Source organism: Streptomyces atratus, assembly GCF_900119365.1.
Classification (GTDB): domain Bacteria; phylum Actinomycetota; class Actinomycetes; order Streptomycetales; family Streptomycetaceae; genus Streptomyces; species Streptomyces atratus_B.
This window is the reverse complement of record NZ_FPJO01000006.1, coordinates 230,687-336,564: the sequence shown is the minus strand read 5'-3', so window position 1 is coordinate 336,564 and position 105,878 is coordinate 230,687. Positions and strand designations below refer to the sequence as shown.

The 105,878-nt window shown below is 69.9% G+C and carries 107 protein-coding genes and 9 pseudogenes (1 of these 116 cut by a window edge); 55 read left to right on the top strand and 61 right to left on the bottom strand.

Annotated elements, in window-relative coordinates; translation table 11 throughout:
- The 3 genes from BT364_RS14215 to BT364_RS14205 all read left to right on the top strand — a co-directional run.
- Positions 1–1,097: beta-ketoacyl reductase (locus BT364_RS14215; protein ID WP_143166492.1), on the top strand; the 1,097-nt coding region annotated here is incomplete at its 5' end.
- Between the two features lie 64 nt (positions 1,098–1,161).
- Positions 1,162–2,193 (top strand): ABC transporter ATP-binding protein, encoded by a 1,032-nt coding sequence (locus BT364_RS14210; RefSeq protein WP_256259769.1) that lies wholly within the window; start codon positions 1,162–1,164, stop codon positions 2,191–2,193.
- On the top strand, positions 2,190–3,092 hold the full coding sequence (locus BT364_RS14205; protein WP_256259768.1) for an ABC transporter permease: 903 nt from the start codon (positions 2,190–2,192) through the stop codon (positions 3,090–3,092). Before BT364_RS14210 ends, BT364_RS14205 begins: the two co-directional genes overlap by 4 nt.
- A 96-nt stretch (positions 3,093–3,188) precedes the next feature.
- Here the strand turns inward: BT364_RS14205 and BT364_RS14200 are convergent, their stop codons facing one another.
- Both BT364_RS14200 and BT364_RS14195 read right to left on the bottom strand, forming a co-directional pair.
- Positions 3,189–3,935 (bottom strand): ABC transporter permease, encoded by a 747-nt coding sequence (locus tag BT364_RS14200; RefSeq protein WP_072485494.1) that lies wholly within the window; start codon positions 3,933–3,935, stop codon positions 3,189–3,191.
- A complete protein-coding gene (locus BT364_RS14195) occupies positions 3,935–4,915 on the bottom strand; it encodes an ABC transporter ATP-binding protein (protein WP_072485493.1) in 981 nt (326 codons plus the stop codon). Before BT364_RS14195 ends, BT364_RS14200 begins: the two co-directional genes overlap by 1 nt.
- A gap of 262 nt (positions 4,916–5,177) precedes the next feature.
- Here BT364_RS14195 and BT364_RS14190 point away from each other — a divergent pair, with 262 nt between their 5' ends.
- Entirely contained in the window at positions 5,178–6,596 is a 1,419-nt protein-coding gene (locus tag BT364_RS14190; RefSeq protein WP_072485492.1) for an FAD-dependent monooxygenase, read from the top strand.
- A 78-nt stretch (positions 6,597–6,674) separates the two neighbouring features.
- Here the strand turns inward: BT364_RS14190 and BT364_RS14185 are convergent, their stop codons facing one another.
- The 4 genes from BT364_RS14185 to BT364_RS42940 all read right to left on the bottom strand — a co-directional run bounded on the left by BT364_RS14185 (position 6,675) and on the right by BT364_RS42940 (position 11,030).
- Complete coding sequence (locus tag BT364_RS14185) at positions 6,675–7,244, bottom strand: CGNR zinc finger domain-containing protein (RefSeq protein WP_072485491.1); 570 nt, start codon at positions 7,242–7,244, stop codon at positions 6,675–6,677.
- Positions 7,245–7,272: 28 nt separating this feature from the next.
- Positions 7,273–8,967, bottom strand: coding sequence for an ABC-F family ATP-binding cassette domain-containing protein (locus BT364_RS14180; RefSeq protein WP_072485490.1), 1,695 nt, complete (start codon positions 8,965–8,967; stop codon positions 7,273–7,275).
- A gap of 83 nt (positions 8,968–9,050) precedes the next feature.
- Positions 9,051–10,685, bottom strand: a complete 1,635-nt coding sequence (locus tag BT364_RS14175) for an ABC-F family ATP-binding cassette domain-containing protein (RefSeq protein ID WP_072485489.1) — start codon at positions 10,683–10,685, stop codon at positions 9,051–9,053.
- Positions 10,686–10,901: 216 nt separating this feature from the next.
- Positions 10,902–11,030, bottom strand: coding sequence for a hypothetical protein (locus tag BT364_RS42940; RefSeq protein ID WP_256259767.1), 129 nt, complete (start codon positions 11,028–11,030; stop codon positions 10,902–10,904).
- Positions 11,031–11,179: 149 nt separating this feature from the next.
- On the opposite strand from BT364_RS42940, the gene pip reads away from it, so the two are divergent.
- Positions 11,180–12,139 carry a prolyl aminopeptidase gene (gene pip / locus BT364_RS14170; RefSeq protein WP_072485488.1) on the top strand — a complete coding sequence of 320 codons (960 nt, stop codon included), beginning with the start codon at positions 11,180–11,182 and terminating at the stop codon, positions 12,137–12,139.
- 21 nt (positions 12,140–12,160) lie between these two features.
- Here pip and BT364_RS14165 read toward each other — a convergent pair whose 3' ends face one another.
- Positions 12,161–12,988: an alpha/beta fold hydrolase gene (locus BT364_RS14165; RefSeq protein WP_072485487.1), complete on the bottom strand. Its 828-nt coding sequence runs from the start codon at positions 12,986–12,988 to the stop codon at positions 12,161–12,163.
- Between the two features lie 79 nt (positions 12,989–13,067).
- On the opposite strand from BT364_RS14165, the gene BT364_RS14160 reads away from it, so the two are divergent.
- The 3 genes from BT364_RS14160 to BT364_RS14150 all read left to right on the top strand — a co-directional run bounded on the left by BT364_RS14160 (position 13,068) and on the right by BT364_RS14150 (position 15,708).
- Entirely contained in the window at positions 13,068–13,673 is a 606-nt protein-coding gene (locus tag BT364_RS14160; RefSeq protein ID WP_072485486.1) for a hypothetical protein, read from the top strand.
- A gap of 88 nt (positions 13,674–13,761) precedes the next feature.
- Positions 13,762–14,625 carry an NmrA family NAD(P)-binding protein gene (locus BT364_RS14155; protein WP_177328127.1) on the top strand — a complete coding sequence of 288 codons (864 nt, stop codon included), beginning with the start codon at positions 13,762–13,764 and terminating at the stop codon, positions 14,623–14,625.
- 90 nt (positions 14,626–14,715) lie between these two features.
- A complete protein-coding gene (locus BT364_RS14150) occupies positions 14,716–15,708 on the top strand; it encodes an AraC family transcriptional regulator (RefSeq protein ID WP_072485485.1) in 993 nt (330 codons plus the stop codon).
- A gap of 369 nt (positions 15,709–16,077) precedes the next feature.
- Here BT364_RS14150 and BT364_RS14145 read toward each other — a convergent pair whose 3' ends face one another.
- The 7 genes from BT364_RS14145 to BT364_RS14115 all read right to left on the bottom strand — a co-directional run bounded on the left by BT364_RS14145 (position 16,078) and on the right by BT364_RS14115 (position 21,870).
- Positions 16,078–16,311, bottom strand: coding sequence for a ferredoxin (locus BT364_RS14145; RefSeq protein WP_177328126.1), 234 nt, complete (start codon positions 16,309–16,311; stop codon positions 16,078–16,080).
- Positions 16,304–17,557, bottom strand: coding sequence for a cytochrome P450 (locus tag BT364_RS14140; RefSeq protein ID WP_072485483.1), 1,254 nt, complete (start codon positions 17,555–17,557; stop codon positions 16,304–16,306). Before BT364_RS14140 ends, BT364_RS14145 begins: the two co-directional genes overlap by 8 nt.
- A gap of 104 nt (positions 17,558–17,661) precedes the next feature.
- Positions 17,662–18,453: an ABC transporter permease gene (locus BT364_RS14135; protein ID WP_072485482.1), complete on the bottom strand. Its 792-nt coding sequence runs from the start codon at positions 18,451–18,453 to the stop codon at positions 17,662–17,664.
- Positions 18,453–19,457, bottom strand: a complete 1,005-nt coding sequence (locus tag BT364_RS14130; RefSeq protein WP_072485481.1) for an ATP-binding cassette domain-containing protein — start codon at positions 19,455–19,457, stop codon at positions 18,453–18,455. Before BT364_RS14130 ends, BT364_RS14135 begins: the two co-directional genes overlap by 1 nt.
- A gap of 42 nt (positions 19,458–19,499) precedes the next feature.
- Positions 19,500–20,390: a DUF4097 family beta strand repeat-containing protein gene (locus BT364_RS14125; protein ID WP_072485480.1), complete on the bottom strand. Its 891-nt coding sequence runs from the start codon at positions 20,388–20,390 to the stop codon at positions 19,500–19,502.
- Between the two features lie 375 nt (positions 20,391–20,765).
- Positions 20,766–21,296 carry a hypothetical protein gene (locus BT364_RS14120; protein WP_072485479.1) on the bottom strand — a complete coding sequence of 177 codons (531 nt, stop codon included), beginning with the start codon at positions 21,294–21,296 and terminating at the stop codon, positions 20,766–20,768.
- A 367-nt stretch (positions 21,297–21,663) separates the two neighbouring features.
- Positions 21,664–21,870: a DUF5988 family protein gene (locus tag BT364_RS14115; protein ID WP_072485478.1), complete on the bottom strand. Its 207-nt coding sequence runs from the start codon at positions 21,868–21,870 to the stop codon at positions 21,664–21,666.
- A gap of 231 nt (positions 21,871–22,101) precedes the next feature.
- Between BT364_RS14115 and BT364_RS14110 the strand changes: the two genes are divergently transcribed.
- The 6 genes and pseudogenes from BT364_RS14110 (at position 22,102) to BT364_RS14085 (ending at position 27,985) form a co-directional block, all read left to right on the top strand.
- Positions 22,102–22,434, top strand: coding sequence for a hypothetical protein (locus BT364_RS14110; protein WP_072485477.1), 333 nt, complete (start codon positions 22,102–22,104; stop codon positions 22,432–22,434).
- Positions 22,435–22,476: 42 nt separating this feature from the next.
- Positions 22,477–24,012: a helix-turn-helix domain-containing protein gene (locus tag BT364_RS14105; protein WP_072485476.1), complete on the top strand. Its 1,536-nt coding sequence runs from the start codon at positions 22,477–22,479 to the stop codon at positions 24,010–24,012.
- The gene (locus BT364_RS14100; protein ID WP_072485475.1) at positions 24,013–24,582 is read left to right on the top strand and encodes a transcriptional regulator; all 570 of its coding nucleotides are present in this window, start codon (positions 24,013–24,015) and stop codon (positions 24,580–24,582) included. It abuts the gene before it with no gap.
- A 10-nt stretch (positions 24,583–24,592) separates the two neighbouring features.
- Positions 24,593–24,961: pseudogene (locus BT364_RS14095) on the top strand (hypothetical protein); the annotation flags it as partial.
- Between the two features lie 467 nt (positions 24,962–25,428).
- A complete protein-coding gene (locus BT364_RS14090) occupies positions 25,429–26,496 on the top strand; it encodes a DNA polymerase III subunit beta family protein (protein ID WP_072485474.1) in 1,068 nt (355 codons plus the stop codon).
- 592 nt (positions 26,497–27,088) lie between these two features.
- Complete coding sequence (locus tag BT364_RS14085) at positions 27,089–27,985, top strand: aminoglycoside phosphotransferase family protein (RefSeq protein WP_072485473.1); 897 nt, start codon at positions 27,089–27,091, stop codon at positions 27,983–27,985.
- 40 nt (positions 27,986–28,025) lie between these two features.
- On the opposite strand, the gene BT364_RS42935 is transcribed toward BT364_RS14085, so the two are convergent.
- The 6 genes and pseudogenes from BT364_RS42935 to BT364_RS14050 all read right to left on the bottom strand — a co-directional run bounded on the left by BT364_RS42935 (position 28,026) and on the right by BT364_RS14050 (position 34,675).
- The gene (locus tag BT364_RS42935) at positions 28,026–28,193 is read right to left on the bottom strand and encodes a hypothetical protein (RefSeq protein ID WP_256259765.1); all 168 of its coding nucleotides are present in this window, start codon (positions 28,191–28,193) and stop codon (positions 28,026–28,028) included.
- A 118-nt stretch (positions 28,194–28,311) separates the two neighbouring features.
- Positions 28,312–29,607: an IPT/TIG domain-containing protein gene (locus tag BT364_RS14075; protein ID WP_072485528.1), complete on the bottom strand. Its 1,296-nt coding sequence runs from the start codon at positions 29,605–29,607 to the stop codon at positions 28,312–28,314.
- 265 nt (positions 29,608–29,872) lie between these two features.
- A complete protein-coding gene (locus tag BT364_RS14070) occupies positions 29,873–30,619 on the bottom strand; it encodes an IPT/TIG domain-containing protein (RefSeq protein WP_072485472.1) in 747 nt (248 codons plus the stop codon).
- A 1,185-nt stretch (positions 30,620–31,804) separates the two neighbouring features.
- Positions 31,805–31,906: pseudogene (locus BT364_RS14065) on the bottom strand (IS5/IS1182 family transposase); the annotation flags it as partial.
- A gap of 428 nt (positions 31,907–32,334) precedes the next feature.
- Positions 32,335–33,804: a M1 family metallopeptidase gene (locus BT364_RS14060; protein ID WP_256259763.1), complete on the bottom strand. Its 1,470-nt coding sequence runs from the start codon at positions 33,802–33,804 to the stop codon at positions 32,335–32,337.
- A gap of 583 nt (positions 33,805–34,387) precedes the next feature.
- Positions 34,388–34,675 carry a hypothetical protein gene (locus BT364_RS14050; protein ID WP_072485470.1) on the bottom strand — a complete coding sequence of 96 codons (288 nt, stop codon included), beginning with the start codon at positions 34,673–34,675 and terminating at the stop codon, positions 34,388–34,390.
- Between the two features lie 54 nt (positions 34,676–34,729).
- On the opposite strand from BT364_RS14050, the gene BT364_RS14045 reads away from it, so the two are divergent.
- Positions 34,730–35,461, top strand: coding sequence for a MerR family transcriptional regulator (locus tag BT364_RS14045; RefSeq protein WP_072485469.1), 732 nt, complete (start codon positions 34,730–34,732; stop codon positions 35,459–35,461).
- Between the two features lie 226 nt (positions 35,462–35,687).
- Here the strand turns inward: BT364_RS14045 and BT364_RS14040 are convergent, their stop codons facing one another.
- The 5 genes and pseudogenes from BT364_RS14040 to BT364_RS44575 form a co-directional block, all read right to left on the bottom strand.
- Positions 35,688–35,918 carry a helix-turn-helix domain-containing protein gene (locus tag BT364_RS14040; RefSeq protein ID WP_079179465.1) on the bottom strand — a complete coding sequence of 77 codons (231 nt, stop codon included), beginning with the start codon at positions 35,916–35,918 and terminating at the stop codon, positions 35,688–35,690.
- Between the two features lie 244 nt (positions 35,919–36,162).
- A complete protein-coding gene (locus tag BT364_RS14035) occupies positions 36,163–37,116 on the bottom strand; it encodes an HAAS signaling domain-containing protein (protein ID WP_256259762.1) in 954 nt (317 codons plus the stop codon).
- Positions 37,113–37,451, bottom strand: coding sequence for a PadR family transcriptional regulator (locus tag BT364_RS14030; protein WP_072485468.1), 339 nt, complete (start codon positions 37,449–37,451; stop codon positions 37,113–37,115). Before BT364_RS14030 ends, BT364_RS14035 begins: the two co-directional genes overlap by 4 nt.
- Positions 37,452–37,701: 250 nt before the next feature.
- Positions 37,702–38,160: a hypothetical protein gene (locus tag BT364_RS41525; protein WP_177328125.1), complete on the bottom strand. Its 459-nt coding sequence runs from the start codon at positions 38,158–38,160 to the stop codon at positions 37,702–37,704.
- Between the two features lie 151 nt (positions 38,161–38,311).
- Positions 38,312–38,419, bottom strand: a pseudogene (locus BT364_RS44575) (IS982 family transposase); the annotation flags it as partial.
- Between the two features lie 159 nt (positions 38,420–38,578).
- Here BT364_RS44575 and BT364_RS14020 point away from each other — a divergent pair.
- Together BT364_RS14020 and BT364_RS41520 are read left to right on the top strand one after the other, a co-directional pair.
- The gene (locus BT364_RS14020; protein WP_072485466.1) at positions 38,579–40,123 is read left to right on the top strand and encodes an FMN-binding glutamate synthase family protein; all 1,545 of its coding nucleotides are present in this window, start codon (positions 38,579–38,581) and stop codon (positions 40,121–40,123) included.
- Positions 40,124–40,682: 559 nt separating this feature from the next.
- Complete coding sequence (locus BT364_RS41520) at positions 40,683–40,862, top strand: hypothetical protein (RefSeq protein ID WP_177328124.1); 180 nt, start codon at positions 40,683–40,685, stop codon at positions 40,860–40,862.
- Between the two features lie 137 nt (positions 40,863–40,999).
- Here the strand turns inward: BT364_RS41520 and BT364_RS14010 are convergent, their stop codons facing one another.
- The 3 genes from BT364_RS14010 to BT364_RS14000 form a co-directional block, all read right to left on the bottom strand.
- Positions 41,000–42,013, bottom strand: a complete 1,014-nt coding sequence (locus tag BT364_RS14010) for an AraC-like ligand-binding domain-containing protein (RefSeq protein WP_072485464.1) — start codon at positions 42,011–42,013, stop codon at positions 41,000–41,002.
- A gap of 84 nt (positions 42,014–42,097) precedes the next feature.
- On the bottom strand, positions 42,098–42,460 hold the full coding sequence (locus BT364_RS14005; RefSeq protein ID WP_072485463.1) for a carboxylesterase family protein: 363 nt from the start codon (positions 42,458–42,460) through the stop codon (positions 42,098–42,100).
- 11 nt (positions 42,461–42,471) lie between these two features.
- Positions 42,472–43,092, bottom strand: a complete 621-nt coding sequence (locus tag BT364_RS14000; protein ID WP_072485462.1) for a TetR/AcrR family transcriptional regulator — start codon at positions 43,090–43,092, stop codon at positions 42,472–42,474.
- Positions 43,093–43,223: 131 nt separating this feature from the next.
- On the opposite strand from BT364_RS14000, the gene BT364_RS13995 reads away from it, so the two are divergent.
- From BT364_RS13995 to BT364_RS13980, 3 genes are all read left to right on the top strand, one after another.
- Positions 43,224–44,006, top strand: a complete 783-nt coding sequence (locus BT364_RS13995; protein WP_256259761.1) for an amidase — start codon at positions 43,224–43,226, stop codon at positions 44,004–44,006.
- A 350-nt stretch (positions 44,007–44,356) separates the two neighbouring features.
- On the top strand, positions 44,357–45,067 hold the full coding sequence (locus BT364_RS13990) for a hypothetical protein (protein WP_256259760.1): 711 nt from the start codon (positions 44,357–44,359) through the stop codon (positions 45,065–45,067).
- Between the two features lie 489 nt (positions 45,068–45,556).
- Positions 45,557–46,417, top strand: a complete 861-nt coding sequence (locus BT364_RS13980; RefSeq protein WP_256259759.1) for an alpha/beta fold hydrolase — start codon at positions 45,557–45,559, stop codon at positions 46,415–46,417.
- 201 nt (positions 46,418–46,618) lie between these two features.
- Here BT364_RS13980 and BT364_RS13975 read toward each other — a convergent pair whose 3' ends face one another.
- Entirely contained in the window at positions 46,619–47,419 is an 801-nt protein-coding gene (locus BT364_RS13975; RefSeq protein ID WP_107408228.1) for an MFS transporter, read from the bottom strand.
- A gap of 264 nt (positions 47,420–47,683) precedes the next feature.
- On the bottom strand, positions 47,684–48,061 hold the full coding sequence (locus tag BT364_RS13965) for a winged helix-turn-helix transcriptional regulator (protein WP_072485459.1): 378 nt from the start codon (positions 48,059–48,061) through the stop codon (positions 47,684–47,686).
- A 77-nt stretch (positions 48,062–48,138) separates the two neighbouring features.
- Between BT364_RS13965 and BT364_RS13960 the strand changes: the two genes are divergently transcribed.
- Both BT364_RS13960 and BT364_RS42925 read left to right on the top strand, forming a co-directional pair.
- The gene (locus BT364_RS13960; protein ID WP_072485458.1) at positions 48,139–48,549 is read left to right on the top strand and encodes a RidA family protein; all 411 of its coding nucleotides are present in this window, start codon (positions 48,139–48,141) and stop codon (positions 48,547–48,549) included.
- Positions 48,550–48,696: 147 nt separating this feature from the next.
- Positions 48,697–49,506: a MerR family transcriptional regulator gene (locus BT364_RS42925; RefSeq protein ID WP_256259758.1), complete on the top strand. Its 810-nt coding sequence runs from the start codon at positions 48,697–48,699 to the stop codon at positions 49,504–49,506.
- On the opposite strand, the gene BT364_RS13950 is transcribed toward BT364_RS42925, so the two are convergent.
- Entirely contained in the window at positions 49,479–50,243 is a 765-nt protein-coding gene (locus tag BT364_RS13950; RefSeq protein WP_072485525.1) for an SAM-dependent methyltransferase, read from the bottom strand. The two genes, BT364_RS42925 and BT364_RS13950, sit on opposite strands and share 28 nt — an antisense overlap.
- Positions 50,244–50,878: 635 nt before the next feature.
- Here BT364_RS13950 and BT364_RS13945 point away from each other — a divergent pair.
- Positions 50,879–51,753: pseudogene (locus tag BT364_RS13945) on the top strand (MFS transporter); the annotation flags it as partial.
- Between the two features lie 59 nt (positions 51,754–51,812).
- Here the strand turns inward: BT364_RS13945 and BT364_RS42920 are convergent.
- The gene (locus BT364_RS42920; protein ID WP_256259774.1) at positions 51,813–52,556 is read right to left on the bottom strand and encodes an SMI1/KNR4 family protein; all 744 of its coding nucleotides are present in this window, start codon (positions 52,554–52,556) and stop codon (positions 51,813–51,815) included.
- Positions 52,557–52,748: 192 nt separating this feature from the next.
- On the opposite strand from BT364_RS42920, the gene BT364_RS44180 reads away from it, so the two are divergent.
- From BT364_RS44180 to BT364_RS13935, 3 genes are all read left to right on the top strand, one after another.
- The gene (locus BT364_RS44180) at positions 52,749–52,994 is read left to right on the top strand and encodes a hypothetical protein (RefSeq protein WP_371268590.1); all 246 of its coding nucleotides are present in this window, start codon (positions 52,749–52,751) and stop codon (positions 52,992–52,994) included.
- Between the two features lie 42 nt (positions 52,995–53,036).
- The gene (locus tag BT364_RS44175; RefSeq protein ID WP_371268589.1) at positions 53,037–53,258 is read left to right on the top strand and encodes a hypothetical protein; all 222 of its coding nucleotides are present in this window, start codon (positions 53,037–53,039) and stop codon (positions 53,256–53,258) included.
- A gap of 128 nt (positions 53,259–53,386) precedes the next feature.
- The gene (locus tag BT364_RS13935) at positions 53,387–54,616 is read left to right on the top strand and encodes an outer membrane protein assembly factor BamB family protein (RefSeq protein ID WP_072485457.1); all 1,230 of its coding nucleotides are present in this window, start codon (positions 53,387–53,389) and stop codon (positions 54,614–54,616) included.
- 57 nt (positions 54,617–54,673) lie between these two features.
- On the opposite strand, the gene BT364_RS13930 is transcribed toward BT364_RS13935, so the two are convergent.
- Positions 54,674–55,666: a GNAT family N-acetyltransferase gene (locus tag BT364_RS13930; protein ID WP_072485456.1), complete on the bottom strand. Its 993-nt coding sequence runs from the start codon at positions 55,664–55,666 to the stop codon at positions 54,674–54,676.
- Positions 55,667–55,718: 52 nt separating this feature from the next.
- On the opposite strand from BT364_RS13930, the gene BT364_RS13925 reads away from it, so the two are divergent.
- Complete coding sequence (locus BT364_RS13925; RefSeq protein WP_072485455.1) at positions 55,719–56,312, top strand: TetR family transcriptional regulator C-terminal domain-containing protein; 594 nt, start codon at positions 55,719–55,721, stop codon at positions 56,310–56,312.
- 82 nt (positions 56,313–56,394) lie between these two features.
- Here BT364_RS13925 and BT364_RS13920 read toward each other — a convergent pair whose 3' ends face one another.
- The 6 genes from BT364_RS13920 to BT364_RS13895 form a co-directional block, all read right to left on the bottom strand.
- Positions 56,395–57,057 (bottom strand): NUDIX domain-containing protein, encoded by a 663-nt coding sequence (locus tag BT364_RS13920; protein WP_072485454.1) that lies wholly within the window; start codon positions 57,055–57,057, stop codon positions 56,395–56,397.
- Complete coding sequence (locus BT364_RS13915; protein ID WP_072485453.1) at positions 57,054–57,431, bottom strand: DUF4406 domain-containing protein; 378 nt, start codon at positions 57,429–57,431, stop codon at positions 57,054–57,056. The genes BT364_RS13920 and BT364_RS13915 overlap by 4 nt, the downstream gene beginning before the upstream one ends.
- A gap of 66 nt (positions 57,432–57,497) precedes the next feature.
- On the bottom strand, positions 57,498–58,283 hold the full coding sequence (locus BT364_RS13910) for a DeoR/GlpR family DNA-binding transcription regulator (protein WP_072485452.1): 786 nt from the start codon (positions 58,281–58,283) through the stop codon (positions 57,498–57,500).
- A gap of 121 nt (positions 58,284–58,404) precedes the next feature.
- The gene (locus tag BT364_RS13905; protein ID WP_072485451.1) at positions 58,405–59,328 is read right to left on the bottom strand and encodes an RNA polymerase sigma-70 factor; all 924 of its coding nucleotides are present in this window, start codon (positions 59,326–59,328) and stop codon (positions 58,405–58,407) included.
- A gap of 111 nt (positions 59,329–59,439) precedes the next feature.
- Positions 59,440–59,913, bottom strand: a complete 474-nt coding sequence (locus tag BT364_RS13900; RefSeq protein WP_072485450.1) for a carboxymuconolactone decarboxylase family protein — start codon at positions 59,911–59,913, stop codon at positions 59,440–59,442.
- A 113-nt stretch (positions 59,914–60,026) separates the two neighbouring features.
- A complete protein-coding gene (locus BT364_RS13895) occupies positions 60,027–60,632 on the bottom strand; it encodes a L,D-transpeptidase family protein (protein WP_072485449.1) in 606 nt (201 codons plus the stop codon).
- 254 nt (positions 60,633–60,886) lie between these two features.
- Between BT364_RS13895 and BT364_RS13890 the strand changes: the two genes are divergently transcribed.
- The 5 genes from BT364_RS13890 to hemC all read left to right on the top strand — a co-directional run bounded on the left by BT364_RS13890 (position 60,887) and on the right by hemC (position 64,576).
- The gene (locus BT364_RS13890; protein WP_256259755.1) at positions 60,887–61,048 is read left to right on the top strand and encodes a hypothetical protein; all 162 of its coding nucleotides are present in this window, start codon (positions 60,887–60,889) and stop codon (positions 61,046–61,048) included.
- Positions 61,049–61,493: 445 nt separating this feature from the next.
- A complete protein-coding gene (locus BT364_RS13885; RefSeq protein WP_072485448.1) occupies positions 61,494–61,904 on the top strand; it encodes a VOC family protein in 411 nt (136 codons plus the stop codon).
- Between the two features lie 84 nt (positions 61,905–61,988).
- On the top strand, positions 61,989–62,615 hold the full coding sequence (locus tag BT364_RS13880; protein ID WP_072485524.1) for a VOC family protein: 627 nt from the start codon (positions 61,989–61,991) through the stop codon (positions 62,613–62,615).
- Between the two features lie 68 nt (positions 62,616–62,683).
- Positions 62,684–63,139 (top strand): pyridoxamine 5'-phosphate oxidase family protein, encoded by a 456-nt coding sequence (locus BT364_RS13875; protein WP_072485447.1) that lies wholly within the window; start codon positions 62,684–62,686, stop codon positions 63,137–63,139.
- A gap of 501 nt (positions 63,140–63,640) precedes the next feature.
- Positions 63,641–64,576, top strand: coding sequence for a hydroxymethylbilane synthase (gene hemC / locus BT364_RS13865; RefSeq protein ID WP_072485445.1), 936 nt, complete (start codon positions 63,641–63,643; stop codon positions 64,574–64,576).
- Positions 64,577–64,866: 290 nt separating this feature from the next.
- On the opposite strand, the gene BT364_RS42915 is transcribed toward hemC, so the two are convergent.
- Together BT364_RS42915 and BT364_RS13855 are read right to left on the bottom strand one after the other, a co-directional pair.
- Positions 64,867–65,571, bottom strand: a complete 705-nt coding sequence (locus BT364_RS42915; RefSeq protein WP_256259773.1) for a DUF2785 domain-containing protein — start codon at positions 65,569–65,571, stop codon at positions 64,867–64,869.
- The gene (locus BT364_RS13855; protein ID WP_072485443.1) at positions 65,523–69,227 is read right to left on the bottom strand and encodes a CHAT domain-containing protein; all 3,705 of its coding nucleotides are present in this window, start codon (positions 69,225–69,227) and stop codon (positions 65,523–65,525) included. The genes BT364_RS42915 and BT364_RS13855 overlap by 49 nt, the downstream gene beginning before the upstream one ends.
- A gap of 267 nt (positions 69,228–69,494) precedes the next feature.
- Here BT364_RS13855 and thpR point away from each other — a divergent pair, with 267 nt between their 5' ends.
- Positions 69,495–70,091 carry an RNA 2',3'-cyclic phosphodiesterase gene (gene thpR / locus BT364_RS13850; RefSeq protein WP_072485442.1) on the top strand — a complete coding sequence of 199 codons (597 nt, stop codon included), beginning with the start codon at positions 69,495–69,497 and terminating at the stop codon, positions 70,089–70,091.
- 37 nt (positions 70,092–70,128) lie between these two features.
- Here thpR and BT364_RS41510 read toward each other — a convergent pair whose 3' ends face one another.
- Positions 70,129–70,281, bottom strand: coding sequence for a hypothetical protein (locus BT364_RS41510; RefSeq protein WP_177328123.1), 153 nt, complete (start codon positions 70,279–70,281; stop codon positions 70,129–70,131).
- Positions 70,282–70,606: 325 nt separating this feature from the next.
- Here BT364_RS41510 and BT364_RS41505 point away from each other — a divergent pair, with 325 nt between their 5' ends.
- Positions 70,607–71,200, top strand: coding sequence for an alpha/beta hydrolase family protein (locus BT364_RS41505; protein ID WP_072485440.1), 594 nt, complete (start codon positions 70,607–70,609; stop codon positions 71,198–71,200).
- A 144-nt stretch (positions 71,201–71,344) separates the two neighbouring features.
- On the opposite strand, the gene BT364_RS13835 is transcribed toward BT364_RS41505, so the two are convergent.
- Positions 71,345–72,079 carry a dienelactone hydrolase family protein gene (locus BT364_RS13835; protein ID WP_072485439.1) on the bottom strand — a complete coding sequence of 245 codons (735 nt, stop codon included), beginning with the start codon at positions 72,077–72,079 and terminating at the stop codon, positions 71,345–71,347.
- 109 nt (positions 72,080–72,188) lie between these two features.
- Here BT364_RS13835 and BT364_RS13830 point away from each other — a divergent pair, with 109 nt between their 5' ends.
- Complete coding sequence (locus BT364_RS13830; RefSeq protein ID WP_072485523.1) at positions 72,189–72,671, top strand: MarR family winged helix-turn-helix transcriptional regulator; 483 nt, start codon at positions 72,189–72,191, stop codon at positions 72,669–72,671.
- 101 nt (positions 72,672–72,772) lie between these two features.
- Positions 72,773–73,870 carry a hypothetical protein gene (locus BT364_RS44570; RefSeq protein WP_442759019.1) on the top strand — a complete coding sequence of 366 codons (1,098 nt, stop codon included), beginning with the start codon at positions 72,773–72,775 and terminating at the stop codon, positions 73,868–73,870.
- Positions 73,871–74,116: 246 nt separating this feature from the next.
- Here BT364_RS44570 and BT364_RS13815 read toward each other — a convergent pair whose 3' ends face one another.
- Together BT364_RS13815 and BT364_RS13810 are read right to left on the bottom strand one after the other, a co-directional pair.
- The gene (locus tag BT364_RS13815; RefSeq protein WP_072485437.1) at positions 74,117–74,827 is read right to left on the bottom strand and encodes a DUF4232 domain-containing protein; all 711 of its coding nucleotides are present in this window, start codon (positions 74,825–74,827) and stop codon (positions 74,117–74,119) included.
- 212 nt (positions 74,828–75,039) lie between these two features.
- Entirely contained in the window at positions 75,040–75,306 is a 267-nt protein-coding gene (locus BT364_RS13810; RefSeq protein WP_256259753.1) for a hypothetical protein, read from the bottom strand.
- A 581-nt stretch (positions 75,307–75,887) separates the two neighbouring features.
- On the opposite strand from BT364_RS13810, the gene BT364_RS13805 reads away from it, so the two are divergent.
- The 3 genes from BT364_RS13805 to BT364_RS39140 all read left to right on the top strand — a co-directional run bounded on the left by BT364_RS13805 (position 75,888) and on the right by BT364_RS39140 (position 77,978).
- Complete coding sequence (locus tag BT364_RS13805; RefSeq protein ID WP_072485435.1) at positions 75,888–76,079, top strand: hypothetical protein; 192 nt, start codon at positions 75,888–75,890, stop codon at positions 76,077–76,079.
- Positions 76,080–76,201: 122 nt separating this feature from the next.
- Positions 76,202–77,041 carry a JmjC domain-containing protein gene (locus tag BT364_RS13800; RefSeq protein WP_177328122.1) on the top strand — a complete coding sequence of 280 codons (840 nt, stop codon included), beginning with the start codon at positions 76,202–76,204 and terminating at the stop codon, positions 77,039–77,041.
- 34 nt (positions 77,042–77,075) lie between these two features.
- Complete coding sequence (locus BT364_RS39140) at positions 77,076–77,978, top strand: JmjC domain-containing protein (protein WP_177328121.1); 903 nt, start codon at positions 77,076–77,078, stop codon at positions 77,976–77,978.
- A gap of 3 nt (positions 77,979–77,981) precedes the next feature.
- Here BT364_RS39140 and BT364_RS42910 read toward each other — a convergent pair.
- Positions 77,982–78,437 (bottom strand): annotated as a pseudogene (locus BT364_RS42910) (amino acid transporter); the annotation flags it as partial.
- Between the two features lie 197 nt (positions 78,438–78,634).
- Here BT364_RS42910 and BT364_RS13785 point away from each other — a divergent pair.
- A complete protein-coding gene (locus BT364_RS13785; RefSeq protein WP_177328119.1) occupies positions 78,635–79,399 on the top strand; it encodes an aminoglycoside adenylyltransferase domain-containing protein in 765 nt (254 codons plus the stop codon).
- Here the strand turns inward: BT364_RS13785 and BT364_RS13780 are convergent.
- Positions 79,381–79,956: a GNAT family N-acetyltransferase gene (locus tag BT364_RS13780; RefSeq protein ID WP_256259752.1), complete on the bottom strand. Its 576-nt coding sequence runs from the start codon at positions 79,954–79,956 to the stop codon at positions 79,381–79,383. The two genes, BT364_RS13785 and BT364_RS13780, sit on opposite strands and share 19 nt — an antisense overlap.
- Positions 79,957–80,217: 261 nt before the next feature.
- Here BT364_RS13780 and BT364_RS13775 point away from each other — a divergent pair, with 261 nt between their 5' ends.
- Positions 80,218–80,817: a DinB family protein gene (locus BT364_RS13775; RefSeq protein WP_072485432.1), complete on the top strand. Its 600-nt coding sequence runs from the start codon at positions 80,218–80,220 to the stop codon at positions 80,815–80,817.
- 41 nt (positions 80,818–80,858) lie between these two features.
- Here BT364_RS13775 and BT364_RS39135 read toward each other — a convergent pair.
- From BT364_RS39135 to BT364_RS13750, 5 genes and pseudogenes are all read right to left on the bottom strand, one after another.
- Positions 80,859–81,353: pseudogene (locus tag BT364_RS39135) on the bottom strand (FAD-dependent oxidoreductase); the annotation flags it as partial.
- Positions 81,354–81,369: 16 nt separating this feature from the next.
- Complete coding sequence (locus BT364_RS13765; RefSeq protein ID WP_072485430.1) at positions 81,370–82,116, bottom strand: SDR family oxidoreductase; 747 nt, start codon at positions 82,114–82,116, stop codon at positions 81,370–81,372.
- 596 nt (positions 82,117–82,712) lie between these two features.
- Positions 82,713–83,186 carry a carboxymuconolactone decarboxylase family protein gene (locus BT364_RS13760; RefSeq protein WP_072485429.1) on the bottom strand — a complete coding sequence of 158 codons (474 nt, stop codon included), beginning with the start codon at positions 83,184–83,186 and terminating at the stop codon, positions 82,713–82,715.
- Between the two features lie 356 nt (positions 83,187–83,542).
- On the bottom strand, positions 83,543–84,055 hold the full coding sequence (locus tag BT364_RS13755) for a hypothetical protein (protein ID WP_072485428.1): 513 nt from the start codon (positions 84,053–84,055) through the stop codon (positions 83,543–83,545).
- A 470-nt stretch (positions 84,056–84,525) separates the two neighbouring features.
- On the bottom strand, positions 84,526–84,900 hold the full coding sequence (locus BT364_RS13750) for a hypothetical protein (protein WP_072485427.1): 375 nt from the start codon (positions 84,898–84,900) through the stop codon (positions 84,526–84,528).
- Between the two features lie 101 nt (positions 84,901–85,001).
- Between BT364_RS13750 and sigJ the strand changes: the two genes are divergently transcribed.
- Positions 85,002–85,922, top strand: coding sequence for an RNA polymerase sigma factor SigJ (gene sigJ, locus BT364_RS13745; protein ID WP_072485426.1), 921 nt, complete (start codon positions 85,002–85,004; stop codon positions 85,920–85,922).
- 54 nt (positions 85,923–85,976) lie between these two features.
- Positions 85,977–86,567 (top strand): hypothetical protein, encoded by a 591-nt coding sequence (locus BT364_RS40945; protein WP_143166490.1) that lies wholly within the window; start codon positions 85,977–85,979, stop codon positions 86,565–86,567.
- Between the two features lie 57 nt (positions 86,568–86,624).
- Here the strand turns inward: BT364_RS40945 and BT364_RS13740 are convergent, their stop codons facing one another.
- Both BT364_RS13740 and BT364_RS13735 read right to left on the bottom strand, forming a co-directional pair.
- The gene (locus BT364_RS13740; RefSeq protein ID WP_072485425.1) at positions 86,625–87,407 is read right to left on the bottom strand and encodes an ABC transporter permease; all 783 of its coding nucleotides are present in this window, start codon (positions 87,405–87,407) and stop codon (positions 86,625–86,627) included.
- A complete protein-coding gene (locus BT364_RS13735) occupies positions 87,400–88,437 on the bottom strand; it encodes an ATP-binding cassette domain-containing protein (RefSeq protein WP_072485424.1) in 1,038 nt (345 codons plus the stop codon). Before BT364_RS13735 ends, BT364_RS13740 begins: the two co-directional genes overlap by 8 nt.
- Positions 88,438–88,529: 92 nt before the next feature.
- Here BT364_RS13735 and BT364_RS13730 point away from each other — a divergent pair, with 92 nt between their 5' ends.
- The 7 genes from BT364_RS13730 (at position 88,530) to BT364_RS13700 (ending at position 93,312) form a co-directional block, all read left to right on the top strand.
- Entirely contained in the window at positions 88,530–89,120 is a 591-nt protein-coding gene (locus BT364_RS13730) for a TetR/AcrR family transcriptional regulator (protein WP_072485423.1), read from the top strand.
- 40 nt (positions 89,121–89,160) lie between these two features.
- Positions 89,161–89,781, top strand: coding sequence for a mycothiol-dependent nitroreductase Rv2466c family protein (locus tag BT364_RS13725; protein ID WP_072485422.1), 621 nt, complete (start codon positions 89,161–89,163; stop codon positions 89,779–89,781).
- Between the two features lie 112 nt (positions 89,782–89,893).
- On the top strand, positions 89,894–90,373 hold the full coding sequence (locus tag BT364_RS13720; protein WP_072485421.1) for a L,D-transpeptidase family protein: 480 nt from the start codon (positions 89,894–89,896) through the stop codon (positions 90,371–90,373).
- Entirely contained in the window at positions 90,366–91,007 is a 642-nt protein-coding gene (locus BT364_RS13715) for a class I SAM-dependent methyltransferase (protein ID WP_072485420.1), read from the top strand. The genes BT364_RS13720 and BT364_RS13715 overlap by 8 nt, the downstream gene beginning before the upstream one ends.
- A gap of 43 nt (positions 91,008–91,050) precedes the next feature.
- Positions 91,051–91,578 carry a DUF3592 domain-containing protein gene (locus BT364_RS13710; RefSeq protein WP_072485419.1) on the top strand — a complete coding sequence of 176 codons (528 nt, stop codon included), beginning with the start codon at positions 91,051–91,053 and terminating at the stop codon, positions 91,576–91,578.
- A 48-nt stretch (positions 91,579–91,626) separates the two neighbouring features.
- Entirely contained in the window at positions 91,627–92,298 is a 672-nt protein-coding gene (locus tag BT364_RS13705) for a HEAT repeat domain-containing protein (RefSeq protein ID WP_072485522.1), read from the top strand.
- A 3-nt stretch (positions 92,299–92,301) separates the two neighbouring features.
- Positions 92,302–93,312, top strand: coding sequence for a MerR family transcriptional regulator (locus tag BT364_RS13700; RefSeq protein ID WP_072485418.1), 1,011 nt, complete (start codon positions 92,302–92,304; stop codon positions 93,310–93,312).
- 188 nt (positions 93,313–93,500) lie between these two features.
- On the opposite strand, the pseudogene BT364_RS42905 reads toward BT364_RS13700, so the two are convergent.
- From BT364_RS42905 to BT364_RS13685, 4 genes and pseudogenes are all read right to left on the bottom strand, one after another.
- A pseudogene (locus BT364_RS42905) lies at positions 93,501–93,554 on the bottom strand (hypothetical protein); the annotation flags it as partial.
- 239 nt (positions 93,555–93,793) lie between these two features.
- A complete protein-coding gene (locus BT364_RS42900) occupies positions 93,794–94,147 on the bottom strand; it encodes a hypothetical protein (RefSeq protein ID WP_256259751.1) in 354 nt (117 codons plus the stop codon).
- Between the two features lie 66 nt (positions 94,148–94,213).
- Entirely contained in the window at positions 94,214–95,392 is a 1,179-nt protein-coding gene (locus BT364_RS13690; RefSeq protein ID WP_072485417.1) for a GDSL-type esterase/lipase family protein, read from the bottom strand.
- 96 nt (positions 95,393–95,488) lie between these two features.
- Positions 95,489–96,058 (bottom strand): TetR/AcrR family transcriptional regulator, encoded by a 570-nt coding sequence (locus tag BT364_RS13685; RefSeq protein ID WP_072485416.1) that lies wholly within the window; start codon positions 96,056–96,058, stop codon positions 95,489–95,491.
- A 71-nt stretch (positions 96,059–96,129) separates the two neighbouring features.
- Between BT364_RS13685 and BT364_RS44170 the strand changes: the two are divergent.
- Positions 96,130–96,504 (top strand): annotated as a pseudogene (locus tag BT364_RS44170) (FBP domain-containing protein); the annotation flags it as partial.
- A pseudogene (locus BT364_RS44165) lies at positions 96,493–97,041 on the top strand (amidase family protein); the annotation flags it as partial. The pseudogenes BT364_RS44170 and BT364_RS44165, both read left to right, overlap by 12 nt.
- A gap of 279 nt (positions 97,042–97,320) precedes the next feature.
- Here BT364_RS44165 and BT364_RS13670 read toward each other — a convergent pair.
- Positions 97,321–98,280 (bottom strand): SDR family oxidoreductase, encoded by a 960-nt coding sequence (locus BT364_RS13670; protein ID WP_072485415.1) that lies wholly within the window; start codon positions 98,278–98,280, stop codon positions 97,321–97,323.
- A 172-nt stretch (positions 98,281–98,452) separates the two neighbouring features.
- The gene (locus BT364_RS13665) at positions 98,453–99,865 is read right to left on the bottom strand and encodes an aminopeptidase P family protein (RefSeq protein ID WP_072485521.1); all 1,413 of its coding nucleotides are present in this window, start codon (positions 99,863–99,865) and stop codon (positions 98,453–98,455) included.
- Positions 99,866–100,080: 215 nt separating this feature from the next.
- Between BT364_RS13665 and BT364_RS13660 the strand changes: the two genes are divergently transcribed.
- From BT364_RS13660 to BT364_RS13650, 3 genes are all read left to right on the top strand, one after another.
- Positions 100,081–101,064: a helix-turn-helix domain-containing protein gene (locus BT364_RS13660; protein ID WP_177328118.1), complete on the top strand. Its 984-nt coding sequence runs from the start codon at positions 100,081–100,083 to the stop codon at positions 101,062–101,064.
- 135 nt (positions 101,065–101,199) lie between these two features.
- Positions 101,200–102,366 carry a cytochrome P450 gene (locus BT364_RS13655; RefSeq protein WP_072485413.1) on the top strand — a complete coding sequence of 389 codons (1,167 nt, stop codon included), beginning with the start codon at positions 101,200–101,202 and terminating at the stop codon, positions 102,364–102,366.
- 135 nt (positions 102,367–102,501) lie between these two features.
- Complete coding sequence (locus BT364_RS13650; RefSeq protein ID WP_079179453.1) at positions 102,502–103,308, top strand: hypothetical protein; 807 nt, start codon at positions 102,502–102,504, stop codon at positions 103,306–103,308.
- 145 nt (positions 103,309–103,453) lie between these two features.
- Here the strand turns inward: BT364_RS13650 and BT364_RS13645 are convergent, their stop codons facing one another.
- Positions 103,454–105,878: the end of a type I polyketide synthase gene (locus BT364_RS13645; protein ID WP_072485412.1), read on the bottom strand. Its footprint extends 5,942 nt past the window's final position; 2,425 of the gene's 8,367 nt are visible here — the last part of the coding sequence; the start codon falls outside the window, past its right edge — the gene reads right to left on this strand; its stop codon occupies positions 103,454–103,456.

Genomic DNA, 105,878 nt, shown 5'->3' with positions numbered 1-105,878 from the left:
TCGGTCAGCTCACTCCGCTTTCCGAGATCGACGGTGCCGAGCTGGCCGACGTACTGCATGCGAAGGTCACCGGCGCGGCCAACCTGGACGCGGTCTTCGGGGACACCGAACTGGACGCGTTCGTCCTCTTCTCCTCCATCGCCGGTGTCTGGGGCAGTGGCGGGCAGGCGGGTTACGCCGCCGCCAACGCCTACCTCGACGCCCTGGCCCAGGAACGCCGAACCCGCGGGCAGGTCGCCACCTCCCTCGCCTGGGGCCCCTGGGGTGGCGGCGGGCTCGTGGACGTCGAGGAGGAGGAGATGCTGCGCCGTCGTGGTCTGCCCGTCATGGAGCCGGACAGCGCCCTGGTCGCGCTCGCGCAGGCGTTGACCGGTGACGAGACCTGCCTCGCTGTCGCCGACGTGATCTGGGACCGCTTCACACCAGCATTCACGGCCATGCGGCCCAGTCCGCTGCTGGGCGACCTCCCCGAGAACCAGCGGCTCGCCGAGACGGCCGCCCTGCAGGACGACTCGGCCTCGGCGGCCGGCACCGGTGACGCGGCTGCTGCCCTGCGGGAGCGCCTCGCCGCTGCCGGGGACGAGGCGGCCCGGGACGAAATCCTGCTCGATCTCGTACGTGGTGAGACCGCGCGCGTGCTCGGAATCACGACGCCCGCGCAGATAAAGGCGCGGCGTGGATTCGTCGAGATGGGCTTCGACTCCCTCATGGCGGTCGAACTGCGCAACGGGCTGATGAAGCAGACCGGATTCCGGCTTCCTGCGACTCTGATCTTCGATTTCCCGACATCCGTCGATCTCGTCCGTCATTTCGGTGAGCAATTCGCTCGGCAGAAAGCGGGCCTGTCCGGCGGTTCCGTGAAGGAATCCGAAGCCGTTGCGGAGATCGAGAAACTCGAGCGCGTTCTCACGTCGCTTTCCTCGCAAGGCGCGGACGGGGCGGACATCACCAAGCGACTGGAAGCGCTCCTGTCCCGCTGGAACACGGCACAAGGGGCGAACCGGGTCAATCCGGAACCCGTGGCCGACGACCTGCTGGAGACCGCGACGCCGGACGAGCTGTTCGATCTCATCCAGCGCGAGTTCGGAAAGTCCTGATCAGAAGAAGCGGTCGATTCAATGTCTGAGATTTCATCTTTCGATTTCGATGAGGAGGCACAAGGTGCCAGAAACGGCCACAGCCGCGCCTGACGCGGTGATAGTCGAGGATCTCGTCAAGGAGTATCTGCCCGGCATGCCCCGGGCGGTCGACGGGCTGAGCTTCACCGTGGCGCGCGGCGAGGTCTTCGGCCTCCTCGGCCCCAACGGAGCAGGCAAGACCACCACCATCCGCATGCTCACCACGATGGCCAAGGCCACGTCGGGCCGGGCCACCCTCGACGGGATCGACGTGATCGCCCACCCCGACCGGGCGCGCGGTGTACTGGCGGTGGTCCCGCAGCACAACAACCTGGACCGTTCGCTGACGGTCCGGCAGAACCTCATGTTCCACGCGGCGTACCACGGCCTGAGCCGCTCCGAGCGGCGCCGCCGTGCCGACGAGCTGCTGGAGCGGATGCAGCTCACCGAGAAGGCCGACTCGCTGGTGGACCAGATGTCGGGCGGTCAGGCGCAGCGCGTGATGATCGCCCGCGCCCTGATGCACGACCCGAGCGTGATGTTCCTCGACGAGCCCGCCACCGGCCTGGACCCGCAGGCGCGGCTCTTCGTGCACGACCTCGTCGAGGAGCTGGGCAGCCAGGGCGTGACCGTCGTGATCACCACGCACGACATGGACGAGGCGGCCAAGGTCTGCGACCGCATCGGCATCGTCGACCACGGCAAGTTGCTGACCGTCGACACGCCCGACGGGCTGATCCGCTCGCTGCCGGGCGGCACGGTGCTCACCCTCAAGCTGAACCTCCTGGACGAGACCCCGGAGTCCGTCACCGAGGCGCTCACCGCCGTGCCGTGGGTCGCGGCCGCCGAGTTCGTGACGGGCGGCGCAGCCGCTGCGCCCCCCTTCCCGGGCATGCCGGCCCCGGAGCCGGAGGAGGACCGCTTCGTGGTCAGCGTCGAGTCCGGCGCCGGTGACGTGCTGCCCGGTGTTTTCAAGGTGCTCGGCGAACTGAACTGCGAGGTCAGAGACCTGACCGTCCGGGAGGCAAGCCTTGAGGACGTCTTCATTCACATGACTGGTAGGGGACTTCGGTGACTGTCACAACATCCACGCCCGCCACGGCCACAGACACAGACACAGCCGCGACCGCGGCCACCACACCCGCCGCGCCCACCAAGCCCGTCAGACCCTCGGCGCCCTCCGCACCCACCGGGCCGCGGAAGGTGTCGCAGGGCCGCATCCTCGGGTCCATCCTGTGGCGCGACATCCTGGTCACCGCCCGCCAGCCCTGGCTGTTCCTCGCGGAGGCGCTGCTCCAGCCGCTCTTCATCCTGTTCATCTTCGGCAAGGTCCTCGCCGACATGGACTACGTCGACAGCTCCTACGTTCCGCTGCTCCTGCCCGGCATCGTGGGCCTGACCGCCTTCATCAGCGCCCTCCAGGCCACCGCACTGCCTCTGGTCATGGACTTCTCGTACTCGAAGGAGATCGAGGACCGCCTGATGGCCCCGGTGGGCATCCGGCTGGTGGCACTGGAGAAGATCGTCTTCGGCGGCATCCGCGGCTTCATCGCCGCCGCCCTCATGATCCCCGTGGGCATCCTCGTCCTGGGCGTGTCCTGGTGGCCGGCCGCTGCCCTGCCGCCGATCCTGGCCGTTCTCGTGCTCGGTTCGCTCCTCGGCGGCGCCCTCGGCCTCGTCCTGGGCACCGTCGTCCCGGCCCGTCGCGTCGGCGTGGTCTTCGGTCTCGCCCTGACGCCGCTGATGTTCACCGCGGCCGCCCAGTACTCGCTGCTCAGCCTGCACGGGCTGAAGTGGTTCCAGGTGGTCGTCGGCATCAACCCGATCACGTACATCAACGAAGGCCTGCGCTCGGTCCTCCTCGACAAGGTGGACTCCGTACCGCTCGGCATCGACCTCGCCGTCCTCGCGGCCGCGATCGTGGTGGCCTCGGTGGTCGGCATCCGCGGCTTCACCCGCCGCGCCGTCGACTGACCCGGCACCGCACCTCCGTACAACACATGGCTGTGGGCGGCACCCGAACCGGGTGCCGCCCACAGCCATGTGTTGTACAGAAAAGGCCTACGTGCCTTACGCCTTACGGCCCGAACGGCGGTAGGCAAAGGCCGCGTACGCGCCGAAGACCAGCAGCCAGACCACCAGCACCACGATGCCCGTCATGCTCGGCGCCTCGCCGTCCGTCGTGTTCCAGCCCAGTTCGCCGAAGCGGTAACCCGGCGTCCACTTGGCCACCGAAGCCATCCAGCCCGGGAACTCGCTGATGGGGAACCACAGCCCGCCGACCAGCGCGAGAGCCAGGTTGCAGACGATGTTCGTGACGTTCGTGGTCTGGGACGAGAGCTGGTAGCCGTTGGCGATCCCGAGCATGGTGAACGGCAGCGAGCCGACCCACAGCAGCAGCGTCAGCACGAGCCACTGCCAGGCATCCAGTCGCACACCATTGACGATCATGGCCGTGAGCAGGACCACCACAATCGCCGGCAGTACCATCAGCGAGCCGGTCACCGCACGCCCGAAGACCACCTGGGCCGGAGACAGCGGCGTGATCCGCAGCTGCCGAAGCCACCCCACGGCCTTGTCCTCGGCGACCGCCGTGCCCGAGCTGAGCCCGGCGCTCAGCGCACCGTACGCCGCCAGACCGACCATGGCGGTCACGGCCCAGTCGTCCGTTCCGCCGGAGCCCCCGCCGACATTGGTGAACATGATGTACATCAGCACCGGCGTGCCGACGCCGAAGATCACGAAGCCGGTGTCACGGAACGTACGACGCAGCTCAAGATTTACGTAGTTGGAAACGAGGGCGATCGAACTGGCCATCACGCGCCTGCCTTCGGGGTCTGGACAGCGGAATCGGACGAGGCGGAGGGGACGAACGGGCGGCCCCCGTCACGACCCGAGTGGTGCGCCGTCAGGGCCAGGAACGCGTCCTCCAGGCCCGCCGGGGCGACTTCGAGACCGCGCGGCGTCACCACGCCCGGCAGGGCGCTCACCGTCGCGTCCGAGTCCGACGTACGCAGCCGCACCCGGCCGTCGACGACCTCGACCGACAGAACACCCGGCAGCGCGGCCAGGCTGTCCGGCACCGGCCCGTCCGGCACGGTGAAGGAGACCATGCTGGACCCCACCGTGTGCTTGATCTCGGCGCTGCTTCCGTCGGCGATCAACTGGCCGCGGTCGATGACGACGATCCGGTCGGCGTTCTGGTCCGCCTCCTCCAGATAGTGCGTGGAGAACAGCACCGTCTTCCCGCGGTCCGTGAAGGCGCGCATCGACTGCCAGAACAGCCGGCGGGCCTCCACGTCGAGCGCGGCCGTCGGCTCGTCCAGCACCAGCAGATCGGGGTCCCCGGCCAGCGCGATGGCGAAGCTGACCCGCTGGGCCTGCCCCCCGGAGAGCTTGTCCGCGCGCCGCCCGGCCAGCTCGGTCAGGCCCGCCAGCTCCAGTGCCTCGTCCACCGTCATCGGGTTCGGATACGTACGGGTGACGAAGGACACCAGCTCACGCACCGTCACCCGGGAAACCGGCTTGGAATCCTGCAGCATCGCGCCGACCCGGCCCTCGGTCACCGCATGGCTCGGGGTCTGCCCGAACAGTTCCACCGTGCCGGAGGACGGGTCGTCGAGACCCAGCAGCAGGCTGATGGCCGTCGACTTGCCCGCGCCGTTGCGTCCGAGCAGGGCGACTCTCTCGCCTGGTCCGATGGTGAGATCGAGTCCGTCGACGGCGCGCACCGCGCCGAACTCCTTGACAGCGCCGGTGAATGCAACCACCGGTGTCGCCCTGTGTGTTGTCGTCATGGGCGGAACTCTAATGAGGATGACCAGTCATTCGGTAGCCAGAGATGTAGGGATTTCTGTCGTAGAGAAAACATCTTGTGACCAGTCGCCGCCACGGTGATCTGCGATTTCTCCGTACACCCCGAAAAATATCCCGGTTACCCCTAGACATACCCCTAGGCACCCCTGTCTCGGGAGCGGCACGGGGCGAACGGATCACCGCGACCCGATTCACCGTACGGTAGTTGGCGATTCCACACAGCGCGAAAGGACCGGGTGACTGATGACTGGAAATCGACGTGCCGTGGTGTTGGGCGGTGGTTTCGCCGGCGCGCTCACCTCTTCGATGCTGGTCCGGTATGTCGACGACGTAACAGTCATCGACCGCGATGAATACCCGCACGGGCCGGAGCTCCGCAAGGGTGTTCCACAGGCCCGCCACTGCCACATTCTGTGGTCCGGCGGCGCCCGAATCATGGAGTCGCTCCTGCCGGGAACGACCGACCGTCTCATCGCGGCCGGCGCGCACCGTATCGGAATTCCGAACGGTCTCGTTTCCTACACCGCCTTCGGATGGCAGCACCGTTTTCCGGAGACCGGGTTCACCCTTGCCTGCAGCCGCGCGCTGCTCGACTGGACCGTGCGCGACCAGGCGCTGCGCAACCCCCGTATCTCGGTTCTCGACCGGACCGAGGCGCTCGAACTGACCGGTACCGCCGAACGGGTCACCGGAGTCCGGGTACGCGACAGCGCAACCGGCGAGGAGCGGGTGCTGGAGGCCGACATCGTCGTCGACACCACCGGGCGTGGCTCCGCCATGAAGCGCTGGCTGGGCGGCCTGGGCATCGCGGCTCCGCAAGAGGAGACCGTCGACACCGGCATGGTCTACGCGACCCGCATCTTCCGCGCACCCGAGACCCCCGGCGGCACCTTCCCGCTGGTCAGCGTGCTCGCGGACTCGCGACAGGGCGGACCGGGACGCAACGCCGTGCTGATGCCCATCGAGGGCGACCGCTGGATCGTCACGCTCTCCGGTACCCGCGGCGGCGAACCGCCCGCGGACGCGGCCGGGTTCATGGAGTACGCGCGTGAAAGCGTCCGGCACCCCCTGATCGGGGACCTGATCGCCGGCCTGGAGCCGCTGACCGCCGTGCAGCGCTCCCGCTCCACCGTCAACCGGCGCCTGCACTACGACCGTCTCGCGGCCTGGCCCGCGGGCCTGGTGGTGCTCGGCGACGCGGCGACGGCCTTCAACCCCGTCTACGGGCACGGCATGAGCGCCGCCGCCCGCAGTGTCGCGGCCTTCGAGAAGCAGATACAACTGCGGGACCTGGACCCCGGCCTCGGCCGTGCCGTTCAGCGCGCCGTCGCCAAGGCGGTCGACGACGCCTGGATGCTGGCCACGTCCGGCGACGTGAACTACCCCCACGTCGAGGTCGACAGCCGCGACCCGCGGCTGACCGACGACGACGGCACCCGGCGACGCGATTCGGACGTGATGAGCAGTGTCGCGACCCGCAACCGCGAGGTCAGCCGTGCCGCCGTCGGCCTGATGACCCTCTCCGCCTCCGTCGCCGAGATCCAGACCCCGTGGCTGCTCGCCGCGCTGCGCCGCGGATTCGAGGTCCCGGCGCTGACCGAGCCGCCGCTGCGACCGGAGGAGCTCGCCGTCCTGCCCGCCCGCAGCTGCGCCGTCGGCTGAGCCGACGACCCACCCCCAGGCCGCCCTCCTCCGGCCACCGGCCGGAGCGGGGGCCGTCCGGAACTCCCGCCGCCGCCCCTACTGCGCGGCAGCCGCGGCGGCGTGTGCGCTCTTCTTGCGCGCGCGGTAGGCGGCCGCCTTGATCTTGTTGCCGCAGGACTCCATGCCGCACCACTGCCGCCGCATGCCCCGGGAGCGGTCGATGTAGATACGGGTGCACTCGGGATTGCCGCACTCCTTGAGCAGGGGTACGTCCGGCCCGCTCAGGAGCTCGACCGCAAGGCGCGCCACGGTGGACAGGGCTTCGTCCGGCGTCGCTTCCGTCCACCGCCCCGAGGCGGTGAGCTGCGGTGCGGCGGGCGGTTTGCGCGCCGCACCGTTCAGCACGTCCAGTGCCTCGTCGGTGTACTCCTCACCGAGCCGACGGGCCGTGACCAGCTGGTGGACGGCCTCCCGTACGGCCTTCGCGCGGTCGACGTCGGCCTGGTCGCCGGGGGAGACCGCGTCGACGATGCCGGATTCCAGGTACCACGCCCGCAGCCGTTCCGGCGTCACGAACATCTCGAACCGCACCGAGCGCCGTGCCCGGAGTGTCGCGGCGAAGTCGAGCGACGGGTTTCCGCATACGAAGACATGGTCCGGATTCACATCACCATTCTGGCAGGTGACTATTGCGTCAGCAAGGCTCGTCACCTGCCGGACCGGTGGTCGTCCCCGTGCTGCCCTCCCCGTGCTCCCGGCCGGAGCGCAGCCGGATCTCGCGGCCCTGCCAGCGTCCGCGCAGCCAGCGGTCGTGGCTGGCCAGGACGATCGCACCGGGCCCCGTGCCCAGGGCATCCTCCAGCTCGTCGCACAACCGCGGGGACAAGTGGTTCGTGGGCTCGTCGAGCAGCAGCAGCTCCGGTGGACGCGCCACCAGGAGCGCCAGCGCGAGCCTGCGGCGCTGACCGACCGACAGCCGGCCGACCGGCTTGTCCAGATCCGCCTCGTGCAGCAGACCCAGCGAGCCCAGCGGGACCGCCTCCGCCCGCTCGGCGCCGAGCGAGAGCTCGTAGGTCTCACACCCGGTCCGGTCGGGACGGCCGAACACGGTGTCCTGGGCCAGCAGACCCACCGTCAGCCCCTGCCGCCGCCGCACCTCGCCCTCGGCCGCGAGCCGCCCGGCGAGCACGGACAGCAGCGTCGACTTGCCCGCGCCGTTTCCTCCCGTGACGAGGAGGCGCTCGGTCGCCGGTACGTCCAGGCGCCCGACGGCCAGCCGGCCCGGCACCCGCACATCGCGGAGGGAGACCAGGGCCTCGTCCACCGACCCCTCGGCGGGCGAAACGGTGACGGCGAGCGCGGTCCCGTGGAAACGCAGCGGCTGCGGCGGCTCACCGACCTGCCTGCGCTCCAGCCCGTCCAGCCTGCGGGTGGCATTGCGCACCCGCCGGGAGATCTGGCTCTGCACCCGGCCGCCCCGGTGGCCGTACCCCATCTTCTCGTTGTCGCGCCGCTCCCGGTCGGGCGCCACGCGGTGCGCGGTCACACCGGCCGAGTGGCGCAGCGCCGTCAGCTCCTCCTGCTCCTCGGCGTACCGCCGCTCCCAGCGTTCCCGCTCGGCACGCTTCTCGGCCAGGTAGGCGCTGTAGTTGCCGCCGTAGCGGACCGGGCCGTCCACGGCCGGATCGAGGTCGATCAGATCCGTGCAGACGGCGTCGAGGAAGGCCCGGTCGTGGCTGGCCACCACGACGACCCCGGGCAGGCCGCGCACCTGCTCCTCCAGGAAGGCGGCGGCTCCGTCGTCGAGATGGTTGGTCGGCTCGTCCAGCAGCAGTGCCGAAGGGCGCCGGACCAGCAGAGCGGCCAGCGCCAGACGGCCGCGCTGCCCGCCGGAGAGGGAGCCGAGCGCCCGGTCGTGCCGGAACGCGCCGAGGCCGAGCCCGTCGAGCACGATCGCGGCACGCCGGTCCGCGTCCCAGACCTCCCGCTCCTGAGCCTGTTCGAGCCGCCGGCCGTACGCGTCGAGCAGTTCGGCGTACCCGGGGGAGTCCTGCGGGACATGGGCGAGCCGCTCGGTGAGACGTTCGAGCTCGGCCAGGTCGTCACGGGCCTCGCGCAGGGCTTCGTCCAGCACGTCGGCGATCGTCGACATGTCGTCGAACGGCATCTCCTGGTGCAGGAAGCCCAGGTCGGCCGGGCGTGTGACGGTCCCGGCATCGGGTTCGTCCACTCCGGCGAGCAGACGCAGCAGCGTCGACTTGCCGACGCCGTTCTCCCCGATCAGCCCGATGCGGTGGCCGGGGGAGGCGGTGAGGGAGACGCCGTCGAGGACCCGCTTGGTCCCCAGGGTGCGGACGACGTCGTGGGCGAGCAGGGCCGGTCGAGACATGGTGGTCCACCTGACGTGATCAGTGTTCGGCCCGCCGGGTGGTGACCCACCTCGGACGCGGACCCGGTCGGCACGTCAGCGGCTCACACCTCGGGCGCTCCCGTCTCCGTCAGCTCACCGCCGGCCAGCCGCAGCCACCGGGCCACGCCGATCCGGGCCAGAAAGGGCTCGTCGTGGCCGACCACCACGAACGCTCCCCGGTACGAACCCAGCGCGCTCTCCAGCTGGCCCGCGCTCACCAGGTCGAGGTTGTTCGTCGGCTCGTCCAGGAGCAGCAGCTGCGGAGCCGGTTCGGCGCACAGGACACAGGCCAGGGTGGCGCGCAGCCGCTCCCCGCCGGACAGCACCCCGACGGGCAGATGGGCCCGGGGGCCCCTGAAGAGGAAGCGAGCGAGCAGGTTCATCCGCTCCGCCTCCGGCCGGTGCGGCGCGAAAGCGGTGAAGTTCTCGGCGACGGTACGGTCCGGATCCAGCAGGTCCAGCCGCTGCGAGAGGTACGCGATCCGGCCGTCGGCCCGCTTGATCTGCCCGCCGTCCAGGCCGAGTTCGCCGTTGAGCAGCCGCAGCAGCGTGGTCTTGCCGGCGCCGTTGGGACCGGTCAGCGCGATGCGTTCTGGGCCCCGCACGGTCAGATCGACGCCCGGTGCGGCGAACACGGCCCGTCCGGCGTGGCGGACCTGCATGTGTTCGCCGAGGACGAGGGTGCGCCCGGCGGGCACGTCGGTGTCCGGAAGATCCAGTGTGATGCGCTGCTCGTCGCGCAGGGCGCGCCCCGCCTCGTCCAGCCGGGCCCTGGCCTCGCTGACCCGGGACGCGTGCAGCTGCCCCGACCGGCCCGCGGACTCCTGGGCGCCCCGCTTCATGTTCCCGGCGAAGATACGGGGCAGGCCCGCGCTCTTCAGGTTGCGGGCGGCATTGCTCGCGCGGCGCTCGGCGCGTTCGCGAGCCTGCTGCATCTCCCGCTTCTCCCGCTTCAGCTCCTGTTCGGCGTTGCGGATGTTCTTCTCGGCGACCTCCTGCTCGGCCCGCACGGCCTCCTCGTACTCGGTGAAGTTGCCGCCGTAGAAGCGCAGTTCACCGCGTTCGAGTTCGGCGATGCGCTCCATGCGGTCGAGCAGCGCCCGGTCGTGGCTGACCAGCAGGAGGCAGCCGCCGAAGTCCTCCAGCACGTCGTAGAGCTTGTGACGGGCGTCGAGGTCGAGGTTGTTCGTCGGCTCGTCGAGCAGCAGTACGTCGGGCCGCTTCAGCAGCTGGGCCGCCAGGCCGAGCGAGACGACCTGGCCGCCGCTGAGCGTGCTCAGGCTCCGGTCGAGGGTGAGATCGGCGAGACCGAGCCGGTCCAGCTGGGCGCGGGTGCGTTCCTCGATGTCCCAGTCGTCGCCGATGGCCGTGAAGTGTTCCTCGCTCACGTCCCCGGACTCCACGGCGTCCAGGGCCCGGATGACCGCGGCGACGCCCAGGACCTCAGCGACCGCGAGGTCACCGGTCAGGGGGAGGGTCTGCGGGAGGTGGCCGAGCGTGCCGCCCACGGAGACGGACCCGGTGCCGGGCCGCAGCTCACCGGCGATGAGCTTGAGCAGGGTGCTCTTGCCGGAGCCGTTGGGCGCGACCAGGCCCGTACGGCCGCTGCTCAGGGTGAAGGACAGGTCCTCGAAGACCGGGGTGTCGTCGGGCCAGGCGAAGGACAGGTTGGAGCAGACGACGGAGGCGTCGGACATGAAGAGACCTCGAAAGAGATACGGGCAGGCAGAGACTGGTGCCCGGGACATGGAAGAAGGGGACGACTGAACGGCCACGACGGCGATGCTCCTGGGCATCGGCCGGTGGCCTGACAGGTCGGGGTATCACCCCGAGATGTCGTCGTCACCCACCATGTCTGGTCTCCTCAACGCATGATCAAAGCTCTCGTGAGCCTAGCAGGCTCCAGGGCCGCCCTACAGACCGAGATCGGCGGCCAGGCAGGAGAAGGACATCCACGAGGGGGCCGCCAGGCCCGCCAGGGAAGCGGCGGTCGTGCCGGTGCCCAGTCCCAGGGCCTTGCTGAACGTGCGCCTGTCGATCACGTGAAGCCCTCCGTGCGTGCCGAAGTGCGGACCCGAACGTGCACGACTGTCCCACGCAGCTCGTCACCGGTCAAACAGGTGACGTCAGCGATTCACGCGTATCGTGTTCGACTTGTGCCTGCGGCGAACCCGATGGAGGAGAAACGGACATGACAGCCCCGTACCCGCCGATCGATCCCTACGACCACGGCATGCTCGACACCGGCGACGGAAACCTCATCTACTGGGAGACCTGCGGAAACCCCGACGGGAAGCCCGCCCTCGTCGTCCATGGCGGCCCCGGTTCGGGCTGCTCGACGGGCCCGCGCAAGTCCTTCGACCCGGAGCGCTACCGGATCATCCTCTTCGACCAGCGCGGATGCGGCCGGAGCACGCCCCATGCCGCCGACCCCGGCACCGACATGGAGCTCAACACCACCGAGCATCTGATCGCCGACATGGAGCTGCTGCGCGAACACCTCGGCGTCGACCGGTGGTTGCTCTTCGGCGGCTCCTGGGGCTCCACGCTCAGCCTCGCGTACGCCGAGCGGTACCCGGAGCGGGTGTCCGAGATCGTGCTCGCCGCGGTCACCAGCACCCGCCGCTCCGAGATCGACTGGCTCTACCGGGGCGCAGGCCGCTTCTTTCCGGAGGCATGGCAGCGGTTCCGGGAAGGCGTCCCCGAGGTCGACCGGGACGGCGACCTCGTCGGAGCGTACGCGCGCCGCATGGAGCACCCCGACCCGGAAGTGCGGGCCAAGGCCGCGACCGACTGGTGCGCCTGGGAGGACGCGGTCCTCTCCGCGGAGCCGAACGGCTCACCCAACCCGTACGGCAGCAGGCCGCCCCGGGCCATGCTGGGGCTCGTACGGATCTGCTCGCACTACTTCGCCCATGGGGCCTGGCTGGAGGAAGGCCAGTTGATCCGCGACGTGGGACGCCTGGCAGGCATCCCCGGCGTCCTGATCCACGGCCGCCTCGACATCAGCGGACCGCTCGACACGGCCTGGGAACTCGCCCATGCCTGGCCCGGCGCGGAACTCGTGGTCATCGAGGACTCGGGACACAAGGGCAGCGCCGCCATGAGCGCGGCTCTGTACGCGGCGTTCGAGCGCTTCGCGCAGCAGTAGGAGGAAGGCGTAGTACGGGCTTCACCCCAGGAACGCCGCAACAGTTGCCACGAACCGGTCCGCGTCGTCCAGCCAGGGGCAGTGACCTGCCCCTGGCTGCACGGCGAGTACAGCTTCGGGGAACAGCTCGGCCGCCTCGGCCACCGACCTGGGAGGGCTGTTCACATCGAACTCTCCGGCGAGCAGCAGGACGGGGGCCCCGAAGCCGGCGAGCTCCGCACGGGTGGCATCCGGCGTGAAGGCGCCTTCGGCCGCGAAGAGGGTGACGGCCTCCTCGTTGTCCGGCCTGCTCGCCGCCCGGTGCTGCTGCGCCGCGGCGTCCCAACGGCCGCAGAAGAAGGGGCTGATGGCCTCCCAGTCGCTGCCGGTTCCCTCGGTGATCGCCTCCAGGGCGGCGAACGCCGCCGGGAACCACGGCTCGTTCCTGCGAAGCAGTGCGAGCTCACGTCGCATCTCCCCGGTGATCGTGACTCCGAGGGCCCGGGTGCCGGGGGCGACCAGGGCGAGCCGGCCGACGTTCTTCGGATGACGCGCCGCGTACTGCGTCGCGAGGTTCGCTCCGGCGGAGTGGCCGAGCAGATCGATCCGGGCGAGTCCGAGGTGGCCGCGCAGGGCCTCGACGTCCGCGACGAGGCGGTCGCAGCGGTAGGAGGAGGTGTCCTCGGGGATCGCGGACCGCCCGGTGCCGCGAAGGTCCAGGACGATCAGCCGGCGGTGCGCCGACAGGCCGCCGAGGTCGCCGAGGTAGCGGGAGTCCGCAGGTCCGCCGGGGACGCAGACGACCGGGTCGCCGTCGCCGTGTACGCGGTAGGCGAGCCGGGTTCCGTCAGGTGCGAAGAAGGTGGGCATGGGCATCGACCCTGCCAGTCATAACCAGGTTCTACAACCTGGTTATGACGATGCGGGACCCGGGGTATATAACCGAGTCATGGCAGGCGAAGAGAGCACGCACCGGATCCCCGAGGCGCTGACCGAGGAACAGGCCGGACGGATGCTCGCCGACATGAACGAAGTCATCCGCGCGGGCGAGGAGATGCGGAAACTGCGCGCCGAAATGATCAAGCTGTTCATCGGCCTCGGCTGGACGCAGGACAGGATCGCCCGGCTCGCGGCCATGAGTCAGCCCGCCGTGTCCAAACACGTGGCGAAGTACCGGACGGACGTACCGTCGCCCCCGATGGAGCTCTCCCTCGACCAGTACGACACCCCATGGCTCGAAGGACGCCTGTGGGCCCTTGCCGAGGAGATCTCGGAGACCCTCCGCGACACCGCCCACTGCACCCGCTACGTCGACGCCATCGCCCGGGGGAAGAAGCGCTTCACGCCCGAGAACGTCGACGAGCTGCGACGCCTCGTCGAAAAGGACCTGAGACTGCACCGGGCGACGATCCCCGGCAGCTACCAGGAGGCGTACGACAAGATCAGCCGCGGTCTCGACGTCCCCCCGAAGGCGGCCACCACCAGCGGATCGGCCTCCGTGCGCCGCACCCTCGCGCACCGGATCCAGCGCGACCGGCTCAGGGGCGACGCCTGACCGACGACACCTGACTTTGGACGCACGCGTATGGAGTTGAGCGTTGTGGCTATGGTTCGTCTCGTGGGGTCGGCGTTGACTGATCCGCATGACGAACGAACAGAACATTCAGCAGAGCACTCAGCAGAACATTCAGCGGGCCGGCCCGAAGACGATTCTGGTGATCGGTGGCACCGGAAAGACCGGGCGCCGTGTGGCGGAGCGGCTCACCGCGCAGGGGCTGCCGGTGCGCGTGGGATCCCGTAGCGCCGAACCGCCCTTCGCGTGGGAGGACCCCAACACCTGGGAGGCGGCGCTCGACGGCGTCGGAGCCGTCTACGTCACCTACTACCCGGATCTCGGGTTCCCCGGAGCCGCGGAAGCCGTCGGCGCCTTCTCCGAGCTCGCCGTGAAGAAGGGCGCGCGCCGACTGGTACTGCTCTCCGGACGCGGTGAAGAAGGCGCGGTCAACAGCGAGAACAAGCTCAAGGAGTCGGGCGCCGACTGGACCGTCGTGCGGGCCAGCTGGTTCAACCAGAACTTCAGCGAGAGCTTCTTCCTGGAGCCCGTCCTCGCCGGTGAGCTCGTGCTGCCGACCGCCGACGCGGTGGAGCCGTTCGTGGACGTCGAAGACATCGCCGACGTCGTCATCGCCGCACTCACCGACGACAAGCACATCGGCAGGACGTACGAGCTGTCCGGGCCCCGGTCGCTGAGCTTCGGTGATGTGGCCGCCGAACTGTCGCAGGTCACCGGCCGGGAGATCACGTACACCCCGGTCGCCCTCGACGACTACCGGGCGTTCCTGCGGGAGAATGAGCTGCCCGTCGAGTTCGCCGACCTGTTCGCCCTGATCCTCGACGGGCGAAACGCCGGCGTCGTCAACGGCGTGGAGGAGGTCCTCGGCCGCAAGCCGCGCGACTTCTCGGCCTTCGCGAAGGATGCCGCCGCCACCGGCGTCTGGAACGTCTGACAAACGCCCGGCAGCACCCGGCACCATCTGACAGTGCCCGGTACGGATTCGGCCCGGCGCCGCGCCATCAAGCCGAATGGGGATCACCACATGGACGTGCTCACCGGACTCCTGGACGGGCCGAAGGCGCGCGGCGCCTTCCTGCTCAAGTCCGTCTTCGACCCGCCCTGGTCGCTCCGCATCGAGGACCGCGCTCCGATCTCCCTGGCCACGATGGTCCAGGGCAGCGCCTGGGTGATGCCCGACGGCGGTGTACCGGCCCTCATCGGTCCCGGCGACATCGCCGTGCTGCGCGGCCCCGACCCCTACACGATCGCCGACGCGCAGGACACCCCCGTCCAGATCACCGTCGGTCCCGATCAGCGCTGCAGCACCACCGTCGGCGAGGACGTCACCGACACCATGGCCCTGGGGGTGCGGACCTGGGGGGCCCCGCTCGGGCAGGGCTCGTCCGTCATGCTCAGCGGTACGTACCAGGCGCCCGGCGAGATCGGCCGCCGGCTGCTGGGCGCTCTGCCCACCCTCCTGGTGCGGCCCGCCGCCCTCGACGACTCCCCGCTCGTACCCCTGCTGGCCGAGGAGATCGGCCGCGACGAGCCGGGCCAGGAGCTGGTCCTCGATCGCCTTCTCGACCTGCTCTTCGTCAGTGTGCTGCGCACCTGGCTCGCCGAGCCGGACGCCGGTGCGCCGGCCTGGTACCACGCCCGGTCCGACCCCAGGGTGGGGCCCGCACTGCGACTTCTGCACGGTGAACCGGCCCATGCGTGGACGGTGGAATCGCTGGCCCGCAAGGTGGGTGTCTCCCGGGCGGGCCTCGCCCGCCGCTTCACCGAGGTCGTCGGGGAACCGCCGATGACCTACCTGGCCAACTGGCGCCTCGCCCTGGCCGCCGACCTGCTGCGCGAACCGGACGCCACGGTGGCCGCGGTGGCGCACCAGGTCGGCTACAGCAGTGCGTTCGCGCTGAGTTCGGCCTTCAAGAGGGTGCGGGGGGTCAGCCCGCAGGAGTACCGGAAGGGCGGTGCCTCGCCGGTAGTCCTGCCGCAGGCGACACCGTCCCGGACGGTGGTGCTGGGCGGCTGACGGTCCGGCGCGTCACGCCTCGCTGCGACGAGCCGGACGAGCCGGACGAGCCGGATGAGCCGGACAAGCCGGATGGGTCGGACCGCTCCGGTCGGCAGCCACCCATGATTCCCGCCACGATTCCCGCGCTCGCGCGCCGGGTGAACGACCGAATTTCACAGTGAGGCGACGTGTTGGTCATGCCCGGCCTCGCCCGTACCGACGACCGCCTGTACGCGGAGGCCATGGAGAACTTCAACCAGGTGATGGACCGTCCGGCGCCGGGGCAGGTGCCCCTCGGCATCTGCTCCCGAACGACGGGTCCGCACACGCGAGAGCCCCCCACCGGTGCGCGGTGCGGGGTTCTCGGTCCGGGCGGTGCCACGGTCGCTACGAGTCCGTGGAGTCCGGGGCGTCGAGGGCGATGGCTCCAGCGGGGCAGAGGCCGACGGCCATCCGGGCGGCGGCCCGGTGCTCGGGGGCCGGCGCGGGGTGCAGGAGCACCACCAGGCCTTCCTCGTCGTCCTGGTCGAAGACCTCGGGAGCCGTCAGGGCGCACATGCCGGCACCGGCGCAGCGGTCACGGTCGACGCTGAGCCGCAATGGATCTCGTGGGTCACTCATGGGTCTGCTCCTTGTCCCAGGTGACGGGCAGGCTGATCACGCCGTAGATGTTGGAGTGGTCGCGCAGCGGCACCTCCTGCGGCGGCGCCGCGAGACGCAGGGTGGGGAAGCGGGCGAAGAGCGCCGGGAGCGCGACGGTCATCTCGACGCGGGCGAGCTGCTGGCCCAGGCACTGGTGGACGCCGTGGCCGAAGGCCAGGTGCCCGGTGGCCTTGCGGTGGATGTCGAGCCGGTCGGGGTCGGGGAACTTGCGCGGGTCGCGGTTGGCGGCCTGCACGGAAACGGTCACCGTCTCGCCCGCTCCGATGAGTTGGCCCTCCACCTCGACGTCGTCGAGCGCCGACCGCAGCAGCGGGTCGGCCACGCTGAGGTAGCGCAGCAGCTCCTCCACGGTCTGCTCGGCGAGGCCCGGGTCGGCTCGCAGCGCGTCCAGCTGGTCGGGATTGCTGAGCAGGGCGAAGGTGCCGAGAGCGAGCATGTTCGCGGTGGTGTCGAGCCCGGCGGCGAGGAGCAGCCCGCCGATTCCGGCCAGCTCCTCGTCGGTGAGGTCGGAGGTGGTCAGATCGCTGAGCAGGTCGTCGGTGGGCTCGGCGCGCTTGGCGAGGACCAGTTCTCCCAGGTACTGGAGCAGCGCCATATGGGCCTCGCCCTTCGACTCGGCATCCGCCGTCTGGTCGAAGAGGGTCGCCACATGGCTCTGGAAGCGCTCCCGGTCGGTGTACGGCACGCCGAGCAGCTCGCAGATCATGAGCGCGGGCAGGGGCTGCGCGAACGCCTCCACCAGGTCGACCGCGGGCCCGGCCTGCTCCATGGCGTCCAGGCACTCGATCGTTAACTGCTCGACGCGCTCGGTGAGCCGGCGCATCCTGCGGACGGTGAACTTACCGGTGAGCAGGCGCCGGTAGCGGGTGTGCTCGGGGGCGTCGAGGCCGATGATGTCGCCGACCGGCGCCGGCGGCAGCTCGCCCGACACGCCCGATATCGGCATCGGCAGGTGCAGGAGTTCGTAGCGTGAGCTGAAGCGCGGGTCGGCCAGGATCGCGCGGGCCGCGGCATGGCCGGTGACCAGCCGGCCCACGTGTCCGTCGGCGTAGCGCATGCGGCGCATCGGCTCGTCGCTCAGGGCGGTGAGTTCGGCGGGCGGGTCGAAGGGGCAGCCGGTGCGCCGGTCGGTGGGCAGGGTGGGCGGCTCTTCGGCGGTGATGTCGTCGGCGGTGGTGCCGGCGGCCGTCGGGTCGTACGACATGGGGTCCTTCCGTGGTCGTGGGGCGAGGTGCGGCTGGGGTGTCGGTGAAGTGGCTTGAGCGGAGCGGGGGTTACCGCTTGGCGTCGGCCTCGAAGGAGCGGAGGTTACCGCTTGCCGATGGTCCTGAAGGCGCGGCGCGCCCACACGTAACCGACCAGGGAGAGCCCCACGCACCAGGCGAGGCCGATGACCGCGCTGGAGCCGATCTCGGTGCCGAGCCACAGGCCGCGCAGCGTCTCGATGATCGGAGTGAAGGGCTGGTACTCGGCGAACCAGCGCAGGCCGGTGGGCATGGAATCAGTCGGCACGATGGCGCTGCCGAGGAACGGCAGGAACGTCAGCGGCATCGGGATGTTGCTGGCGCTCTCCACGTTCTTGGCGATCAGGCCGATGCCCGCGGACAGCCAGGTGAGTCCGAGGGTGAGCAGGGCGAGCAGACCGATGGCGGCGACCCACTCGACGGGTGTCGCGCTGGGGCGGAAGCCCATCAGAAGGGCGACGCCGATGACGAGCGCGATGCTGGTCATCGTCTGGATCACGCCCCCGACGACATGGCCGGTCAGGAACGAGGCCGGGGAGATCGGCATCGTACGGAAGCGATTGACGATGCCCTCGGTCTTGTCGACGCACACGCTGATCGCGGTGGTCAGGGCGCCGGAGGTGGCGGCCATCAGGATGATGCCGGGCGCCAGGTAGTCGATGTAGTCGCCGCTGCCGGTGGGCAGTCCGCTGATGCCGGTGCCCAGGGCGCGGCCGAACACGTAGTTGAACAGCAGCAACATCATGATGGGCATGATGACGACGGTGAGCGTCAGGGACGGGTAGCGCAGGGCCTTCTTGAGGTTGCGCCGCAGCATCGTCCGGGAGTCCCTGGCGGCGTAGGACATGGTGGCCATCAGACGTTCTCCTCGGGCGATGCGGTGGTGTCGGCGGGGCGGGGCTGACCGGTGAGGGTCAGGAAGACGTCGTCGAGGTCGGGGGTGTGCACGGTGAGCGACTCGGCCCGGACGCCGGTGGACTCCAGGGTGTCGAGGACGGCGCGGAGGGGCGGGATGGAGCCGTCGCTGGGGACCTGCAGGGTGAGGGATTCCTCGTCGCGCGTGGCGATGCCGAAGATGTCCGCGGCGGTGTCCAGCTCCTGGGCGTCGGCGAACCGCAGCCGGATGTAGCCGCCGGGGATGCGCTGTTTCAGCTCGTCGGCGGTGCCCTCGGCGATCAGCCTGCCGTGGTCCAACACGGCTATGCGGTCAGCGAGTTGGTCGGCCTCGTCGAGGTACTGGGTGGTCAGGAAGATGGTCACGCCGTCGTCGGCGACGAGGCTCCGGATGATCTCCCACATGGTGCGCCGGCTGCGCGGGTCGAGTCCGGTGGTGGGCTCGTCGAGGAAGATGACCCGCGGATCGCCGACCAGGGTCATCGACAGGTCCAGCTTGCGCCGCATGCCGCCGGAGAAGGTGGTGGCGTTCTTGCCCGCCACCTCGGTCAGGTCGAAGCGGCGCAACAGTTCCTTGGCCCGCCGCTTGCCCTCGCGCCGGTCGAGGTGGTGCAGATCCGCCATGAGGAGCAGGTTCTCCTCGGCGGTCAGCAGATTGTCGACGGCCGAGAACTGGCCGGTGACGCCGATCACGGAGCGCACCGCGTCGGCGGCGCCGGTCAGATGGTGACCCGAGACCCGGGCCTCGCCCGCGTCGGCGTCGATGAGCGTGGAGAGGATCTCCACGGTGGTGGTCTTGCCGGCACCGTTGGGCCCGAGCAGGGCGAAGACGGTGCCCTCGGCGATGTTCAGGTCGATGCCGTCGAGCACGACCTTGTCGCCGTAGGACTTGCGCAGTCCGGTGGCGGTGATCGCCGACGCCGTCGCGTTCTCGGCGGTCGGCGCGGATGTCTGGGTGGTGGTCATGCCGCTTTCCTTTCGAGGGAGGGGAGTTGGGGGTTAGCGGGGTCAGGCACGGCGGATGACGATGTCGCCGACCGAGGTACGGGCGTGCACCTCGACGGTCTCGTCGGAGCCCTCGGGGCCGGCGGCGGAGTCGAGCGAACTGCGTACGGTGCCGTACTTGGCGTTCAGGTCGAGCCAGGCGGCGGTTCCCTCGTGGATGCCCACTTCGAGGTCGCCGACGGAGGTGCGCAGATCGATGCGGCCGCGGGTCACGTCGCCGACGCGGATGCGGCCGTTGGAGGACATCGCGTCGACCCCGGCGTGGGCGACGCCGACCTCGATCCGGCCGTTCGCGGACTTGGCGGCGACGCTGCCGTGCGCGATGCCCACGAAGATGTCGCCGTTGGCCGCGTTGGTCTTCAGACCGCCGGTGACCTCGTCGATCTCGGTCGCGCCGTTGCCGTTCTTGACGGTCGCCGCGCCGGCCACCGTGCCGACCTCGATCCGGCCCGAGCCGATGACTTCGACATCCCCGGTCGAGCGGGCCAGGCGGATGTCGCCGTGGTCGGTCTTGAGGTCGGCGCCCGCCACCTCGTCCACCTGGAGGTCGCCGAGCGAGGTCTTGAGCGTGACCTCCCCGAAGCGGCCATCGCAGAAGAAGCCGCCCATGGCCGTGGTGCCCCGGAGATCCGACTCCGCGGGCAGTTCGACGCTCACCTCGATGGCGCCCGGCTTGCCGAACAGGGACCGCTTCTTGGGTGTCCTGACCGTGAGGCGGCCGCCCGAGCAGGTGACCTGGGTCTGCTGCACGGCGCGTACGTCGTTGTCGTCGGATCCGTTGCGCGGCAGCACCTCCACGACCGTGTCGGTGCGCTTGCCCGCGGTGATGCGGGCGGTGCCGACCTCCAGTTCGAAGGTGGCGGAGATCGGTTCGGGGGTCTCGAAAGCAGGCATGGCTGTCCCGTCCTCGTGGCTTGGTTGGGTGATCCCGCCGGTGGGGCGGGTGAAGAGTTACGTCGGCCGGATCGGCGATCCGCCGGTGAAAGTGGGGTGGGCCGGGCCGGGCCCCAAGGTCTGTACGACCCTGATCCGCCGGACAGGCCCCAGGGCCCTTTCGTTTGGATCAGGCCGGGCTCGACCCAAACGGAAGGCCCTAGGGCGTGTTTTAGAAGTAGCGTCGTCCGCCCGGAGGGCGGGTCCCGCGGGGTCTGGCGCGTGCGATCGCAAGGCGCCGGGGTGCCCTTGTAGCGGAGCTACCAGGGCATTTCGGCAACGCGGCGAGCGTGCGTGTCAGACCCCGCGGGACAGGCGGGACTTCTAAAACACGCCCTAGCGGACCCAGCCGGTGAAGCCCCGGCCGCCCGAGTCCTTGCCGCGGCCCGGCGGGGTTGCGCGCTCCCCGCCGTCGAGGGCGGTGGACACGGCCCGCACCAGCCAGGCGTTGACCGACAGGCCCTCCGCCGCCGCGGCGTTCTCGGCGCGGCCCTTGAGGTGGGCGGGGAGGCGGAAGTTGATCCGCGCCATCGCGCCGTCGTCGGCGTCCGCGGGCGGCGGTGGCGGCGTGGGTGCGGCGGGGGCCGTGGCCGACGTCTGCGCCTCCTGGAACGGCTCGGGCGCGGGCGGCGGCGTCACCACGAACTCGGGGTCGAGCCCGCGCAGCCGCACGTCGACCGAGCCGGGCGCCAGCTCCCGGGTGACCTCGCCCATGGCTGCGGACAGCGCGTTGAGCAAGGTGAGCCGGGTGGCGGACTCCAGGGGGGCGGTGAGCCGCTCGGCCAGGGCGCGGGCTTCGTCACCGCCGGCGTCCGCCGCGACGGCGAGTTCTTGGCGGAGGTTGTCGACGTAGGGCGTGAGGTCCATGACGCCATCATGGCACACGAATGGCGCCATGGCGAGCCATGTTGGCTCTTTCGTGGCGCGTGCGTCTCTGAGCTGGGACTTCTCTGAAATTCTGGTGCGACTTGGTGCCGCTCGAATGGGGGCGCGGCTTGGGATGGCGTCATGGTAATGCCAGCGTGGCGCCATCTGGGTGGGAGCTCTGGCGTCACCGCGGCATCCCGTGGCGTCGGGTGGCGTCGGGTGGCCGAGCGGGCCTTCGGCCGACTCGACCACCGCGATGCCGCCGGGCGGTCTCGCCTGGGTCAAGTGCCTCGCCGGCCGGAGCGCGGGGCCGGGTGAAGGCCGTGTCGAAGAACCGAAGGGCTGGAGAACCGGGGCGGGAACGTCTTCACCCGGGGACTTCCGTGCGCTCCCACCATTCGTAGACGGGCAACGTCCCCTCGGCTGTTTCCTGGTGGCGCGACGTGGCCCTGAAGTGTTCGTACCCACCACGGAACGAGATCTTGATGTCGGGCCCAGGTGCGGTGAGGGGGACGATCCGGTTGGGGAGATCGCCCGGGCCGCCTTCGAGTACTGCTTTCGGTGCGTCGGTCATGGCGAGAGTTTCTCCGGGTGGTGGTCCGGCTCCTTCATGACGCGCCGAAGGGCTCACCGCCGCCCGCCGCGCCCCACTCCGACGGCGCGCCCGCGGCTCCCTGACGGGGCATCACCGACGCTGTCGCCCCGGGAGCCCCGCCGGCGGGCCGGATACTGTCCAACTTGTTGCGAAGTTATGCGGGTGGTAACTTCGCAACAAGTTGGACAGTATTCCCCGGGAGGTGGACGGGTGCTGCAGATCCAGATCGGCCCCCAGCGCGCGGCGGACCAGGACGACCGCCTGATGCGGACCACCCTCGGGTGGCGCCGGGGCATGAGCGAGGACGAGGCGTGGGAAGCGGGCCGGGGCATCTGGAAGTTCAACGCCGACCGGGCCCTGTCGCAGGACGAGGTGCAGATCATCAACACCGAGGGCACGGTCCTCGCGGTCGCCAGGATCATCGGCATCTCCAAGCACGGTGACCGATACGCTCTCGAGGGCGAGCTCCTCCGCGACGACCCCCGCGTCGGCCGCCCGACCAGTAGCCCGCATCTGTCCCGTAACCCCGTCACTTACATCTGACGGGCCCCATGACACTTCAGTCGCCGCGAAGGGAGCGCTCCGGTGAGTGACTTCGACGCCATCGACGCGCTGCTCGCGGCCGTCGGTCCGCAGGCCGAGCTCCCGCCGCCGGAGGTCCGCCGGGAGCTGCGGGAGCGGGCCAGGCTCTCCAAGGCCCAGGTGGCCCGTACGCTCGGCGTGAGCCCCAGCACCGTCGGCGCGTGGGAGAGCGGCCGCGACCCGGCGGAAGAGATCCGAGCCAAGTACGCGTATCTGCTGGACGGACTGGCCGCCAAGTTCACCACCGGGACGGCGCAGGAAGCGACGCCCGCGGAAGACGCGGAAGACGGGGACGAGGACGAGGCCAGGGGCGAGACCGGCGACGAGGCCGGGGACGAGGTGGAGTCCCTCGCCACCGCCGAGCCGTGTGTGCTGTGCGGATCACCGGCCAGGCACCGGGTGGCGGGCTTCGCCCAGCACCTGGACCCGGCCGACTGCCGTCCAGTCGTCGCCGCACCGCCCATCACCACGCAACCCACCGCCGCACAGGCCACCACCACGTCGCCCGGGACCCGGCCCTCCCGGGGCCCGGCCAAGCGCGCGTTCCAGGAGCAGTCCGGGCCCGGGGACCTGATCGGCCGGACGGTCCGGGCGGCGCTCGCCGAGCACCGGGGCGACGTCGACGCGGCCCTCGCGGCACTGCTGAAGCGGGCGATCCCGGACGCGATGCGACTGCTGGACGAGACCCGCAAGGGAGCGCGGTACGACATCGTCGCGCACCCGTGGATCCCGGACGTCCTGCGCAAGCAGACCTCCAGAGGCGCGGACCAGATCTGGGAGGCGCGCCCGAAGTGGACCCGCCGCGAACTGCCGCCCGGCCGCCACGAGGTGACCGCACTCGACATCAACGGCGCCTACCTCTCCGCCCTGAAGACCCATCTCCCGCTCGGCCAGCTGGAACACACCACCGGCTTCGCCCACGACCGCCGCCGCGCCGGTGTCCACCTGATCACCCCGCCCGCATGGGAACACGGGGCGGTGCTGCCCAACCCGATCGGCAACCGGGACGAGCCCGGCCCGCTGTGGGTCACCGAACCGACCCTGCGCCTCCTGCTGCGCCTCTCCGGCCCGAAGCACGCCCTGTGCGCGCCCCCGGAGATCCACGAGTCCTACACGTCCGGTGCGACGGAGAACCTGCTGGAGAAGTTCCGCGTCGCCCTCAAGGACGCCCGGGACACGGCGATCGCCGAGGACGACGAGGTGACGCTGGAGTACGTGAAGGCGATGTACTCGAAGTTCGTCTCCACGATGGGGGAGTCGAACTACAACCGCGAGCTCTACCGCCCGGACTGGATGCACATCATCCGCAGCCAGGCGTTCTCCAACCTCTGGATGAAGGCCCTCAAGGCCCACGACGAGGGACTCACCGTCGTACGCGCGATGGGCACCGACGAACTTCACGTCATCGGCGACTGGCACCGTGTCTTCACCGAGGGCCGCGGCGTGACCGAGGTCAAGACGAAGGACATCTACACCGCGGGTACCAAGGACACCGACGACACCGACGACACCGAGGACCTGCCGGGGGAGGAGGAGTAGATGCCCGAGAGGACCATCGACTTCGGGAAGTTCGGCGCCCGGGGCATCAAGGGCAGCGAAGCCGTCGCACGCAAACTCGACTACTTGGCGGACGGCATCGTCACCCCGGTGACGGTGAAGCGCGGCCTGATGGCCCGGCTGCACTACCTGACCCGGACCGACCACAGCCGCAAGGCGGCCAGGGACGCCGGACTCACGGTGACCGACCGTACGCTGAAGGCATGGCTGGACGAGAAGCGCCGGCCGTCGAACGCCAACCTGGAACGCATCGACGCCGCCTACCGCCGGGTGCGCCGCCGGAACGTCGCCCGGCACCTGCTCCGACGTCTGAACGCCGGCGGCGGGACGCGGGTGGAGATCCATCCGCTCAACCAGTCGCAGGTGCCGCGACCGCTCCAGCGGGTGGTGGAGTACCGCACGATGAATGTCCGCCGCTGGGACCGCATCGTCGAGGCCTGGGCATCCGGCGATCAGCAGGGCCTGGACGACGCCTGGGAGGACGTCATCGTCGACCTGGGGTCGCAGTGGGGCCAGTACGAGTACGTCACCAACATCGGATTCGCCGCGTAACGACGGACGGGTCATCGAACGGCGCTCCGCCGAGCCCCTGGTACGCCTGGGCATCTTCCGTAACGGCCCCCTGGTGCGGGCGAACCTCTCGGCGATGCTGTTCGCCTTCGCACTGGCGTACGGCCCGCTCACCATCGTGGCCACGGAAGGGATCGCTGAGGAGGAGCAGGGGCTCGCGGGCGGTCTGCTCCACACCGCCTTCCAGTTCGGTGCCGCCCTCGGGCTCTCCGCAGTCACCGCCGTCAGCGTGGCCGCCACGCACACGGAGACTCCTGCCGCGCTGCTGGACGGTTACCGGGCCGGTCTGCTCGTGCCGTTCGCAGTGGCGGTGGTCGCCGCTGCCGGTCGGCGGCGGCAGGCCGGGACCCTGGCCTCGTGAGTCGGCGAGGCATCGTGGTCGCGCCGGCCCCCACCCCTCACGCGCCCGGCCAACGCCGTCTCCGCGGAGTGGAGGTGAACGCAGCTCCGGCTGCCTGCGCAGCTGAGGCCGTGCCAGCCGCTGCTCGGGCCGCCCCGGTTGGCGGTGTGCCGCCCCACACACGCCAACGGCTACAGACAAATGATCAACTGGTACGTACGTGCGCTCTTCCCTGTGCCGTCCGCTCGTGAAAGGCCGCCCGCCCACGTCAGTCGCTCCCGCTCCCGCTCCGGCTGCGGCTCGGTGACGCCATGACCACGGCGAACGATATCGACGCCACCGAATTCTTCTCTGAACTACCGACCTTCAAAGCGTGGCGCAGTGCCGGCGACCGCAGCACCCGTCTTCCGCTGTCGCACGATCCGCTCCAGAGCCGGGTTGACCCTCGACCTTGTGCAGGGTCCAGAGTGCTGGGTGTGGAGAACGACATGCGCAGCATTGGTGAGATGGCCCGCGACAGCGGCCTGGGCGTGAGCGCCCTGCGGTTCTACGACCGTGCCGGTGTGCTGGTCCCGGCCTGGGTGGATCCGGTGAGCGGATATCGCTGGTACGAACCCGAGCAGCTCCAAGAGGCCCGGCTGCTGGCCCGCTTGCGCCGGTCCGGGATGCCGCTGGCGGACATCCGGCTGGTGCTGGCCAGCTGGTCCGGCGTGGACACCGATCTGGTCCGCAAACTGCTGAAGGCGCACCTGCGCCGCCTCGAACAGGGACTGTCCGAGGCCCGCAGCGAGTTCTCCGCGCTCCGAGCCCTACTCGATCACAGGGAGAATGTCATGACTTCGCTCCGCATCGCCACCGTCCGGCTGTCCATCGCCGCGCCCGAACTGGCAGCCGCGCTGGACACGGTTCGTTTCGCGGCGAGCACCGACCCGGAGCTGCCGATGCTCGGCGGGGTCCTGTTCGACATCGAGGGCGAGAGCCTCCACGTCGTGACCACCGACCGGTACCGAATGGCTGTCGCGCAGGCCGGTATCGCCGGGCACGACGGGAGCCGAGTGCAGGTCATCGTGCCCACACCGCTCGCCGACGCGATGCGGGCGCTCTTGGACGGTGAGGGACCCGTACGGCTCTCTGTCGACGGTGACCGTGTGGCACTGGAGGCTGGGGGACGGCAGGCAGCCGGTCAGTGCCTCGACCACGACTTCCCCGACTACCGTCGCCTCCTTCCCCAGGCCGTAGGGCGCTGCGTCGTCGTCGAGGTGGCGGCCTTCCGGAAGGCCCTGGAGACCGGTCCTGTCCGTTCCGGAGAAGCCGGAGCGCACGAGCTCAGCGTGCTCAGGGTGGAGGAGGGCGGCACGGTGACCCTCCGTACTGAGGGTGCCGAAGACCCGAACCGAGTCGCCGTCAACCGGAAGTTCCTGCTGGACGCTCTGACCGCCGGCGCCCGGGACCGACTGATTCTGGAGCTCGGCACCCCCACAGCGCCGATCGCGATCCGCCGGCCCGACGACGAGGGCGCCTTCTCGATCCTGATGCCGGTTCGCCTGGAGGACTGACGGTACGTTCACCCTGATCCGGCCCGCCCAGCCCAATCGGATGCAGCCGGATCAGGGTGCTGGGGAACCCATTGATGGCAACAGATGCGCCATCGTCGATCGGACGAATCCCCACCATGGTGCCCGGCCACCCAGGGAATCTGTTACGGCTGCTGGGCCTCGGCCTGTGAACCGCCAGCACGAGGCGCCAGGGACATCGGCTGACGAGACGTCATTGCAGAGTCACCATCCGCCGGCTCTACGACACCACGCTTTGAAGGTCAGCAACTTGAAGGTCCTCCTGCTGTACTGATTCGTGTCGCGATCTGGCTGAAGCCAGGCACGCCGGGATCGGTCACCTGACGTTGACGGAGTCGTTTCGGCGTCAAGCTGGGCCGGCTTCTCCTCTGCGCTGGCGAGGCTGACTTGGAGCCCTTCGATTTCACCGAGCCATCCCTGGCCTGCTTCGGTCTCTGAACTTTGGGGCCGCTCCGGCACAAAGCCTCTGATCTGCAGCTCTCTGAAACCGAATTGGTGATGCCAGAGGAATCACAGCGAGACGTTCCGGAGAGTGAGAGCCGCTCCGCCTGCCGCCTCAGTACTGTGACTTCGCATGACCGACACCGAGATCGAGATCACCGCAGACCTGGTCCGCGACCTGCTGCAGGAGCAGCATCCAGACCTTGCAGGGCTGGCCATCCGCGAGGTGGCGGGCGGCTGGGGCAACCAAATGTGGCGCCTCGGGGACGAGTTGGCCGTGCGCATGCAGCGCATGGACCCCACCCCGGAGCTCCAGCTCAACGAGCGGCGGTGGCTACCCATGCTGGCCCCGCGTCTGCCGCTCCCGGTGCCGACCCCGGTGCGGCTCGGCGAACCGTCCGAGCGCTTCCCCAAGCACTGGACCGTGATGACGTGGGTTCCCGGCGAGCCGCTGGACCACGGATCGATCAGCCGCGGCGACCACGCGGCCGATACGCTGGCGAGCTTCCTCCAGGCGCTCCATGTGGAGGCGCCCGCCGAGGCGCCAATCACTACGGACCGCGGTGCCCATCCCAGGAACTGCACGGACGACTTCGAGAGCTTCTTCCAGGCCGTTGCCCCCGACGACATCGCTGCCGACGTCCGGGCCGTCTGGGACGACGCCGTTGCGGCCCACGCGTGGGAGGGCCCGCCGGTGTGGGTGCACGGCGACCTCCATCCCGCGAACGTCGTCGTCTCGGACGGAACGCTCTCGGGCATCGTCGACTTCGGTTGCATGTTCGCCGGCGATCCGGCGTGGGACCTCGCCGCCGCATGGGTGCTGCTACCCGCGGGCACGGCCTCACGGTTCTTCGACACGTACGCGCGTGCAGACGAGGCGGCGATCCGGCGCGCCCGCGGGCTGGCCGCTATGAAGAGCCTCTTCCTGATGCTCATGGGGCAGAACGGAGATCGGGGCCTTCCCGGCGGCAAGCCGAACTGGGGACCTGCAGGCCGGGCGGCACTTGATCGTGTTCTGAAGGGCGTTTGATTCTTGGTTGAGGGCCATGCGGCAGCCCGCCTTCGTGGGTTCATCGATCACCACTCGTGGTGGGGATGCCAAGGTCCACGGCCGTATGCTGCCCGTGGCCCCGGTCGAGCTGGCGGAGCTTCTCCTCGGCGCCAGCCGGGCTGACCTGGAGACCTTCGACCTTGCCGAGCCGGCCTTCCGTCTCGGCTTCGGCGATTCGGGCGATCAAGTTGTCGCGGATCTCGGCAAGTCGTGCCCGTTGGGCCGGGTCAGGTCGGAGGAGCGAGCATCTGACGCAAGCGTGCTCATGAATGCATGGAGACCCCAAGGCGAGCCGACCGGACCGCTCAGATGGCGGGTGAGCCAAATCGGGTGTAGGGAACGCCGATACTCGTGCCACCGGGGGTGACGACCGTGACGGTTGCCGCGCCCACCGCGCCGGGTGGCGCCGTGGTCGTCAACTGGGTGTCGGAGACCACGCTGAAGCCGGCAGACACACTCCCGAACAGCACTGCGGTGGTATACGTCAGTCCGGAGCCGGTGACAGTCACCGTGTTCCCGCCTGCCGACGGCCCCCGGTCGGGTACCAGACCAACGACTACCGGGGTACTCAGATACAGGTAGGCCACACTGTTGCTCGTGCCACCGGGCGTGGTGACGTTGACCGGGACAGTGCCGCTGACACCGGGCGGCACCGTCGCTCTGATCTCCGTGGCCGAGAGAGTGGTGTAGGCGGTGGCCGCCGTCGAGCCGAAGCGAACTGCCGTGGCCTGGAGAAGATTTGCCCCGGTCAGCGTCACGGAGTTGCCACCGCCCACCTGACCGGAGCCGGGGATGACACTGTTGAGAACCGGTGCGCCGAGGTAGTAGTAGGAGACGGCTTGACTGCTGGTACCACCGGGCGTGGTAACCATGACGGCAACCGGGCCCGGGCCGCCGGTGGGGACCACCGCAGTCAGCTGAGTCGCCGAGACGACGGTGAACGCAATCGCCGCGTTCACGCCGAAACGAACGGAGGTCGTACCGGTGAAGCCGGTTCCGGACAAGGTGACGCTGTTCCCGCCCGCGAGCGGCCCCTGGGCCGGAGCCACACTGCCCAGAACCGGAACGGCGACGTATGTATAGGGGATCCCGGCGCTGGTGCCGCCCGGAGTGGTGATCGTGACATTCACTGGGCCGACGGGCACGGCGGGCACGGCGGGGGCGATCGCGGTGACCTGTGTGTCGGAGACGACGGTGAACGCGGCGGCCAAGGTACCGAAACGGACCGAGGTAGCGCCGGTGAAGCCGGTCCCGGTCAGCATGACCGCGTTCCCGCCCTCGACCGACCCCTGGTTGGGGGCGAGGGAACTGATCGTGGGCGTCGCGATCGTGTAGGTGAAACCCACGCCGTTACTGGTTCCGTCGGGCGTGGTCACCGTGATCTGTACGGTGCCGGCACCGGCCGGGGCGACTGCGGTGATCCCGGTCGCGGACACCACGGTGAACGAAGCAGAGAGGGCACCGCCGAACTTGACCGCGGTTGCGTTGGTGAATCCTGTGCCGGTCAGTGTGACGACCGTTCCGGCGGCCCCCGAGGAAGGGCTGCGCGTGGTGATTGCGGGGGCCGCCGCAGCCGTCGACGGTTGCGTAGCGTGAGGCATTGAGCTGTCGGAGCGCTCCACTGCCGTTCTCCTGTCAGGATGATGTGATCGGGGTGTTGCGGACGGGATAAGGAGACCGGAATGTGACAGTCGGGGCGCCGCCCGGACCTTCTGGCCGGGCGGGCGCAAGCGAGTGATACCGAGTGGGGTACCCGCCCGGCCGGGCGCGGAATGCGCCGGACCGGGGCGGGCGTCATACAACCGGAAGCGGGACCGGCGCCGGGCGCTTTTCCACGCCGGCGGTCGGTGCCACAGCCGTGGCGGATCAGATGCCGGGGCCCGTCAGATAGCTGAAGGCGCCGACGTCCGTGGCTGTGCCCGCAGGGTTGGAGAGACCGACGTCGACCGCACCGACGCTGCCGGGCGGGGAGACGGCGGACACCGTCGTCGCGTTGATGACCGAGAACGGTGCCGGTACCGAGTCGAACGTGACCTGGCTCGTCGAGGTCAGGTTGGTGCCCGTGATGGTCACCGCCGTTCCGCCGGACGTCGGTCCGGAAGCCGGAGTGATCCCGGTGATGGTCGGGACGTCGATGTACGTGTACGACAGACCGTTGTTGGTGCCCCCGGCGGTCGTCACACTGACGCTCACCGGACCGGCTGCCGCACCTGCGGGCACGACGACACTGATCTGGCTGTCCGACAGCACCGTCGGCGTGACGGTATTGGCCCCGAAGGACACCCCCGTGGCGGTGGACAGACCGGTGCCGCTGATGATGATGGTGTTGCCGCCTGCGGTGGCGCCCGAGCTCACGCTCAGACCGGACTTGAACGGGGCGTCGATGTAGAAGAACGAGATCGGATTGCTGGATCCGCCCGGGGTGGTCACTGTTACGCCGACCGCGCCGGAACCGGACGGCGAGACAGCGGTGACCTGGGTGGGCGAGACGTTGGTGACGGCGGTGGCCGGCTTGGCACCGAAGAGCACCGCGCTGGTGCCCGTGAGGTTGGTGCCCGTGATGGTGACGGCGGTTCCGCCACCGGTGGAGCCCTGGTTGGGAGTGATTGGCATGATCGTCCTCCGTGTGCTCGAACTGACCTATCGAAATCCGGAAGTTGACTTCGAGACGGGTCCGGATCAGGACCCTTGGCAGCGACTTGGGCCACCGGGACGCTGTCTGGCCCCGGCTGTTCTCGCTCGCCTCCTGCTCGACCGGTTCCGGGGGTACGCCGCTGGGCGCGCCCGAGGAATCGTCCGGGACACGCCTGTTGGGGGAAGGCGCCGTCAACGGCCTTCATCGCGCAGTGTGCTCGGAGCCGTGATGAGCCAAGTCGCGGGACGCCGGCCCGGAAAGCCGCGGCCGGCTGCCATGCCCATGGCCCCGATGACGAGGTGTTCGGTGTGCGCGGATTGTTCGCGCACCGCTCACTTGCAGAGGCCGGAGGCTGCCGCACCAGCCCCTGCCGCCGTGCGGCAGGGACGACTGGTCGGATCCAAGTCCTCTACAGGGGCGCCCATCGCGGCCGAAGGTGCCGAGGCCCGTCATGCGTGGACGGTCGGCAAACACAACGGTTCCGCGCTCCCCCGGAGAGGGATGGGCGGCCCACCGGTTTAGTGACTCAAGTGACCCACACAGATGGAATATGACACAAGCGTCGTGACTGCCAGTCACCTGAATGGACGAGCGCTCGGGGGCGGGTCCATCAGTACGCCGGGGGACCCGAATCCGCCGCCCCTCCCGCCACACGCCCCCAGAAACCAGCACGCACCGATTTCGGGCAACGACCACACCCGGCGCGGTTCCGGCAGACCCGGCACGGAAGCAGAGAGGGGGCCGTCTCCCGACAGAGACGGCCCCTTGAGATCCACGTGATCGCCCGGTCGGTGCTGTAGTGCTGTAGTGCTGTAGTGCTGCTCGTGCCTCCGCCCGAGCCGGTTCCGCGGGCCGTCGGTGGCAGAGAGGCCCGCGCCCGCTTGCGCCTGTAGCCGGAGTCCCGCACCGTGCTGAACAATCGCCTTGGCCAAGCGGTACGGACGCATCTCAGCGGACTGAGGGGAGCCGAAATGGACAGAGCGGGACGTCCGGATCGCAGAACTCTGCTCGTCGGCGGACTCATGGTCGCCTCGGCCGCACTGGCGCGGTGCTCAACGACGAGCGCCACCCCGATGGCGACCGGTCACTTCGCCGGAGGCACGGTCGGCCACGCCCGCCGAGGCGTTCGCGAGACTGATGGACGGCAATATGACCGTGTCCTGCGTGGTGAGGCGGACGAGTCGCTTGTAGCAGCAGAGTGCGGCGGCGAGTCCGAGGAACGCCAGGTAGTTGCGGGGGCGGCGTTCGTAGCGGTGATTGAGTCTTTCGCCGACCGCCGCCCCGGAGGAGCAGTCTTCCGTTCCGTCGCCCCTGTCCCGGCAGGCGGGGACGACGACGCGCGCGGGTTCACGCCGGCTGACGCCGACGACTACTCATCGTCCGATGGACGGACGGCGAACCGACCCTCTACAAGGACATCGACCAGAACGGTTTCCACGGCGAGATCCAGGTCAAGAAGCCCAACCGGCTCTGGACGCACGTCACCATCCTGGGCGCCGGCGACTACACGGACGACCGCCACCCGGACGACTTCCTGGTGCGGTGGTCCGACGGTGGGGTGTCCATGTACCCGGATGCCGACGAGACCGGCCTGAACCGCGAGATCACGCTGGTGTACCCGTCTGCGTAGGGCCTCCTGCCGGCTGGGGGGCTTTCCCCCGGGGAGAGCCCTTCCCTCGTCGGATCGCCCTCCTCACATCCGGGAGGGCTTCTTCTTGTCGAAGAGCCAGGTGTTGAAGAGCTCGGTCAAGTCCTCCCCGGACTTGCTCTCGCACAGGGCGATGAACTGCCGGGTGTCAGCATTGCCGTGCCGGTGCTGCCGGGTCCAGGTACGAAGGATGCCGAAGAAGGTCTCGTCGCCGACGGCCCTGCGCACCTTGTGCACGACCATGGCACCGCGTCCGTAGACGGGCGGGTCGGAGACGCGCCCTCCGCTGGGCGGATCCGCTGGCGGGAACGCCCAGATGCCCTCGCTCTCGGCGTCCGTGCCGTCGTAGAAGTCCTCGAAGATCTCCGTGGTGCTCCTGTTGCCCCGCTCCTCCTCCCAAAGCCACTCCGCGTAGGTGGCCAGACCCTCGCTGAGCCACATGTCCTTCCACTTGCGCGGGGTGACGGAGTTGCCGAACCACTGGTGTGCCAGTTCGTGCACGAGCAGCGCCTCTTCGGGCGCCTCGTCGAAGTAGGGCTTGGTCTGGGTCTCCAGGGCGTAGTCGAGCCCGGGCAGGTGGTCGACGATGGCACCGGTCGAGGAGAAGGGGTAGGGACCGAAACGTTTGCCGGCCCAGTCGACGATCTCGGGCACCAGGTCTGCGACATCGGCGGAGTCCTCGGCCTCGTCGGGGTCGATGGCGACGTAGACGGGCACGTCATCGTCCGTCCAGCCCTTGTGGATCTCGAAGTAACCGACGGAGACGTGTGCGAGGTAGCTGGCCATGGGCTCCGCAGTGCGCCAGTGCCGGGTCACCGTTTTGCCCTTGTCCTCCTCCGTGATCAGCTCACCGTTGCTGATCACGTCGTAGGGGTCGCCATCCTCGTCCTTGGGCACGGTGACCGTGGTGTCGTACGTGGCCTTGTCCGACGGGTGATGGTTGCCCGGGAACCAGGTCATGGAGCCGGACAGCTGGCCCAGGGCCGTCGAGCCGTCGTCGGTCTCTATCCAGCCTTCCCGGCCTCCGCCGTCGTCCTTGAGCGTGCGCGGTGTGCCGTCGTAGGTGACGACTGTCTTGAAGACTTCGCGGTTCCTCACCGCCTTCGCCGGTTTCACGAGCAACTCGTCCCCCGAGCGAGCGACTTGGGCCTTGGTTCCTTGCACCGTGGTGGTGCGTACCCGCAGCCCTGACAGGTCGAGGTTGAAGCGGCTCAGGTCCTGCGTGGCCCGCGCTGTGATGACCGCCGTGCCCTTCAGGTGGTTGGTCTCGGGCACGTAATCCAGCGTCAGCCCGTAGTGCACCACGTCATAGCCGCCATTGCCGAGCGCTGGGAACAGCCGATCCCCCACTCCGGCCGTGCCGTGCTTTCCGACCGCGACGGCACCGTTTCCCGGTGCGGAGCCGGTGCAGGACGTCGTCACGGCCAGGAGGAGTGCTGTGGCCGGAGCCCAGCCGGACAGACAGCCCGGGACCGCCGACCGACGCCGGCTGCCCTTCGCCATATGCGGTTTCATCTCGTGTCTCCCATCGATCGCAGGACGCGAGACGTCAGAAAGGCGGCATCGTCTATTGGTTGCTTCAAGATCGGCAAAAGTTCTGTACGCGCCTTGCGGCTGACCGGCGACGTTCATGATCCATGATCAAGGTGAGCATGGGCCGCGCTGACCACCGGCCTTCCGCCGCGGGTCGAAATGCGCAGGGCCGCTGTCGAAGGCGAAGCTCCAACGGGTGTCGGCCCGGCCGACCCCCATGAGGGCTCTGTCGTCGTAGGACGAGAACTCCCTCTGTCCGCGGAGCAATCGGTGGCGCGCTTCCTCGGAAGTCATGGGATCGCCCAGCGCTGCCTCGTTCCCGTCCGAGAGGCGCCCGGGCAGGTCCTCCGGCTTCACACCTTCGACCAGGACGAACCGGTAGGACGTGAGGTTGTCGTGAGGCTCCGGGGCACGACCAGCGCGACAGTGACACGCCGGTCTCGGCCGGTAACTGGCAGGCCAGTGCCTCGGCCTCGGCGACTTGCACGGGGGTCAAACAAGCACCGGCCGCGGCCCGAATTCGGTGGCCGCGCGGCCTGGACGGCCGCTGCGGCTGGTCAGATCCTCAATCCTGATGCCCGTCGGCCGGTGCCTTCAGCAGTCGGTTCAGCTCGTTCCCGGCCTCGTCGTACCCGGCGTCGGAGATCCGTTGCAGCTCGCGCAGGTCGCCGGTCGCGGCCGCACGTCGAGTGAGCAGAAACCCAGCGCGCATGGATCCCTCGTCCAGCAGCTCGCTCAGCTCTCCGAGGTCGCCGGCTGCGTCGGCGAGCTCGGCCAGCCGGTCCAAAGCGGTCTCGTTGCCCTCGTCAGCCAGCTCGCGCAGGGTCTCCCGGTCGATATTCGTGTTCGCCATGACGCGATCCTGCAACCCTGCCCCAGGGGAAAGGTCAAGTGGGACGATGGCCGGGTGATCACTATCGGGCAGCTGGCAAAGTATGTCGGAGTGTCGATCAAGACCATTCGCGTCTATCACGACAAGGGGCTGCTCCCCGAGCCCGACCGCGATGTGTCCGGCTACCGGCGGTACGACGCGAAGGACGCCATCGACCTGATCAAAATCCGGACGCTCGCCGAAGCCGGCGTCCCTCTGGCCCGTATCCGGGACCTGAGATCAGCGACCGGCGAGGAGTTCCAGCAGGCGCTGCGCGAGATCGACGACGAGCTCACCGCCAGCATCCGTGGCCTGCAGGCAACGCAGGTTCGCCTGCGCGAGCTCGCCGCCGGGCATCTGGCACCGCTGCCCACCGAGGTCGGTGCCCATCTGGAGCACCTGGCCCGCTGGGGATTCACCCCTCGTTGGGTCGACCTGCAACGCGACCTGTGGATCCTCGTGTTCGCCACCTACCCAGACCGCGCGATCACACTGTTTCACGACCAGGCCGAGACCCTGGCCAATCCGGCGCTGCGGCAGCTCTTCCTCGATTACGACCAGGCGCACGACCTCGACGCCGACGACCCCCGCATCGACGGCCTCGCCCGCCGGATCGTCAAGGCGACCCGGGAACACTACGGACCCGACGAACTGCCCGAGCTGGATGCAGCCTCTGAGATCCCCGCCCTTATTCAGGGCACGGTCAACGCCTCGTCCCCGGCATGGCGGCGACTCGACACGCTCATCCGTGCACAACTGGAGGCGTGACTCGACGTTGGGGACGAACGGTCCTGGCTTAGACCGTCCGGCAATTGGGGGGTGGGTGAAGGAGCGGGGCTGGGTGCGTGCAGTTGCAAGGCGGAGGATTGAGGCAACGCAATGGGGTCTCCCCTGCTCGAGCGAAGCCGAGAGCTTGGGGAAGTTGTTGATTGACGACAACGCGGCAGATGTGCGTGCCCAGCCCCGCGACGCCGCCCCCTATTGCCGGTCGGTCTTACGTGCGGAAATCAGTCAGGGCCGCAGCGCCGATCACTGAGCGTTCGAGTTGGACATCCAAGGCGCGGGAGAGTCCGCGTAACGTGTTGATCCGCGCGGACTCCCGAACCCCTTGTCCCAGTTTGCGGATGGTGTCCACCGATACGGAGGCGCGTTGGGCGAGCTGTTCTTGGGTGATGTCCCGGAACTCGCGCAGTGCGCGGATGCGGTCGCCGATGGAAATGTTCATGTGGACCCCCGCCGGAAGGTGTGTCACCACCGTACTCCGGGCGCACGAGACCGCCCCCTGCTCGGCCGTAGCCGGGCAGGGGCGTAGTGGTCATGAGCGGCGGCGGTCCGGCGGCAGCCCGAACACAGCCGGACTCGGGATGGCCCCGGCCCCTGGAGACCGACCCCGCGACTTCGTTGCGAAGCCACAGGCCCACCCCCTGCATCAACGTCCTGTGCGTGGAACTCCAGCAGCTGACGCGGGCTCAGTTCTGCGCCTCGCGGAACCGCTTCACCACCTCGCCCGCGCTCACCGCCAGTACCCCTACCGCTGCGACGGTGTAGAGGGACTGCGGGGCCTGCCAGCCTCCGTTGGCGTCGGACAGGAAGGCCGGGTTGAACAGCTCCTGCCGGTGCAGGATCCACGCCAGTGGCAGTGCGAAGGCCGCCTCGGCGGCGATGCTCCAGGCCGCCAGCGTAAATGTCCACACCCGCACCGCCCGGATCGCGTCGAGTGTCACGAGGCCGGCGAGCCCGGCCAGGACCGGCCAGATCCACCCCGACCACAGGCCCGGGTCGAGCACGTCGAGGCGTGTGCCGCCGTCGGTCCGGTACGGCTGGGCGGTGTGCTGCCAGACGATCAGGGCGATCAGCAGCGCGTGCCATGCCATCCGGACGTAGACCGCCGCACTGCGCTCCTTCGGCACGCCGCGGTCGGGCAGGTCGTCGGGCGTCCAGGTTCTGTCGGCCGCGCCGGGCCGCTTGCCGGACCGCTCGATCAGGGCGAACACCACGGTGAGCCAGGCAATCATCTGGGCGCCGACGGTGAGTACCGCCCCGACGGCCCCGCCGATCACCTCGTCGGCTCCCTGGCCGTCCAGGATGTCGAGCGCCGCGCTCAGGGCGGTGACCACCGGCAGCACGGTGGACAGCAGGACCGTGAGGAGCCGTACGTACGTCGGGTAGAGGCCGGGCCCGATCAGTGCGAGCGGCCGGTCCGCGTAACGGGCGGCGAGCCGGATCGGGTCGCCCATCTCGGTGAGCACCTCGCGCTCGGTGGTCTCCGGGGCGGCCGGGCCGCGGGCCTCGACGGTGTCGGCGATGGTGGCGCGCAGTTCGTCGGCCACGTCGCCGCGCTGGTCGGCCGGGATGCGCCGGACGACCTCCACCACGTAACGGTCGGTCAGCGTGCCGGTGCCGGACGCATGCAACTTGCTCAACGGTCCCCCTTGGTCAGTCGCGATATCGAGGCGCCGAGTTCCTGCCATTCGCGCAGCAGTCCGGTGCGGACCAGGGCGCCCTCGGGGCTGACCCGGTAGAACTTGCGCGGTCTGGACTCGTCGGTGTTCCACTCGCTGATGAGCAACCCCTGTTTCTCCAGGCGGCGCAGCAGCGGATAGAGGGTGTTGCCGTCGACGGCGATCCCGGCATCGCCAAGCGTTTCCAGGAGCGCGTAGCCGTACTGCGGCTCCTCCAGGAGCGCCAGGCAGGCCAGGACGACCGTGCCGCGGCGTAGCTCCTGGGCCTGGCTGAGGATCAGTTCATCGGTGCCCACGCACGACACAATACTGTGTGCCACACACTAATGTCACGCCACAGTATTGAGATGCCCCTATGCGTTTGGTCAAGGTCTCTACGTCTGAGGCCAGTGGGTTCGTGTGGTCGACTGGGGGGCCGTGCTGCAGGGGTGTGCATGGGCGAAAGCCAGGACTTCCCCGAACACGAGGCGCGGGACCTCCTGATGGCGACAGCCCGGTCAGCGCGCCCCCGTCCCCGAAGTCCGCCGTAACCTCACGATCACCGAGTCAGCTCTGTCCTCGGGTGCCCCAGCGCCCGCTCCATCCCCGAGGACGTTCGTGAGTGCCGGGCTCATTCGTTCCGACGCGGAAGGCGCTGCCGAACGGATCCGCCGGCAGAGCCTCGACCCGCACTGTCCGGGACGCCCGGCGCGGTTCGGTGCCCCGCAGTTGATGGCCGGGGGCGAGACCGAGGACACCGACGAGCGGTCCGCGGCCGGTAGTGGGGGTCGTGGTCAGGCGCAGACGCATCGTGAGGCGAGCTGCGTCCGAATCGGGGTCCTCACCGAAGGTCATGTCCAGGCCCGTGATGTCGTGCCAGCGGTGGCGACGGCGCAGCAGTGCCCTGGAGAGGGCGAGGCCCTCGCTGTCGGCGCGCACCCAGAAGCTGAGAGGCGCGGGCAGGGCCAGGACGAGGACGACCGCGGCGACGATCAGGAGGCTGGGGCCGACGCCCAGCCGATTCACTGCACCGCTTGCGCCGAGGACGACAGCCGCCAGAAGACCCAGAAGGCATCCGGGCCCTACGCCCGAGAAACGCCACAGGAAGCCCAGGCGCACGGTCCGGAACCGGTTCGTCGTATCCACAGCTTCCAGGGCCCTTGTGCCACAGATCCACAGCGTGGGCGAACCGTAGCCAGCGGGCTTCCGGGGCGAAGCCCGGCAGAGCCTGCGCGACGGCCGGACAGACCAGTTCGGAATCGCTCAACTGCGGTGGCCTCTCACGCACCCTGCCCCGTCCGCCCATCCGCGAGACCTCTAACATCATGTGGCGTTTCGTCGTCGGACGCCGATGCCTGCCTGGTCGTGTCCGCCGCCCAACGCCCACGACGTCCGCCGCACAGCGGTGGAGTCGGGTATCGAGGAGTCGAGGAGAGGAACGTTCATGCGCGCTCGGAGCATCGGCGCGGCCGCCGCAACCGCATTGGCGCTGGTGGCTGCCCGCGACCTCGTCCAGAAGAAGCACGCACTGCTCAGAAACTTCCCCGTGATCGGGCACGCCCGGTACCTGTTGGAGACGATCGGGCCGGAACTGCGCCAGTACGTCGTGACGTCCAACGAGGAAGAGCGCCCGTTCAGCCGTGACCAGCGCACCTGGATCTACGCGTCGGCGAAGGAAGAGAACAACTACTTCGGGTTCGGAACCGACGTGGATGTCGAGCATGTGCAAGGGCACGCGTACGTGAAGCAGCGGACGTTCGCCGGCACGCTGCCCGATCTGCACGACCCGCAGGCCCCGCTGCCCTCGGCCAAGGTACTGGGCGGCCCGCGCGGGCGCGCCAAGGCGTTCCGGCCGGCGAGCGTCGTGAACATCTCGGCGATGAGCTTCGGATCGCTGTCCGGCGCGGCCATCACGGCGCTCAACAAGGGCGCGGCGCTGGCCGGCGCGATGCAGAACACGGGCGAGGGCGGTCTCGCGCAGTACCACCGCAACGGCGGTGACCTCGTCCTCCAGATCGGGACGTCGTACTTCGGCTGCCGCAACGAGGACGGCACCTTCAACCTCGACAAGCTCAAGGACGTGGTCGCAGGCGCCCCGGTCAAGGCGATAGAGATCAAGCTCTCCCAGGGCGCCAAGCCGGGGCTCGGTGGGATGCTGCCGGGCGCGAAGGTGACCCCCGAGATCGCCAGGATCCGCGGCATCCCGGCCGGCAAGGACTGCGCATCCCCCTCTCGGCACACCGCGTTCCACGACGTCGACTCGATGCTCGACTTCGTGGAGCTGCTCGCTACCGAGACCGGTCTGCCGGTCGGGATCAAGAGCGCTGTCGGGGAGATGAGCTTCTGGCAGGAGCTGGCCACGCTGATGGCGCGTGGTGACCGCGGGGTCGACTTCGTAACCATCGACGGAGGCGAGGGCGGCACCGGGGCGGCTCCCCTGATCTTCACCGACTCGGTGTCGCTGCCGTTCCGGATGGGCTTCTCCCGCGTCTACAGCACGTTCGCCGAGTGGGGTCTGACCGACGACCTCACCTTCATCGGCTCCGGCAAGCTCGGCCTGCCCGAGAACGCCGCCGTCGCCTTCGCCCTGGGTGTCGACATGATCAACGTCGCCCGCGAGGCAATGCTGTCCATCGGCTGCATCCAGGCGCAGAAATGCCACACCGACAAGTGCCCCACCGGCATCGCCACCCAGAATCCGTGGCTGGTGCGCGGCGTCGACGCGCCCTCGAAGGCCACCCGGGCCGCTGTCTACCTGCGCACCCTGCGTAAGGAGCTGCTGAAGGTCTCGGGAGCTGTCGGCGTCGCCCATCCGGCACTCATCACCACCACCGACATCGAGATCATGAACGGCGACTACGACGCCCGCACCCTGGCGAACGTCTACGGCTACAAGGACGGCTGGGGCGAACTCGGCCCGGAGCTCGCCCAGGAGATCACCGCGCTGCTCACCGCCGAACCGACCCCTCTCCAGAAGCCTGCCGGCTGACGTGTGACGTGTGACGAGTGCCGGTGCCGGATCTGCGAGGTCGGGCGGTACGGGGCGGTCGGCCGCCCGAACGCCGACTCCACGCTGAGCCCGGCCGGCGGTGCCCTCAGCCACACGTGGCTGAGGGCACCGCCGCATTCGGGTCGCCAGCGCCTTCGTCGGAGGTCGGCTCTCGGCGCACTTCCCCGACCGGCCGCGAAGAAGGACTCCGGCTGGTCGGAACACGCCGCGAGATCCTCGGCTGCGCCGATACCGACAAGGGTCCGCTGCGTCCGCTGCAGTTGCGCAGACCTGCCTCGATTCCTACGGTGCAGCCGTGACGGGCAGGAACGGGAGGAGCGCACATGCGGGATCGCTAACCGTCGTAAACCCCCCAGTCCCGCACGCTGCCGTGACCGGAGCAGTTACCGCTGAAGACCCAGTAGCCCGGGCCGACCAACGGACCCCAGATTTCGGTACCGTCCGAGCACTGGGTCCACGATCCGGAACTTCCGTAGTCGACGTTGCAGTCCGCTCTCCACGACGTGCCGTAGTTGACGAAGTTGTTGCAGTAGTTCGCATGCCGTATCGAAGGAGCCCCGTTGCTGCCCTGAGTCACCACTACCGGCCCGTCAGGCACCTGTCGCGGCTGCGCCGTCGTTGCCGAGGCAGCGGACTCGACGGGCGCGGCACCCGCCGGTGCGGCTACGGCAGTGGAGGCTCCGACCAGGACAAGCAGCAGTCCAGCCGCTGGTACTAGATAGCGTTTCATTTTCCCTCCCTGGGATCAGGAATTCGCGCGGAAGCACCGCGCGATGCACAGAACGGGCATGCGCATGACATGGGCCGAATCGTGCGATCTCACCGTGACACGGAATACGCGGGGGCAATTGGGAATCAGCGCAGCGTCACTTGTGTCTTGGCGCAGCCTGAGCTTGCCGTGGCCTCGCGGCGGAATTCCGTGGGAGTCATGCCATGGACTGCCCGAAATGCTCTGCTGAACTCGGCCGGCACCAGGAAGCCCCACCGCGCTGCCAGCGCACTGATCGACTGGCTGCGTTGCCGGGGGTCGGCGAGGTCGGCCTGGCAGCGCTCCAGGCGCCGCCGGCGGATTGTGGCCGCGACGGTACTCGCCTCCGTACGGAACAGTTGGTGCAGGGCGCGGACGGAGATGTAGTGGTGCGCTGCGATGTGTGCTGGTGTGAGTTGGGGATTGCTGAGGTTGCGGTCGATGAAGGCGTGGATGTGGGCCAGCAGGACTTGGCGGCGGGTGTCTGCGGGAAGCCCTGATGCGGCATCGAGCCGCGTGGCCAAGAACGCGGTGGCCAGGTCGAATCCCACGCTCCCCAGGCGGAGCAGTTCCGCCTCGTCGCAGTGCGGGGCCTGGTCGCGCAGCCCGGCGAGATAGGAGGTGAGGAGCGCTCCCGACCCGGTCCGGGCGGGGAGAAGGGTGGCGACCAGTTCGTCCGTCCGATCTCGGGGGAGCGGTATCGCGGTTCTGGGCAGCCGGATCATGGTGATTCGAGGGAGCTGTCTGCCGTCCTTGAACTCGCAGGCCAGAGGGAGGGAGGTGTTGAACAGGGCCATGTCGCCGGCCCTGAGCAGGATGTTGTTGCGCCGTTGCTCCAGCCCGACCGGGCCGCCGTGGACCAGGAAGAGGAAGTAGGACTCGGGATCCGCCCGCCGGATGTGGATCGGGGTACGGCGGGCTGACATCGGGGAGAATCGGAATGCTGACACCTGGGTCTGGGGCAGCTGCAGCGAGGCCGCTTCTCCCGCGAAGGAGTCGGCGTGTTCGCACGTGATCGACACGGGAACGACCGTTTCGGCGACCATCGACGACCACCATTCGAAGCCGGCGCGCGCGCTGACGCTGTCGGTTGAGACGCTCGCCGCCCACGTGCCCGCCATCTCGCCTCCTGAGCCTGAACATGACAGGCTCCAATCTTCGGCTGCCCGGATGCCAACAAGCGAGCGGCTCGTCGGTCAGTCTGGTTACCTCTCAGGCCAAGAAGCTGTGCACCCTGTTGCTGGAACCGTGGAGGCGAGCGACCGGGTGGCTACCGACCCGTACCTGCCGGCTCCGGCGGGATGCAGGGGTCCGCTCACCGCGACCAGGCCCGCGCTGGTCAGGGCCGCAGGGTCGTACATCGGATCGCTGGAGGCCCCCGCGATGCAGGCACCACCGTGGATCCACACCGGCACGGGCAGCCCGGCCGTCCCCAGGGCCGGGGTGCTGACGTTGAGCGTGAGCCAGTCGTTCCCGGCTGAGCTCTCGGCCGTCGGTCCCGCCTGCGGAACGACGGGGCCGAACTCGGTCGCCTGCCTCGTCCCGTCCCACCCCTTGACCGCGGTCACGTTCCTTCGCCTCACTCGGTCCGGTCTTCATGGAAGCGAGGAGGCCGGACCGGTTGCTCCCAGAGGCCGGCCAGATGCGCGTGGAGGACGTCGTGTGCCTCTTGCGGGGTGAGGTGGCCGATGAGGACGTGCGTGGTGAGGCCGTCCGCAAGGGCGAGGAGGGTGCGGGCCTCGCGTTGTGGATCGAGGGACACGACGCCGGCTTCCGAGATGAGGCGGGTGAACGCCTCCTGCAGGGCTGCGTAGTTCGCCTTCAGCACCCTGGCGAGCGCCTTGCTGACAGCCGCTTGCGCGACGAAGGCGAGCCAGACCCTGGCCTCGGCGCGGTGCTCTTCCCTGAGTAGTGAGATCTCGGTGGCAGCGTGGCCCAGGGCGGTGTCGGCCGACTGGGCCGGGCTCCTGACAAGGCGGGCCTGTACGCGCTCGCTGATCCGCTCGCTGATGTGCCCGAGAGCGAATACGAGCATCTCTTCCTTGGTGCGGAAGCACCGCTGAACGGCGCCCATGGACACCTGCGCGCGGGCGGCGACGTCGCGCAGGGTCACGCCCTCAAGGCCGCGTTCGTCGGCGAGGTGGCAGACGGCCTCGGCGATGAGGCGGCGTCGGCTCACGTGATCCACCTGCCTGGGCATACCCGGTCGCCTCCCTGCTCCACGGTGCTCTGCTTCGCAGTGCACCTTATGCGATGCGCTCGTATCGGTTCCAGGATACGGTTGCGATTCCGATGCAGGTGCATCGGTACGTAGGGGAGGAAGGAAAGGCCATGCAGGACGCCCTGTGGAAGATGTCGGCCGCCGCCCAGGCGCAGGCCGTGCGCGACGCACACGTCTCGGCTGTCGAACTGGTCGAAAGCCACCTCGATCGCATCGCCGAGGTCAACCCACAAGTGAACGCGGTCACGCAGCTCCTGGCGGAGCGCGCACGCGAGGCCGCGGCACAGACGGACCGCCGGCGGGCCGCAGGTGAAGCGCTGGGGCCGCTCGCGGGCGTGCCGTTCACCGTGAAGGAGAGCACCGCCGTCGAAGGCGTGCCGACCACGTTCGGCACGGAGCGCTTCCGCGATCTGGTGGCGCCGGCCGACGCTCCCCCGGTGGCGCGGCTGCGCGCGGCCGGGGCCATCCCCATCGGGCACAGCAACATTCCCACCCTGATCCTGGCGGGGGTGCACACGCGCAGCGAGCTTTTCGGCGACACGGTCAATCCGTGGGACAGCAGCCGGACGCCGGGCGGCTCCAGCGGGGGCGACGCGGTGGCCGTGGCCACGGGCATGGCGGCGCTCGGGCTCGGCAACGACTCCGGGGGATCGGTGCGCGTCCCGGCCCAGTTCTGCGGCGTGGCCGGGCTGAAGCCGTCCACGGGCAGATTTCCGGCGGACCACCGCATTCTCGGCCTGGACGACCCCGGCCCGGCGTCCCAGATTCTGGTCACCGACGGCCCGCTGGCCCGGAGCGTGGGCGACCTACGGCTGGCTTACGAGGTGCTGGCCGGGACCGCCCCCGTACCCCTCACCCTCAGCACGCCGCCCCCGTCCCGGCGGCCTGGCTGAAACATCCCCGTTCGCCACGAACCGTCTTCAACGGCAGCCCGAGACCGCGGTACTTGTAGAGACGCCCGAGGCTCCGACGACGATCGGCGCCCAATGGCCCCGGCGTGCGACCGCACGCCGGGGCCGCGCGGCGCAACGGTTTGCGCGACATCCCGCGAGTGCTCCGAATCTCCGCTGAGCGCTTGGCCCGGTGGCCAGGGGTTCTTCCTTCGTTGGAGGCTCGACCGCCTACTGACGTAACTTCGGGATTCCTGAATCGCCATCGCCATCGCCTTGCCCGCGCGATCTGTGCTCTGGATGAGGGCGAGGGCCGACGCACCTCGGTGTCGTGACAGGGGATGATCTACTGCGTGACGAAGGAAGCGGATGCGGGCGCGGGCATTGACGAAGCCCATGCGTGGGACGCGAGGTTGGGCTGGGCGTTCGGACTGATAGCCGACGATCCCGTCGAGCGGGCCGCGGCGCTGGTCCGTCTTGCTGATGTTCGGGGGAACGCGCGGGATGCTCTTGGCCGGTTCAATGAGTTGTGGCGCTTGACGCTGCCGCTCGGCGGACAGGCGCAGTGGCGGGACCCGGCCTTCCTGCAGGCACATGAGATGTACGTCGAAGCCGGGAGGTATTCGCTGCCCGACGCGTTGTGGAACCGCCCGCCCGGGGACATCAGGACATGGCAGGGGCTGCCCTATGCGCTCCTCTTCCTGGAATGGGAGGCAAGGTATCCGCAGGAGTGGACCCGGCATGCCAAGAAGTGGGGCACGAAACAGAGCCTCATACGGGACGTGGCGGTCGCTGACCACGGCGAGACGGTCAGGACGAAGCTCACCGACCTGGTCGAGATCGTCGTTCAGAGGGCCTACCGCTGCAAGGACCGTGAGTACCTGCGCGTTGCTCGAGCCGTCGACAGTGAGGACCTGCGCGGCAGGCTGGAAACTGCCGCTCGGTCCGACAATCCGTGGGCAAGGCGGCATGCCGGCTATGTTCTTTGGCTTCTCGATCGCCCCGAGGTGCCCAACACGATCCACATCTGGCAGAACTGGATTGCGGCCGAAGCCAGAGGGTGAGGCCTCCATCCGTCCCCTCCCGCGCGAGGCGGTCGCCGGCTCGGTCTTCCTCCTTCGGGTGCTCCGGCGGGCTGCGACCACCCGGGTCGGCAACCACTGGATCAGCGCCGCGATGCGCGGGCAGACCGCAACGCCGGAGCGGCTCCGCCAGGCGGGTGCTCCCCTGCCCCGGGACGCGGCGCGGCAGACCCCGCGCCGGTAGCGTCTGGCTTTCCGGCCGCGCCGTTCGCAGGCGAAGTCTCCGAGACAGCCGACGCAGCCGGTGCAGAGCTTGCCGCCGTCCGGCGTAAGGCCAGGGGCGAGCCGCATGCAGGTTCCAAAGGTCTCCAGAGCGCGGGTGAAACAGCCTGCGGAGCGACAGCCGTCGGGCCGGTGGGCCGCCCCGAGCCGGACAGCCCGACGGCATCGCGCGCAGAACAGGTCCTCAGCTTGTTCTCTAACCTTTGGCGGAGCCTCAGTGACGCCGGTAGGTTCTTCGTGGTGACTTTGATGGAGACGCAGGGCCTCGTGTCGATGACCGACGAGGCGCAGTTGCGCTGGATGGCGCTGGGGGACACGACTCGGCAGCCGGCCGTGATCCTGCTCCATGGCGGTCCGGGGCTGCCGGACTATCTGGGCGATGTCGCCCCCATGGTCGCGGACCTCGCGCCTGTATACCGGTACGACCAGCGTGGCACGGGCCAATCCCCGTGGCGGGGCCCCCATTCCTTCGCCCGGCATGTCGACGATCTCGCCGAGCTGCTCGACGCGTGGGACGTGCCCAAGGCTGTGCTGATTGGGCACTCCTACGGCACCGATCTGGCGAGCCGGTTCTGCTTGAGGCACTCTGACCGGGTGGCCGCAGTGCTGCTGATGTGCGGGCCATTCGTAGGTGATTGGCGTACTGGGGACCGAGCGGAGCGTGGCCGACGCATGTCCGCAGCGCAGCAGGAGCGGCTCCGCGAGTTGGAGGAATTGCCGCACCGTACGGAGGAGCAGGAAGTCGAATTGCTCACGCTGGCCTGGTTCACCGACCATGCCGATCCCGGACGCGGGTGGCACTGGGCAGCCCAGGGTGCCCGGCGGCGCCGCCCGGTCAACTGGTCTATGAACGGCGAACTTGGCAAGGAAGGACGCTCGGATCCGCTCGATGAGCACCTTGCCGAGCTACGGGCGCGGCTGCCCGCGCGGGCGGAGCTCCTTGGTGGGGCCGATGATCCTCGTCCTGTGTCGGCGCTTGAATCACTCGCGCTCCGGCTCGCTCTTCCGTTCACCCGGATCGAGGGCGCGGGGCACGAACCCTGGTTGGAGCAGCCCGAAGTTGTGCGTACACACCTTCGGCGATTCGTGCAAGGCGCCGTGGGCACGTAGGGCTTCGAGGGGTTCGTTGGTCGGCTTCGTCCCCGGCTGCCGGCACCGCGGCATCCGATGTCGAAATGGTTGACGAACAAGATGATCAGGCGTCAGATCCGGGGCGGCATTCTCTCAGAAGGGCTTCGCGGAACTCTCGCATCTGTTCGTTTCGTTTGTGAGACGGTCTGCCCACGCTCGCCAGCCGGATTCGGCACCGGGTCAACAAGGCATCGGGCGATTGTCCGGATCGGCATCGCCGCTTGGAGTGGCCGCGTGGTCCGGGGCCAGGGAGTGGATGTGCGGTATCGGTGAAGCCAGTAGCCAGAGCAGTGACAGCATTCCCCCCGCGGCGCCGATGAGCAGTGTTGCCCGTAGGCCGAAGGCGGTGGCGAGCAGGCCGCCGACGACGGCCCCGATGGGACGTATGCCGTAGTTGATGGTGCTGAACGCGCCCGCCACGCGGCTGCGCATGCCATCAGGGATCACTCTGGTCTGCGGGGAGTTGAGGTTGACGTCGAAGAGCATGACGCCAACCCCGGAGAGGAACTCCGCCGTGGCCAGTGCTCCGGCGCGGGCCCAGAGCGGGCCTCCCGCGCCGGCTGCGATGGCGATGGGCGCCGGAAACAGCACGGCTCCCACAACGATGCTGCGCCCCACACCGATACGTCGCGAGATCCTCGGGGCGAGGATGGCACCGAGGAAAGCGCCGGTTGAACCGACACCCAGAGTCAGTCCGACAACTCCGGCGGACAGCCCCAGGACGCGGCTGGCGAACAAGACCATCAGCCCGCTGCCTGCGACAAAGGTGAAAAAGTTGATGGTCATCGCGCAGCAGAGCCCGGCACGCAGCACCGGGTGACGTCCGACGAAGGCGATCCCCTCCCGGGCGCGTCGTAGCAGTGAAGGAACCGCTGCCTCGTCGATGCCGGGAGGTGATTCGCCGAGCGGGATCCGCCCTATCAGGAAGGCGGACGCCGCGTACGACAAGGCATCGACAACGACAGCGACGGGCGCGGTCAACGCTTGATGGTCACCGAGGGAGTTGCTCCCACATGGGGCGCGAGTTGCGTGGCCGTCGCCGGCCCGTGCCGGTGGAGGCGGTCGAGGATCGCCAGTCTCACTGCATGTGCCAACGCCCGCATCGCCTGCGGATCGGTGATCTCGATATCGCCTAGCCGATTCCCGGAATCCATAACGTGAGAGTGTCCTCTCACATTGAATGTGCTCACGCTCACCGTCCCCTTCCGGCGCCCGGCTGTGGCGCACGAACACCGCGGCCGAGTGTCACGGACGGTGGTCGCGTCCGTCCCGCGTGTCGAAGGCTTCGCGTGCGCGTGCGATGGCGGGCATGTTCTCCGAGGCCCACGCCAGCAGCACGTCGATGGGAGGCCGAAGGGTCTTGCCGAGTGGTGTGATCCGATACCTGACCGCCACCGGGCGGGTGGAGACGACCTCGCGCTCGATCACGCCGTTTCGTTCGAGTCGTCGAAGTGTCGCGGTCAGTGACTTCTGTGTGACCTGAGGGACGGCTCGGCGCAATTCGTTGAAGCGGCACGGGCGTTCGCAGAGCTCGTTGAGGACGCTGAGCGACCACTTGTCGAGGATCTGGTCGAGCAGTTCGCGGTGCGGGGGGTCGATGCGGAGTTCGTTGTCGGTATCCATGGCGAAACCTGGTCTCGTTGAAGTGTCCTTCTTCTACTAGGTAGCTTACGGATACCTAGTTCAAAGGAGAAACAGCCATGACTGTTCAGCACTTCACGCCGGAAGGCATGCTGCAGCCGGTTCCGTACCACCACGTGGCCGTGGGCACCGGGACGAAGCATGTCCACGTCAGCGGGCAGGTTGCGCGCCGGGCCGACGGGACTCCGGTCGCGCCCGGCGATCTGGCCGGGCAGGTCGCCCAGGCGCTGCGCAACACCTCCGTCGGGCTGGCGGGCGCGGGCGCGTCGTTCGCGGACGTGCTGCGCCTGACGTTCTACGTGACCCGGTGGAGCCCGGAGCGGATCGGCGACTTCATGGCGGGTGTGGAGGCCGTCGCCGACGAGATCGGGCTCCGGCTTCCCATGCCGCCGGCCTCCCTCATCGGTGTCGAGTACCTCTTCGAGCCGGATGTGCTCGTCGAGGTCGAAGCAACCGCGCTGCTCGGTTGATTCCTGAGGCGGATGCCTTCCAGCCTCGTTCTGACGCGGTCGCCTTGAAGGGGCGGCGGTGGTCGGCCCACCGTCCGTGAACCGGACCGGACCAGCCGGCATCGACGGCTCGATCCGGTCCGGTATCGCATCACTGATCACCAGGGGGTGCCTTCGGAAGGTCGGATCCGGACCTGTGAGGACGGCGAGTGCCGTACGTCGTGTGTGTGGTGGGCGTGGGGGAGGGGCGACCAGTGGGTCCGTGCCGCGCAGGCCCGGTCGTGCGAGGGCTGCTCGCTGGTGGTCAGGAAGCCGGTGACCGCGTCGTTCGCGCACTGGCACGACCACCTGCGCCGGCAGCGGTCGCAGCTCGTGGAACGGATCGCCCGCCTGAAGCGGATGGTGCACGCCGTCGACCGCATGATGGAGGCGTCGCGGCCCGGGATGCGGCTGACCCCCGAGGAACAGGTCGAGATCTTCGGCGCCGACTGGCAGCCCGCCTGGGTCGAGGAGGCCGAGGACCGCTGGGGCGACAGCGCGCAGTGGGCACAGTACGCGCAGCGGGCCGCCCGGATGACACCGGAGGACTGGAAGGCCACCGCTGCCGCGACGGAGACCCTGAGCGCCGACCTGGCCGCCGCGAAGCGGGCCGGAGTCGCACCGGGTTCTGATGCGGCGAACGCCCTCGCGGAGCGGCACCGGGCGATGATCTCGGCGTACCTCGACTGCACGCACGCGATGCAGGTGTGCGTCGGGCGGATGTACGTCGACGACCCCGGGTACGCCGAGTACTACGACGCGCTCGCGCCGGGACTGACCGTCTGGCTGCGCGAGGTAGATCTCCGCGAACGCCGGGGCGCGGGGCGTCGACCCGGAGTCCGCGAGGTGGGAGTGATCGCGGCCCGGCCCGGGGCCGGCAGGCCCGGTGCCGCTGCCACTGTCGGTGCAGGTCAGTCCACGGGGACCAGCGTGAGGTAGGCCATCCCGAGCACACCCCGGTAGCCCCTCAGCCAGCTCGCCCGGTGCCGGTCGACGCGCTCGCGGGTCTCCTTCGCCAGCGGGTGGTCCGGGTGAGTGGCCAGCCACTCCTCCACGTCCGACTGATAGCCGGACTCGAAGTCCTCCCACTCGTCGTCCCCTGCCGTCTCGATCCAGACGGGCCGGAAACCGGCGGACACGGCGAGGTCGACGAGTCCGGCCAGATCATGGTGCTCGTCGGCACGGGCGTCCGGCCACATCGCGGCCAGTTCGGCCGAAGTGGGGGAGCGCTGCCAGAAGCCCTCGGCGAGCAGCACCCGCCCGCCGGGCGCGACTGCCCGGCGCAGCGCCCGCAGCGCGCCCGCAGTGGTCTCGGGCGGTTCCGCGTCGCTGAGGGCATGGCTGGCCCCGAGACACAGGACGAGGTCGGCGGACCCGTGCGACGCCTCCTCGGCGGACCCCTCGACGAACTCCACGCGTCCGGTCAGCGCACGGGCCTCGGCGTTCGCGCGTCCCCGGGCGATGTCCTCACCGTTGAGATCGATTCCGGTTCCGGTCGCCCCCGGCACCGCTTCGAGGACCCGGAGCATCAACTCCCCCCAGCCGCAACCGATGTCCAGCACTCGTGCGGGGGCGGCCCGGCCGAGCCGGTCGACGATCCGCGCGGCCCGCGCCTCGGAAAGGGGGCCGTGGAAAGTGAGCCGGGTCAGGCGCGGTGGAAGATCGGTCTCAGTCATGGGGCGCACGCTAACGCCGATGGGCCTGCCACGGACACCGAGTTTCGCTCCCGCCGCACCGGAGCACGTCGGATTCGTCAGGGCCACAGGCCGACGTTCTCCCGTCCGACGCGGATCTCCACCAGACGATGTCCTTGTCGAGCCGGGACTTCCGGACGGCTCAGGCTATCGTCCGGCAGGCGGTACCTTCGGAATCGGAATACGCCCCGAACAAGCCCGAACGTGCCCCGAACACGTTTCAGACCGACCGGCAATTGGGGGGTGGGTGAAGGAGCGGGGCTGGGTGCGTGCAGCTGCAAGGCGGAGGACTGAGGCAACGCAATGGGGTCTCCCCTGCTCGAGCGAAGCCGAGAGCTTGGGGAAGTTGTTGATTGACGACAACGCGGCAGATGTGCGTGCCCAGCCCCGCGACGCCGCCCCCCTATTGCCGGTCGGTCTTAAGGCTGCGAACGAGCCATGAGGAGCGAGGACATGCCCGGTCGCCCGAGCACGCGTTGACGCTGTAGGCCGTGTCCGGCCTGTCATCGCGTGCTGCCTTCGATGCGCGGCACAGCGAGCCTTCCCGCACCCGAAGCGTCGGCACAGCCGTCGTGCGCCGGGTGGCGGGCCTTGTTCTCGGCTACCGAGGGGCCCTTGTGCCGTTCGATCCTTCCTCTTCCGTTTCCTCCTCCGCGTCCGGCTCCGGGCGCTCTGTTCCGTCCGGCCCGTGGCGGGACGGTGACTTCCGCAGACTCTGGGCGGGCCAGACGGCCTCCCAACTCGGCGAACACGCAGGCCTGGTGATCCTTCCGCTGATCGCCGTGCTGACCCTCGACGCCGACGTCGGCCGGCTGGGCGTACTCCGCGCGGTGGGACAGGCGCCGGCCCTGCTCCTCTCGCTCCTCGTCGGCGCGTGGGTGGACCGATGGCGCACCCGTACGGTGATGGTCCTGGCCGACTTCGGCCGGGCCCTGGCGCTGGGAGCGGTCGCCGCGGCCGGGCTCCTCGGTGTGCTGGGGCTGCCGGTCCTGTTCGTGGTCGCCTTTGTCGTCGGGACCCTGTGACCTCCCTCGTACGGCTGGTGAAACGCGATCAGCTGGTACGCGGCAACAGTGCGCTGGAAGGCAGCAGGTCTGCTGCCCAGACCGGCGGACCGGCCCTCGGCGGCATGCTGGTCTCCCTGCTGTCGGCGCCCCTCGCCGCCGCGTCCAGCGCGCTGTTCTTCGCGCTGTCGTTCCTGTCGATCCGGCGAATACGCCGTGACGAACCGGTCCTGCGGCACCCGGGGCGTCCCCCTCGGGTCCGGCAGCGGATTCTTGAGGGCCTCCGCTTCGTCGTCGGCCATCCCGTGCTGCGGACGGTGGGGCTCGCCTCGGCCGCCTTCCAGTTCTCCTCCGCGGCGGTGATGACCGTGCAACTGCTCTTCCTGACCCGCGAACTGCATCTGTCGGGCACCGCCGTCGGGATGGCACTCGCGGCGACGGGACCGGGAGCGCTGCTGGGCTCGCTGCTCGCCGCCCGGCTCCCGGGCGCCGGGGCCAGGCGTGTCGCGAAACGATGGCAATGGGGCAACAGCGCCTCCGCCGTCGCTCAGCCCAGCGCGTCGGCCGCGCTCACGAGGAACCCGGCGAGGGTCTCCTCGCCGGGGGAGGGGACATCCATCAGCCCCCAGCGGCCGACCATCCCCGTCCCGGTGTCGAGGAACGATCCCGCGTACGGGTCGTCCGGGTTGTCCGCGGTGAACGGCACCCAGGCACCTGGCCACTCGCCGGTCGAGACCATCATGGAGCGCAGGCTCATGGCACGGTCGATCCGCAACAGCCCCTCCCCGTGCAGGAAGGTGTTCAGGTCCTCTTCCGCTTCCTCGTCGCCGACGAGCAGCGCCGGCAGCGGCAGGTCGCTGTGTTCCCACAGCCACAGGATCTGCTCGGGCAGATCCTGACCCAGCATTTCCGCGTAGCGGGGCTCCCGCTCGAACGCGGCCGGGTCCGGCGGCTCGGGGTACAACGCGCCACCCGCCCCCATGTCCCACAGCCACCGCAGCCTGAGGGGCAGCGGCAGGGCGAGCATCTCCTGGTAGCCGACCATGAACCCGAACGCCGCGAGATGCGCGGGCATCTCATGGGTGCCGTCATGCAGCAGCCACAACGCCTTCAGCTCGGCGGGCAGGGCGAAACCGGTCTCCTGCTCCGCCGCCTCCAGCTGCCCGGAAGTCGCGGGCGGGCGCAATGCCGTATGTGACATCGGGGCGTGCGCCTTCAGCCACTTCTCTATTCGGCCCCACGCCGTCACCACGGCGGCGACCTCGTCCGGCTCGTCCTCGCTGGGCATCATGCACGTCAACATATACGCGGCTGGGCAAGCCGGTTCGGCCCTCCGGGCCCGTCCGGCGACAGGCCGGAGCCGGCCCGGAACCGGAGCCGGTACTCCGTCGGCGGCGTGTCGAGATTCCGGCGGAACGCCCGGATGAGGGTGTCGGTCGTACCGAACCCGCAGGTGGAAGCGGGGTTATTACGAGCGTGTGTCGTGGTGGTCGTCAGCATGCTGGTCCCCGCGGTGTGGGTGGCCGCGGTGGCGCTGGGGATCCGGTGGGGAGCGGGGAACCCGTGGTCGTGGTTGGCGCCGTTCGTGCTGGTGTGCGTGGGTACGCTCGGCCTCTCCCGCCCGGTCTGCCGGACGGTCCGCCTTCTCGTCGCCAGGTGGACGGCCACCGCCATCCCGGCCGGCTACCGGCAGGCCGGGCCGGTGACGCGGATGTCCACCGGGTACTGATGGAACGGCTTCGGCTACGAGCGCACCAGCCGCGACGCCCTCATGGACCAGAGGTGGCGGGTCCGCTGGAACGACCCCGCAAACTGGCGCGACCTGCAGTTCGTCGCCATCGCGCCGTTCACCATGGGCGTGGTCGCTTCGCTCCGCACCCTGGCCCGAGGTTCTGCTGGACGACCAACTCCGCTCGGCAGCAAGGAATTCGCATCCGCACAGACATGGAAGTGCCACCGCGTCGCGCGGGCGGTCGTGACGGTTGCCCTGTGACGGGATCTTCACGGCCATGTCCCGACTGTGTGCCATCGGGCGGTCCGCCGAAAATCGGTGGTTAGCCTGACGGCGCTCAAGGTGTCCCTGGGGGACGTCGGAACAGTCGGACGGAAGTGGGAACAGAGATGGGCAGTCGTACCGGGCGCATGGTGTCGCGTAGGCAAATACTCAGACTGACCGGGACAGGGCTGGGGCTGGCCGTGTTCGGGGCCGGGGTCGTGGGGTGCGGCCCCGAGGAGGAGGCGGACGTACCGGGCGGCAGTGCGACGCCGGGCGGGGACAGGAACGGTGACACCTTCACCACCCCGCCACCGGGCACCGCGCCCGAGCCCCTGTGGAAGGCGAATGCCGCCAACACCGGCCTGGCCGGCAACGACGCGCTCGCGGCGATCGGGGACGTGGTCCTGGTGTCGGGCGATCCGCTGGTGGGACGGGACATCGTCAGCGGCAAGGAGAAGTGGTCGCGCAAGGGCGTCACCACACCCGGCGCCAAACTCATCGTCGGTGGCGGCACGCTCTACCTCGCCAGCGCCGAGTACGACGGTGACGTGGTGGGTCTGGATCCGGCCACGGGCAAGGAGACCTGGCGCAGCCGCCTGGGCAAGAAGTACGAGCAGCCGCGCCCGATCGCGGCCGACGACCGCCATGTGTACGTCCTCGCCGGCATCCTGGAGAAGGACTTCACGACGCCGAACAACGTGATCGCCGCGATCGACACCACATCCGGCAGGATCGCCTGGCGCGAGCAGCGCGACGCGGGGACCGAGGAGTTCGGCATCACCGCCGCGGCCGTCGGCGGGCGCCTGGTCTACACGGACTACCGGGAGAACGTGACCGTCCGGGACACGGCGACCGGCCGGCAGCTGTGGACGAAGAAGATCAGCCGTTCCAACAACCGGCGCTTCGCCGTGCACGAGGGCCTGGTGATCGTGGCGGACGGCCGGCGGCTGCGAGCGTTCGACCTGGTCGGCGGCAAGGAACGCTGGTCGCTCCGGACGGAGGAGTTCAGCTCGTTCAACGACCCGCACGTCCTGGACGGGGTGCTGTACGCGGCCGACAGCGCGCGCGGCATGTGGGCGGTGGACCCCGGTACGGGCAAGCGGATCTGGCGTAACGAGGACCTGCGGGAGTCGGCGACGCAGGCGTGGCAGTTCGCCAAGGTGAAAGGCACCCTGTACGGCGCGACCGAGTTCGACGAGGACGGCGGCGTGCACGCCTTCGACGCGGCGACCGGGAAGCTGCGCTGGACCTACAACGACCACACCGGTGACATCCAGCAGTGGTACGTGGTGGCGGCGGGCGACCGGTTGGCCGCGATGCACGGGAAGCGGCTCTATGCGCTGCCCGCAGTGTGATCGGGGCGCGATCCGGACGGGCCCGGGTCGCACCCCCGCACGTCGTCCGAACGCCGTCTACACGTCGTCCCAGGCCATCGAGCTCAACCTCCAGCCGTCCGGTGTCCGGATGAACTGCGTGGTCTTGCGGCCCTCGCCCTCGAACGGCTCGCCGTTGAGGATGCCGGACTTCCGGTACTCGCTGAACCGGTGCGCGATGGACCCGAAGATCTCGGTCCGCTCGGCGACTTCCCATTCGGAGAACTCCGTCATCGTCCCGTCGGTGAGCACCTTCTCCCGGGGCTCGATGAATGAGTCGATGTCGTAGACCACGGGCTCGTCCCCGACATTCGCGATGATCATGCCCTGCGGGATGAACACCTCGCGGATGACGTCGAGGTTCGGCCGGCTGCCGCCGGTGTTGGCGAACGCGCCGAGGAAGGTGCGCATCAGCCGGTCGAGCTCGGCCTTGACGTCGGACGCTGACACCTCTGCCGCAGCCGCTTCTCCCGTAGCCGCAGCCTTTCCAGCGAGTGACCACTCCTCGGAAAGGACCGACCAGACCTCGCTGTCGCGCCGCACCCCCCGGTAGAGGGAGTGCTGCCGCAGCACACCGTCACGGGTCATCCCGAGCCGGCGCGCGACCTCGATGCTGCGGGTGTTGCCCGCCGCGGCCCACCACTCGACCCGGGTCATCCCGCGCTCCGTGAAGGCCCAGTCGATCAGCGCCCGGCACGCCCGGGTCACCAGCCCCCGGCCTTCCCCGGCGGCCTCCAGCCAGCAGCCGACCTCACAGACCCCGGAGGTGCTGTCGAAGCGCGTGAACATGACGCCGCCGACCAGCGTGCCGTCCAGCCAGATCCCGTAGATCCGGGCGGTGTCCTCGGCCTGCTTGTCGGCGTAACGCTGAAGGACGGCCGTGGCGGAAGCGAGGTCGGTGCTGAAGGTCGCCCAGGGTATCCAAGGGTCCACATAGGGCCGTGCGCGGTCGATATGGGCGAGGAACTCCTGCGCGTGCCGGGGTTCCAGGGGGCGGAGCCGGGCGGTGTCGCCGAGCGGCAGTGTGAACACGGATACCTCGTCCCTGGGTACGTAACAAGCGTTCGGTACGTAAGGTAGCAGCATGCCGCCCGCACCTGGAGACCGCGAAGCCCGCCGAGAGGACGTTTCCGAGGCGGTGTGGCACGTACTGGCCGACAAGGGATTCGGCGGGCTGACCCTGCGCGCCGTCGCCACCGAGATGGGCGTCTCGACCGGGATGCTCATGCACTACTTCCCGGCCAAGCGGGCCCTGATCGCACATGCGCTGGACCTGCTGGAGAAGCGCACCGCGGAGCGCCCCCGTCGCGCGCGTCCCGCCGAGGGTCTTGCCACCGTACGGGCCATGCTGCTGGACATCCTGCCGCTGACCGCGGACGACACCGCCCGCAACCGCATCTGGGTCAGCTCCTGGGACCTGGCCCTCGCCGACGACGGGCTGGCCACGGACCAGGCCGACCGCTACACCCGGATGCGCTCGACACTCCGCCCGCACCTCGAAGCCGCGCGTGGCCTGGGCGAGCTTCCCGCGGCCGCCGACCCGGAGCAACTCGCCGCCACCGCCGTCGCGTTCACCCACGGACTCGTCGTCCAGACTCTCTTCGACCCGGCCCGGTTCCCCGAAGACGTACAGATCGCCATGCTCGACGACTTCCTGGCTTCGCTCGCGCGGCGATGAGTTCCGGGCACGGCGCCCCCGTGGCGGCGCATCCGTACCCTCAACCTCAACCTCAACCTCAACCTCAACGTCAGCCTCACCTTCACCCTCGCTGTGCGAACGGCCCGTCGAGGGCGGCCCACTGGAGCAGCATGATGGTCTTGGCGTCGGCGATCGTGCCGTTGCGGATCCGGTCGAGCGCCTCGGTGAAGGGCAGTTCGACGATGGTGATGTCCTCGCCCTCGGCGGCGATTCCGGCGGTTTTGATGGGGGTGTCGGCCGCGTCGTAGGGGGCGGCGAAGAAGTGCAGGCGCTCGGTGACCGAGCCGGGGCTCATATAGACGTCGAAGACGTGCTCGACGGTGCCGACGGTGTGCCCGGTCTCTTCGGCGGCCTCCCGGCGGATGGCCTCCTCCGGGCTGTCGCCGTCCAGGAGCCCGGCGGCGGTTTCGAGCAGCATCCCGTCGGGATGTCCGTTGACATAGGCGGGGAGGCGGAACTGACGGGTCAGCAGCACGGTGCGCCGCTCGGTGTTGTGGAGCAGGATGGTCGCCCCGTCACCACGGTCGTAGGTCTCGCGCTGCTCGCGGCTCCAGTGTCCGTCACTGTGCTGGTAGTCGAAGGTGGTCTTCCGCAGTACGTACCAGTCGCTGGAGAGCAGCTCCACCTCGCGGATCCTCACGCACGGGTTGCCGGTGAGGTCGCGGCCGTGCTGGTCCAGGCCGGTGCGGCCGCGCCGGTCGGGGGTGTCGATGCCGGCGGTCACCGGGCGGCCGGAACCGCGGCGAGACCGGCGTAGACGTCCTTGCCCTGCGCAAGGGCCAGGTCGGCCATCCGGTCCGCGCCCTCGGAGGGGCCGCCGATCCGCAGGACCGCGTCGCAGCGGGCGAGCAGCCGCTCGGCGACGGGGTGGAAGATCTCCTGGAAGAGCGTGTCACCGGGGCCGGTGCTGCCGGCCGTCTCCAGGAGCGGCAGGGCGAGGGCCTCGCCGGTGACGGGCAGGTGCCCGGCGCGGAACAGGACGAGAGCGGCTTCGTTCATCGCCCGTACGTTGGCCTCGAGTCTGCGGGGGTCGTCGCCGGTGCCTGACCGGTAGGGGCCCGCGACGAGAATCATCTGCGCGCGTGGAACGCTGGTCATGACCGTTTCACTCCTTGGGTACGGGCATCGCCTGGGGCGTGGGCATCGCCTTGGGCGTGGGCGGATTCAGACGAGAACGCTGTCGACGCCCGCGTCCCGCAGGGCTTCCAGGGTCTCCGGGCCGCTGGGATGCGTGGCGGCGTCCTCGGCCGCCTTGTCGGTGACGAAGCGGTGCACCGCGTCGAGCGGGGCGACCCGGCTGAACGCGCGTACTCCCAGCTTGGTCGCGTCCGCCACCGCGATCGTGCGGGTGGCCCGGGTGAGCCCGACCTGCTTGACGGCCGCGTCGTCCAGGGAGAACTCCGACCAGCCGTGCTCGGCGTGCACACCGCCGATGGACATCACGAAGCAGTCGAAGGCCAGGGACTCCAGGGTGCGCAGCGCCAGCGGGCCGACGAGGGAGCGTTCGGCGGGACGGGAGCGGCCGCCCACGACCAGCAGGTCGATCCCGGGCCGGTCGGCCAGGCTCATCGCCGCCTGCAGGCTGAGCACGGCGACCGTCAGCGGGGCGCGGGCGGCCAGGTGCTCGGCGACGTGCACGGTCGTGGTCCCCGCGTCGAGCAGCACACGCGATCCCGGCTCCACCAGCGCGGCCACGGCCGCGCCCAGGCGGTCCTTGGTGGCTGCCTGCCAGGGCTCCCGCGCGGAGAATCCCGCGTCCTCGTCACGTGGGCGGGTGGCGACGGCGCCACCGTGCACCCTGCGCACCAGGCCCTGTTGCTCCAGCGCGTCGAGGTCCCTGCGCACGGTCATCTCGGAGATGCCCAGGCGATGGGAGAGCTCCGACACGGAGACCCGGTCGGAGCCCTGCACCAATCGCAGGGTCAGGTCCAAACGATTGGCGACACCCATGCCTCAATTTCTACCATGAATGAGTTTGAATGAACATCGTGGTGTGCGAATGCGGATCGCGAGAGTCCGAACGGTTCCGCCGCCGTCACTGCCACCGCCACTGTCGCTGCCGCTGCCGAGGTCAGTTCATCTGCCGGCGGACCCGCTTCGCCTCGCGGTCGATGGCCCAGGCGTCGGCGACCGGCCCGAGGTGGCCGAGCTTGTCGGGGTTGATCACGCCGCGGACGGTCTGAATCCTGCCGTCGAGCACCTCGAGGACCATGGTGTTCAGAACTCTGCCGTCCCGGTCGCGGAAGACCGCGCCGGGCTGGCCGTTGACCTCGTGCGGCTCGCACGTCACGTCGATCCGGAACAGCCATGGGAAGGCCGTGCCCAGCACCCGGGCCACGTTCTCCGCGCCCACGACGGCCTTGGCCAGCTGCGGGGCCTTGCCGCCGCCGTCCCCGACCAGCTGCACATCGGCGGCCAGCAGATTCTGCAGCCCGCCCACATCGCCGTTCTTCAGCGCGTCGAAGAACCGCGTCGCCAACTCCCGCCGCTCCTGGGAATCCGCCGCGAACCGCGGCCGTCCGGCCTCCATGTGCCGCCGCGCCCGTACCAGCAACTGCCGGCACGCCGCCTCGGAACGCCCCACCGCCGAGGCGACCTCGTCGAACCCGAAGGCGAACACCTCCCGCAGCAGGAAGACCGCCCGCTCCAGCGGGCTGAGCCGCTCCAGCAGCAACAGCGCCGCCATCGACACCGAGTCGGCCAGCTCCACCGACCGCGCCGGATCCTGGTACGGATCGCTCAGCAGCGGCTCGGGAAACCACGGCCCGACGTACTCCTCCCGCCGGACCCGCGCGGAGCGCAGCACATCGATCGAGATCCGGGTCACCGCGGCCGACAGAAAGGCCTTGGTCGACGTGGGCCGGGTCGTCGAACCGTCGAAGCGCAGCCATGTCTCCTGCACCGCGTCCTCGGCCTCGGTCACACTGCCCAGAATCCGGTACGCAATCGAGAACAGCAGCGGCCGCAGCTCCTCGAACTCCTCGACCTTGCTCACACCGACTCAACTCCCCCTACTCGCCAACGCCGGTAGCTCCACCGGGACCGGCCGGGCCACCGGCGGGCCAGAGCAGTGCCCCCGCGAGCCCGGCCCGGTGGTTGATACCGCTCAGTGGAACTGCCCGGGCTCGTAGGAGCCGGCCGGCTGCTGGGCGATGACGTTCAGCCGGTTCGCCGTGTTCATGAAGGAGACCAGGACCACCAGGGAGGTGAGCTGCTCCTCGTCGTAGTGCTTGGCGGCAGCGGCCCACACCTCGTCGCTGACCCCGCCGGCCCCGTCCGCGATCCGGGTCCCCTGGTCCGCCAGCTCCAGCGCGGCCCGCTCGGCCTCGGTGAACACCGTGGCCTCCCGCCACGCCGCCACCAGATGCAACCGCACCGAGGTCTCGCCGGCAGCGGCTGCGTCCTTGGTGTGCATGTCGATGCAGACGGCACAGCCGTTGATCTGACTCACACGCAACGCCACCAGCTCCTGCGTCGCGGCCGGCAGCGGCGAGTCCTTGATCGCCTTCCCCGCCGACATGAGGTGCTTGAAGGCCTTGCCGGCGGTCGGGCTGGCGAAGTAGTTCAGTCGCGCGTCCATGGTGTGCTCCTCCGTGGTCGTCAGTGGCTACACCCCTGAGACGAGACAGCCCGACCCCCTGTGACACGGAGGGATGTGACCTGGATCTCCGCCTCCCTGCCGCCCGCGCACCGTCAGACGACGACGAGACGGTTGGGCGCCGAGCCCCGGCCGAGGTTGCGGAACAGCTTCTTGATGTCCTCCGGGGCGAGCTTGATGCAGCCCGCGGACTTGTAGTCGCCCACGCCGTCCCAGCGCCGGCTCTCGGTGCTGCCCTGGCCTCCGGCGCGGGTCATCTCGCTGTGGATGAAGAGTTCCGTACGCGTGGTCCGGCCGTTCCTGCACGTCTTGTTGCTCAGCGGGATGGCGTACCCCTTGATGAAGTTGCCGTTGTAGCGGGTCTGGCGGGCGCCGACGGTGTACGTGCCGGCGGGCAGCCAGCCCTTGCCCGAGGCACACTCGTCGCGCCCCTTCGCGTTGTTGCGGCCGAGCCCGGAGCCGGCGCGGAAGACGGCCTCCGTCTTGTTGTTGCGTACCACCATCAGACGCGAGTTCTGAGGGTCACTGGCGTTCCGTACGAACTTCAAGGTGGTGACGGCGGCAGCTGCCGCAGCCGGGCGGCCGCCGGACGCGGGAGCGGCCTGACCGCTCGGGGCGGTGGCGGCGGCAACGGTCACCAGGGCCATGGCACTCAGGCCGATGACAGCGGCACGGGCACGCAGGGGAGAGGTCGCGGACATGGGTGATCACTCCTTCGAGGTTGGTCGAGCCGGCATGCCCCGGGAGTCCGGGAGCGTCTTCCCGGACTCCATCGGTCCCGCGTCGAGCTGTGGGGACCGTGCGGTGCGGGGCGCCGTGGATCAACCATGAGCCCTCGAAGACGCCGTACGGAACGCCTGGCCGTCATGCGCCGATGGCCGGTCATGCATGCACCTATGCACCGCCCTGACCTGTGCTTATGTGTGCCATGGCAGGCCGGTGCGGGCGGAGCCGCTTGCCCAGCTTCGTGGCCAGGATGACCGAACTCGCCGCCTCCATCCGCCTCCTGCTGGCCGGCTACCGCGAACGGGACCAGCGCCCCACGGCCCGCCCGGCAGGCACTGTGGCCGTCGCCGCGGTCACCAGGCTGTTCCCCCTGCCGACCGAGCGCCCCTGAGCCGGGTCCGCATGCCCGATACCGGGCGTCCCGGGTCGGGCCGAGCATCTCGGGTTCGAGTCGATTCCGCCTTGTCGGCAGTGAGCCGGGGGCAGGCGTGGGATCTTCAATGGGGCCCCGCGGAGGGCGGGTCCGGCGTGACGCGTGTGGCGTGACGGGCGTCCGAGCGGGGGTTGGGTGGCTGTGAGGGTTCTGGGCGGCCGATATGAGCTGGTCGCATCACCGCATCTGACGCCGCACGCTGATCCGCCAGGGATTACGGGACAGCCCTTAGACCGACCGGCAATTGGGGGGCGGCGTCGCGGGGCTGGGCACGCACATCTGCCGCGTTGTCGTCAATCAACAACGCTCCGCGTTGCCTCAGTCCTCCGCCTTGCAGCTGCACGCACCCAGCCCCGCTCCTTCACCCACCCCCCAATTGCCGGTCGGTCTTAGCATGATCGTTATGGACATCACCATTCACACGAGCTTTCTCCCGCACGACGACCCGGAGGAGTCCCTGGTCTTCTACCGCGACATCCTCGGCTTCGAGGTCCGCAGCGACGTGGGACAGGGCAGAATGCGCTGGATCACGATCGGCCCCGCCGGCCAGCCCAGCACGTCCATCCTCCTGGCCCCGCCGGCCGCCGACCCCGGGGTCACCGAGGACGAGCGCCGGACCATCGCCGAGATGATGGCCAAGGGCACCTACGGCTGGATCCTGCTGGCCACCCGGGACCTCGACGGCACCTTCGAACAGCTGCGGGCCGGCGGCGCCGAGGTCGTCCAGGAGCCGACCGAGCAGCCGTACGGCATCCGCGACTGCGCCTTCCGCGACCCCGCGGGCAACCTCGTCCGCCTCCAGGAACTGCGCTGAGCGTCCGAAGCAGGCGACAGGGGCGGCAGGACCGATCAGGAATCAAGAAGCACCGGTCGTCGGGCCGCAACTAGCGTGACGGACATGGCATCCATCGAAACCGTCACCCTGGAAGTGGCCGACCCCACGGCGGCCCACCGCTTCTGCACCACCGCCTTCGGTCTGGACACCCAGGTGCGCCTGCGGGCCTCGGAGACGTCCACAACCGGCTTCCGCGGGTTCGTGCTCGCGCTCACGGTGTCCCAGCCGGCCACCGTCAACAACCTCATCGACGCCGCACTCGACGCGGGCGCCACATCGCTGAAGCCCGCCGCGAAGTCTCTCTGGGGTTACGGCGGCGTCGTACAGGCCCCGGACGGGACCGTCTGGAAGGTCGCGACCTCGGCGAAGAAGGACACCGGCCCCGCCACCCGGCAGATCGACGACATAGTGCTGCTGCTGGGAGTCACGGACGTGGTCGCGAGCAAGCGGTTCTACACCGACCGGGGCCTGACCGTGGCGAAGAGCTTCAGCCGTGTGTACGTCGAGTTCGCCGCCGGGGCGAGCCCCGTCAAGCTGGCGCTGTACAGGCGCCGCGCGCTGGCCAAGGACGTCGGCGTCTCTCCCGACGGCACCGGATCGCACGGGCTCGCGATCGGCAGCGACGCCGGGCCCTTCACCGACCCGGACGGGTTCGCATGGGAGGCCGCTTCACTGGCCCACACGCCCTGACGCGCCACTGCCGACCGCCGTCGAGCCGAGGAACGGCCCCGCACGAAATGACTGGAGGAAGGGGAAACATGACAGGCGCGCCGCCGCGTGGACTTGAGGAGAGGCTGCGGGACACCCGCGCGAAGCTGGGGAGCGAGATCGACATCTGGGTCGCGACCGCGGGCACCCCGGGCGGCGCCCACCTCATCCCGCTCTCGTACCTCTGGGACGGAGCCGCGTTCCTCGTCTCGACACCGCGCGCCTCGGTCACCGGCCGCAACCTGCTGGCGGACGACCGGGTACGACTCAGCCTCGGGCCGACGCGCGACGTCGTCGTCATCGACGGCATCGCCGAGCCGGTGGACCTCGCCGACCTCGGCGCGGAGGCGGGCGACGCGTTCGCGGCCAGGACCGGTTTCGACCCGCGCGAACTCGACGAGCCCTACCAGTACTTCCGGATCCTGCCCCGGCGCGTTCACGCCTGGCGGGAGGCGAACGAGCTGCAAGGACGCGCCCTCATGCGCGACGGCCACTGGCTCGGCTGACCGCCGCCGTATCGAACATCCCCGCCGCCTACTGGGCAGAGCTCGACGACGGCGCGTGGGGCAACGTTCCAGCAGCGGACGTGAGCACGGGCCAGGACCCCGCGCCCGGTCTGCGCGAGTGCTGAGAGGGCGTCATATGAGGCTCGCATCCGGTTGGCGACGCCGACCGGATGTCCGCCGGACCGTCCCTGGTCCCGGCAGCCGTCTCGTCGGCCCCCCTCAGCCGGCCTTTCTCAACGCGGCGTCGACGCCGGCCACGTCGTAGGTGCCGAGCATCTCCCGTACGTAGGAGGCCTGCTCCTGCTCGTCGCGCACCGTCCCGGCGGTCGTCCTCGCCGGCCGCACGACCCGGCCCCGCCCCCGACCCGATCGGAGCGCAGCGTCCCGCCACGCGCTCTTCTCGCACGCCTGCCCGATCAAGCCAACCTGCCTGCCGATCCCGCGACATGGGCGCCCGGGGTGCGCGCCGGAACCCGTACCTGACGGTCTATCGTGAGCAGTATGTCCGCCCCTGAGCTGATCCGTATCGTGTCCCGCGACTCGCCCATGGCCCTCGCCCAGGTGGAGCGCGTCCGTGCCGAGCTGGCCGCACTCCACCCCACCACCGCCACCGAAGTCGTCCCGGTCAAGACGACAGGTGACAAATGGATGGGCGACCTCGCCCAGGTCGAGGGAAAGGGCGCGTTCACCAAGGAGGTCGACCAGGCACTGCTCGCCGGGGAAGCCGACCTCGCGGTGCACTGCGTCAAGGACATCCCCGCCGACCGCCCCCTGCCCGCCGGGACCGCCTTCGCCGCCTTCCTCGAACGCGACGACATCCGCGACGCACTCATCCACCCCGACGGTCTGAGCCTCGACCAGCTCCCGCCCGGCACCCGGATCGGCACCTCCTCCGTACGCCGCGTCGCCCAACTGGCCGCAGCCCACCCGCACCTGGAATGCGTACCGATGCGCGGCAACGCCAACCGCCGTCTGGAGAAGCTTGCCGCGGGCGAGGCCGACGCCCTGCTCCTGGCCGTCGCCGGACTCGAACGCATCGACCGCACCGACGTGATCACCGAGATCCTGCCGATCGAGGTGATGTGCCCGCCGATCGGAGCCGGCATCCTGGCCCTGCAGTGCCGCGAAGGCGACACCGCACTGATCGACGCCGTCAGCCCGATCGGCCACCCCGCCACGTACCGCGAGACCACCGCCGAGAGGATGTTCCTCCACGTCCTCCAAGGCCACTGCAACAGCCCCATCGCCGGATACGCCCAGGTCGAAGGCAACGGCGAACTGTCCCTACGGGCCAAGGTCTTCACGCCCGACGGGAAGACCGTCCTCAACGCCCACGAATGGGCCGGCCCCCTCGACCCCGCCACCCTCGGCACTTCCGTCGCCGTCAGCCTGCTGCGCCAGGGCGCACGCGAGCTGATCGACGGCATCGCGCACTGACGCCGGCTCCCGTCCGCAGCGCGTCTGCCGCCGACGGCCTCGGTTGCGGGCGGGGGTCAGTACCGCCGCTCGCGCCGGGGCCGTGCGGCTTCCGCTGATTCTCGCTGGTCGGTCGTACGATCCGGCCCGTGGCAATCGAGCTGACGGATGAACCGAGGGGGTGGGCACACGGGCAGTTGTCGAAGCAGACGACGACCACTTGATCCACTTCCGGTGTGTGCCCCAGCACAGCCACGTCGAGAGTTACGTGCAGCCGGCGGAACAAGCCCCCGGGCTGGAGCCTCTCCACGTCAGGCGAGCCAGCGGTAGGGCAGGCGAAGGAGATCGGCAGTACGGGCGGCTACAGCCTCGGCATGCGGCGGGACGCCTTCGTCGGCAAGGCCTCGAGTCAGGTGCACGTGGCGGGACTGGAGGGTGGCAAAGGTGTTGAACGCCCAGATCGGGAGCGGACCGGTGCCGCCGCCGTCCAGCGCCTTTGCGACCACGGTCAGCCAGTCGGTGGCCTGCTCGTGCTTGAGGCCGGGGGCCTGGAGGATGCGCGTGAGCGCACGGGCCAGCCGCGCGTCCTCCGATTGCGCGTAACGGTAGTCGACTTGCGCGGACGTCATCCTGAGGGCACACAGTTCAAGGAGCTCGGCGCGGCGGTGGGGCAGGGCCTTTGCGAACGCGGCCGTGGCGTCGGCGCCATGTGCGACGGCGTGCAGCCAGCCCAGGGAGTCGTCCCAGCCGCGCGTGTCGTGCTCGGCCGGGTACCAGGCCGAGAGTTCGGCGTACCAGCGCTCCGCAGCTTCCTTTGATATGAGGCCGGGAACGGTGTGTCCGCGTGTCAGAACGGAGCAGAGGACCAGTGGTGCAAAGGTCCGGGCCTGAACCTCGGGGTGGGGGGTTTTGTGCCTGTTGTCCTCGTTCTGTTTCTCGCCGAAAGATCGCCCAAGGCAACGAGGCGCTACCGCACTCTCGCCGCCGGATTCCCTTGGTGCGTGAACGCCGCCCAGTGGTGCAGGTGGTGGAGGTCGGGCCGGGCGGCTTGGGCTCGGAGGGGGCCGCCGAGGGTGGGTGGGGGTTCGCGGCGTGGGTCGAGCATCCACAACTGGGTGGTGCGCAACGCGTCGGGCGGGGCCAGGCCCCGGGCAGTGAGGTGGTGGTGGAAGACCGCCATCGCCAGCGAGGTCGGGCCGTCGCGCACCGCCCAGCGTGATCCCACGACGTCGGCGGCCCCGCCCGTGACCAGTGCGGTGGCGAGGGTCAGTGCCTCGTCGTGGTGGCCCGCGCTCAGGTCGGTCTCGCAGGCGCTGAGGACGACCAGCGGCCCCGCCGTGCCGGGGCCCCGGTCGGCGGAGGCGTCGAGGATGTCCGCCACGGTGAGCCTTCCGGCCTCGGCTCCGGCACCGGGCGGGACGGCGAGCCGGAGCTCCGATTCGGTGGGCCGGGGCGCGGCGACGGCGTGGCACGACAGGTGGACCACCGACGCCGGGTTCGTACCGCCGGGCAACACGGCGAGCAGGTCCTCCGGTGTGCCGGCGGCGTCCTCTTCCCCGTCCGCGGTGAGGAACTCGCCGTAGCGGAGGGCCTCCGTGTAGCAGGTGGCGCGCAGTGCCTCCGCCTCCAACTCCGCCCATGTCAGGGTGAGTTCCGGGTCGGCGACGAGGACCTGCGGTCCGTCGGCGAGTGGCATCCGCGGCCGGGCAGCCGCTGCCAGGAACTGGGCCCCTGAGGGGGCGTAACTGAGGACTGCCTCCTGGCAGGCGTAGCGATGGCCGTGCTCGCCGAGGCCCCGGATGCGCGCGGCGTGCCACGGCACGACGCCGAGCGTGTCGCACGGCACCAGGACGATCCGCGGTGGCCGGGCCAGGGGCCACTGGGCCGCGAGCATCGGTCGTACGGCGGTGAGTACCGGACCCATTGCCGCCCGCCAGGCCCAGTCGCACAGCGTGCCCAGTGCCTCCTGCCAGCGCCTCTCGCAGGCGGCGAGTGCTGACGGGGCCAGGTCCGGATCGGTCAGGGCGCGGGAGCGTTCCGCCGCCGCGTCGAGGTACCGGGTGAGCGGTGGGCTGCCGTGGCGGAGCAGCTCCGGAAGGGTGATCGCTTCGGGGGCCGCACCGGGGCGCAGGATCAGCGCACGGCCCGGGAACGTCCCGTTGGACACCGAGGCTCCGGGCACCAGATACACCAACGCGTCGGTGCCCGTCGCGGCGAGACCCGCGGACAGTTCGGCCGGACCGGTGGCGCCGAGGAGCCGTTGGCTGCCCGAACCCTCCGTGGCTCCGCGGCGTACTCCCAGTGCCTTGAGTGCCTTGCGCCGCAGGCCGCTGGGGATCGGCGGGGCGCCGTCGGGGGCCTGCGGATCGCGGGCGCCGGAGGCTTCCGTCGCGGTGGGGCGGCGCAGGCGCGCGGGAACCTGGTCCCGCCACTGCTGGGCGAGTCCGGGATGGCCTGCGGTGTCGAGGAGCGCCGGGATGTCACGGGTGGCGGAGGCCGACTGCAGCACCAGCGCACGGCCCCGCTCCAGGTCGGCCACCGCATCCGCGGGCCGGTTGATACGGAAGGCGATGAAAGCAAGCCGTCGCGACAGCATGGCCCCGTTGAGTGCCGCCGACAGGCCGTGGTCGGCGCCGGCCTGGAGGAGGACATCGGCGGCCAGTTCGCCCAGCGCCTCGCGGAGGACCTCTATGCATGCCCGCTGGTCGGCGGCGCGGTGCGGGCCGCCGCGCGCGGCGCGCATGAGGTGGGCCTCGGCCAGCTTCGTCAGGAGGTCCACGCGGTGTGCCTGGCCACGCCCCTCGGCGAGCAGCGCGCGGGCGCGGGTCAGCTCGGTGATGGCCTCGTCCAGCAGTGCCTGCGGCGCATCGCCGCGTACCACGTCGAAGACCATCCGCAGGCCGAGAGCGGCCCTTCGGTCGTACTCCTGCTCGTGGTAGACGTGCGGATCACCGAGGTCGCGGCGGATTTCGGAGAGCGCGCGATGCAGGATCTCCGGTGCGGCCGCCTCGGGCAGGGCGGGGTCGAGGACGTCTGCGGGCGTCCGCCGGTCCTGCCGGGCGGGTGGCAGGAGTGCGTCCAGTTCGGCCACCCGCTTGCCCAGCTTCCCGCGCCATTCGCTGTCCGGGGGCAGGGCCGCGTGCCGGGCGCGCAGTTCGGCGCTCAGGCGCGGCAGTTCTCCGTGGTTGCCGGTGCGTTGGGCGTAGCTCAGCTCATGACTGGCGGCGGTGAGCGCGAGGTCGAGGGCGAACGGCGCGTCGAACGGCACCGAGCCGTCACGCTCCAGGGCGGCGAGCAGTTCGCGCAGGGTGGCCAGGGCCACGTCGGCGTCGTGGAAGTTGCCTCCGTGCTCGGCGGCCTGGGCCAGGATCTCGACCAGGTCCGCCTGGAGCACCACGGCCCACCAGGAGCCGACGGGGCTCGCGCCGATCGCCTCCCTGAGCAGCGCGGCGGCGTCGTCCAGATAGCCGGGGTCGCCGGTCCGGTAGGCCAGCAACCGGTCCCGGTGGGCCGCCGAACGCCGTTCGCGGATGCCGGTGTGGGCGACGAAGTCCCGCATGTGGCTGTCGAGGTACGGAAGGAGGCCCGGATCCACGGCCGTGGCGATCGGCCAGTCGGCCAAGCGGTCCGCGCTGTCGCCGTCCGGTTCGGGCGTGGGCCTTTCCACGTCGGAGTAGTCGGCCGGTTCGTCGGTCAGGACCTCCCACGCGATCAGCAGATAGGCGTGCAGCCTTGCCACCCGGGCTCGCTGCGGCGTGTCCGGCGGCAACGCGCGCAGGCTCGCCAGCGCCAGGTCGGCAGCGCGGCGGGCACCGTCGGCGCCCGCCGCGCCGCCGACGGCTGCCTGACGCAGCAGCCGGTCGACGTCCGGGTCGAGGGTCGGGTTGTCGGACCGGGGGCCGCGGTCCCGCGCGGAGGGGGAACCGACGTCCAGCCATACGAGTACGCGGGTGAACCGTGCCGTGCTGTACGACTTGGCCAGGGCCACCAGACCTCGTACGGCGTCCAGGAGTTCGCTCTGTGCCGAGTGGACCGTGCCGGTGGCCTCCCACTCCTCGGACCCGGCGGACTCCGCAGACCCTACGGCGAGCATCTGCTCGATGACCTGCCGGTTGCTCTCGGTCTGCTGCCGGAACGCCGCGTCGAAAGGGGCCTCGGCGATGCGGTCGACCACCTCCCTGGCCTCGGTGAGGTCGCAGCGCAGCGCCTCCGTGAGGACCTGCCCGTCGGCCACGTCGAGCAGCGCGTTCTGGAGCGCGGTACGGGTGCCGTCGGCCCGGGGCAGGGCCCAGGGCACGAGCAGGAAGAGCAGCATCATGCGGGCCTGCACCGCGAGCGGGGCGGCGAGGGACCCGTGGCGGTCCACCCAGCGCAGCCGCTCCAGCGCCTCCGCCCGCTCGGCGGGGTCGAACGCCCTGCCGTCGCGCCGCATGTGGCAGCGCGTCCCCAGCAGCAGGCCCAAGTGCACGAAGACCAGGGAGAAATCCTCCTCGTGCCGGATCAGCTCTCGTTCCACAGAGGCGAGTCGATCGATCACGGAGCCCAGCCGCGCCTCGTCGGACCAGTCCTTCCCCTCCGCCAGCCGCACCGCGGCACGGACGACCTCGGCTGCCCGTGCCCGCAACTCCGCCGTACCGCCGCCGTCCGCGCCCCTTCGCTCTCCGTCAGCCATCGACTCCCCCCTCAAGTCCCGCTCCCGGCGATATGCCGGCGATCAGCGCAGCCCGGCCCGGTCCGGCCCCGGTCTCCTGTCTCTGACCCATGGTGCAAAGCAGTCGCCTCGCCTGCCGAGGGCCCGTTGCTTCGTGTTCGTCTTTTACATCAGGTGGCTCGGCCTTGTCGCCGCCCGGAAGCGGCTTCCTCAATATCACGACCGTGAGCGCTCTCCTGCCGTACCCGGGTCGTCGCATTCACCACCGAGTGCGGTACGAAGTCCGGTGTGAACGATCAGACTCAGCCCGCGACTGTTCGCGTGTTCATCGCGCTCGCCCCGCCCGACCACGCGAAAGAAGAGCTGGCCCGGGAGTTGCGCCCCGCCTATGACACGCACCCTCGCATGCGCTGGAACCGCATCGAGGACTGGCACATCACCCTGGCGTTCCTCGGGGAGCTACCGGTCGAGACTGTTCCGCTCCTGCGCCCGCCTCTCGCCGACCTCGCGGCGGACCGCCGGCCGCTCTGTCTGGCACTGCGTGGCAGCGGGAACTTCGACGACCGGGTGCTGTGGAGCGGAATCGACGGAGACCTCGATGAGCTGCGCGTGCTCGCCGCCGATGTGCGTACCGTCGTCAAGAACTGCGGTGTCGCCGTCGCGGACCGGCCCCTGCGGCCCCACCTGACGTTGGCCCGTGCCCGCCGAGGGGACCGGTCCTCGGTAGGAGAAATCGCCGAAGAGCTCGTCGGCTTCACCGGGCGTCCATGGACCACCGAACGTCTGCACCTGGTGGGCAGCAACGTCGGCCGAAGCCGAGGACCGATCCACTACCGCGACATCGAGGCCTGGGCCCTCGGCGACAGGAACCCCACCGAAGCTTGAACGGACTTGTGAGACAGTCCCCATACCTCCGGACGAGTCACCTGCCCGGCGTCGTCGAATCCGTGGGGGCGTGCTCCCAGCGGTCGGCCGTCCGGCCGGGGCAGGGGGCTCCCCGCTCGGTCGGGAGAGCGGAGATCTTTACGGCCTCGATCAGCACGGTGGTGGCAATGGCTTCGGCGGGGAGCCGCATGTGCGCAGTCTGCCCGCCGGGCCGCGGCCCGAGCCAACCCACCCCCGGGGGGGGCTTCTTCGGGATCCTGAAGCTCCGGGAGGATCGGGGCTGCGCCCTCCGGATTGCGGTGGTCAGCCGCAGGTCCCACCTCGTCGGACCAGCCCTTCCAACTGCTTCACGCTTCGTCCCCGGACCCGCCCGGACCTCCCGCGCAGCCACGCCGCGCTTGCCGTGCCGGTACCCTCGCTCACCTTCGCACCGAGGGTGTGCCTGGGCGAAAGCGGTGGACAGTGACGGCAGCGGGGCGACCTGAGAGCTGTCCGGCCGATCAGGCGTCGGTCTCGTGATCGGCCCCAGCCGTCGACTGCTCGGATTCCCGCTGCGGGACTTCCACCGGGAAGTGGATCGGACTGAGCAGGTACTGCCCCCGCTCAGGGTCGGCCTGTTGGCCAACCTCGGTGCGATGGCCGCGCGGAGCTCACCGATCAGCTCCTCCATTTCCGCCGGGCTGAGCCAGAGTGCATGCTGCCGGTACCCGACCTGGTCGGCCACCGGGTCGGAGGAGCCGGTCGGCGAGGCCGTGGCAGGTGGCGAACTCACACCCGACACGCCCCCGGAGATGCTGCCACTGGGGTTCTCCGCCGCCTACTGGCTCGACCTGCGCGCCTACGACCCGGTGGCCGCGGCAGCCGGACCGGCCTGCCCGATGCTGATCCTGCAGGGCGGTCGGGACTACCAGGTGACCGTCGCCGACGACCTGGCACGCTGGCAGGGCGCCCTCGCGCACCGGCCCGAGGTGACCATCCGGATCCACCAGGACGCCAACCATCTCTTCTTTTCCGGCAGCGGCCACTCCACCCCGGCCGAGTACGCGCGGCCGGGGCACGTCGAGCCGGCGGTGGTGGACGGGATCGCGGCCTGGCTGGGGCGGCGTTAGGTGCTGCTCCGCAGGTCACCGCCAACGGGTGGGCCGGTTCGTGCTCCCGCGGCAGCACCGGCCGCGGCCCAGGCGGCACCGCGAATCGGCCGATGCCATGGCCGGAGCGGTCGCCCGATCGACCGAACTGCCGGAGCGTCAGCGTCAGTTGCTGGACAGGGTGCGGTCCAGGAGGGGGAGCAGACGGTCCCAGTGGCGCTGCATTCCGGAGGGGCTGAAGGCGTCGGTGTCGGACATGGTGAAGCCGTGGACGGTGCCGGGGTAGATCTCGGAGGTGTGGTCGACACCCGCGGCGTCCAGGGCCTGGTTGAGCTCGTCTAGGGCCTCGGGCGTCAGGTCGGATTCGGCGTGGCCGAGGTGGACCTTGGCGGTGAGCCCGGAGAAGAGGCCGGGCCCGTCGGCGCCCACGGGGCCGTGGAATGCGGCGACGGCGGCCACCTGACCGGGGTGGGCTGCGGCGGTGCGCATCGCCAGGAGGCCGCCGATGCAGTAGCCGGTCACCGCGACCGGTCCGGCGCTGACCTCGGGCTGGGCGGTGAGGAACTTGAGGTAGGCGTCGGCGTCGCTCAGGACACGTTCGGCGGTGTGCTCCTTGATCAAGGGCATCAGCCGGCCGATGAGCGCCGACCGGGCCTCTTCTCCGATGTGCTCGGGAAGCTCGATCACCGGTGTCGGGCCGTGCCGGTAGAAGAAGTTGGGGACGAGCACGTAGTAGCCGTGCCCGGCCAGTTCGCGGGCCAACTCCCGCAGTACGGGCCGGATGCCGAAGGCGTCCGCGTACAGCAGCACCCCGGGGTGCTGCCCGCCACCGTCGGGGAAGGCGGCGAAGGCGTCGGCCCGGCCGTCCGCGGTGGGAATCTGCACTGTCTTGGTGGGCAAGATCTTCCGTCCTTGGAGTTCGCTCAAGCAACGTTAGTTTCACTAACGTTTTCGGCGTGAAGGAACGTATATCGTTAGTCGCACTAACGCAATCGGTAGAATGGGTGCCATGATCAGGGCCGAAGCCGCGGACATACCCGACGACAGCGCGCTCAGGACGCCCGACAGGCTGCGTCGACGGGCGAGCCGACTGCTGTCGCAGCTGACCATGCGGTCGGACCGGCTGATCACCGAGGGGCTGGCCCGGACCGACGCCCGCAAGTGGCACTACGCCGTGCTCGCCTCGCTGGAGGAGTACGGGCCGGGCAGCCAGGCGGAGCTGAGCAGGCGCTCCGGCATCTACCGCAGCGACATGGTCGGCGTGCTCAACGAACTGACCGGGCGTCACCTCGTCGAGCGGGCACCGGACCCCGGCGACCGGCGCCGCAACATCATCACGATCTCCGCCCGGGGCCGCCGCCACCTGCACCTCCTCGACAAGGTCCTGGACGAGCTCGACGACGAACTGCTCGCGCCGCTGAGCCCGGCCGAACGCGACCAGTTCGTGCGCATGCTCGTCCGTCTGCTGGACCACCACACCCGTACCTCCTGACACTCCGACCGACCGGCGCCGCGCGTCATACCCAGGTCCGACGCCGAAAGCCAGGCCCTGGTCCGATGCCCGGACGGGGCGGCCAGGACAGGGTCAGGGGCATGACCCTCAAGCCGCGTACCACCGCCCCCGAACCCTCGTCCGCAGCAGCCGTGTCCGATGCCGCGTCCGCCCCGCTCACCGCACTGCCTTCCGCCTTCGGCGGGCTCGGCCGCATCCTGCCGGTGGAGCGCATGGAGGCGCTCCCCGGCCGTTGGGTGGGCGGCGTCGTCATGATCCTGGGCCCGCTGCTGATGCTGGCCGAGCCCGCTCGCCGCTCGGTCCCGGCGCTCGTCCTCGCCCTGCCGGTGGCGGCCGGCGGGGTGTACCTGGGCGAGGCGTCGATCACCCCGGCCGGGGGCCGGCAGGACGCCGCGGGAGTGGCCGCCCTGGTCCTGCTGGTGATCGGCGGCGCCTGGACGGCGGGCTTCGTCGTCCGCTCCCGCCGGGCCGGGGCGCGGCGGGAGGAGCGGCGACGGGCCGAACGCGTACGGGAGCAGATGACGCCGAAGGAAAAGCGGACTCTCGGACACGCGGATGCCGCCGTACGCCAGGCCCGCAAGGACATCGACTTCCTTGCCGTCCTTCCCGCGCAGGCCGCACAAGCAGTACTCAAGACGTACTTCCAGGCGTGGAAGAACTGCTGGGACGGCCGCGCCGACGCCCCGACTGCGGCTGGTCGGGCAATGCCGACCACAACGCCGCCCGGAACGTCTTGCACCTGTACCGGATGGGCCTCGCGCTCATCCCGGCTGCCGGGAGGGCAGTCGTCAGGCGTGCGAAGCGCGTCAAGCCCGCTGCCGCAAGGCAAGCAGGAATCTCCCGGCCTCAGCCGGGAGAGCACTTCAATGCAGGCTGTTGGTGCCCCTGGGTGGGTTGCCCGCGGCGGGGAGCGGTTGGTGTCCTTCGTCCCAGTGGTTGGACCATCCGCAGAGCCCGCATGCGTACCGGCCGTTGAGGCCGTGGATCTCGGCGTCGCAGCCGCGGCATCTGGTGGTGGTGATCTCCGGGGTCAGGGCGGGGCCGGGTGCGGTGGACGACCAGCCGCACTGGTTGCTGCAGGTCCAGGACCCGTCGGGGCCCTGGGTGGCCGCTGCGCCACAGTTTCCGCACGTCATCGGAGACCTCCCCGGGGTGGCCCCGCCGACGGGGTGCGGTGAGGCCGGGGCCAGTCTGGCAGGGGTTCGGGGGTGCTGGGGAGGGTTCGGGGTGCGAGTGACCTGTTCCGGGGTGGTTCGACGCGTGGTTCGCGTCCATTTTCGAACAGGCGCGGCATCGATGCGTGTCCAAGTACGACTGCTGCGAGTGCCGGGGCTCGTCCTCTCTGCCCTTCGCCCCCTCGCACCTTTGCTCCCTGTGGCCGGCCGGGGCGTTTTCCCGGTCGGCCACAGGCGGGTTCGCGTGCCTCAGCCCGCGGGGGAGTCGCTGACCTTGCCGAGCGGGCTGATCCGGATCGGCCGGTCGGTGCTCTGGGAGTCCGGGTTGTCGGCCGGGAGGGAGCCCGCGGGCCAGGCGATGGTGACGGTCTTCGTCTCGTTCGGCGGAGTCACCAGGATCTTGGAGACGCGGACACCGGAGCCGCCACTGTTGTTGACCGGGAACGTGATGTTGAACGCGGCGGACTCGCCGTCCTTGAGGACATCGCGCAGGGGCTTGTCGTCATTGCGGTCCACGGACATGGTGTCGCCCGACGCCGTCTTCAGATCGACGCCGGCGAAGCCGCTGATGACGCAGTCGTGGCCGCCGCCGTTCTTGAACTGGACGGTGACGACGCCCTCCTCCTTGTCGGTCGTGTTGTCGGCGGCGCTGATCTCCAGTTCGTCGCTGCGGCAGATGCCGCCCGACTGCCCGTTGGAGCCGGAGCCGGAGCCGGTGCCGGCGGAGGTGCCTTCGCCGCTCGCCCCGCCGTTGCCGCTCCCCTTGCTGCTGCCGCTGGAGCCCTTTTCCGAGTCGTCGGAGCCGCCGCCGGAGCCGCTGTCACCACCCGTCGAGGCGCTGGAGGAGGAGCCCGCGGAGGCCGCTTCCGTGTCGTCGTCGCCGTTGCAGGCGGTCAGCGCGAGGGCGCCGACCAGCGTGAGGCCGGCGAGGAACGTCGCGCGGATGTGGGTGAGCTTCATGGGGTTCCCCCGTGGTGTGCGTGATGTGCGTGGTGTCTGTTGCCGGGCCGGAGGCGTTCGCCGTCCGGCCCGGCAACAGACAATCCGTCCCAGGAACGCGGGCACAAGCGGAAGCGGGGGATCAGGGACGCTGGGACGCCGATAGGGGTTTGACCTGCGAGAACGACCACTCCCTGGAACGCGGTGATGGGACGACCGCCGAAGGGGCGTGTTCACCGCTGTGCCGTCGGCGCGGTGGTGAGGAGCCGGGCCGACACTGCGGCGAGCCAGAGGAGGCCGAGTCCCGCTCCGGCCGTGAAGGCCAGGGCGCTGGCGGAGGAGCCCGCGAAGCCGGCGAGGACTCCCACCGGTACGAGGCGGCAGGCGACGGCCCAGCCGCGCCGATGCCGGGCGGCGAAGAGCCGGGCCAGCACGATGAAGGCCGCGCACAGCGTGAGGAAGCCCACCCCCGCGCTGAGCATGTCGATCGGTGACCGCACCGAACCGAGGAGAACGGGCAGCGCGGACCGGCTGACCTACGCCGAACTCGACACCCGGGCAAGTCGCCCGCCACCTGCGCCGGATCGGAATCGGACCGGGCAGGCTCGGCCCTGCTGCTGCCGCTGTCCGTGCGCTCGCGAGCAGCCCTCTCGGCGTCGGTGAAGCCCCCACTTTGCGCATACCTCGCTGCCCCCAGCAGCACCGGACCAGAAGCCCTGGATCTGCCGAACGTCCCGACATCACTCGGTCAGGTTCAGTTGCGGATCGTAATGCGCAGGTCTCGGGTTCGAATCCCGAAGGCGGCTCGGATCAGCCCCAGGACTCACTCGCTGTGACCTGGGGCCCCACGCCGGGACTTGGCACGGCTCTGCTGCTACGAACGACGGCTCCTGCAAGTCACAACACAGGGCACCGGCTGGGGAGGAGAGGGCGCATCAGAGATCCGTAAGCGGCGTATGGAATACGTCAGTGCTGCTTCTCCTCCGTACGCGGGCCGACGCAAGATCTGTTTCGGCCTCGGAACCGAGGTCGAGTGAACACCCGGGCGCGGTGGAAACCGCTGCCGGGGAAAGGAGTGGTCATGTCGTATTCCCAGGCTGCAGAGCCGTCGAAGCGTGCGGAGATCTCCAAGCGTGCGGCGCTGAGCGTGGCGGCGCTCGCCGTTGCCGGAGGGGCGTTCTTCGTGCCGTCCGTCGGGCATGCCGCCGAGTCCCCGTCCTCGGACCAGAAGATCGAGGCCGGGTGCGGGGATTGCTACCCCGACGTCATCTGATCGGCTGACCGGCGCGCAAGCGAGTGCGCGCAAGCGCGTCCGGGACCCGTCGGCGCTCACGTCGGCGGGTCCGCTCGGAGAGGGACAGGACAATGGACTGGCTGGAACGGTGCGTTCCGAACGTGGAGCAGCTCCTGGGTACGTATTGGCGGAAGGAACCGGTGCTTCTGCGGCCGCAGGAACCGCCGTTGGAGGTGCTGACACTCTCGGATGTGGACGCGCTCCTCGACGCGGGGCTGCTGCGCGTTCCGTATGTCGGCCTGTACACCGCACAGGGGAGCATCGCCGACGAGCGTTTCTGTCCGACGCGCGTCATCACCGGGAATCCTGCCCACGGGTACGTTGACGCGGCGGCGGTCCGACGACTGATCGATGAGGAACGGGCGACCCTGCAGCTCCGATACGTCGACCAATGGCATCCCCCGGTGCGTGCACTCACGGGAAGCGTCGCCGAGCGGCTCGGCCGGCTCGTCGAGGCGTTCTTCTTCCTGAGCCGTCCCGGCCGCCGGGGTCCGGTGCACCGGGACGACGGGGACCTGCTGGCCATTCAGCTCAGCGGCGCCAAGCACTGGCAGGTGTACGCGGGTCCGGCCGACGGCGACTGGGCGCCGGTCCGCGAGGAGAATCCGGGAGCGCCACTGCTGGACACGGTCCTTGAGGCCGGTGAAGTGTTGTACGTGCCGAGAGGTTTCGCGCACACCGCCACGGCCGTGGGCGACGCCTCGTCGGCCCATCTGACAGTGGTGGTGAGGGAAGCCGGTGCGGAGCATCTGCGCACCGCTCTGCTGACGGGGATCGTCGACGGCCTGACTCTGCCGGGCCGTCCGCTGGACGATGACGCCCTGCTGCGCACCGCGGCCGACCTCCTGGACCATCTCGGCGCACAGCTCGACGCAGTCACCCCGGATGATGTCATCGGCCGGGCACGACCGCGTGCGTACAGCAACCGTCAGACCGTCTGATCACGCCGATGACATGGAACGTAGAGAGGCAACGATGGGCTCGCTTGCACGATATGTGGACGACGAGCAGGCATTTCATCACACGCTGTGGCGCCGCGCACCCGCCGTACACCACCCCCGCACACCCCCGACGGAGATGCTGACGGTCGCCGAGCTGGACAGGATCCTGGATGCAGGTCTCCTCACCACCCCTTATGCGACGCTCGTGCACGAGGACGGTCCGGTTCCGGAGGAGCGTTACTGTTCCCCCCGAGTCGTCCTGGGCCGGATCGACAACCGCTACGTGGATGCCGGGGCGGTGCGCCGACTGATCGGCGAGGAGGGAGCCACGCTCCTTCTGCGGTACGTCGACCAGTGGCACGCAGGCGTGCGGGAACTGGCCGATGGGCTTGCGGAGTGTTTTCAACGCCAGGTGGAGGCGTTCTTCTTCCTCACCCCGCCGGGGACGCAGGGCCGTCCTGTGCACCGCGACGACGCCGACGTGCTGGCCGTGCAGATACACGGTTCGAAGCGGTGGCGTGTGTATCCGGGGCCGCCCGGCGGGAACTGGCAGCCCGAGCGCGTGGACGGCGACCCGGGGGATCCGCTGCTGGACGTGGTTCTGCGGCAGGGCGAAGTCCTCTACGTACCGAGGGGGTTCGCGCATGTGGCCGAAGCCACCGGGGGGAGCGCGTCTGCTCACCTCTCGTTCACGGTCCGTGAGGCCGGCTCCGCCCACTTGTACGCCGTTCTTGAGGCACTCCTGCTGAACGGCGACGGACTGCCCGCCCGGCCCAACGATGACGCAGCGCTGACCGGGGCCGCGAACGACCTCATCGCGCATTTTCACCGCACGCTCACCGGCCTCACGCCGGAAGCGCTGGTAGATCTGGCCCGGGACGCGATGCGCCGCGAACAGCACACCGACGAGGGTTCTTTGAGCGCATTGCTGGGCTGACCCTTCGCCGCATACGTTCAGGCCCGCTTCGAACTCCGAGGGGTCGAGGACGGTGACCTCGACGGAGACGAAGTCCTCCTGGACCGGGACGTCGTTGTCGTGACGGATTTGTTCGATCTTGTCGCGGTACTCGGCGAGGTCGCGGTTGTCGGGCTCATTGGCGATGAACCGGATCCTGCGGCTGGCGGCGTCCCGTACGAAGCGCTCCGCCATGCCGTCCATGGTCACGCTGGTGACCCGCAGCTCGAAGGCGCGCGCGAGCCGTGAAAGCAGGGAGACGAGGATGATCCCGGCGATGAAGCAGGCACCGATCCTCACTCCGTCGGGGCGCTCGATGACGTACACCACGGTGGTGTAGAGGAAGATCGCCGAGATGACGGCGAAGGCGATCGTCCAGTTGTGCTGGCCGGCCTTGCGCGTGGCGATCGTGACGGCGACGGCGGCGGAGCTGATCAGGAGGCGGTCTTCAACCGCGACCCGAAGTAACCGGGACGCCCGAGGGCGGCGCACTCCGACACCACGTCGGGGTACGCCGCCCCGTCCGCGTTCACGGTCTTCTGCCTTCAGAGCGTGTCGAACGCCGCCTGGAACGACTCCGCCGTGCAGTGGCGCATCGGCGAGCGGTGTATCGGTGAGCCGCCCATATGATCGGCTCCGTGGTTACCGAAGTTCATGTGCCTCCCGATGTCATTGGGTACGTTGCCGAGGTCTCGGCAGTCCTCATCGGAGTGCGTCCCGACCTGATCGGCGTCTATCTGCATGGTTCGGCCGTGCTGGGGGGATTCAACGCTGATCGCAGTGACGTGGATGTGCTGGCTGTCGTCGCCGAGCAGGGCACCGAGGGCGACCAGCAGGCCCTGGGCGAGGCGGTGGTGGAGACCACGTCGCGATGTCCCGGCACGGGGTTGGAGATGAGCGTCATCACCGCGGCAACTGCGGCCGACGTCGGTTCCTGCCCGTTCGAGGTCCACATCCGCACCTCCGCGACCGAGACCGCCGTCATCCCCGGGGCGGGCCATGCCGGTGACGGCGACCTGGTCCTGCACTGTGCCGTGTGCCGAGACCATGCGCTCGCCGCCTGGGGGCCACCGGCGTACGAGGTCTTCGCCCCGGTACCGGCCGACCGCGTGCGTGCCGCGATGGTGAGCGAGCTGCGGTGGGCACTGGACCACGCGAGCGCGACGTACGCGGTCCTCAACGCCTGCCGCGCGCTGCGATTCGCTGCCGACGGGCAACTGTGCTCCAAGCTCGACGGCGGCCGGTGGTACCAGGACCTGCATGGGAACCACGCGGTGGTCACCGCGGCCATCGCCCGCCAACACGATGGACTGCCGGGGCCGACGGCACCCGCTGCCACCGCGTTCGTGGCGGCAGCGAGCGACCGTCTGGCGGGCAGAGGAGCTCATGCGGATGATGTGTGACCGTGCACGTGAAGCCCAGGCGCGCGGCTGACGGAGGCACTCGATGTTCCGCCCTGGGCCTCGGCCGGGGCAGTGAACGAGATCCAGGTATCGGGCGGCAGGTCCGGGCGCCCCGGTACCGGCCTGCGTTCCTCGGTCCACGCCTCGCCGGCGATCTCGGTGGCAACGCGACGCCAGAAGGCGACCGCGGTCGCGTTGCCCTGCTGAAAGGCGACCTCCCACGGCCCGGGGTGCCTCGCCACGACCTCCCGAACGGCACGCAGCCCGATCCCCGTCCTACGTACACCACGCACCACGAAGAAGCCGCTCAGCACGCGCGTCGGGCCGGCCAGGCTGCGGACGAGGGCGAGACCAGCGGGGGACCCGTCACTGGTCAGGAGATAGGGCGCCCAGTCGGCCCGGGTGAGGGCGGCGTGGAGCCGATCGCTTCGGAAGGTGCCGTCCGGGTTGGGCAGCACACCGCTGTACTCCGACATGTCATGTCGAAACAGCAGCCAGAGCCGCTCCAGTGTCGGCCGGTCGGCCGGATCGGCGAGGCGCACGGATACATCGGTCATGAATTCCCTCCATGTGAAGCGGTGCGGTTCGGTGGTTGGCCGGGCATCACGGGGTCGCCCGACCGGCCCGTGAACGGTCCAGGGCATGAAAAAAGCCTCCCTGGCGGAGGCGAGGCCCGGCCGGGAAGGCGCGTAAGTGCTGTCAGAGAACATATCAGCCGGTGCCCGCGACCGCCCGCGCTGGCTCGGCGCCCGTTCGTGAACCCCGATGTCCCGTCTCGTCGAGCCCGATTGTCAGTGCCGGGTGGAAGACTGCCCGGCATGATCGAACCGAACCCGAAAGCAGACCTTCTCCGATACCTGCAGGAGGGGCGCGACGCCCTGATATGGAAGCTCGATGGGCTCTCGGAGTACGACATCCGACGCCCGCTGACGTCCACGGGCACGAACCTGCTGGGGCTGGTCAAGCACATCGCAGGCGTGGAACTGGGGTACTTCGGCGACACGTTCGGGCGGCCGTTCTTCGCTGCGGATCCGCCACCCTGGTGGTATACGGAGGACGTGGAACCCAACGCGGACATGTGGGCCACTGCGGACGAATCGCGCGAAGGCATCGTTGGGCTGTACCACCAGGCGTGGGAGCACTCCAACAGTACGATCGCGACGCTGGAGCTCGACGCGATCGGACATGTCCCGTGGTGGCCGGAGGAACGGCGGGAGGTGACACTGAACCACATCCTGGTGCGCGTGATCTCCGATACGCAGCGGCATGCCGGCCACGCCGACATCGTGCGGGAACTCATCGACGGATCCGTCGGGTGCCAGGAGGGCAACGACAGCATGCCACCGGAAGATCGGGCATGGTGGGAGAAGCACCGGCGCCGGCTGGAGCGCGTAGCGCGAGAAGCCGGCAACGGCTGATCCCGCCCTGATCCCGCTCTGCTGCCGCCGACGCCGGCGGCTCAATGGCCCTTCTCGGTGGGCACGGTGATCAGGTTCTGGGCCGTGTTCTCGTCGGAGAGGAGCTCGTAGAGCTCATCACCTTCAAATGTGGCGGTCTCGGCGCTGCGGGGGAACACGGCCTGCTCGTACTCGGTGAGCGCGGCCTCGATGTCGTCGGGGTGTGTGGCGAGGGCCTTGCCGAGTTCGGCGCCGTCGAGCATGGCCAGGTTTGCGCCTTCGCCGTTCGGAGCCGTGACCACGCGCCGTCCGCGCCGACCAGCAGGCCGGTGACGACGGTGCTGCCGTCGGCGAACGCCACCTCGTGACGCCCACGCCGAGGGTACGGGTGCTGCTGACCTTGTGCCCCCACTGGACGGTGCCGGCCGGGAGTGAGTCGAGCAGAATCTGTCGCAGCTCGCCACGTTGCACCTCGGGGCGTCCCCCCGTGCCGTCGTCGGCTTTGTCGAGCAGGACGGTCCCGCCCGGGGCGCGAGGACCCGCATTGCCTGGCGGCCCGCCACCCCGGAGAGCTCATGCCTGCTGGGCGAGCCAGTCGCTGAAGCGGGTGCCGGCGGTCTGCGCGTCGGGACCGGGCAGGAGCGTGGTCTCCTCCAGCTCGGTACCGAAGTACGTGGCGTGAGGATCGGTCACGACGGTGCGCGGGTCGTTCTTCGCGGCGAGGCCCTTGCGGATGAGTTCGTCCAGCCGGAAGGTGTCGGGGCCCGCCACCTCCACCACCCCGTTGACGGGGGCGCCGACGGCCGTGCGGCCCACTGCGGCGGCCACGTCGTCGGAGTAGATGGGCTGGATCTTGACCGGGGCCAGACGTACGGTGTCGCCGTCGGTCGCCTCGGCGGCGATGCCCTTCATGAACTCGAAGAACTGCGTGGCGTGGACGATGGAGTACGGAATCCCGGATGCCCTGATCAGCTCCTCCTGCGCCTGCTTCGCACGGAAGTACCCGCTCCCCTGGAGGCGCTCGGTGCCGACCACCGACAGGGCGACATGGTGGGTCACGCCGGCCTCGGCCTCCGTCTTGAGGAGATTGGTGGTCGAGGCACGGAAGAACGCCATGACGGCGTCGTCCGCGAACGAGGGGGAGTTGGACACGTCGACCACCACCTGGGCGCCCTTGAGGACTTCGGCGAGGCCCTCACCGGTCAGCGTGTTGACGCCGGTGCTGGGCGCGGCCGGCACCGTCTGGTGACCGTGCTCGTCGAGCTTGGCAACCAGCTTCGAGCCGATGAGTCCGGTGCCGCCAATGACTACGACCTTCATGATGGGAATCCTCTCGGGAGACTCTTTGGATGCGCACGCACGGACTGAGGGCCGACGCTCTCGGCATCGGCGTATTTCCGTCTGCATCAAGTAATGACCGGACGGCCCCTGTATTTGTGACGGCTGCCCGGAGGAATCTCGAAACTCTTGTTTTCGGTTCGCCGGGCAGCCTTTGGTGCGCACGCATGCGTAAGCGCCGTGCGGGTGAGCGGAAGTACGGCGGATATGCGGCGGATATGCGGGATCGCGGCGGATACCCGGCGGGCTTGCCGTCGTGGAGACGTCCTCCATGAGGGAGGCGTTGCTCTGCCGGAGGCGCGCCCGTGCGAGGCGAACACGCCGCTGACGGTTACGGTCGTCGTGCAGATGGGGGAGAAGGCCGTGCCTGTGTAGTCCTTCTGTGTGGACAGATTGGGCAACCGGCCGCCTCTGTGACACCCGCGGGGCCACGATCCCGTCGAGACGCCGGGGCCGGGCGCTCAGCCGTTCAAGGACCCCACATAGGGCGACAGCTTGGCCGGATTCATGACCCACATGATCCGGTCGATCCCTTCCACGGACACAAGGCGATGCCGCCCCCCTATTGCCGGTCGGTCTCAGTCGAACTGGCCGGGCCGGTAGCTCCCGGCGGGCTGCTGGGTGATGACGTTGATGCGGTTGTAGGCGTTGATGACGGCGATGAGGCCGACCAGCGCGGCCAGTTGGTCCTCGTCGAAGTGCTTGGCGGCGTTCGCCCAGGCTTCGTCGGTGACCCCGCCGGCGGCGTCGGCGATCCGGCTGCCCTGCTCCGCCAGCTCCAGCGCGGCACGTTCGGCGTCGGTGAAGACCGTGGCCTCCCGCCAGGCCGCCACCAGGTTGAGGCGCTGAGCGGTCTCGCCCGCGTGGGTGGCGTCCTTGGTGTGCATGTCGGTGCAGAAGCCACAGCCGTTGATCTGGCTTGCGCGGATCTCCACCAGTTTCTGTGTCGCGTGCGGCAGCGTCGAGTCAACGACCACCTTGTTGGCCGAATTGATGTGCTTCATGACCTTGGCCCCAAGGGCACTGCCGAAATAGTTGAGACGTGCATCCATGGTGTGCTCTCCTCGCCGTAGTGCGGATTCACACTGTTGACCGGGCCGTCCGGTGAAACTGTGACGGACTGGCGGTGTGACCTGCATCATATTCGGAGGGTATGTTCGCTTTCGTCATGGTGCTTCCGCGCCGCGCCCTGTCGTCAAGTCCGCAGGGGCGCGCGCTGCCGCGTACCCCGCGCCGCACCGGCCGGGAATGACATCGTCTGAACACACTGTGTCAGCCTGATCACGGAGGCGTTGGCGCTGTTTGTGTTTCGGACTGGTACGAGGCTGGGGCGAGGTCGCCCCAGCACGGCTGCCTGACGGCACATCGGCACATCACGAGGACGGTCATGGTGGGGGAGGCGGTGCGCTCAGCGGCGACGGCCCGGGTAGGCCGGGTCGTCGGTGATTCTTACTTTCTGGGGCGCGTTCCGGGGGAAGGCCCAGATCCGGCCGGAGGTGCTGACGGCGGTCACCGCGGTGTCGTCCAGGGTGACTTCGTGGAACGGATTGGACCAGCTGGAGACGGCGAGCCATTCCAGGGTGCTCTCGTCGTCGTCCCGGGCCAGCGCGACCCAGCCGATGGATCCGTGATGGGCCGACTCCCCCGCCCAGGCACGGCTTCCCGCATGGGTGTGCGTGGCGAGCGCGGAGTCGACTTCCACCCAGCTGTCGGTACTCCATTCGGTGGCGCGCAGGACCTCGATCCAGTGCCAGCTCTCGGCCTGCGGATCGTCGAGCCGGTCGGGCGGCTGCATGCACAGCAGATCCATCACGGTGTGAGAGCCGTCGGCGAACACGATGAAGTCCCCGTCGGGCGCCTCCCGGTCGCGCCATCGCCGGCGCACCTGCCGGGCCATGGCCGTCGTGGCCGCATCTTTCATGCACGGCATTGTGCCACGGGGCATCGCGCGAGCCCCGTGACCGGTGGCCCGGCCCCCGTCCGGACCTCTCGGACTGCGCGAACTGCGCGAACTGCGCGAACGGGGCGGTCGGCCTTGGGCCGGGGCCCGGCGGCGGACCGCTGCTCGACTGGGCCCGCTGTACCGGCAACTCCGCGTCCCGCCCGGCCGGTTGGGCCGGGGTGGTCACGGGGGCGCTCGCATTCGTGCAGCTCGTCCTGGAACTGATCGCAGTACCTGGAGCTGATCCGGAGTCACCGGGCAGGACCGGCGCACTGTTCGAGGCGGTCCAGTGTGTGGACGGCGTCAGGATGTTCGCGCTGGCCGCGCTCGCCGCGGCTGCCTGCGCGGCTTCCCGGCACGGCACACTGCTGCGAGAAGCGGCCTGGCTGATCCCGCAAGGCCCGGTGCCGGACCCGTACCGGACCTCGTGTCGGACCCCGTACCGGACCTCAGTGCCGGGCCAGCGCGAGCACGCTCAGACCGAACATCAGGACACCCAGGGGGAGATGGACCGACGGGACGTGCGCGATGCCGAGCACGACCTGGACCGAGGCGAGCACGAGGAAGCCCGACGCGTGCCAGACAGGCCGGGGCGAGCCGCCGCCCGGCTTCCACGCCAGCACCGCCGCGAGCACGTACAGCATCGACGCCCCGTACATCACACGGGCGCCGACACTGTGCAGCGTCTCTCCGTAGGACGCGGTCAGCAGCAGTCCGGCGGAGACCGCCTGAAGGAAGATGGTCAGGGTCTGCAGGGCGATCGCGACCTGAAGGAACGAGGCGCCGCGCCGTGCGCCGGCCGTCGCCGTCACCTGAGTGGCCATGTCACAGTCCCCTTTTCCGCCCTCGGGCAGTGGATCGATAAGGTCTCACCAGTCCGACGAAGCGGGCCTGCGAAAGGTAAGGCGAGGGGGCGGCCGGAAGCATGGGGACTGTCGGGACCAGCACGGACGGGATAGCCGGTGAGCGGCGCCAACTGATCAATGTCGCCTACCGGTTGCTCGGTTCGGTGGCCGAGGCCGAGGACGCCGTACAGGATGCCTACGCACGCTGGTACGGGCTGCCACGGAGCCGGCAGGAGGAGATCCTGTCCCCCGGCGCCTGGCTGACGACGGTGACCGGCCGCATCTGCCTGGACCTGCTCGGCTCGGCGCGGGCCCGCCGTGAACGCTATGTCGGCGCGTGGCTGCCCGAACCGCTGCCCGACCGCACCGAGTGGGACCACGCGGGCGGCGCCGACCCCACCGGCCCCGCGGACCCCGCCGACCAGATCGTCCTGGACGAGTCGGTGGCCATGGCCTTCCTCGTCGTCCTGGAGTCGATGACGCCCGCGGAGCGGGTGGCGTTCGTCCTGCACGACGTCTTCCGGTACCCGTTCGCCGAGATCGCCCAGGTTCTCGGCCGGACCCCCGCGGCATGCAAGCAACTGGCGGCCTCCGCCCGGCGGCGGGTGGGTGCCGCGCGCGCCCCGGTGACGGCGACCGGCCGGACCGATGTGGTGCGGCGCGTCAAGGAGGCATGGGAGACCAAGGACATCGCCGCTCTCGTCGGACTCCTCGACCCGGCCGCCGTGATGACCGCCGACGGCGGCGGCATGGTCGGCACCGTCCTGCGCCCGGTCGAGGGCGGTGCGCGCATCGCCCAGTACATGGTCGCCATCGCCGACAAGGCCCCCGGGCTCGAACTCCTGGAGCGGTTGGTCAACGGTGTGCCGGGCCTGGTGGCCCAGCGCGCCGGCGTCGTCATGACCGTGGCCTCGTTCGACGTCTCCGACGGGCGCGTCACCCGGATCTGGGCGGTCCGCAACCCGGAGAAGCTGCGGCCGTGGGTGCTTGCCGGACGATGACCGGGCCGGACCGGGTGGGTGCGGGTGCCGGAGTACGGGTCGGTCGGAAGGGACTTGTCACAGATCGGGCCGAAGGCGGTGGGGACTTCGGCGCCCCTCGTGCTGCTGCACTGCCACCTCGCGGTGCACAGTGGCAGCGACCGGGACGCGCTGCTGATGGACCGGCTCCCTTCGAGCCGCCGGGTCACCTCGATCACCGCGCACCGCAGGCTGCGGCTGTTCAAGGGCGGCCCGACCACCTGGGACGGTCCGCCCTCCGCGCTGAGCCGGGAACAGATGGACGCGCTCGCCCCCTCGTACCCGCCCCCCTCACGCCCGGGCGGCGCCGGTGGAACTCACGGATCCCGACCACGCCCTGTTCGCCGCACTGAACCGCGACGGCCGCGCGCCGCACGCCGCGCCGGCCGTCGAGGCCCGCTGCCACGAGTCGACGGTGCGCCGCCGCATCGCGCATCTGCGCACGGCCGGAGCACTCTTCTTCGTGCTGGACGTGGACGAGCGTCTCCCCTCTACGGGTACCTCTCCGACCGCATCGGCGCTCTCCCGGGCGTCGACATGGTCAAGACCGCCCCGATCATCCGCACGCTCGGGCGCGACGGCGCCGTCGCACGCAACCACGGCCCCGGGACCGGTGAGCGCCGTTGAGCGTGCGGCCGGATTCTTCGAGGCAGGCGCGGGCAAGGGGTCTCGCGGCCCGGCCGGTCAGGCGGATCCCACCGGCCGGCCGCAGCGCTTCATGGCGCGGGTGGACAGGAACAGTCCGATGACGGCGAGCGCCGTGGCGGCGATGAGGCCGTGGAGCACGGAGGTGTTGAGGAAGTCTCCGGCGAACAGGGCGCGGGCGGCGTCGACGATGTACGTGACGGGGTTGATCGCGGCGACGGCGCTCAGCCAGCCCGGTCCGGCGCCGACGGGGAGGAGGATGCCCGAGAGCATCGTGATCGGGAAGATCAGCATCTGGGTGACCATCCAGAACAGATTGCCGCCGGGGCGCGAGGCGATGGCCAGGACGCAGGACAGGGCGCTGAGCCCGATCGCCATGACGATCAGCAGCACCATCGTGGCGAGAGCGCCGGGCAGGTGGAGGCTCATGCCCAGCGGTATGGCGACGGCGGTGAGGAGGAGCGCCTGGGCGAACAGGGTGACGGCGTCCTTGGCGGTGCGTCCGAGGACGAGTGAGGTGCGGCTGATGGGGGTGACGAGGAAGCGTTCCATCTGTCCGCCGTTGAGCTCGCTGAGCATGCCGTGGCCGGCGGAGAGCGGCCCCATGAGGCACATCATCACGAGGATGCCGGGGACGAACCACTGCCAGACGTCACCCGTGCCGGCACCCAGGTTCGCTCCGGTACCGGCGAGCATCGACCCGAACAGGACGAGGAACAGCAAGGGTTGTCCCATCGTGAGGACGATGCCGACCGGGGAGCGGAGCTCCGGTGAGATCTCGCGGGAGAAGACCGTCGCGACGTCGCGGACGAGCCTAGGCATGGGGGGCTCCGATCGGCTCGTCAGTGGTCGTGGCCGTGGTCATGGTTGCAGTCGCGTAGGCGTCGCCCGATTCTTCGAGCCGGCGCCCGGTGAGGTTGATGAAGACGTCGTCGAGGGACGGACGTCGCACGCCGGCGCGGGTGACCGTGAGCGCGGCCCGGTCGAGTAACCGCAGGTAGGCCGGCAGTGCGGCATCGGCGTCGGCGATCCGCACGTGCACCGTCCGCCCTTCGGCCGTGACCTCCGAGACCCCCGGCATCCGGTCGGCGAGACCGGCAGCGGTACGCGCCGCGCCGGTGTCCGAGGCCGTGATGTGCATCCGGTCGCCGGCCAGCTCGGCCTTGAGCGCGTCCGCGGTGCCGTCGGCGATGACCCGGCCCCGGTCCACGATGACGATCCGCTCGGCCACAAGGTCGGCCTCGTCGAGATAGTGGGTGGTCATCAGGACCGTGATGCCGTGATCGCGTCGCAGGAGTTGGATCCGGTCCCACAGCGCGGCCCGGCTGTGCGGATCGAGGCCCGTGGTGGGCTCGTCGAGGAACAGCACTCTCGGGTTGTGGACGAGGCCGAGTGCGATGTCCACACGGCGCCGTTGCCCGCCCGAGAGCGTGCTGGGGGTGCGGGCGGCGAGGTCGCCGATGCCCAGGATCTCCAGTACCTCGTCCGCCCGGCGCCGGGCCTTCCCGTTGCTGAGGCCGTGACAGCGGCCCTGGGTGACGAGTTCATCGCGGATGCGGTGGTTCTCCCCGGAGGCGTTCTTCTGGCCCACGTAGCCGATCAACTCCCGCACCCTGCCCGGTTCGCGCGCCGCGTCGAAGCCGGCGATGCGCACGCTGCCCGCCGTGGCCGGCAGCAGCGTGGTCAGCATCCGCAACGTGGTGGACTTGCCCGCACCGTTCGGCCCCAGCAGCGCCAGGAGTTCACCGGTCGCGACACCGAAGGTGACATCGCGGACCGCCTCGATCGTCTCCTTGCCCGCCTTGAAGGTCCGCCTCAGGCCCTCGGCCCGGATCATCTGGTCTCCATCCATGTCCTGGACACTAAGACACCCAGAGTGGAACTGTAAACATCCAATATCGATCTAGAGGCATCCCTCGTGGGTCTTGCTGATACCGTTGGAGTATGAGTGCGAAGCGGGCATCCAGCGCCAGGAGCCGGACCGAACGGGCCATCGTGACCGCCGCGGTGAGTGTCTGGGCGCGCGACCGGGCGGCGACGTTGCCGCAGATCGCAGAGGCCGCGGAGGTCGGCCGTACGACATTGCACCGCTACTTCCCCGAACGCGAGGGGCTGGTGCGCGCCGCCGTCGAGCACGCCCTGGAAGCCATCGGTGGCGCGATCGCCGAAGCCGAACCCCACGACGGGCACCCGCTCGCGGCCATGCGCCGTGTGGTCGCCGCTCTGGCCTCGGTGAGCGAGGCGATCATGTTCGTCTTCGGCGACCAGTCGCTCCTGCGCGATGTCGTGCCGACCGCCGACCCCGCCCTGCCGGCACCGCACGACCCGGTGATCGAGCTCATCCGACGCGGGCAGGCCGAGGGCGTGTTCGACGACCAGCTCTCGGCCGAGTGGATTCAACAGGTCCTGTGGGCGGTGTCCTACACCGCCTTCGAGCAGGTCGAGCAGGGCACCCTCGCCAAGTTCGACCTCACCGCGACCGTGGCCCGGACCCTGGAACGGGGGATCACCGCCCAAGCCGGCGAACGGGCGTGATCGCAACCGCAGTCATGACCGACGGGACGAGTAAGCAGCCATGACCGACAGGCCGACCACGACCACGACCGCGGCGAGAGGCTGGAGCATCGACGTCTGGCTCGATCCCGCCTGCCCGCTCACCCGCCACACCGTGCGATGGGTCGCGCGGATCGCCGAAGAGGTACCGCTTCGGGTGTGCCGGCACGTGATGAGCCTGTCGGTGCTCAACGAGCATCGCGACGACGACCCCGAGGGCGACCCGCACGGCTACCTGTGGATTCCCGCCCGTGTCGCCGCAGCCGTCCAGACCGAGCACGGGCACGCCGCGCTCGGTGCGTTCTACGACGCACTGTGGACCGAGCCCGGTGGCACCGAGCGGGAATGGATCGGCGACATCGGCGAAGCACTGCACCGCAGCGGCCTGCCCACCGGGCTCGCCGAGGCCGGCACCACCACCGACTACGACGATGCGCTGCGCGCCTCCCACCACGCCGGCGTCGACCGCCTCGACGCCGGGATCGGCACCCCCGTCCTGGTCGTCACCACGCCCGACGGCGATGAGCGGTCCTTCTTCGGCCCCGTCCTCGACGCCGTTCCCGCGCGGGCGGACGCCCTCCGTCTCTGGGAAGCCATCCGCCTGATGGCAGGCGTCCCGGCGTTCCGAGAAGTCAAGGCGTGACGGCTCCATCCGGTCCGCAGCGCAACGCAACGCAGCGCGGTTCTCGGCGCACAAGGGTTCGGTCACCAACTCCCGCCTCGAACTGGTCAAGCGTACGCCCGGCCGGGACAAGGTGATCAAGACGTACAAGGCGGGCTCGGGCCAGGTCAAGAACACCTGCGCCGTCGGCAAGGGCTGGCTGCCCAACGCCGGGGCGAGCAAGCCGTACGCCGTCCAGTGGCACCGCAAGAACTTCGACGGCATCATCAACGGCTTCGTCATCAAGATCTCCGACCGCAAGTGCCACAACGGCACCAAGCGCACCGAGTTGTTCATCCACAGCGAGATGAAGCCGAACGGCAAGCAGGGCACCATCGAGTCCGAGCGGTGGACCAACAGCGGCCCCAACGACTACTACTCCAACGGCTGCATCAAGCTCAACCCGACCAACATCAAGGACCTGTTCAAGCGCCTGGACCACGTCGGCTGGTCCCGCACGGGCAGCCCTCACCGCCCCGCACGAAGTTGCCAATTACTGGTGCCATCCGGACACCGGAGCCGTAGCGAAGGGAGGGCGCGGCCGGGAGGCTCTAGTGTCCTCGCCTGTGACTGAACTTTCCTCGTATCACCGTGTGACAGCCGATGCCTACGATGCCGTCGCTGTTCTCTACGCCGAACTCGTCCACAACTCACTCGACGCTCTTCCGCTGGATCGCGCGGTGCTTGCCGCGTTCGCCGAGACCGTGCGGGCCGCTGGCCCCGGGCCCGTCGCCGAGCTGGGATGCGGTCCGGGATACCTCACTGCACACCTGCGGGAACTGGGGCTGGACGCCTTCGGCGTCGACCTGTCGCCGGTGATGATCGATCTCGCCCGCAAGACATACCCGGACCTGCGGTTCGAGGTCGGTTCCATGGACGCGCTGGACCTGGCCGATGGCCGGCTGCAGGGCATCGTGTCCTGGTATTCGGTCATTCACACCCCACCGCAGGGCGTGCCCCAGTACTTCGCCGAGTTCCGTCGGGTACTCGCGCCCGACGGAACTCTTCTGCTTGCCTTCTTCGAGTCGGAGGGTGAGCCGACCACGGCGTTCGACCACAAGGTGACGACGGCCTACCGATGGCCTGTCGACGACCTCGCGGGGCTGGCCGGTGAGGCCGGCTTCACCGAGGTCGGCCGGATGCTGCGTGAGCCCTGCGAGGGGGAACGGTTCCGCCGGGGGCATCTGCTGATGCGCGCAGGGAAGTGACTCCCGGCAGGCCAGGGAATCCGGACGGGAGGGATGACGGCTGGTGAGCGGACGGCGGTGGCTGTGCCGGTCCGGTGCGTGGGCACGCGTCACCGGGAAGGTCGTGGGCGGGCTGGCCGTGACGGCTTTGGCGGCGCTCCTCGTCGTCCTCGGGTACGGGTTCGTCCGTGGGGGACTCGACGGGCTGAACGACGCCTCCGCGGTCGCCGCGCACCGACGGTCGGTCGACGGAGTCGTCGTGGCGAAGGAGAAGGTGGCCGGCCCCCAGGGAAGCCGCTTCAAGAGGATCGAAGTCCGTTTCACCACGCCCTCCGGGAGCTCGTACCAGTTCTGGGAGGGCGGTGACGCGGACGTCGGCGACACGATCCGCGTCCACTACGAGCCGGGACGTCCCGAGACGGCGAGCACCAACTCCGTGACGAGCAACAGGGTGGGGTACGGCATGCTGGCCCTGATCGGGCTCGCGCTCATGGTTCTCATGCCGATACTGCTGGTCAGGCTCGGCCGGGAAGGCGTCCGTGACATCCGGCGGGCGTTGGGGTCGGCTCTCACCAGGAGCTCGGGCGCTTGACCTTGACACAGTGACAAGGACTTCACTGTGGCCGAGGAGGTGGTCCTGATGACCATGCCGAAAGAGGACACGAAAACGACGCGGGCTCTCCAGGGGCTGGAGAACAACAGCTCGTCGGTCCGGCTGCAGGCGGCGCTGGCGGTCGGCACGACCCCGGACCCGGGGTTCATCGGCAAACTCGTCGAGCGATGCGCTGTCGAGCCCGAGTTCTACGTACGCGAAATGCTGACGTGGGCACTCACCCGCCACACGGCAGCGATGACGGTTCCGGTGCTTCTCGACGAAGTCCGCTCGGATCGTGCGCAGGCACGGAGCCAGGCGTTGCACACTCTGTCCAAGATCGGGGATCGGCAGGCGTGGCCGGCGATCACACCGGCGCTGCTGTCCGACGCCGACGACGAGGTGGCCCGGAGCGCCTGGCGGGCAGCGGTCGTCCTGGTGCCCGAAGGTGAGGAGTACGCGTTGGCCTTAGTGTTGGCGACGCAGCTCGGACGCGGCGAACGCGAGACGCAGCTGAGCCTCAGCCGGGCGCTGATCGCGCTCGGGGCGGTGATGCTGCCGGCACTGGGCGCCGCGACGACGGATCCCGACCCTCGCGTGCGGGCGCACGCGATCGCCACGGAACGGCTGTGGCGCGACCCGGATGCCGGATTCGAGTTCGCGATCGAGGAGGCGAAGCGCATCGTGGCCCTCGGCGGGGCCGGCGACGAGGGGCGGTAGGCAGTGCTGATCGGTGATGTCGCGCGGCGGTCAGGGGTCAGCGCCCGCATGCTCAGGCATTACGAATCGCTCGGCCTGGTACGGCCAACGGGCCGTACCGGCTCCGGCTACCGGGAGTACTCCGGCGAGGACATCCGGCGGATCTTCCACATCGAGAGCCTGCGCTCATTGGGGCTGTCGCTGCGCGACGTCGGGCGCGCGCTCGACGACCCCGGCTTCGCGCCCGCGGAACTCGTCGACGACCTCATCCGCCAGACGCGAGACCGCATCGCAGCGGAGACGGAACTGCTCACGCGACTTTGTCGGATCGGTGCCGCGGAACCCGCCGGCTGGGAGGACGTCCTCCAGGTCGTCACGCTCCTCCAGGGGTTGGGGTCGAAGAACGCGGCGGCGCGGCAGCGCGCGGCCCTGTCCGCGGTCGAGGCAGTGCCCGTGCCGGTGGAAGCACTGGTCGAGGCCGTGCTGAGCGAGCGGGACCCGAACGTCGCCGGAGCCCTTCGCTGGGCTCTGGCGCAATCTGGCGAGGACGGACCGGCACTGCTGGCGAAGGGCCTCGGCTCACCCGCGGCCGAGGTGCGGAAGCGTGCCGTCCAGTCCATCGCCGAGATTCCGAACGGTGAGGCGACCGCACTGCTGCACGACGCTCTCACCAACCCCGACACCGACATCGTGGTCCGCCGGTACGCGGCTCTGGCGCTCGGGGCACGTGGAGCAGCCGACGCGGTCCCGACGCTCATCGACATGATCGTCGAGGAGAGCAACGACGTCGACGCAGCCGATGCACTGAGCACGCTGGCGAGTGATCCCGCGTGGGAGGACCGGATCGCCGCCGGACTCGTCGACCGCCTGGCCCACGACACCACTGGACCGCCCGCACGACGACGGCTGACGCAGGCGCTCGCGGACATTCCGGGAGGTCTGGCGTCACGTGCCCTCGCGGATCTGTCACATGACGAAGATCGTGCCGTTGCGCTCACCGCGACGTACATTCTCAAGCTGCGCCACGCGCAATAGCGGGCATGCGGCTGCCCCGGCACGGTGTCCGGCCATGACCACCCACCACGCAGCGGACCCACGCCGTACGGCGCCGTCAGAGGACGTCGTAGGTCAGGTGTGTCGCGGTCGATGTCGAGATCGTGCTCCGCTGCACCAGCGTGCGTGGCGTTCCGGAAGACGCGTACGAAGTGATAGACGCTCAGGTGCACTTCGGCCGCGATGTCGGCGAGGGTGAGCGGCTCGGCCAGGCGGTCCTGCATGACGGCAGCGCCTCTGCGGACGGCAGCGTGCTCACTCCCCGGTACGCGTGGTTCCCGGCCCCGGGACAGCAGATGGACCGCGAGGAACGCCGCCGACGACCCGGCGTACAGGTCGCCCGCCTCCCGACGGGCCGGCAGCGACCGCAGGAGGTTCTCGACGACCGGGTCGCCCGTGCCCAGCCCGGCGGATATCGCCTCGAAGTCCGGCTCCCGGCCACCCAGTTGATCTGCGGTCCGCTTCACGACGGCGTGCGGGGATGCACCTGGACGGTGGACAGGGCGGAAGCCGCAACGTAACTGCGCGCCGTCGACCGACCCGGCACCATCAGTTCCAGCCGCCCGGCCGTCCACCGGCGCCTGGTCGATGATCCTTCGGAGCCGACGTGCATGACGGCTCGTCCGGCCGTGCACAGCACGAGATGCAGGTCGGAGGTTCCGGGCAGCAGCAGGTTCTCGACCTGGCGGGCATGCGCGAAACACTGCACGAGGAGTGATTGCCCGGCATCATTCCAACTGCAGTAGCTGCGCCGTACGTACTTCGTCATGTCGATGTCGCCGTACGGCGCCAGATCGAGATCAGGTGAATCGAACATTGCTGGTCCCCTTTCCCGCTCGAACCGGTGCTGTTTTGGAGCAACCTGTCAGGCGGCCGGTCCTGGTCAGCTGATCCTGGTCGCGAAAGGGCCGCCTTCGCCGAACGCGAGCCGCCCGAAGTTCTCGCCGATGCGGCGGTGTCCTGCCGGATCAGGATGGACCTCGTCGGGCAGCGGGAATTGTGCGTAGTCCTTCTCGCCGTAGAGGTCACGGCCGTCGAGGTAGTGCAGGTTCGGGTCGTCGGCCGCCCGCTGCTCGACGATCCGGGCGAGTTCGTCGCGGATGATGTCGAGCGTCAGGCGCCCGGCGGCGCGTTCGGCCGGATCGCCCGTCGCCTTGAACCGCAGGGAGCCGCCGTCGAAGTCGGGCGCGAGAGGACCGGGGGTGTCCTCCTGGACCGGGCACAGGAGGGGGGACACGACCAGCAGCGGCGTGGTCGGGTGCCCCTCTCGGATGGTGTCGAGGAAGCCGTGGACCGCGGGGGAGAAGGCGCGCAGGCGCATGACGTCGCTGTTGACGACGTTGATGCCGACCTTGACGCTGATCAGGTCCGCGGGCGCGTCCCTCATCGCACGGGCGGTGAACGGGTCGAGCAGCGCGCTGCCGCCGAACCCCAGATTGACGAGGTCCACCCGGCCCCGGGCGGCTGCCAGGGCCGGCCAGATGGCGGTCGGATGAGTGGCGTTCGAGCCGTGGCTGATGGAACTGCCGTGGTGCAGCCACACCCGGCGCCCGCTGTCCGGAGCCTTCTCGACGGGGGCGTCGGTGCGCAGGGCGATCAGTTCGGTGATCTCCGTGTGCGGGAGCCAGATCTCGATGTCCTTGTCGCCCGCCGGCAGATCGGTGAACCGGGCGGTGCCGGCACGTCCCGGTGACAACTCGGAGGTCTGGGCGACCATGTCGGTGATCGTGCGTACGTTGCCGCCGGCAACTGTGGCCTGGGCTGCGAGACGGCCATCGACCAGCAGGTCGTACACGCCGTCCGCCGGGGCCGGGAATCCCTGGAGGACGCGCTTGGTGGGCAGCGTGTCCAGTTCGATCGTGGTGGCCCGGGTACGGAAGGCCAACCGCACGCCGGAGGGCTGGGCCTCGGCCACGGCCAGTTGGTTGTCGGGGATCTGCCTGCGTGCCCGGGCGGGCAGCCGATGGGGCAGCAGACCGTGCGCGGTCGCTTCCACGTCGAGGAAGCCGCGCAGGATGTCCGTGGTGACAGGTGTGGTGATCGTGTCGTGCTCGGTGTTCATTTCCTCAGCCTGCTGATCAAGATTTCCGGAATGTTCGGTGCTCGGATGCGCCGGTGCCCGGCGCGGGTGACCGCCTCCGGCGGTGCGGACGGCCGGTCAGGGTGTGGCCCGGTTCCTCAGCAGAGCGTCGAGGGAATCGACGATCCAGGCCCAGGATTCCTGCGAGTCGGGGGCGCTGTGCTCGAAGCCTCCGGCCAGCTCCAGGCTGACGTAGCCGTGGAAGACGCTGCCCAGCATCCGCACCGCGTGCGTCTGGTCCGGCTCCGTCAGGTCGTAGCCGCGCAGGATCGCCCGCGTCATCTGTGCGTGCCGTACCCCGGCGCTGGCGGCCGCCGTCTCGGGATCGAGCCTGAGACGGGCTGCGGCGTAGCGCCCCGGGTGCTCCCGCGCATAGTCGCGATAGGCATCCGCGAAGGCGGCCAGGGCGTCCTTGCCGGCACGCCCGGCCACGGCATCGGCAACCCGGTCGGCGAGTTCCTCCAGTGCGAACAGTGCGATCCGGGTCTTGAGCTCGTGTGAGTTCTTCAGGTGCGAGTACAGACTCGCGACCTTGACGTCGAACCGCCGGGCGAGTGCCGAGACGGTCACCTGATCGAAGCCGACCTCGTCGGCCAGTTCCGCCCCCGCCAGAGTCAGACGCTCCGGTGTCAGCCCTACTCTGACCATAACCTTCCTCCTATTCAGCGAAAATCATTATGCATTTGCCTAAAGGTTTTAGGCAAACTGGCGTGTCGTTCATGAAACCTCTGACCGCGCGGGAGATCCGCACCGCCTCCGTGAACTGCACCAAGGGAGAGGCCAAGCGCCTGTCCATCCCCCACGACCTGGCCGAACGGCCCTGGGACGACCTGGACTTCCTCGGCTGGAGGGACCCCCAGGCCCCCGGCCGGGCCTACCTCGCCACCGAGCTGGACGGCCGCCCGACGGCACTCGCCCTGCGCTGCTCCAGCGCCACCTCCTGGCAGACGCGGCGCAGCATGTGCTCGATGTGCATGACCGTTCACACCGGCGGCGTCTCGCTGATGGTCGCCGCGAAAGCCGGCAGGGCCGGGCAGCAGGGCAACTCCGTGGGCGCGTACATATGGGCCCCGATGTCGACGGAGTTCGTCGTGGCCAACGCCCGTCTGCTGACGGCCAATCTCACGGCCTCGCTCGACGAACTGGCCGCCGCCTTCGACCGGCCCGTCGACTCCTCGACCCTCGAGCCGATGATCCTCGCCGGCTACCACTACGGGAAGCGGGTCGGCGGCGCCGAGTTCGTCACCGCCCTCGCGATCCGGAACCGGGTCGCCCGAAGCCCGGCACGGTACTTCGACGCGTACGACGTACTGCTCACCCCGACCCTGCCCGAGCTTCCCGTGCCCCTGGGCACTTATGCCGAGGGCGCGGAGACGCTGGACGGTCTCGGCTGGATCGACCGCCTCAACGACCGCTCACCCTTCACCATGCCGTTCAACGTCGCGGGCACGCCCGCCATGTCCGTGCCCGTGACGGCCGACACCGGGACGGGGCTCCCGATCGGTATGCAGTTCGCCGCCGGTTACGGGCGCGAAGACCGCCTCTTCCGCCTCGCCGGACAACTCGAACAGGCCGAACCGTGGTCGGGCCGCACCCCCACGGTGTGGGCAGGGAACCGGACGGGCCACTGAGAAGTTCTCCGCAGGCAGACGCTGAGCACGGAGCGGCCTCCAGATCTCGACGGTGTCGATCTTCATCGTCGGTGGCCGGGTGCCGCCCGGACCTGAGTCGCCGTATTCATCTTCCCGGTCCCGCTGTATCCGGCACGGCGCCGGGTACAGCGGGACCGCCGGCGGGTGCGCTGCGGGCGCCGTTCGTGAAGGCGCTCAGGCGCTGGTCCGGTGGTCCTGCGCCCGCTTCCGCGGGCCTGCGCAGGCCATCGCTGTCCTGTACGGCACGGGGCCGGAGGATCAGCGGTAGTCGTCCGGGGAGCTGTCCTTGCCGCCGTACCTGACGTCCTCGAAGTACGCCCAGCCGTCCGGCCGGCTGCCGTCGGTGTCCCGTACGCCGTACGCCCTGGCGAGCTCTGCGCTGGAGGTGGACTTCCCGTTCCAGCGGGCGGCCCGGTCCGGGTCGGCGGCGAGCGCGGCGACCGCGCGGGCGAGGTAGTGCGGCGATTCGGCGATCGCGAAGCCCGGTTCCTGGGCGACGGCGTCGCGCCAGTTCTCCTCGCTCACGCCGAAGTGGGCGAGCATCTGTTCCGAGCGCAGGAAGCCCGGTGTGACGGCGACCGCCATCCCCCCGTACTCCGCCAGTTCCTCGCCCAGCCCGAAGGCGATCCGGATCGGGGCGTTCTTCGCGAGGTCGTAGTAGAGGTTTTCGCGGTAACGGCGATTGGAGACCGCCGTGCCGTCGGTGACCTCCACGTGCAGGGGCGCGTCGGAGCGGACCAGGAGCGGGAGGGCGAGCGCCGCGGTGATCACGTGCGAGCGCACCCCGAGTTCCAGGATGCGCAGGCCGTCGGCGAGCGGCGTCTCCCAGCTCTTCTTGCCGAAGACGGAGCCGATGAGCAGGTGCTCGCCGCCCCAGAGGTCGTTGACCAGGATGTCGAGCCGTCCCTGCTCGCGGTCGATCCGTTCGACGAGGGCGCGTACCCGGTCCTCGTCCAGGTGATCGGTGGGGACGGCGATTCCGGTGCCGCCGGCCGCGGTGACCAGTTCCGCGGTCTCCTCGATGGTCTCCGTGGTCCGGCCGACCTCGCTGGCGTGCCGGCGGGTGGTGCGGCCGGTGACGTAGACGGTGGCGCCGGCGCGGCCGAGTTCGACGGCGAGGGCGCGTCCCGCGCCGCGGGTGGCCCCGGCGACGAGCGCGATCCGGCCGGCGAGTGGGCCGTCCTGGCCGTTGTACTGGGTGTTCCTGTCCTTGTTCATGGCACCACGGTGCACGTTAAAGGCGACAGATCATGTCGCCTTTAACCGGGTGGTTTCCGTGTGTCCTACGGGCGGGGGAGAGAAGTCCCACGGGGCCGACGCCGAAGCGATGGTGACGAGTCCGCGCCGACCACGCCCGTGGTCAGTATGTCCGGTTTCTTCCGCGACTCCGTCAGCTCGCGAACCGGGCCATCCACGCCTCGACCTCGTCCGCCGACCTCGGCAGGCCCGCCGACAGGTTTTCGTGACCGTCCTCGGTGACGACCAGGTCGTCCTCGATCCGGACGCCGATGCCGCGCCACTCCTCGGGCACGGTGAGGTCGTCCGGCTGGAAGTACAGGCCGGGCTCCACGGTGAGCACCATGCCCGGCTCCAGCACGCCGTCGACGTACTCCTCGTTCCTGGCCTGCGCGCAGTCGTGGACGTCCAGACCGAGCATGTGGCCGGTGCCCGCCATGGTGAAGCGGCGCTGGAGGCCGAGCTCGTACGCACGGTCGGCCGGGCCCTCGATGAAGCCCCACTCGACCAGCCGGGCCGTCAGGTGGCGCTGGGACGCCTCGTGGAAGTCCCGGTACGCGGCACCCGGTTTGACCGCTGCCATACCGGCTTCCTGCGCCTCGTACACCGCGTCGTAGACCTTGCGCTGCAGGGGCGTGAAGGTGCCGCTGATCGGAAGCGTGCGCGTGACATCGGCGGTGTAGAGGGTGTGTGTCTCCACGCCCGCGTCGAACAGGAGCAGTTCCCCGGGGCGCACCGGACCGTCGTTGTCCGTCCAGTGCATGATCGTGGCGTGCTCGCCCGCGGCGCAGATCGAGCCGTAACCGACGGCATTGCCCTCCAGGCGTGCGCGGCGGAAGAACGTGCCCTCGATCCACCGCTCGGACGACGCGATCGCCGTGGAGAGCTCACCGATCACATCGGTGAATCCGCGCACCGTGGAGTCCACGGCCTTGCGGAGCTCGGCGATCTCCCAGTCGTCCTTGACGAGGCGGAGTTCGCTGAGCGCCTCTTCGAGTTCGTCGTCACGCTCCTCCTCGGTGGTGACGGCGGCCTCCAGGGACGGGTCGACACCGCGGACGATCCGGGTCGGCGCACCGGAGGCGGCGGCCAGGTCGTCGGCCGCCGTCCGGACGTCCCGGCAGGGCAGACCGAGCACGAGCTCCGACTCGGCGAGGGAGCGGCGCCGGCCCATCCACAGCTCCGCCGTGGAACCGGTCCAGAACTCGTTGTTGTCCCGGCTGTCCCGCGGCAACTGGTAGCAGTAGGCGTCATGGCCGCCGTCCGCACGGGGTTCGAGGACGAGAGCGCCGTCCCGTGCCTGGTCCCCGGTCATGTGCACGTAGCCCGAGTACGGCCGGAACGGGTAGGTGTCGTCGTTGGAACGGACCTTGAGATTCCCCGAGGGAACGACGAGGCGTTCGCCGGGAAAGCGCGCGGAGAGCGCGGCGCGGCGACGGTCCGCATACGGGGCCTGCTCGTCGGGCCGCAGGTCGTGCCGCTCGGTGTCCGCCCACCCCGTCCGCATCAGAGCGGACAGTTCCTCGGAGATCCCTGAGTAGAGACCGTTCTTGCGGCCTTTCGCCACGGCGTACACCTTCTTCCGGTGGGTTTCCTCAGCGCGAGGGGTGGCATGAGCCGTCCGGATGGCCTTGCTCGCGGCGCGGCGGCTCGGGGACCCTCGCTGCCGCCGTTCGTCGGCGGCTCCCGGACGGTACCCCGCACCGCCCGCGCCCGGTGCCCAGGAGTGTCACTGGCACGGATCGGCCACGGCGCTGACCGGAGTCGTCGACAATGAGGCATATGGCGAACGTGAAACTCGGCGAGGCTCTCCGGCTTCTGGGAATCGATCACGCGGCGAGCCGGGTCTATCTGGCGCTGCTCGAACTGGCGCCCGCTCCGCTGAGTGAGGTCGCGGCCGCGTCCGGGCTGGACGGTGCGGAACTGGCCGAGGCGTACGGTGCGCTGGTCGACGCCGGTCTGACCAGTGCCGCCGAGGAAGGCGGGGACATGGTGGCCCCGGTTCCGCCCACCGCGGGCCTGGAGATCCTCGCCCGGCACAGGGCGGCCGAGATCGAGGAGTCCCGCATCACCGTCGGGGGCGCGTTCGAGTCGTTCCGGCGGCAGCGGCTCGCCGCGTACAACGACGATCTCGTCGAGGTCGTCACGGGCGAGGCCATCGGCCCCAGGATGCGTCACGCCTGGGCGAGCGCCCGGGACCAGATCCGGCAGTTCGAGTCACCGCCGTACTTCCCCCTGTCCGGAGCCACGGACGACGCGCTGGCCACGCTCGCCCGCGGTGTGACGCAGCGCGTCGTGTACTCGCGGGAGTCACTGGAACATCCGGGCCACCTGAAGGACGTCATCGAACCGTGCATCAAGGCCGGTGAACAGGCGAGGGTACTGCCGTCGGTACCGGTCAAACTCGTGATCATCGACGAGGCGTACGCGCTCGTGTCGTTGTCGATCAAAGAGGCCGACGTACACAACACCATGCTGGTCGTGCAGCCGTGCGGACTGCTCTCCGCCCTCGTGGCGCTGTTCGAGCAGTCCTGGCAGAACGCCCTGCCGTTCCACGGCCGCACCACGCACCCGGGCGGTCTGCCACCCGCCGACCGCCGACTGCTGTGGCTCCTCGCGGGCGGCGCGAGCGACGACGCCATCGCCCGCGAACTGGGAATCAGCCGCCGCACGCTGTTCCGTCGCCTGCAGATCCTGATGGCCCGGCTGGGCGCCGCGAACCGCTTCCAGATGGCCTTGCAGGCACAGCGCTCCGGATGGTTGTGAGAAGCGGACCGGAGCCGCAACTCACGGACACGGCGTGCCGCGCCGGCGACACACTGACAGTAGTCATCTGCACGCTGTGTGCTCGAGTGATGTCAGGATGATGACGCGTCCGCGTACCCCGGGGTCAGGAGGACCATGACCGCCGACGAGAAACGCCTTCCCCTGCACCGGCTGACGTTCGCCGCCCCCGGCCCGCCCCGGCACACAACGCTGCCCGGCGGCAGCCCTGCCTGGCACTTCACCCGCTACGACGACGTCCGCCAGGTGCTGGCCGACGACCGGTTCACCCGAGCCATGCTGCCCGCGACGGCCACCTCGCCCCTCATCGAAACCCCCGACGCCATGACCAAGCAGGACGGCGCCGGGCACCTGCGACTGCGCCACACAGTCAAAGGGGTCCTCACCCCTCGCGGGGTCGGCCGGGTGACGCCCATGGTCGCCGAGGTCGCCGACCGGCTCGTCGCCGACCTTGCCGAACACGGCCCGCCCACAGACCTCGTCGACCACTACACCCGCCCCCTGCCCATCGCAGTCATGAACAAGCTGCTCGGAGTCCACGACGTCGACGACACCCGGCTGCTGCGCTGGACCGAGCTCGCCTTCCCCGATCCCTCCGTTCCCGAGGACGAAACCGCCGACGCCGCACGGGAGTTCACCGAATTCGCCACCCGCCTCATGGCCGAACGCCGAAGCACCCCGGGCCCGGACCTGATCAGCACCCTCGTACAGACCGCCGACCGCGAAGGCGGCATCCCCGAATCCCGACTCGTCAACTTCGTCAGCACGCTCGTGGTGGCCGGCTACGACACCACCATGACCATGCTGGGCAACGCCCTCCTCTACCTCCTGGACGAACGCCCGGAGGACTGGGCCCGCCTGGGCTCCGACGAAGCGGCCGCCGGCGCAGTGGCCGACCGTCTGACCCACCTGATCCCGCTCAACGACCCCGCGAAACACTTCAACCCGCTGCGCGCCACCGAAGACGTGGAGATCGGAGGGGTGACCATCCGGGCCGGAGACCTCGTCACCCTCGACCGCGGCGCGGCCAACCGTGACCCCGTAGCCTTCCCCGGTGACCCCTTCGTCGACCTGTTCGCCCCGTTGGAACACCCCACCCTCGCTTTCGGCGGCGGACAGCACTACTGCCTGGGTGTCTCCCTGGCCCGTACGGAACTCCGCCTCGCCCTGCACCGGCTGGCCGCCCGGCTTCCCGACCTGCGACTGACCGTGCCGGTCGAGGCCGTCGAGTGGCGCAGGAGCGCTCTCACCCGGAGCCCCCGGAACCTGCCGGTGACCTGGTAGTCGCCTCGACCGTGCCGACGGGCCATCGTGTCCCGGCCACGCCCGGAAGAGGGTGGCCGGGACGGTCATTCCCCTGAGAAAGCGGTCACCAAGACCGTCACCCTGTCATGCGGAGCGTAGAAGGAGCGCAGTGGCGTGGATGCGAGCGATCCGACCCTCATCATGGGCCTGCACGGAGTCTTCCACCGGCATCCGTGGATCGACCGCCTCCTTGCCGAGAACGACCTGGAGGACGAGGACGTCTTCAGTCTCGCCGTGGCCAGGGCGGAAGCCTACGGCTGGAGCAGCACGCACCTGGGCCGCGGTCCACTGGATGGCCTCCGATGGGGACACAACGACGCCGGTGAGGACTGGATCGAGGACAACCGTGTCCGTCAACTGGCCTGGCTCCAGGTCGCCGTGGAGGAACAGCTGCGCGGCCAACGGCTGCCCCTGCTGCCCGTGGCCACCGTCCTCAGCGACGTACTGCACCACATGGGCACGTACACGCTCACCGGTCTCCACACGGTCGCGCCCCTGCAACTGTCCACGGACGACAGCCTCGTCTACTTGTCGCAGGCCGCGGACTGGGTGGCCGCTGCGGGGCCGGGACCGGCGGCCGACTGTGTGCTCACCATCGCGGCCCGGGAATCCGCCGATCTGTCGAACCGGGCGCAAGACGTGAACGTGCTGGTTCTCGAACGCTCCTTCGGCCGTCTGGCCATTCATCCCGGCCGGCCCTCCGTACCCGCAGGAGGGCTGGCTCCTTCGCTCGTAGGTGAGGTGCAGACCGAGGGAATGCGGAACGCGGCGTCGATCCATTGCTCCTTGCCGGCCTGGTCGCTCGACACCGCCGTCTGGGCAGCCGAAGTCACCGCCGCCGCAGTACGCGACACCGGCGTGACAGAACCGGTGCTCCTGACCGTCTCCCGGAATGGCGGTGACCTCGCGCAGAACGCGTGAGCGGGCTGCAGGCCCTCGCGGCCGACAGCCCGGCACCGGGCGGCAGACGCGCGGCGGTCGTGCGCGGGCGACGCGAGGGCGGCGGGTGCGGGGGTGCGTGGGACAGTTGTCCACGCCCACCACCCGCACCTCTCCCGGGGCGTTCTCAGAGCCGGCCGCCGAGCCACTGGTGGATGGCGAGTGCGGTGGTACGGGCGTGCTCCTCCAGCATGGTGAAGTGGTCCCCCGGCACAGTGATCTCGGCGTGCGGCCGGTTCCAGTCCGGGGCGGGTTCGGCGCCGGGCAGTGGGTCCCGGGCTCGTACGTACAGGGTGGGACAGGCGAGCGGCGCGGGCTTCCAGTCACGGAAGAGCTCGAAGTATCCGGCCATGGCGGTGAGCCGATCGGGACTGGCAGAGGCGAACTTCGCCGCCCGGCGCAGCATGTCCGACGTCATCGTGGAGAGCGCCTGCTCCTGGTCACCGTGACCGGGGGGATAGGTGTCCACCAGGACGACGGCCACCGGGGTGGCACCCTCGGACTCCAGACGCTCGGCCACGGCATGGGCCACCCAGCCACCGGCCGACCGCCCCAGCAGTACGAGAGGGCCTCCGGCCGTGGCTGCGCGGACGGCAGCGGCCTGGGCGGTGACGAGAGCGTCCAGTGTGGCGGGCAGAGCCTCTCGGGGCTCGAACCCGGGGTGCCGCACCGCGGAAACCGGCCGTAGCCCTCGCAGCCCGGCGCCGAGGCGCGCGTACTCCTGCGGCCCGGACAGCGCGCTGAGCGCGGGGAAGCAGACCAGCCGAGGCCCCGCGCCGTCCGCCGTGAGCATGACGGGTTCGTGCGTCGCACCGGGCGCCCCGGTCCGGTCGAAGACCGGGCGGAGGCGCGCGGCGATGGTGAGGAGTGCCATGCCGTCCCAGCTCCGGCCCCGGGCGCATGCGGTACGGAAGAGCACGCCCAGGGAGTCCGGGGCTTCCCCGGCATGCGGTGCCCCGGCGACCTGCACCCGGGCGTCCGGCGGACCGCCCGCCCCTGGACCGCTTCCCGGACCGTCGTCCGCCGGCCGGCCGGGGGAGTCCGGTGAGCCGGCGGCCTCAGGCCGTGCCCGGCCGTCGGATGCGGCACCGGCGGAAGGCGCCTCGACGGCATACCGCCGCGTCAGCTCGGCGGCGAGCGCGCGCGGCGTCGGGAAGTCGAACAGCAGCGTGGAGGGCAGTGCCAGCCCCGTCCACGCCGCGAGCTCGTTGCGCAGATCGACCGCGGCCAGGGAATCCAGCCCCAGGTCCGCCAGCAGGGCGTCCTCGACGATCTCGTCCGCCTCCTCCCGATGGCCCAGGACGCGGGCCGCCAGGGTCCGGACCTTGGCGAGCAGCATCCCGCGCATCTCGCCGGGGGAAGCAGCCGCCGGTGACCGGCCGAGTCGGTTCCCGCCCCCGTTGCCCGTGTCGTCCCCATCGGCAGCGTCGGCAGCAGGAGTACGGAGCCGGTTCGCCGCCGTTTCACCGGCGCGGAGAGCGGCCGGGGCGAGGCGGGCCGCCACCACCACGGGTTCGTCACCGGCCACGGCCGCGTCGAAGAGAGCCAGGCCCTCATCCGGCCCGAGCGGGCCGAACCCGGAACGGGCCATCCGCTGCAGATCCGCGTCGCCGAGGTGCGCCATCATGCCGTCGCTCTGCTGCCAGGGGCCCCAGACGATCGACGTACCGGGCAGTCCGAGCCGTCCGCGGTGCCGCGCCAGGGCATCCAGCACACAGTTGGCCGCGGCGTAGTTGGCCTGGCCCGCGGAGCCGAACGTACCCGCCACCGAGGAGAACAGCGCGAAGACGGCCAGGTCGTGACCCCGGGTCAGTTCGTGCAGGGCGAGGGCGGCGTCCGCCTTGGGGCGCATCACCCGCCTCACCCGGTCGGTGGTGAGTGCCGCGACGACCCCGTCGTCCAGCACCCCCGCGGTGTGCACGACGCCGGTCAGCGGGTGGGCTGCCGGTACCGCGTCGAGCAGGGCCGCGAGGGCGGTCCGGTCCGCGACATCACAGGCGTGAACGGTCACCCGGGCGCCCGCCTCGCACAGCTCCGCGACGAGTTCCCGCGCCCCCGGCGCGTCCGGCCCGCGCCGGCCGGCGAGCAGCAGATGCCGGACGCCGTGCGCGGTGACCAGGTGCCGCGCCACCAGCATGCCCAGGGAACCGGTGCCGCCGGTGACCAGGACGGTGCCCTCCGGGTCGAGCGGCCGCCTCTTCCGTGACTTCGGTGCCGGCTCGGCCAGTGGCACCAGCTTCGGCACGTACACCGTCCCCCGGCGTACGGCTGCCTCCGGCACCGGAGTGGCCAGCAGGGCGGGCAGGGCACTCCAGGAGTCGGGGTGCTCGTCCACGTCGATCAGGGCGAAGCGGCCCGGATTCTCCCGCAGGGCCGAGCGGACCAGCCCCCACACCGGCGTGTGCGCCGGTACGGACACCGTCCCGCCGGATCGGCCGTCACTCCCGCGACCGGTACCATCCGCGGGGAATCCGTCATCGGCCGGAGCGACGGCACCGGACGTCACGAGGACGAGACGCGAGCGGGACAGCCGCGGCTCGGCGAGCCACTCC

What these genes read in the sequence shown, in the direction of transcription:
- BT364_RS14200 (WP_072485494.1), bottom strand. Translation starts at nt 3,935, where the DNA reads ATGGCCAGTTCGATCGCCCTCGTTTCCAACTACGTAAATCTTGAGCTG.
- BT364_RS14195 (WP_072485493.1), bottom strand. Translation starts at nt 4,915, where the DNA reads ATGACGACAACACACAGGGCGACACCGGTGGTTGCATTCACCGGCGCT.
- BT364_RS14190 (WP_072485492.1), top strand. Translation starts at nt 5,178, where the DNA reads ATGACTGGAAATCGACGTGCCGTGGTGTTGGGCGGTGGTTTCGCCGGC.
- BT364_RS14180 (WP_072485490.1), bottom strand. Translation starts at nt 8,967, where the DNA reads ATGTCTCGACCGGCCCTGCTCGCCCACGACGTCGTCCGCACCCTGGGG.
- BT364_RS14175 (WP_072485489.1), bottom strand. Translation starts at nt 10,685, where the DNA reads ATGTCCGACGCCTCCGTCGTCTGCTCCAACCTGTCCTTCGCCTGGCCC.
- pip (WP_072485488.1), top strand. Translation starts at nt 11,180, where the DNA reads ATGACAGCCCCGTACCCGCCGATCGATCCCTACGACCACGGCATGCTC.
- BT364_RS14165 (WP_072485487.1), bottom strand. Translation starts at nt 12,988, where the DNA reads ATGCCCACCTTCTTCGCACCTGACGGAACCCGGCTCGCCTACCGCGTA.
- BT364_RS14160 (WP_072485486.1), top strand. Translation starts at nt 13,068, where the DNA reads ATGGCAGGCGAAGAGAGCACGCACCGGATCCCCGAGGCGCTGACCGAG.
- BT364_RS14155 (WP_177328127.1), top strand. Translation starts at nt 13,762, where the DNA reads ATGACGAACGAACAGAACATTCAGCAGAGCACTCAGCAGAACATTCAG.
- BT364_RS14150 (WP_072485485.1), top strand. Translation starts at nt 14,716, where the DNA reads ATGGACGTGCTCACCGGACTCCTGGACGGGCCGAAGGCGCGCGGCGCC.
- BT364_RS14145 (WP_177328126.1), bottom strand. Translation starts at nt 16,311, where the DNA reads ATGAGTGACCCACGAGATCCATTGCGGCTCAGCGTCGACCGTGACCGC.
- BT364_RS14140 (WP_072485483.1), bottom strand. Translation starts at nt 17,557, where the DNA reads ATGTCGTACGACCCGACGGCCGCCGGCACCACCGCCGACGACATCACC.
- BT364_RS14135 (WP_072485482.1), bottom strand. Translation starts at nt 18,453, where the DNA reads ATGGCCACCATGTCCTACGCCGCCAGGGACTCCCGGACGATGCTGCGG.
- BT364_RS14130 (WP_072485481.1), bottom strand. Translation starts at nt 19,457, where the DNA reads ATGACCACCACCCAGACATCCGCGCCGACCGCCGAGAACGCGACGGCG.
- BT364_RS14125 (WP_072485480.1), bottom strand. Translation starts at nt 20,390, where the DNA reads ATGCCTGCTTTCGAGACCCCCGAACCGATCTCCGCCACCTTCGAACTG.
- BT364_RS14120 (WP_072485479.1), bottom strand. Translation starts at nt 21,296, where the DNA reads ATGGACCTCACGCCCTACGTCGACAACCTCCGCCAAGAACTCGCCGTC.
- BT364_RS14115 (WP_072485478.1), bottom strand. Translation starts at nt 21,870, where the DNA reads ATGACCGACGCACCGAAAGCAGTACTCGAAGGCGGCCCGGGCGATCTC.
- BT364_RS14100 (WP_072485475.1), top strand. Translation starts at nt 24,013, where the DNA reads ATGCCCGAGAGGACCATCGACTTCGGGAAGTTCGGCGCCCGGGGCATC.
- BT364_RS14090 (WP_072485474.1), top strand. Translation starts at nt 25,429, where the DNA reads ATGCGCAGCATTGGTGAGATGGCCCGCGACAGCGGCCTGGGCGTGAGC.
- BT364_RS14085 (WP_072485473.1), top strand. Translation starts at nt 27,089, where the DNA reads ATGACCGACACCGAGATCGAGATCACCGCAGACCTGGTCCGCGACCTG.
- BT364_RS14075 (WP_072485528.1), bottom strand. Translation starts at nt 29,607, where the DNA reads ATGCCTCACGCTACGCAACCGTCGACGGCTGCGGCGGCCCCCGCAATC.
- BT364_RS14070 (WP_072485472.1), bottom strand. Translation starts at nt 30,619, where the DNA reads ATGCCAATCACTCCCAACCAGGGCTCCACCGGTGGCGGAACCGCCGTC.
- BT364_RS14060 (WP_256259763.1), bottom strand. Translation starts at nt 33,804, where the DNA reads ATGAAACCGCATATGGCGAAGGGCAGCCGGCGTCGGTCGGCGGTCCCG.
- BT364_RS14050 (WP_072485470.1), bottom strand. Translation starts at nt 34,675, where the DNA reads ATGGCGAACACGAATATCGACCGGGAGACCCTGCGCGAGCTGGCTGAC.
- BT364_RS14040 (WP_079179465.1), bottom strand. Translation starts at nt 35,918, where the DNA reads ATGAACATTTCCATCGGCGACCGCATCCGCGCACTGCGCGAGTTCCGG.
- BT364_RS14020 (WP_072485466.1), top strand. Translation starts at nt 38,579, where the DNA reads ATGCGCGCTCGGAGCATCGGCGCGGCCGCCGCAACCGCATTGGCGCTG.
- BT364_RS41520 (WP_177328124.1), top strand. Translation starts at nt 40,683, where the DNA reads ATGCCGTATCGAAGGAGCCCCGTTGCTGCCCTGAGTCACCACTACCGG.
- BT364_RS14010 (WP_072485464.1), bottom strand. Translation starts at nt 42,013, where the DNA reads ATGGCGGGCACGTGGGCGGCGAGCGTCTCAACCGACAGCGTCAGCGCG.
- BT364_RS14000 (WP_072485462.1), bottom strand. Translation starts at nt 43,092, where the DNA reads ATGCCCAGGCAGGTGGATCACGTGAGCCGACGCCGCCTCATCGCCGAG.
- BT364_RS13995 (WP_256259761.1), top strand. Translation starts at nt 43,224, where the DNA reads ATGCAGGACGCCCTGTGGAAGATGTCGGCCGCCGCCCAGGCGCAGGCC.
- BT364_RS13980 (WP_256259759.1), top strand. Translation starts at nt 45,557, where the DNA reads ATGGAGACGCAGGGCCTCGTGTCGATGACCGACGAGGCGCAGTTGCGC.
- BT364_RS13965 (WP_072485459.1), bottom strand. Translation starts at nt 48,061, where the DNA reads ATGGATACCGACAACGAACTCCGCATCGACCCCCCGCACCGCGAACTG.
- BT364_RS13960 (WP_072485458.1), top strand. Translation starts at nt 48,139, where the DNA reads ATGACTGTTCAGCACTTCACGCCGGAAGGCATGCTGCAGCCGGTTCCG.
- BT364_RS13950 (WP_072485525.1), bottom strand. Translation starts at nt 50,243, where the DNA reads ATGACTGAGACCGATCTTCCACCGCGCCTGACCCGGCTCACTTTCCAC.
- BT364_RS42920 (WP_256259774.1), bottom strand. Translation starts at nt 52,556, where the DNA reads ATGATGCCCAGCGAGGACGAGCCGGACGAGGTCGCCGCCGTGGTGACG.
- BT364_RS44175 (WP_371268589.1), top strand. Translation starts at nt 53,037, where the DNA reads ATGGACCAGAGGTGGCGGGTCCGCTGGAACGACCCCGCAAACTGGCGC.
- BT364_RS13935 (WP_072485457.1), top strand. Translation starts at nt 53,387, where the DNA reads ATGGGCAGTCGTACCGGGCGCATGGTGTCGCGTAGGCAAATACTCAGA.
- BT364_RS13925 (WP_072485455.1), top strand. Translation starts at nt 55,719, where the DNA reads ATGCCGCCCGCACCTGGAGACCGCGAAGCCCGCCGAGAGGACGTTTCC.
- BT364_RS13915 (WP_072485453.1), bottom strand. Translation starts at nt 57,431, where the DNA reads ATGACCAGCGTTCCACGCGCGCAGATGATTCTCGTCGCGGGCCCCTAC.
- BT364_RS13910 (WP_072485452.1), bottom strand. Translation starts at nt 58,283, where the DNA reads ATGGGTGTCGCCAATCGTTTGGACCTGACCCTGCGATTGGTGCAGGGC.
- BT364_RS13900 (WP_072485450.1), bottom strand. Translation starts at nt 59,913, where the DNA reads ATGGACGCGCGACTGAACTACTTCGCCAGCCCGACCGCCGGCAAGGCC.
- BT364_RS13895 (WP_072485449.1), bottom strand. Translation starts at nt 60,632, where the DNA reads ATGTCCGCGACCTCTCCCCTGCGTGCCCGTGCCGCTGTCATCGGCCTG.
- BT364_RS13885 (WP_072485448.1), top strand. Translation starts at nt 61,494, where the DNA reads ATGGACATCACCATTCACACGAGCTTTCTCCCGCACGACGACCCGGAG.
- BT364_RS13880 (WP_072485524.1), top strand. Translation starts at nt 61,989, where the DNA reads ATGGCATCCATCGAAACCGTCACCCTGGAAGTGGCCGACCCCACGGCG.
- BT364_RS13875 (WP_072485447.1), top strand. Translation starts at nt 62,684, where the DNA reads ATGACAGGCGCGCCGCCGCGTGGACTTGAGGAGAGGCTGCGGGACACC.
- hemC (WP_072485445.1), top strand. Translation starts at nt 63,641, where the DNA reads ATGTCCGCCCCTGAGCTGATCCGTATCGTGTCCCGCGACTCGCCCATG.
- BT364_RS13855 (WP_072485443.1), bottom strand. Translation starts at nt 69,227, where the DNA reads ATGGCTGACGGAGAGCGAAGGGGCGCGGACGGCGGCGGTACGGCGGAG.
- BT364_RS41510 (WP_177328123.1), bottom strand. Translation starts at nt 70,281, where the DNA reads ATGCGGCTCCCCGCCGAAGCCATTGCCACCACCGTGCTGATCGAGGCC.
- BT364_RS13830 (WP_072485523.1), top strand. Translation starts at nt 72,189, where the DNA reads ATGATCAGGGCCGAAGCCGCGGACATACCCGACGACAGCGCGCTCAGG.
- BT364_RS44570 (WP_442759019.1), top strand. Translation starts at nt 72,773, where the DNA reads ATGACCCTCAAGCCGCGTACCACCGCCCCCGAACCCTCGTCCGCAGCA.
- BT364_RS13815 (WP_072485437.1), bottom strand. Translation starts at nt 74,827, where the DNA reads ATGAAGCTCACCCACATCCGCGCGACGTTCCTCGCCGGCCTCACGCTG.
- BT364_RS13805 (WP_072485435.1), top strand. Translation starts at nt 75,888, where the DNA reads ATGTCGTATTCCCAGGCTGCAGAGCCGTCGAAGCGTGCGGAGATCTCC.
- BT364_RS39140 (WP_177328121.1), top strand. Translation starts at nt 77,076, where the DNA reads ATGGGCTCGCTTGCACGATATGTGGACGACGAGCAGGCATTTCATCAC.
- BT364_RS13780 (WP_256259752.1), bottom strand. Translation starts at nt 79,956, where the DNA reads ATGACCGATGTATCCGTGCGCCTCGCCGATCCGGCCGACCGGCCGACA.
- BT364_RS13775 (WP_072485432.1), top strand. Translation starts at nt 80,218, where the DNA reads ATGATCGAACCGAACCCGAAAGCAGACCTTCTCCGATACCTGCAGGAG.
- BT364_RS13765 (WP_072485430.1), bottom strand. Translation starts at nt 82,116, where the DNA reads ATGAAGGTCGTAGTCATTGGCGGCACCGGACTCATCGGCTCGAAGCTG.
- BT364_RS13760 (WP_072485429.1), bottom strand. Translation starts at nt 83,186, where the DNA reads ATGGATGCACGTCTCAACTATTTCGGCAGTGCCCTTGGGGCCAAGGTC.
- BT364_RS13755 (WP_072485428.1), bottom strand. Translation starts at nt 84,055, where the DNA reads ATGAAAGATGCGGCCACGACGGCCATGGCCCGGCAGGTGCGCCGGCGA.
- BT364_RS13750 (WP_072485427.1), bottom strand. Translation starts at nt 84,900, where the DNA reads ATGGCCACTCAGGTGACGGCGACGGCCGGCGCACGGCGCGGCGCCTCG.
- sigJ (WP_072485426.1), top strand. Translation starts at nt 85,002, where the DNA reads ATGGGGACTGTCGGGACCAGCACGGACGGGATAGCCGGTGAGCGGCGC.
- BT364_RS13740 (WP_072485425.1), bottom strand. Translation starts at nt 87,407, where the DNA reads ATGCCTAGGCTCGTCCGCGACGTCGCGACGGTCTTCTCCCGCGAGATC.
- BT364_RS13735 (WP_072485424.1), bottom strand. Translation starts at nt 88,437, where the DNA reads ATGGATGGAGACCAGATGATCCGGGCCGAGGGCCTGAGGCGGACCTTC.
- BT364_RS13730 (WP_072485423.1), top strand. Translation starts at nt 88,530, where the DNA reads ATGAGTGCGAAGCGGGCATCCAGCGCCAGGAGCCGGACCGAACGGGCC.
- BT364_RS13725 (WP_072485422.1), top strand. Translation starts at nt 89,161, where the DNA reads ATGACCGACAGGCCGACCACGACCACGACCGCGGCGAGAGGCTGGAGC.
- BT364_RS13705 (WP_072485522.1), top strand. Translation starts at nt 91,627, where the DNA reads ATGACCATGCCGAAAGAGGACACGAAAACGACGCGGGCTCTCCAGGGG.
- BT364_RS42900 (WP_256259751.1), bottom strand. Translation starts at nt 94,147, where the DNA reads ATGTTCGATTCACCTGATCTCGATCTGGCGCCGTACGGCGACATCGAC.
- BT364_RS13690 (WP_072485417.1), bottom strand. Translation starts at nt 95,392, where the DNA reads ATGAACACCGAGCACGACACGATCACCACACCTGTCACCACGGACATC.
- BT364_RS13685 (WP_072485416.1), bottom strand. Translation starts at nt 96,058, where the DNA reads ATGGTCAGAGTAGGGCTGACACCGGAGCGTCTGACTCTGGCGGGGGCG.
- BT364_RS13670 (WP_072485415.1), bottom strand. Translation starts at nt 98,280, where the DNA reads ATGAACAAGGACAGGAACACCCAGTACAACGGCCAGGACGGCCCACTC.
- BT364_RS13660 (WP_177328118.1), top strand. Translation starts at nt 100,081, where the DNA reads ATGGCGAACGTGAAACTCGGCGAGGCTCTCCGGCTTCTGGGAATCGAT.
- BT364_RS13655 (WP_072485413.1), top strand. Translation starts at nt 101,200, where the DNA reads ATGACCGCCGACGAGAAACGCCTTCCCCTGCACCGGCTGACGTTCGCC.